The organism is Pseudomonas sp. Pseusp88, assembly GCF_047303955.1.
Taxonomy (GTDB): domain Bacteria; phylum Pseudomonadota; class Gammaproteobacteria; order Pseudomonadales; family Pseudomonadaceae; genus Aquipseudomonas.
On sequence record NZ_JBGLYM010000013.1, the window covers coordinates 1 to 115343 of the forward strand.

Genomic DNA, 115343 nt, shown 5'->3' on the forward strand with positions numbered 1-115343 from the left:
TCCGCGAAGGGGCCAGTACATCCAACACATTGGCGGCGTCCGGAATAAAGCTTTCGCGAATGAATTCGCTCCCACAGGGTTCTCTCTCTAGTTCATTGGTTGGTTTCCAGATTTTGGCTCGAAATAGGCCAGTGAGCTGTCCAGATCCGCTTTGAGTACATCGACCAGATGGGTCATGGAAAAGGCCAGGTCGCGTTTCTGGCCGCTGAGGCTGTCGCCGGTTTCATAGGCGACGGCGGCGAGGCAGCGCAGGACGTCGGAGGCGTGGAGCAGGGATCGCTCCAGTGCGGCGAGGGATGGATCGGAAACGTTGTTATTCATAATGCTCTCTCTAAAAAGGGAGCCACCGACAGCTCGCTGCTAAACAAACAAAGGTGGCGGCTTTGACGCGGGTTAGCAGACCGGTGAGAGCACCATAACCGGCGCACCCGAGGGTGCCCCGCGCAAAGCCGCCATAGCGGCGCGCGTGGTGCAACTCAAACAGGCTGCTAAACCCGATCACTGATGTTCAGCGACCGGCGCAGACTAGAGAGCGATTTTTACCCACGCAAGAGGCTGCGGATTGTCTCGGAAACGTCGTACGCAATAAAGGGAAAGGCCTGTCCTGGAGCGGCTTTTTCGTGAGCGAAAGTAACTATTTAATATCCTGTCATCTCCAGATACCCCATGCCCTGATGACTGCCCGTAAGCCTTACCGGCCCCTCCCAATAGGGCAGGCTCAAGTTCATCCAGGCGTTTGCGTTCAGCGCTTCGACACTGATCGCTACAGCTTTGCCGGGAATGCTCACCGTCCAGCGGGTCGGCAGACGATGCCCGGCCACGCGGGTTTCGTTTTCGGGCTTGAGGCTGACGGCCTCGGCGGTTAATTGTTGCGTGCTGCCGTCCGGATTGATCCAGGTGCCGGTGACATACGGCTCCCCCTGTTTCTGACGCATGCGATAGAGCATCACTTCACTGCCGTCGTTCAGGTGCAGAGAGAACCAGTCCCAGCCCGTTTGATTGGCGGTCAGGGGCTGGCTGCTCCATTCGCGGTCGAGCCAGGCCGGGCCGCTGACCTGATAGGTCTTGCCATCGATTTCCAGCTGTCCCTGCGCCTGAAAGAACGGCTGGCTGTAGTAATACGAGGCCTGGCCCTGTTCGGATTTCTGGCTGAACCCCTGCTGGCCTTGTGGCACCGGCGCCTTGCCTGAGGTCAGTTGCAGGCGATAGCTGAAGCGTGGGTCTTTGGCTTGCAGTTGCAGGTTGCTCAGGTCGTTCTGGCCTTCGAGCGCCCAGTCATCGACGCGCGCACTAAAAGGCCCGAGGCTGACCCCGGCCTGGCCGACGCTGCCCCGTGCGTAGCGTTCGGCGGCATAGTGGCGGGTGGCCGAGGTGACGGCGGCGTGGCCCATCCAGAGGGTGCTGTCGGCCCAGCCCGAGGCTTGCGGGCCGGGGCGCAGGGCATTGCGGAACAGCGTCCATTGCACGCCGAAATCGTTGCCTTGGGCGTCCTTGAGGTTGGCGGTGATGTACCACCACTCGATGCGAAAGTCCGGGTGCGGGCCATGATCCGCGGGGAATGCCAGCACCTTGCCGGGCACGACCTGGGCAAAATCGGCGGCCTGATTGCCCAGTCCGGCAAAGCCCTGGTCCGGCTCGGTTTTGTCATCGCAACCGCTGAGCAGCAACGCGATGCACAGGAGCGCGCGGTTAATCTTCATGGGCAAAGGTCCTCAGCAGATCCACCGGGCGCGTGCGGTACAGCTTGAGCAGCGGCCAGGCCGAGGCGAGCAGGGTGGCGAGCATGGCCAGGGCCAGCAGTTGCAGTAATTGCCAGGGAAATATCTGCAGGGGCAGGCGCCAGCCAAAGGCCTGGACGTTGATCACCGCGTCCAGACACCAGGCCAGCAGCAGGCCCAGGGGCAGGGCGAGGATCAGGGGCAGCACGGCGAGCAGCCAGGTCTGGCCGAGGTTGAGCAGCATGAGCTGACGCCGAGTCACGCCCATGGCCCACAGCGGCGCCAGTTGCCCGAGGCGGCTCTGGCTTTGGGTCAGCAGGCTGATAAACAGCGCCACGCCCGCGACGCCCAGGGTCAGGCTGTTCAGGGCGGCGGTGGCGGCGAAGGTGCGTTCGAAGACCTGGCTTGACCAGGCTTTTAACCGGTGCTGATCGATCAGATGGTTGTCATCCAGATCGAAGCGCCGGCGCAGGGCATCCATCATTGCGCTCACGTTGTCTGGGGCCAGGCGCAGGTTGAAACGCGCGGGCTGCTGATCCGGCCAGTGACGCAGCAACTGTTGGTTGTTGATCAGCAGATGGCCCTTGGGATTACCGTAATCGGCGTAAATGCCGACGACACGTGCAGACCAATCTGAGGTAACCGGCAGGCTGTCTCCCACCGTTATTTTCAGGCGCCGGGCCAGCTGTTCACTGAGCATGACACTGTCGCCCGCCGCGAGTTGCTGCCACGGATCGCCTGCGACGGACTCAAGCAACGGCCAGTGCTGGCGATAGTGGGGATGGTCGATGATGCCGAAAAGATCGGCGGGCCAGCCTTGCAGCGTCAGGGGGATTTGCCAGGTGGGCAGCACGGCTTGAATGCCCGGTTGCTCGCCCAGCCATTGTTGCATCGCCGACGTTTGTTCGGGCGTTTGCGGGCTGACATACAGCTGCGCGCTCAGGCGTTGTTCCAGCCAGTTGCCGAAGGTCTGGCGAAAGCCCGATGTCATGCTGCCTGCGCCGATATTGGCGGCCAGGGCCAGGAGCAAGGCCATCAGGGCCAGGCTTAGAGCGGGCAGCTGTTGACGACAGTCGGCGAGAAACCATTGGCCCAGCACCGAACGGCTGCGGCCGAGCAAGGCGTCGAGCAGGCGACTGAGCAGTACTGGCAAACCGAGGGACGCGCTCAGCAGCAAGGCGGCCATCAACACGAAGCCCGCCGTCAGACTGTTGCCCAAGAGCAATGCCGCTACCGCGACAACGGCCGCCGTCGAGGCGATCCAGGCCTGTCGTCGCAACCAACGGGCATAGGCTTGATGCCAGGCTTGGGCGTTGGCCAACGCCAGCAAGGGCAGGCGCGCGGCGCGCAGCAAGCTATTGGCCCCGGCCAGCAAGGCACCGAACAGGCTCAGGCCGATACCGCTGAGCCACCACCAGGGGCTCAGGCTCAATTGCCCGGCGACTTGCGCGCCATACAAACCGCGCAGGCTGGCGGCGACATCGGGCAGCAACGCGCTGGCCAACAGGTAGCCGCTGATCACGCCGAAGATGCCACCCAGCACCGCCAGTGCGCCCAGTTCCAGGATCAATGCAACTAACAGCAGTCGTGCACTGACCCCGCAGGCCCGCAGGTTGCGCAGCAAGCCCCGACGTTGTTCCAGGGCCAGACCGATGGCGGCATGGACGATAAACAGGCCAACCACGAAGGACAGAAAACCCAGAGCGTCGAGATTGAGATGAAAGCTTTCGGTCAGCCGCGCCAGGCTGTTCTCTTCGCCGCCCTTGTTCAACTGCAAACCCTCTGGCAACGGCGGCGTATTGACGGCGAAGGCAGAGGGCAGCAGCAGACGCGTCAGTTGCTCATTCATGCCCAGCAAGGGTTGAGCGAAACCGATATCCATCAGCAGCAGGCCCGGCGCCATGTCGGCTTGAACCTGTAGTGGCGGCAGCGACTGGCCGCTCTCGCTTTGCACTTGCTGGCCCGGTTGATAACCCAATTCCTGCAGGGTCTGCGGGGCGATCCAGGTGCGGCCCGGGGTGAGAAAGAAATTGACTTGCCCGGCGACGTCGAGCTGTTGTCCGGCAATGGCCGAACCCTTTGGCAGCGACACCGGTTCGATGCCCATGACCCGAAGGCGCTGTTGGGGATGATCCTTGAGCGTGATATGCCCCTCGACCACCGGTGACACCGGCCAGCCCGCCCTGCGCAGTTCGACGAACAGGCTCTGTGGCAAGGGATTGCCCGTGGCGCTGACCAGACTGGCCGGCGGCTCGCCGCCGATCAGCTGGCTGGCCTTGGCATAGCTGTCCCGGGCCTGCTGGTTGAGGGCTTCGACCCCCGTGAGCAACCCGGTTGCCAGCCATAGCCCGGTCAGCACACTGAAAAATTGCACCGGATGGCGTCGCCAATGGCTGAGCAGGGCGCGCAGGGTCCAGTACAGGACGCTCATGGTTGGGTGGCCAGCCGGCCAAAGTGCAGCAGTTCGGTACGTTGCAGCCGTTCGGCGACCCGTGGGCTGTGGGTGACCATCAACAGGCTGGTGCTGCTGTTGGCCAGCAGGTCGAGAAGCAGTTGCAGCACTTCGTCACTGGTGGCTTCGTCGAGGTTGCCGGTGGGTTCGTCGGCCAATAACAGAGCCGGTCGCGAAGCCAGGGCCCGGCCAATCGCCACGCGCTGTTGCTGACCACCGGACAACTGTTCGGGGTAGCGCTTGAGCAGCTCGCTCAGGCCCAGGCGCTCGATCAGCTCGGCCTGCCACAGCGGTTGATAACGCCCGGCCAGGCGGGCCTGGAAGGCTAGGTTGTCTTCGACCCTGAGGCTGCCGATCAGGTTGAACTGCTGGAAGATCAGGCCGATTTCCGTGCGCCGCCAGTTGGCCAGTTGCGCTTCGTTCATGCGTTCCAGACGTTGCCCGGCGATGTCGATAGTACCGGCGTCGACTTGATCAAGACCCGCGATCAGGTGCAGCAGGGTGCTCTTGCCGCTGCCGGACTCGCCCATCAAAGCCAGGCTTTCACCCTGCTGCAAGTGCAAATCGACACCGCGCAATACGGCCAGGGGGCCTTGGGCGGTGGCGTAGTTCTTGAAGACGCCGGTTACCTGGAGCATGAACGACTCGATCTGGGGGGCGATGGATGAGGATAACGGTAATTTGATGATGGAGGAGATCAAGTGGGACTGGCTTCAGCCGGGAAGGCGAATATTCAAGACCATGAATAGGTATTGGATGTACTGGCCCCTTCCCGGCTAAAGCCGGTCCCACAATTGCGCTCGATACGTCGGTTACACCCCGCGAATCAACTCCCGCAACATGAACCGGTTCGGGTGACAGGCCTTGACCACGCTCAAGGGCAGCGGCAACGGCTCGTTATCCAGCCAGGCCGCCAGCAGTTCGGCACACAGCGGTGCAGTGATCAGCCCGCGGGAACCATGGCCGCTATTGATGTACAGGCCGTCGAGCCACGGGCAGGGCGTGTCCGGTACCTGGCGGGCGTCCTTGGCCAGGGTGGCGTAGGTGCTGAGGAAGGCTTGTTTGTCCGCCAGCGGCCCGACGATGGGCAAGTAGTCGGGGCTGGTACAGCGGAACGCGGCGCGGCCTTGCAGGGTCTCCGGTGGCAGGTGTTGGGCATCGAGGCGGCTGCTCAGGTCGGCGGATATTTCCTGTAGCAACGCCAGGTTGCCCAGATGATCTTCGGTGGTGGTGCTCAGATCGGTGTTGTTGAAGTCGAAACTGGCACCCAGGGTATGTTCGCCGTGGCGTGCCGGGGCGACGTAGCCTTCGGCGCAGACCACGGTTTTCAATGCCTGGCTGGCCTCGGTCCGGGGCAGGCGGGTGATCTGCCCGCGAATGCGCTTGAGGGGCAGGTCGGCGCTGGCCGGGAAGCGTTTGATCTCGGCAGCGCCTGCCAGTACCACGACGCTGGCGCTGTCGATCAGGCGTTCGCCGTCCCAGGCCTGCCATTGCCCGGCTTCGTGGCGCAGTTCGACCACCTCCTGATGCAATTGCAGCTGAATGTTCGGATGCGTGGCCTGGGCCTGGCACAGGGCCGGCGGATGTACCCAGCCGCCTTCGGGGAAGAACAGGCCGCCGCAGTCCAGGCCGATGCCGCTGAGCTGTTCGGCGGCGGCGGGTTCGACGTGATGCAGCAGGTCCTTGGGGAAGGCCGCCGCCAGTTGCGCCTGACGCAACAGTTCCTTGTCATTGAAAGCCAGCTGCAGCACGCCGCAGGCATCCCAGTCGACACCCCGTTGCAGGCTTTCCAAAAGACGGCGGGTGTAGCCGAAACCGCTGAGGATCAATTGCGACAGGGTTGTGCCATGGGCCGACAGCTTGAGGTACAGCACACCCTGGGGGTTGCCCGAGGCTTCTTGCGCCAGTTGGTCATGGCGCTCCAGCAGGCTGACTTGCCAGCCCCGTGCCGCCAGACTTGCTGCGGTAGTACAACCAGCCATGCCGCCACCGATGACCATGGCCTTGCGCGGGCCGCCAATGGCCGGGGGGCGGGCGAACCAGGGTTTGGTTGCAGGCAATGGTTCGACGTCTTCGGGCCAGCCGCCGAAGGTGCCACGCAGCACTTCCCACTTGCGGCCGATGCCCGGCACACGTTTCATTTTGAAGCCGGCGGCGTTCAAGGCGCGGCGCACCCAGCCGGTACTGGTGAAGGTACCGATGGTTGCGTCCGGCGCGCATAGCCGGGCCAGTTCGGCGAACAGTTCCGGGGTCCACATTTCCGGGTTTTTCGCCGGGGCGAAACCGTCGAGGAACCAGGCGTCGATCTGGCCGTCCAGTTGCGGCAGCATTTCCAGGGCGTCGCCGATCAACAGGGTCAGGGTCACCCGGCCGTTATCGAATATCAGGCGCTGGAAGCCGTCGTGCACGGCCACGTATTGCTTGAGCAATGGGGCTGAAAATGCCGACAGTTCCGGCCACAGGTCGAGGGCGCGATGCAGGTCGGCCTGGTTCAGGGGGAATTTTTCCACGCTGACGAAATGCAGCCTGGCATCGGCGGGTGCGCACTCGGCAAACAACTGCCAGGTACAGAGGAAATTCAGCCCGGTGCCGAAGCCGGTTTCGCCAATCACCAGGCGCCCGCCAGAAGGCAGTTCGGCGAAGCGCTTGTGCAGGTCGTTCTGGACGAGGAATACGTGCCGCGTTTCTTCAAGCCCTGACTGGGTGGCGAAGTAGACGTCGGAAAATATTCGGGAATGGGGATTGCCCTGGTCGTCCCAATCGATCTGGGCATGGCGGGTAATAGTCACGATGGCGCTCAGCTTGTGTACGGGCTGTTGATATTAGCGCAGCGCCGGACAGAGGCGGGCTGTATTAACTATCTATAGCCACCGACAGTGCAAAAGCTGATCACGTGCTCACTCTTTTATCACTTGGAGTTGAGCCATGACGAATTCCACGGCCAATATTCACCATGACTTTATCAAGGCCGCGTTGCCCGGTTGGTATGTCAATGCATCCTCTGAGATGCGCAAGCGCCTTAGCAGGGATATTGCTTTGGGGCATCAGTTGCAGGCGGTGCGGCTCAGGGCATTGAGTGGCCTCAAAGGCCTGCCCGAGTTTGCCAGACCGCTGCTGACCCAGGCACTGCAGGAGGCGTTCGGGCCTGGCCTGGACATTGGCGGTGACGAAATCTGGCAGGCCAGCCTGAGTCCGCCGGAATGTACCGGCTGCCAAGGGTATCTGGGCGTGTCGGTGCCGGCGCGCAGGAATACCTGGCTGGAGAATCAGCGAGAGATAGATAGCGGCAAGTTGCCCGACGGCGTCGAGCAGATCAGTCGACGTACCTTGTTGCAGGCGGCGCTGAGCAATTACTCCCGCGAAGAGATCAGCGTTGCCGAGGGCGAGCGGTTTTCCAGCGTACGCAAGGCCCGACCAGACGGGGCGGCTCCGGTTACCTATGTGCCGAATGTGTCGGCCGCCGCGTTTATGCGGTTGTGCCGCCAGCTGGATCTGGGCGAACAGTATCAGACCCACCTCACCAGCGTGCTTGCGCCTTCTTCTGCGGCAGTCATGGCCGGTGCGCCTGGCTCCGATGAAATCCGGCAGGCGCTCAATGACAGTGCGCTCAACGCAATGCTTGTAGAGGCGCATATCGCCCGTATGCAAGGGACGCTTTCCCCTGAGGCCTATCTGGTGGTGCTATCGGCATCGGCTTATGAGGAGGAGGGCCTGGTCCACGTCGCAGCCCGGGCTCACTACTTGAATCTGCTGCACACTCATATCAAGGACGTGCTGGTTTTCCAATCCACTGTGTCGCAGCTTTGCGTCCTGTACATTCCCGGCGACCCGGTATGGCCATTTACCGAACATGGCTCTTTCGAGGGTGTGCTCAGATGGCTTCGCCCGAGGCTCAGAAGCGAAAAATATCGACAGTTCTTTGGTAACTTCGTCCAGTTGAGCGAGAGAGAGCGCTTCCTGACGCGGCTCAAGGATCGCCTGAACACCAGGATCACCCGCACCGAGCAGTACGGCAGCGGCTTGCTGACCAGCACCCAGACCCTGGTGGTGCTCGACGAAAACGTCAGCCTGGATCAAAGGTTGATGGCGGTGACCGACCTGGTCACGACGCACTTTGCCACGGCGACCCTGGTGCGCATCAGGGAGGATGCTCGCCTGACCGCCGTGCCGGTTTTCGAGAAGGATCAGGCGTCCGATCGTGCACGCCTGACTGAACTGGCCCAGGGCACCCTGACCGTACTGGGATTTGTTCCCGGCCTCGGCGAGGTGGTTGCGCTGGTGGTTGGCGCGCAGTTGCTCTACGAAGTATTCGAGGGTATCGCTGCCTGGGGCAAGGGTGATATGGATGTTGCCCTGGCGCACCTGGAGAGTGTGGCGGAGAACGCCGTGATGATGGCCAGCCTGTCGGTCATCGGTAGTGAGTTGGTCAGCCGGTTGGCACCGCTCAAGGCCTCGTCTTTCATCGACAGCCTGCTGCCTGTCACGCTGGATAATGGCGCTGTGCGTCTGTGGTCGCCCAACCTTGCACCCTTCGCCAGTGCCGTGGAGCTGCCCCAGGGCCTGGCGCCCAACGCCGAAGGGATATTCAGCCATCAGGGCAAGCATTACCTGACCCTGGAAGGCCGGCGGTATTCCGTACGTCATGATCCGGTACAGAACACCTGGCGTGTCGAGCCGCCGCGCGGTGGGCGCTTTTCGCCCCGGCTTGAGCATAACGGTGCCGGTGCCTGGCGTCATGAGGGTGAGTATCCCGCTGCCTGGGATGTAAAAACGTCATTCCAGCGCCTGGGTCACCCTGTAGCGTCCTTCTCTGAAGCTCAGGCCGAGCAAGTGATGCGGGTCAGTGGCACGGATGCGTCCATGCTCGCGGTGCTGCATCTGGACCGCCAGGCGCCTGCTGCGGGGCTGGCAGATACCATCGGACGTTTCACGGTGGACCAGCAGGTGGCGACCTTCATCGAGCAGATCAATGACGGCAGTCGCTTTGAATCGGCAGACCCGACTCTGCAACTCAAGCTGCTGCCGTCCATACGTGGCTGGCCGAAAGAACGTGTCATCCATATCTCGACTGGCCAGCCAGGCGAGACCTTGCCCGTCGGTCGGCCCATCGTCGTCAGCCAGGCCCGGGTCGATCAGGGCAAGCTGCTGAGCGCGGTGCTCGACGCCCTGGGCGAGGATGAGAAAGCGGCGATTTTCAGTCCCAGAAGACCGCCGACACCGATGAATCTGGCGTTTGAAGTCGGCCGTGTCAGTTGGGATAACCAGACGCTGTTGTTCGACACCCTGAACGCCTTGCGCGAGCAGGACAGCGATCCTCTGCTGGTCCTGCTCAAGCGTGACTTCCCCGGCCTGCCCACTGCTGCCGCCCGAGAGGTGTTGGCCGAGGCCGATGCCGGGCAACGGGCGCTGATGCAGATCACGCAACGCATTCCTCTGGCGCTCAATGAACGGGTGCGCGGCTATCTGCAGGAGGCACGGGTCAATCAGGCGTTGGAAGGCTTTTTCCTGGCGTCCAGGGACGACCACCCGGATACCCGCAAACTGGCGCTGCATCTGCTCGAGCGTTTGCCCGGCTGGCCGAACAACCTGCGTCTTGAGATACGCGACGGCGCGCTCAGTGGTCCGTTGCTGGATGCCATTGGCGAGCGATCGGCGACCCAGCGCAGGCTCCTGCTCAAGAACGGCCGTCGCTATCAGCCCGTTGATGGACAAGGTCGGGCGCTGCAGGAGAGCGTTCCCGAGCAGGGCAACTTCTTCGAGGCGGTCCTCCAGGCGTTGCCTGTGCAGGCGCGCCAGGCCATCGGTTTCAGCGACGCGGTGGAGGATGCCGTGGCCTTGCGTGAGCGCATTGTCAGCGAGGCCACGACACAGCGGCTGCGCGTGGCAAAAATCCTCGGTATACAACGGCCCAAACCCGGCTTTTAGGGGCCGAGCCGTTTGCTCGACGGTCGTTTCGGCTATCGCCTGAGTGGACGTGGCCGTGGCCTGCCGGTCGCCAGCCTGAGTGAAGCCGAGCAGCAGCGGTTGATTGCGGCCTATGGCCGTTTGTATCCGGATCTGGCCGACCGAGGGGATTTCGCCAGCGACATGGCGACCTATGTCAGCACACGCCTGCAAGACGGTGCGACGGTTGAACTGCTCTGGCAAGAGACCCAAGAGCGCTTGCTGGCGCTCGATACCCTGAACTCGGCGCTCAATGGCTGGGTCGATTCGTCGCAAGCCGGTGCCCAGTCGGCCCTGCGGCGAGAAGCGGCGGATGCGATCATCGATGCCTGGCGCTTCAATTCACCGTCGTCGCCGAACATGGGCAGGCGGGCGCTGTTTCTGAGCGATCTGGATATGCAGGAACTGACCGGGCTACCCGAGCTTACCGAGTATTATGGGCAGATCCGTTCGATCACACTGGAGTCGGTGACTGCGACAGCCGGACAACTGGACGGCTTTCTTGAGCGGTTTCCCTCCATCACCAATCTGAGCCTGGTCAGAAGCCAGATTACTGCGCTGCCCGAGCGTCTGCATACCCTCCAACACCTGACCTACCTGTCACTGGACGGCGCAGGCTTGACCCTCGATCAGAGCACCATGGACCGCCTTATGCAGATTCCCAATCTGGTGTCGCTGGACCTGGGCAACAATACCCTTGTTGGCGAACTGGACAATGTGCACCATGCCCATCTTGAACGGCTCTGGCTGTACCGTACGGGGCTGACGCAATGGCCGCAATGGACTGACAACCTGGGGTTGCGCTTGCTGGATATCAGCGCGAACCATATTGAAAATCTGCCCTTGCAGGTCATCCAGAACGGTAGCCATGCTCCCTATCGGATGACCATCCTGGCCTATGGCAATCCACTCGACGAGTATGAGTTGCGCCGTTATTGGGCCAATACCCGAGGGCGTGTGGACGATGTGTACCGCCTGGAGTTCGATGCCCACGGCGACAGTGACGACAGTATCAGTGAATTTGTCGACGATTCAGAGGAATCCGATACCCTCAGGGAGATCTGGTCCGGTCCCGAGCGTTCTGGCCACACCACGCCCATGCCCAGCGTGGATATCTGGGACGAAACCGGTCAGACGCAACTCAACAGCCGCCTGCACACCGCTTGGGACAGTATCCAGCGGGCCAATGATGCGCCGGACCTGCTGCTGTTGACCCAGCAACTGCCTCAGACCCAGGATTTCCGCCGTTATCGCACGCAACTCCGAGACGATGTTCTGCAGGTCCTGGAAATGGCTGCTGAGGATGCGCAGCTGCGTGTGGATCTGAATGCCATCGCCAATGACCGCATGGTCGGCGCCAACCAGACCTGTCAGGACGGCATAAGGCTGATATTCAGCGACGTTCAGGTAGCGGCCTACGTCCGCCGTGCCCTGCTCGACGCCGCTGTGCAGCAGGGCTCCCATAGCGAAGCGCGACTCAAGGTCATGCGCGGCCTGTTTCGCCTGAGCCAGATCCAGGAGATCGTCGATGAGGAGATCGTCGCCCGTAAGTCCCAGGGGCTTAGTGTGGACGATGTGGAAGTGCGTCTGGCTTATCGCATCGGCCTGGCCCAGGCCCTGGACTTGCCGAGGCAACCCCACAGCATGGTCTTTGCCAAGATTGCCGAAGTCAGCGAGCAGGCGCTGGAAAGTGCCAGGCAGCGGGTACTGGCGAGCGAACAGGGCGCTGATTTCATTGGCTTTGCCGTGGCCAACCGGCAGTGGAGCGAGTTCCTGCGCAGTGAATACAGCGCCGATTTTGCCCGTATCTCCACTCGCTTCGAGCCGCAGATGAGTGCACTGGAAGACTTGCGCGAAAGCGATCCGGATGAATATGAGCGGCGCAGCCATGAGGTGATGGCCAACCGTGAGATTGCCGAGCATGAACTGCTGGAGCAACTGACGGAAAATATCCGCGAGCTGTTCTTTACCTCAGCGGATGCGGACTCTCATCAAACACCGTAAAACCTGCTGAATCCGCGGCCACCGATTCGATGGTATTCACGCGCTACTGTGGGAGCGAATTCATTCGCGAAAGCTTTATTCCGGACGCCGCCAATGTGATGGATATATTGGCCCCTTCGCGAATGACTCCGCTTCCACAGATCGCTCCCCCATAGTCGACCCCTCCCGGCCCTGTTGACCAAGTGGCCATATGCCGGTGAAAGGTTTTTTAATTGATCCATCACCGGCAAACCATGCGCCGATAAAGTAGTCTCAATGTTTCCAGATAGGGAGACATGCATGTTCGAATCCGCTGAAATCGGTCACGTCATTGCCAAGGAAACCTACGACGCAGAGGTCCCGGCCCTGCGCGAAGCCTTGCTCGATGCCCAGTACGAGCTGCACGAGCAGGCCGGGCGCCAGATCATCGTGCTGATCAATGGCATCGAAGGGGCGGGCAAGGGCGAGACGGTCAAATTGCTCAACGAGTGGATGGACCCGCGCTTTATCGAAGTGCGTACCTTCGATCGGCAGACCGATGAAGAGTTGGCCCATCCCACCGCCTGGCGCTACTGGCGCCAGCTTCCTGCCAAGGGCCGCATGGGTGTTTTCTTTGGCAACTGGTACAGCCAGATGCTGCAGGGGCGGGTTCATGGCTATTTCAAGGACGCCGTGCTGGATCAGGCCATCAATGGTGCCGAGCGCCTGGAAAAGATGCTTTGCGACGAAGGCGCGCTGATCTTCAAGTTCTGGTTTCACCTGTCCAAAAAACAGATGAAAGCCCGCCTGAAAATGCTCAAGGACGACCCGCTGCACAGTTGGCGCATCAGCCCGCTGGACTGGCAGCAATCCAAGACCTACGACAAATTCGTGCGCTTCGGCGAGCGGGTGCTGCGTCGTACCAGTCGGGATTACGCGCCCTGGCATGTGATCGAAGGCATGGACCCTTACTACCGCAGCCTGACCGTGGGTCGGTTATTGCTCGAAGGCATGCAGGCAGCCCTGAAGGCGCCCAGGGGCGAGGCGACCAGCCTGACCCTGGGGCCATTGGCGGCCAACCATGGTGAATTCACCCTGCTAGACAGCCTGGACATGACGCTGTCCCTGGACAAGAGTGACTACGAAGAACAGCTGATTACTGAGCAGGCGCGCCTGTCCGGCAACATTCGCGACAAGCGCATGCAGCGCCATGCCCTGGTGGCGGTGTTCGAAGGCAACGACGCGGCCGGTAAGGGCGGGGCTATCCGTCGGGTGGCTGCGGCCCTGGATCCGCGTCACTACAACATCGTGCCGATTGCCGCGCCGTCCGAAGACGAACGGGCGCAGCCTTATCTATGGCGCTTCTGGCGGCAGATCCCGGCGCGGGGCAAGTTCACCATCTTTGACCGTTCCTGGTATGGCCGGGTGCTGGTCGAGCGGGTCGAAGGCTTTTGCAGTCAGGCCGACTGGTCCCGGGCCTATAGCGAGATCAACGACTTCGAAGAACAGCTCACCGAGGCTGGCGTGGTGGTGGTCAAGTTCTGGCTGGCCATCGATCAGGACACCCAACTGGAGCGTTTTGAGGCTCGGGAGAAGATCCCCTTCAAACGCTACAAGATCACCGAAGACGACTGGCGCAACCGCAAGAAATGGCCTGCGTATCGCGAGGCCGTGGGCGATATGGTAGACCGCACCAGCACCGAAATCGCTCCCTGGACGCTGATCGAGGCCAACGACAAGCGCTGGGCCCGGGTCAAGGTCCTGCGTACCCTGAACGAAGCGCTGGAAGCGGCGTTTGCCAAGGACAAGAAGAAGTAACAGAAACAAATTCTGTAGGAGCGAGGCTTGCCCGCGAACGCGTCAGGTCAGGCGACTTGTTTATTACCTGATCCGGCCTCTTCGCGGGCAAGCCTCGCTCCAGCGGGGGCTGCGTAGCTTCATCATCACCTGCCAAAACCAGCGACAACGCCTGAACGACGGCACTGTAGAGCGGGGTCAAATCGCGCATGTCTACCTCTCCTTGTAAACCGGTTGTCAAAAAAACGGCATTACAGGGCTGATATTCGTTTCAGCTCTGTAACAACATAGCTAAGAACAACTTTTGGAAAAGGTAGGACGGATTTTTCATAAGGCTTATGCCGAAAAAATCGCTTCCATCAAACACAAACCTGAATGTGGAATGAGGCCCTGTAGGAGCTGCCGAAGGCTGCGAGTCGGAGTGTCAGACATACCGCTTTCGCAGCCTTCGGCAGCTCCTACAGTGACAAATCCTGACCCAACACCACACTCAGCGCATTGCGCGCATCGTCCAGTTGCACCAGGGTTGCATGACGGGCGCCGAGAGCGTCGCGATTTTCGATGGCGGTGAGGATCGCCTTGTGCCGGGGCAGGGCCAGTTCGTGCAGGTTGGGGCGTTGGTTGGAGTGCTTGAGGGCTTCGCGCAGGGCCAGGGAGAGCATGTTGCACAGGTGCGCAAGCAGGTCGTTATGGGTGGCATCGGCGATGCGGCTGTGGAAGTCCAGGTCCGGTTGCAGCAGGGCTTGCGGGTTCGGCGCAGCTTCCATGCGTTGGTAGGCTTCAGCGATGCTGGCGACTTCTTCGTCGGTCGCGTGTTGCGCAGCCAGGGCGGCCACCGCCGGTTCGATCACCGCACGCACACTGGTCAGCAGGTTGAAGAATTCGTTCTGCGGCGTGCTCTGCATGACCCAGTGCAGCACGTCCGGGTCGAGCAGGTGCCACTCGCGTCGGGCCTTGACCACCGTACCCACCCGTGGCCGTGAATAGACCAGCCCCTTGGCCACCAGAACCCGCGTAGCTTCACGCAAGACCGGGCGACTGACCGCATACTCTTCGCAGAGCAGGGCTTCGGCAGGCAGTTTTTCATCGGGCTTGAAACGGCCGGAGACGATCTGCATGCCGATTTCCTGAACGATGCGGGCATGCATGCTTTTACGGTCGGAGGGTTTTCGGTAATCCATGTGGACGCGGTCGATCCTGAGCGGGAATGCGGCGCATGATAGCACTGGCGAGTTGCCGTGCAGTAAACACCGGACGGGGCAGGAGCGAATTATGTGGGAGCGAATTCATTCGCGAAAGCAATCTGCCAGACGCCGCAGATGTATCGAATTTACCGGCCTCTTCGCGAATGAATTCGCTCCCACAACTGTCGTCAATCAATGGGAGTGTCTTGGCACCTCAGACCCGCGGCTACCCACCAGGAAGTCAAAATCGCAGCCTTGATCGGCCTGCATCACATGGTCGATATACAGTTGGCGATAGCCGCCGCTGAGCAGCTTCGGCGGCGCCTGCCAGTCGGCCAGGCGGGCTTGCAGTTCAGCGTCGGAAATCTCCAGATGCAGGCGGCCGCTGGCGCAGTCCAGTTCGATCCAGTCGCCTTCCTGCACCACCGCCAGCGGTCCGCCGGCTGCGGCTTCCGGGGCCACGTGCAGGACCACTGTGCCGTAGGCGGTGCCACTCATGCGTGCATCGGAGATGCGCACCATGTCGGTCACGCCCTGGGCCAGCAGCTTGGCGGGCAGGCCCATGTTGCCAACTTCGGCCATGCCCGGATAACCCTTGGGTCCGCAGTTCTTCATGACCAGGATCGAGTTGGCATCGACGTCCAGGTCCGGATCATTGATGCGTGCCTTGTACATGTCGAAGTTCTCGAACACCACGGCGCGGCCGCGATGCTGCATCAGTGCAGGAGTTGCCGCAGATGGCTTGAGCACTGCGCCCAGCGGCGCCAGGTTGCCGCGCAGGACGCAGATGCCGCCGTCGGCGCGAATCGGGTTGTCGAGGGCGCGGATCACTTCGTCGTCGCCATAGATAGGTGCGTTCTGGTTGTTCTCGCGCAGGCTTTTGCCGTTGACGGTCAGGGCGTGGGGGTTGGGCAGCAGGTTGGCTTCGTCGAGACGACGCAACACCGCAGGCAGACCACCGGCATAGTAGAACTCTTCCATCAGGAAGCGCCCCGACGGTTGCAGGTCGACGATGGTCGGCATGCCCCGGCCGATACGGGTCCAGTCGTCCAGCTCCAGATCGACGCCGATGCGCCCGGCAATGGCCTTGAGGTGAATCACTGCGTTGGTCGAACCGCCGATGGCGGCGTTGACGCGGATGGCGTTCTCGAAGGCTTCCTTGGTCAGGATCTTCGACAGCTTGAGGTCTTCGCGAACCATGTCCACGGCGCGCATGCCGGACATATGGGCGAGCACGTAACGGCGCGAATCGACGGCTGGAATCGCCGCGTTATGAGGCAGGGAAGTGCCCAGGGCTTCGGCCATGCACGCCATGGTCGAGGCCGTTCCCATGGTGTTGCAGGTGCCCGCCGAGCGTGACATGCCGGCTTCGGCGGAAAGGAATTCGTCGAGGCTGATCTGCCCGGCTTTATAGGATTCGTGCATCTGCCAGACGATGGTGCCGGCGCCGATGTCCTTGCCATGATGCTTGCCGTTGAGCATTGGCCCGCCGGTGACGACGATGGCCGGCACGTCACAACTGGCCGCCCCCATCAACAGCGCCGGGGTGGTTTTGTCACAACCGGTCAACAGCACCACGCCATCGATGGGGTTGCCGCGAATGGCTTCCTCGACATCCATGCTGGTCAGGTTGCGGGTGAACATCGCCGTGGGGCGCAGGTTGGATTCACCGTTGGAGAACACCGGGAACTCCACAGGCCAGCCACCGGCTTCGATGATGCCGCGCTTGACGTGTTCGGCGATGGTACGGAAGTGGGCGTTGCACGGGGTCAGCTCTGACCAGGTGTTGCAGATGCCGATGATGGGCTTGCCGAATTGATGGTCGGCGATGCCCTGGTTCTTCATCCAGCTGCGGTACATGAAGCCGTTCTTGTCGGCGGTACCAAACCATTGGGCAGAACGCAGGGGTTTTTTATCGGAATCAGACATGATCGGGGTTCTCTTATTGTAAGACTTAATTTTGTAACTGTTCCCTAAAATAGGCTGAAATCTCTGCTGTGTGAAGAGTTGTTGTCTAAATAGTAATACTATATAGTCCGTCGCACATGAGGGACGACTCTGTCTGAAGGCAGCGCGCATCCCCCGGGATTCCATAACAAAAACAAATTGGAGACCGCACACATGAGCCAGGAACTCGGGCTTATTCGCCGCATTACCCTGAAATTGATTCCCTTCCTGATTCTGCTGTACCTGATCGCTTATGTGGACCGCTCTGCCGTGGGCTTTGCCAAGCTGCATATGGGCGCGGACATCGGTATCGGCGATGCCGCCTATGGGCTCGGTGCCGGGCTGTTTTTCATCGGCTACTTCCTGCTTGAAATCCCCAGCAACCTGATGCTTGAGCGCTTCGGCGCGCGGCGCTGGTTTGCACGGATCATGATCACCTGGGGTGCCATCACCATCGGTATGGCTTTCGTTCAGGGACCTTCCAGCTTTTATGTCATGCGTTTTCTACTGGGTGCGGCTGAGGCGGGCTTTTTTCCTGGCGTGCTGTACTACATCACCCAGTGGTTTCCGGTACGCCATCGCGGCAAGATCCTTGGCCTGTTCATCCTTTCCCAACCCATCGCCATGATGATCACCGGGCCGGTATCCGGCGGCTTGCTGGGCATGGACGGCGTGGCTGGATTGCACGGCTGGCAGTGGCTGTTCATCGTTATCGGTACCCCGGCGATCCTGCTGACCTGGCCGGTGCTGCGCTGGCTGCCGGACGGTCCGCAGCAGGTCAAGTGGATGGACCAGGACGAGAAGGACTGGCTGGCCGGTGAGCTGAAAAAGGATCTGCAAGAGTACGGCCAGACCCGCCACGGCAACCCGCTGCATGCCCTCAAGGACAAGCGTGTCCTGTTGCTGGCGCTGTTCTATCTGCCGGTGACCCTGAGCATCTATGGCCTGGGCCTGTGGTTGCCGACTCTGATCAAGCAGTTTGGTGGCAGTGACCTGGTGACCGGCTTCGTTTCGGCGGTGCCCTACATCTTCGGCATCGTCGGCTTGCTGATCGTGCCGCGCAGTTCCGACCGCTTGAACGACCGTTACGGCCACCTGGCGGTGCTTTATGTGATCGGTGCCATCGGCCTGTTCGGCGCTGCGTGGTTGAGCATGCCGGTGGCGCAGCTTGCAGCGCTGTGCCTGGTAGCATTCTCGCTGTTTTCCTGCACGGCGGTGTTCTGGACCTTGCCGGGGCGTTTCTTCGCCGGGGCCAGTGCGGCGGCGGGCATCGCCCTGATCAATTCGGTGGGTAACCTGGGTGGTTATATCGGACCGTTCGTCATCGGCGCCCTCAAGGAATACACCGGCAATCTGGCGACGGGCCTGTACTTCCTGTCCGGGGTGATGGTCTTTGGCCTGATCCTGACGGGCATCGTCTATCGAGTGCTGGAGCGCAAGCACGTGTTGCCGAGCGAGCAGTTTGCGGCGAGTGCGCGTAGTCAGCGGGTTTGAATCAAACAACCAACTGGTAGGAGCGAGGCTTGCCCGCGAAGAGGCCGGTACATCCGGTACATTTTCAGAGATTGACTGATTGTCTTCGCGGGCAAGCCTCGCTCCCACGATCCGCAGCAGAGCGGACATCTTCAAGGAGCATGAACATGCGCTTAGTACAGTTCGAATTGAGCAATGGCCAGCGTCGCGTTGGCCTGGTAGACGGTGACCGGGTCCATGAAGTGCTTGGCGCGACCAGCGTTCGCGAGCTGGCCCTGGCCGCCATCGACGCTGGCGTCAGCCTGGCCCGGCAGGTTGATGGCCTGGGGCTGGGTGAGCATCACGATTATGCGCAGCTGCTTGAGCAGTTGCGCATCCTGCCGCCGCTGGATCATCCCGATCCGGCCCATGTGCTGGTCAGCGGCACCGGCCTGACTCACCTGGGCAGCGCATCGGCGCGGGACAAGATGCATCAGCACGATGGTGAGGTCGAAGCGGGCATGACCGACACCATGAAAATCTTCAAATGGGGCATCGAAGGCGGTAAACCGACGGCGGGCCAGGTTGGCGCGCAACCGGAGTGGTTCTATAAAGGCGACGGCGGCATCATCGTGCGTCCCGGCGCGGCGTTCCCGGTGCCGCCTTTTGCCGACGATGCCGGTGAGGAGCCGGAGTTGAGTGGCCTGTATGTCATCGGCAACGACGGCAAGCCATATCGCCTGGGCTTTGCCCTGGGCAACGAGTTCTCCGATCACGTCATGGAGCGCAAGAATTACCTGTACCTGGCCCACTCGAAACTGCGTGCCTGTTCCTTCGGCCCGGAGCTGCGGGTTGGTGCGCTGCCGCAGAATCTGGCAGGCACCAGCCGCATCGTCCGTGATGGCCAGGTGTTGTGGGAGAAGGAATTCCTCAGCGGCGAAGCCAATATGTGCCATAGCCTGGAAAACCTCGAATACCACCACTTCAAATACGCCCAGTTCCTGCGGCCAGGTGATGTACATGTGCATTTCTTCGGCACCGCAACCCTGTCTTTCGCGGATGGCATTCGTACCCAGGTCGGGGACCGTTTCGAGATCAGTCAGGCGGAATTCGGCCAGCCGTTGACCAACGGTATCGCGCCGAGCGAAGCGGTGTTTCAGCCAGGTGGAGTTGGCAAACTCTGACTCAAAGGGGTGTTTTGACCTATCATCCGCGTTTTTACCCAAGCGAATGACTGATATGACTGACACCCCTGCAACCTTGCTGGCCGCCCTGGAAGCCTCCCAGATGCTGGAAATCGACGGCCTGCATGCCTTCGATTTCGTCCTTGGCGATCAATTGCATATCGAAAGCATGGATGGTCGCGAGCGCAAGGTCTGGCGCTTCAGCCAAGCCCAGGTGCAGGCTGCGACCTTCGATGCTGGTGTGCAAAGCTGGGTTATCAACGACGGTAATGCCGATCACCGCATCCTGTGCATCACCGACGCCTTTGCCGCCAACGAAGCCGAGGATGAAGACGAGCAGGGTTGATCCAGATCAATTTTTTGCCCGATTGCCTGTAGTAGTCTGATCTCCATGCGTCCCGTGTTTTCATGAATGCGGGATCGGCATGGGCACGATGAGCCGGCCTGGCCTGCCATTACACACGGATGTGCTTGCCTTTCTCTTGTGCGGCCCTGGCTGCATAACGACACTGCAACGACTGGCTTGACCAGTCACCGCCCGACGGATTCGGACGGCTCGATAATAGATAGGGAGATCCATCGTGAACGCTCAACGTCCTATGCGTTGCACCCGGCTGTTGCCGGTTATCTTCGGCTCGATTCTGCTGCTGGTCGGCATGATGCTGGCATTCGCCGGTGCCCGCCTGGCCAGCATGGGGGCCTCGTTTCACTACATGATGTCGGGAATCGGCCTGCTGAGTATCGGCGTGCTGCTGCTCATGGCCAGGCGTTGTGCCGTCAATCTGTTTGCCTTGCTGCTATTGCTCAGCACGCTTTGGGCGCTGTGGGAGATCGGCGTCGATGGGGAGGAGCTGCTGCCGCGCCTGGCCATCTGGTTTGTCGTCGGGGCAGTGCTTTTGCTGCCGCGCATGCGTACAGGTTTGCGCCCGACCGGGCAAGACTTATCCACAGCCTGGTTGATCATTGCCCTGGTGCTGGCCATGGTCTCGGTTGAGCCCCAGCGTCAGGTCGATAGCGTCAAAGCCTGGGCGTCGCGACTGATTCCCAGCCTGCAACCGGATATACGGGAGCAAGTGGCGGAAAACTAATGGGCTCGGCCCATGGTCTCAGCTACTGCGTCGCACATAACACCAATAAAAGGACATGCCCCAATGAATACGACCTTGTTGCCGTGGCTGGCGTTGGCCAGCGCCTTCACGCTACTTCCCGTCCAGGCTCAAACCATGGCAACTGCCGATGTACTCGTGGGCTCCTACACCCAGGGAGCCAGCAAAGGGATCTATCGCCTGGCCTTCGACAGCCAGACCGGCAAGCTCGATCCGCAGCCGCGCCAGGTGATCGACAGTGAGAATCCGTCCTGGCTGACGCTCTCTAAGGATCAGCGCCACCTTTATGTAGTCAACGAAAACGGTCCGGGTCAGGCCGACGCTACGGGCAAAGTCAGCAGTTTCGCCATCGACGGCAAGAGCCATCAGGTCACGCCGATCAATCAGGTGCAGAGCCGTGGCGATGAGCCGACCCATTCGAGCCTTAGCCCGGATCAGCGTTTTCTCTTCGTCGCCAACTATGCCGTGCACCCGGAGCCCGGTGGTGTGCTGGCGGTGATCCCGGTAGGCAAGGATGGTCAGTTGTCCGGTGTGGTGCAGACCGAAACTCACCCGGCCAGCCATGTCGATGCCGAGCGTCAGGCGTCGTCCCATGTGCATTCGGCGGTGCCGACGCCGGACGGCAGGTATCTGGTGGCCAGTGATCTGGGGGCCGACCGCTTGTTTGTCTACCGCTATGACGGCAGCAAGGAAAAACCCCTGGAAGCGGCAAAAGTCGCGTTCGTCGAACTGCCTCCGGGTAGCGGGCCACGTCATCTGCTGTTCAGCGCCGACGGCAAGCATGCCTGGCTGACTCTGGAAATGGCTGCTCAGGTCGCTGTGTTCGAATACCACGACGGCACGTTCAAGCAAACCCAACAGGTTGATCTCAAGGGCGATGCGCAAAAGAACGGTGCTGGTGGCCTGCACGCTTCGCCGGACGGCAAGTTCCTTTATGTGGCCAATCGCGGTGATGCCAATGAGTTGCTGGTGTTCGCCATTGATAAAGCCAGCGGCAAGCTCAAGGAGATTCAGCGTCGCTCGGTCGAAGGCAAGGAGCCACGGGAGTTCAGTTTTGACCCCAGCGGTAAATTCGTGCTGATCGCCAACCAGAAAAGCAACGCCATCGTGACGGTGAAACGTGACCCGAAAAGCGGCTTGCTGGGTGAAACGGTGCAGAAAATGGACTTCGATTCGCCTTCGGACTTCAAATTTCTCAAGGCAAAATAGGCGGCAAAATGTCGCAGACCCGCGCGGCGCGCGGGTTTGCGCTTGTATTAATCGAATTGATAACGGCTATATGTGCAAAGCATTTTCATGATTCGCTCCTCAAGCGTAACTTCTCTCTCACGGCCTGACGGTCAAGACTTGAAACGCAACAATCAACACCGAGGAATACCGACATGAACTTCAATCTCTTCTCCATCATTGCCGCTTCCGCCATTTCTGCCAGCGTTGTATTACCTGCCAGCGCCAGCACCGAAGTGACCGAGAAAAAAGCACAAGCAACACAAACCTATACTCCGCAATATCTGCAAAAAAGCGCAAACTTCTACGCTGCACTGGATCACAAGATCCAATAATGAATAAGTGCCCCGAGCGAATCCATTCCCCGTCAACGAATGTTTCGATTACCGGGAATGGGTTCCAGTAAAATGTGAACCGGCAACATTTGGGAATTACAGCGTCAACGCAGACGTTTTCGCGAGCATGTTCGCTTTAACACAGGTCTTTGCGACCACTGCCCAATGCGTGGCAGACCATGCAATTACTGTGGTGTGAGCTTGCTTGCGAAAGCGCCTGGCGCAAACTGGATTCCCTCCCTTAGTCCCCGCCGCTTATGTAGCCGTGGGGATTTTTTTTGCCTGTCATACAGACCTGCTCTATCGGCCCGATCAACTTTCCCTATCATTAAGTCGGCTGATATCCGCTATGCCGAGTCATCGTTTTCAATAATGTCGTCATTCTCCGATCATGGCGCCACTGGAAACACATGACTACGGAGTTACACAACATGGCCACTGCCATCCTTCAATCGATTAAACATGGCGCGTATGTTGCCATCTCTCTTTATGTTGTCTTCATCGCCGTGGTCACTGTTACCAGCATGAATCCCCAACTTAAAAGCCACACTGTTCAAGCGGAGCGCGCTTCCCTGGTTGAACTTGAGCGTGCAGCACCTGCATCGCAGGAGCATGCGTCATGAGCGGCAGCAAATTATGGGTGACCGCAGGGCTTGCCCTGGCGATCAACGGTGGCTCGTTGCTGGGCATGGGTTTCGGCTCGGCCGGTGGCGTGGCCCGTAGCATCGAGTGCAAGCATGAGATTGCCCACGCCATAGAGAATGCCCGGGCGCTGAAATGGGCGGTGGAGAATCCGCCGTTCAAGATTGGGCAGGGCTTACCCGGTTGGGCGTATACCTGATTATTCGAATACGGCTGATCCCTGTAGGAGCCGGATTGCTGGCGATGGGGCCAGATCAGGCACTGCAGTTGTTGCGAGCGCTTCGCACTCGATCGCCAGCAAGCCGGCTCCTACAGGAAATCACGTTTCAATCCGGCGGCTAATCAGGTCACTTCGATGGTACTCAAGCCATTCCCCTGTCGGCGCACCTGAATCTGCACCGGTATCCGCTCATGCATTTCCTGTACATGGGAGATGACCCCGACCTTGCGTCCCTGGGCCTGCAGGCCGTCGAGAGCATCCATGGCCAGTTGCAGGGACTCCGGATCGAGGCTGCCGAAACCTTCGTCGATGAACAGCGATTCGATCTTCAAGGTATTCGAGGCCATGGATGCCAGGCCCAGCGCCAAGGCCAGGGAAACCAGAAAGGTTTCGCCCCCCGACAATGAATGCACCGAGCGCAGTTCGTCACCCATCTCCGTGTCCATGACCAGCAGGCCGAGCATGCTGCCGCCGCGTTTCAGGCGGTAACGCCGTACCAGCTGGCGCAGTTGGCTGTTGGCATGGTGCACCAGCAGGTCGAGGTTGTAGGCCTGAGCGATCTTGCGGAAGCGGTCGCCCTCGGCCGAGCCGATCAGGGTCGACAGACGTGCCCAGCGTTGCCACTCCTGGCTGGCCTGAGCGATCTGTTGTGCCAGGGCCTGATTGGCTTCCTGCCGACGTTGATCTTCGCTCTGCCGGGCACGCAGCTCGGCGCACAGGTCTTCGCTGGCGGCAAGCTGGGTATGCAGTTCAGCCGTGGCACTGACCAGTTGCTCGACGGGCAGGTCGCCGTTGCGCTGAGCCTGATGCTGGGCCAGGCGTTCTTCCCGCTCCTGCAGCAGTACCTGGAATTGCTCGATGGCTTTTTCCGTGTTGTGCAAACGCTGGCGCAACAGACCGAGTTGTTCGTCATCCACTGCCAGCAATTGGCTCAGTTCGGCGTCGCTCATCTCTGGATGACGGCCGCGCCATTCATCAATCCTGCCGGTCAGTTGCCGGTGTTCCTGTTGCAGGCTGTCCAGGCGTTCCTCTTTGGCCTTGAGTTCGCTGGCCAGTTGCAGCAGTTGCGTGCGACTGTCCTGCAAGGTTTGGGCGGCGCTGCTTTCGGCTTCCCGCGCCTGTTCTTCCCGTTGTTGCAGGTGCTGTTGCCAGTGCTCGGCGTCGGCGTGGACACCGAGCCACTGGGTCAGTTGTTGCTGGCTGGCCTGTTGTCGGGCACTGAGTTCGGTGCAGTGCTGGCTTAGCCTTGCGCGGTCTTTTTCACGGGTCTGTTGGCTGGCCTGTTGCAGTTCGATCTTCTGCTGGCGCTCGCGTTGTTCCTGTTGCTCTTCATTGCGCTGCTCAAGCTGGGCCAGGCGTTCGCTGACCTGTTGTTCCAACTGCATCACGGTCTGTGCCGCATGGTTGCGCAGGCCTTCAATGTGTTCGGCGCACAGTACTGCAGAAAATGCGGTCAGCTCCTGTTCCAGTCGCTCGCGGTCGCCGCTCAGTTGTCGTTGCTGATCCTGCCATTGCTGGCTTGCCAACTGGCTGGCCTCGCTGGCGGCCTGCACCTGTTGTTGCAGGCGTGCGGCGTCCTGTTGCAGGGTCAGCAGGGCATTTTGCCGTTGCTCATCCTGAGCGATGTTGTGTTGCAATTGCGTCAGTTGCTGATTGAGCCAGGCGTCGCGCGTGGCGCGATCCTGCTCAAGCAGGCGGGTGCCCAGGGCGTGGGCGGTGAGGCTTTCGTTCAATGTCTGCTGCTGCGGCGCCAGTTGTTCCTGCTGTTGCAGGCAGTCTTTCTGTTGGGCAATCAGGGCGCCGACCTGGGTGCGCAGATCCATCAGGCGTTCATTGAGACCGGTAACGACGTTGAGCGCGTTGTTTTCTTCCTGCTCATCATGGCGGCCGAGGCTGTCGAGCAAGGCTTCGGGCTGATGGTAGGGGTGTTCGTGGCTGCCGCAGACCGGGCAGGGCTGGTCATCCTGCAATTGCGCGCGGAGCTCTTCGACACTGGCACTGCGGGCCAGGCGCTGGCGTTCGAGCACCTGGCGAGTGACGCTCAGGGTCTGTTCGGCAATGGTCAGATCGTTTTTGGCTTGCAGGCCTTCGGCGGTCAGGCGTTCACGTTCCTTATGCGCCTGTTGATGTTTCTGGCTCAACTCCAGGGCGCGGGAATCGAGTTCCTGCAAGCGAGTCCATAGCCGTGCCAGTTCTTCGACGTTGCGCTGTTGCTTGCGATTGTCCTGTAACAGGGTGCCAAGCAACTGGATCTGCTCGGTCACGGCGTGGGCTTCGGCGCCCGCTTCGCGGTAGAGCAATTCCAGCGCCGCGCGGTGTTGATTGAGTTGCTCACTGGCGCTATTGGCCCGTTGTTCCAGGGCAGGCAGTTCGGCCTGGCCCTGATTCAGACGGTTACCGGTCAGCATCACTTGCTTGAGGCGGTCGCGCCAGGCGTTCCAGGCTTCGGCCAGTGGTGCCAGGGCGTTGCTCTGTTCCAACTGACTGCTGATCTGCTCCAGACGCTGGCCGCTGGCCTGTTGTCGATCGAGCATATCCTGCAAGGCCTGCTGGCCCTCAATGCATTGCTCGTCGAGCTGCTGGCGTTCGCTTTGCGCCTGGTTCAAGTCCTGATTCAGGCGCGCCAGATTGCTCTGTTCGTCGAAGGCCTGGCGCAGCAGTGGCGCAGCATCGGCCAGTTGCTGCCGGGCGTCGAGCAGGGCGGCATGGGCGTGCAGCTGAGCGCTTTCGAGTTGTTCCAGCCGGGTTTGCAGCGCCTGTTGCTGGCGGCCCTGATCCTGAATCTGTGCGGCCAGAGGCGTGAGCTGGGCGTTGAGTTCCTGCTGACGGACAAACTGATGGCGCTGCGTAGCCAGTTGTTCGAGACGCCCGAGCTTGAGACGTTCGGCGCTCTGCTGCTGTTCTTCGTTGCGGGCCTGTTGCAGTTGTTCGGCGGCGGCTTGCCGGGCTTCCTGCAGTTGGCCCAGCAGGGTCAGCCATTGCTGTTGTTGTTCGAGCTGCTTGAGCCGGGCCTGACGAGTCTTGAGCTGGCCCTGTTCTTCCAGCAGGCGCTGATCCAGTGCTGCGCGTTCTTCTTCATTCAGTGGGCTGATGCCCGCCGAGCGGGCCTTGAGGTCGTCATGCACCTTTTCCGCTTCCCTGGCCTTGCTGAAGGCGCGGCGACCCAGTTGGCTGTAGATCGCGGTGTCGGTGAGCTTTTCCAGCAGCTCACTGCGTTCCTTGTCATCGGCCTTGAGAAAGGCGCTGAACTCACTCTGCGCCAGCATCACGGCGCGGGTGAACTGCTCGAAATTCAGGCCCAGGCGGGCTTCGAGCATGTTCTTGTATTCAGTCTTGTTCTGACTGCTGAGGATCTGCTCGCTGTCCAGATCGGTGAGGGTCTGGCGGCTGGCCTGGAGCTTCTTCGTAGCATTGTCCCGGGCGCGATTGGTTTCCCAGCGGGCGCGATAACGGCGCTGATCGATGCCGACAAAATCCACTTCAGCGTAACCGCTGCCGGTGCCACGGCGCAGCAGAGTTCTCGGGTCGTTGGTGCTGATATCACCGTCGATTTCCGGGACCTTGGATTGGCCGACGTTGCTCAGCCGTGGAATCGCTCCGAACAACGCCAGGCACAGGGCATCGAGCAGCGTGCTCTTGCCCGCGCCGGTAGGGCCGGTAATAGCGAACAGGCCAGCGCTGGCCAACGGCTCGGCGGTGAAGTCCAGTTCAAAGGGGCCGGCCAGGGAGGCAAGATTTTTCAAGCGGATGGCGAGGATTTTCATGGCTGTTCGCCCTCCAGCTGGACTTCCTGCAACAGGGTGGCGAAGTCATTGAGGGTCTGTTCGTCGACCGGGTTGCCGTAGTGGTCCTGCCAGGCGCGACTGAACAATTCCTGGGGGCTGAGCTGGTCGAGTTCGATCAGGTCGCTTTCGCTGTCGCCGCCATTCTCGCCGCCCTTGCCCGCGTATTCAGTGGAGATACGCACCAACCTCACCGCCTTGCCTTGCAGGGCGCCTTCGATCTGATTGCGCAGGTCAGGCTGCGGTTCGTCGAGGCGCACCCGCACTTCCAGCCAGGGCTGGCGATCGATATCGGCGAGCAGGTCGATATCCGGCAGGTCCTTGAGTTGCTCCAGCAGCTCGGCCAGGGGCGCAGGCCCCAGGCGTTGCAGGTTGACCGCGCGAGGAATCAGACGGGTTTCGACGCTGGCCAGTTGACCGTCCTGACAGTTGATTTCGAGAATCTGATGTGGATAGCCGATTTCCGAAAACGACAGGGGAATCGGCGAACCGCTATAGCGAATGCGGTCCTCGCCGTTGACCCGTTGCGGCTTGTGCAGGTGACCAAGGGCGACATAAGTGATATCGGCGCTGAACAGGCTGGCGGGCAGGGCTTCGGCAGTGCCGATGATCAGGCTGCGTTCGGAGTCTTCCGAGACCGAACCACCGGCCATGTGGGCATGGCTGATGGCAATCAGCACCTGGCCCGGCTGGCGTTTGCGTTGCGCCGCAGCGATCAGTGCTTCATGGACCTGGCCGATGCCGCGCAGATAGTTATCCCCAAGCACGCCGCCGGTGACCTCGGCCGGACGCAGGAACGGCAGGGCCAGGCACCAGCCACCAATGCTGCCATCGGCAGCGGGCAGAGGCAGCAACAGGCGTTCGGCATCGAGTACGCCATCGTCCAGCCACAGCACGCGGCCCAGGGCATGGGTGCGCAGGCGGCGCATCAGGGGGGCGGGCAGTTCGATGCGCGAACCGGAGTCGTGGTTGCCGGCGATCATGACGATGGTCAGGTGCGGCAGGCGCTCATGGGCATTGACGATAAAGTCGTAGAGCCGTTCCTGAGCTTTGACCGGCGGGTTGACGGTGTCGAAGATATCCCCTGCGATCAGCAGGACCTCGGGCTTACGTTCGCTCAGGCTATTGAGCAGCCAGTCGAGGAACGCCCCGTGCTCGAAGTCGCGCTCCTGGCCATGAAGGTTCTGGCCCAGATGCCAATCGGAGGTATGGAACAGACGCATGGGGTTTCCTTGTTTGTGCCATTCAGCCCGTTTGAATAATAAAAGATCCCGCAGCATATCTCGGGTCCGCTGGAGCGAGGCTTGCCCGCGAATCCTTCGGTGCAGTGGGTCAGCTAAACCGCGTTATCGTTCTTCGCGGGCAAGCCTCGCTCCAACAGGATTGACGGCGGTTCACTTCGGATACAACGGCGGCAAGCCGCTGTCGCCGGTGGAGTCATCGGGCCGTTCGAGGGCGGGCAGGGTACGGACCGCCCGCCACAGGTCTTCGCCGAGCCACAGCTGCCCGGTTTCGCTGTAGAGCGCGCCGTTCAGGCCATCAAGGGCGTCGGACAACGGTACGAAACGTGCCGCCATATCGGCCAGGGTTTCCGGTTGTTGCCGCGCCCAGGCATCGAGGGCCTGGCGGGTGGCATGGGGGTCGTTGGCCAGGCTGGCGCGCTTTAGGTCGTCGAGTACGGTACGCGGGCTAGGGCCGGTCTGGGCCGAACGCGGCAGCGCCGGTTGCCAGCGTCCGCGCCACCACAGGCCGAAGCCGAGCAGGGTGCTGCACATGAAAAACAGCGTACTGAGCTGCCACGGCCAGACCGGCGGGCCGATGACCGTGACGCCGCTATTGTCGCTGCTGACCGGCGCATCCACCACCAGGCTCGGGTTGATGCCGATCTGCAGGGCGCGGGCAGGCAGGCTGCTGTGTTCCAGATGGTCTTCCAGGGTGTTCCACCAGACTACGTCGACAGCGGGCAGATCGATGGCACCGGGGCGGCCCGGCACCAGGGCCTCGCGCTCTTCGCGGCTGCCGACCAGGCCACGCTCGCTGTTCTGGTTGCTCAGTTGTGGCTGGTCGGGATAGCGGCGCAGGCCGCCGATTTCGGTCACTGGCAACGGTGGCAACTGGGCGCTGGAGAGGCCGTCGGCCTTGAGGGTGATGGTGCGGGTCAGAGCATCGCCGACCTGGCTATGGCCGGGTTCCGGGCTCCAGGTCTCGCTCAGATCAATACTGCGGGCCGGCAGCCAGGGCGTGTTGGCCGGGTAATCGCCGGGCTTGGCCTTGACCGTCAGGGTCTGTTCCGGCGAGCTGACCTGCACCCGTTTGCCGGGCTGCGGCGAGCTGGTCGTCGTTGTGGCACTGCTGGAGTCCTGCACCTGAGTGGCGCTGAAGACCTGGGCGGGAATGGTCAACTGGCCGCTTTGCTGCGGGTAAATGCCAAAGCGCATTTCGATGACGCCATGGCGAATGCCATTGATCTGCTTTTCATAGGTGCGGGAATTGCCCAGTTTTTCGATGCGCGCATCGGTCATTTGCAGAGGGCTCAGGCTGCTGTCGTCGAACAGCGATACCGAGTGATAAATGCGCACGGTCAACACGGCCTGGGCCTGAACGTAGACATGATCCTGATCAAGGCTGGCTTCGATGAACACCGGGGTCAGCTGGCTGCCCGGTTCCTGGGGTTCGGCCGGGACCACCTGAATGTCAATGGGCTGGCTTTTCAGCTCGCCCAGTTGCAGGGCCGGGATGGTTACGCTGCCGTTCTGTTTCGGCAGCAGAGTGATGATCCAGCGGGTGGTGGCCTGGCCACCGTCAAGGGTATTGAGGCTGTTGAGCTGGCGAGTGCCGCGCACGTCGAAGGACTCGTCCAGCGGCGACAGGTCGGGCTTGCCGAACTGGGTGACATCGCTGGTTTCCAGGGTCAGGTCGACGGTTTCACCGGAACTCAGGCGCGCACGATCGACACTGGCGATCAGCTCTGCCGCCTGGCTCGGCAGGCAGAACAGGCTCAGGATCAGACTGAGTAACACAATGGACAGTCGGCACATCATCGGGTCTTTTCCTGTTGTTGTTCGTACCAGAACTTGCGGCGCAGCAGCTCGCCCGGATCGTCCGGGATCTGCCGCAGCCACTGTTCCAGAGCCTGGCGCCGCTCGCCGTCGATATGCGGGTCGGCAGGTTGCAGGGGCGGCCGGGTGGTTGCTTCGCTGTCATTCAGGGGCGAATCGGCCGAGGTATTGCCTGCGGTCCTGTCTGGTGGGCTGCCGGTGTGGGTGTCCTGGTCAGGTTCCGGGCTGGATGGGTCCTGCGGGTTCGAGCTGTTGGCCTGGGACGGTGCGCTGTCGCCACCCTGTTCTTCATCCTCGGCTTGTGGGGGCTGTTCTTCTTCCTCTTCGGGCTCGTTGGTATCGGACTGCTCGGCTTCCTGTTGCAGCAGTTGTTCGATCAAGGCCTTGTTCTTCAGCGCCGGTTGCAGATCGGGTTGCAGTTCCAGCGCGCGCTCGTAGGCGTCCAGCGCGGCATCCAGTTCGCCGCTACGAGCCAGGGCGTTGCCGCGATTGTAATGGTCGGCAGCGGTATTGCCTTCGGCAAAGCGCTGGGCGGCGCCTGCGTAATCCCCGGCTTCGTAGAGGGCGAGGCCTTTCCACTGCGGATCCTGGAAATGACGGGCGGCTTCGGCGGGGCGATGCCGTTGCAGCAGACGCTTGCCCTGCTGGTCGGGTCGCTGCCACAGGTCCTGGAATTCGAAGGCCTGGCTGCTCTGGGGCAGCAGAAACAGCAGCGGCAGGCATAACAGCCAGCCTCGGCGCCCGGCACAGGCGGCCAGCAGCAACAGTGGCAGCAGGAACCAGTAGCCCTGATCGGCCCAGCTGTCCAGCTGCACGCGCTGGCCGTTGTTGCGCATTTCATGTGGCGCATCGAGCAGGCCGAGACCGCGCAGGTCTTCGTGGTCCAGGCGCGCCTGACGGTAGTTGCCGCCAACCTGGCTGGCGAAATCCTTGAGCATGGCGCTGTCCAGGCGCGGTACCAGAATGGCGCCCTGGTCGTCCTTGAGGAAACCGCCCTTGTCCTGGGGCACAGGTGCGCCTTCACTGGTACCGATACCGAGAATCAGCAGCGGCACGGATTGATTGTCCAGTGCCTGTTCGATGCCGCGGCGTTCCTGTTCGCTCAGGGACGAGCCGATCAGCAGCAGACGGCCCTGGCCCAGATCGCCTTGCTTGAGCAGTTCCAGCGCCTTGCGCACGGCAAGGTCGGCGCGTTGGCCGGGCGTCGGCATCAGCGCCGGTTTGAGGCTTTCCAGCAGATTGCGGCTGGTGGCCTGGTCGTCGGACAGCGGCACCAGCGTATGGGCGCTGCCGGCATAGACGACGATGGCGGTCTGGGAGTCGCTGCGCAGTTGCAGCAGATCGATCAGCTTGCGTCGGGCCTGGTCCAGGCGCGTGGGCGGGCTGTCGGTGGCGAGCATTTCCGGGGTCAGTTCCAGCAGCACCACCAACGGGTCGGCGGGCTTCTGGCTGGTCTGCTCCACGCGCTGCCAGGCCGGGCCGAGGAGGGCCAGCAAGGCCAGCAGCCAGGCCAGGCCGAGGGCGATCCATGGCAGTTTGCTGTCCCGACCGCGGCCGCCGCTGAGCAGCACGCTATGAAACGCCGAGGGCAGGATCATCTGCCAGCGTCCGGCGCGCTTCTGCCGGTGCCAGAGTTGCCAGAGCAACCAGCACAGCAGCGGCAACAGCAGCAGCCACCAGGGACGGTACCAGTACGGCCAGAGCGCGCTCATCGACGCCTCCGCAAGCGTTTGATCCGTTCGCGCCAGCGCTGGCCGTCACGCACGAAGCGCTGTTGGTTGAGCAGGCGCTGGATGGCGTTGTTCGGCCAGCGTTCGAGAATCACCAGAATCAGACTCATCAACAATGCGGCACCCAGCGGCCATTGGTACAGCGGCAATGCCGGGCGAGCCTGGGTCGGTTGCTGGGTGACGGGTTCGAGGGCGTCGAGGGTGGCGCGGATTTTTTCCATCTCCTGGCCATCACGGGCACGGAAGTAGCGACCGCCGCTGATCTCGGCAATCTGCTTGAGGGTCGGTTCATCCAGATCCAGGCTCGGGTTGATACCCAGCACGCCCAAACCCCCTTCCTTGTCAGGGTCGGCGCCCATGCCGATGGGGTAGATCTTCACCCCCTCGTCGGCAGCCAGGCGCGCGGCGGTCAGTGGGTCGATCTGCCCGGCGTTGTTGGCACCGTCAGTGACCAATATCAGAACCCGACTCTGGGCCGGGCGCAGGCGCAGGCGTTTCAGGGCCAGGCCGATGGCGTCGCCGATGGCGGTGTTTTTCCCGGCGATGCCGATTCGCGCCTCGTCCAGCCAGACCCTGACGGTGTGGCGGTCAAAGGTCAACGGCGCCTGGACGTACGCCTGGCTGCCAAACAGGATAAGACCGACCCGATCACCCTGGCGGGCTTCAAGAAAATCTCCGAGCAGGTGCTGGACCAACGACAGGCGGCTGACGTCGTCGTCTTTCCATTGCATGTCGGGGTAGTCCATGGAGCCGGATACATCCACCGCCACCAGCAGATCGCGGCCACTGGCGGCAATCGGCAGTGGCTCGCCGAGCCATTGTGGACGAGCGCTGGCGATCAGCAGCAACAACCACAGCAGCAGGAACGGCGCCTGTTGTCGCCACGCGGGCAGGTTGGCCCGTGCACGACGACCGACCAGACCTTCCAGATCGCTGAGAAAGCCGACTTTCAGGGCCGCCTCGCCGCTGTCGGCCACCGGCAACAGCAGACGCATCACCCAGGGCAATGGCAGCAGGGCGAAGATCCACGGCCAGGCGAATTCAAACATGTTTGCGGATCCAGGTGTCGACCGCCTGGGTCAGGCCGATGATGGCCTTGTCATCGAGTTTGCATTCCGGTTTGTAGGCGCCTTCGACGAGGATCATCCAGCGCGTCAGCCCGGCGGCAGGGCAGCGATTGTCGAGGAAGGCCAGCCATTTGCGCCCGTTGAGGGTGTGGCTCTGGCTATAGGGATAGTGGTTGCGGCACAGGCGTTTGAGCAGGCCGTTGATCTGTTGCAGCCAGGCACCGGCCGGGGCGCCGTCATAGGGTTTGGGCAAGCGCTCAAGCTCGGCCAGGGCGGCCAGGCGCACCGGGTCCAGGGGCTGTTCGGCGGGGGCGGACTGCCGCTTGCCGGGCAGGAAACGGCGCAAGCGCCACAGTCCCCAGGCGGCCAGTGGAATCAGCAGCAACAGCAGCCACCAGCCGGGCGCCGGTGGCCAGAAACCAATGGCCGGCGGCGCGATCAGGGGTTGCAGCTGATCCAGCGGGTTCATTTCTGTTTTACCGGTTTCTGCGCGTTGAGGTACTCACGCAGTTGCTCGACCATCTCGCGCTGGGTGCTCAGGGGCATCAACAGGACTCGCAGTTTCTGCGCCAGCAGCTCCCAGCGGGCAATTCGCGCCTCGCCTTGTGCCCGATAGGCCTGGCGCAGGTCGGGGTCGAGGGTGTCCAGCTCCAGCTGGGCGCCGCGTTCAGCGAAACGCAGCAGCCCGGCGGCGGGCAGGGCGTGGTCAAGGGGGTCGGACAGTGGCAGCAGTAACAGATCGCAATGCCGCGACAACAGGCTCAATTGTTGTTCGGCGGCATCGGACAGCGCGCGCTCGTCACACAATACGATCACCAGGCTGCCAGGCCGCAATACCTCGCGGGCCCGGCGCAGGGCAATGCCGAAGGCGTCGCGGTCGGCGGCGATTTCCGTATGCAGGGACTGATTGACCCGCACCAGACGGTTGAGCAATTGCAGCAGGCTCTGCTTGCTGCGCCGCGGTTTGATTTCGTAGTGCTCGTTGTCGCCGAACACCAGGCCGCCGACCCGGTCGTTGTGCGTCAGGGCCGCCCAGCCGATCAGTGCTGCCGCCTGGGCCGCCAGCACCGACTTGAATGTCTGTCCGGAGCCGAAGAACAGGCGGCGGCTCTGCTCGACGAGAATAAAGATCGGCCGCTCGCGTTCTTCATGGAACAGTTTGGTATGCGGCTCTTGCGTACGGGCCGTCACTCGCCAGTCAATGCTGCGCACGTCGTCGCCGGCCTGATAGACCCGCACCTGATCGAAGTCCACGCCACGCCCGCGCAGCTTGGAATGGTGCAGGCCGATCAGCGGACTGCGCCGGCTGGGTGTGGAAAACAGCTGCACTTCGCGCACGCGGTGACGCATCTCGATCAGTTCGGCGAGATTGACGCGAATACCCGGCTGGCGAAGGAAGGTGTGCATGGCGTCAGGCGACGGCCACGACATCAAGGATACGCTGGATCACCCGGTCCTGATCGATACCGGCCGCTTCGGCCTCGAACGACAGGATCACTCGGTGGCGCAGGACATCGAACAGCACGGCCTGGATATCTTCGGGGCTGACGAAGTCACGTCCGGCCAGCCAGGCGTGGGCCCGGGAGCAGCGGTCCAGGGCTATCGAACCCCGAGGACTGGCGCCGTAGCTGATCCATTCGGCCAGCTCCGGGTCGAACTTGGCCGGGGTGCGGGTGGCCATGACCAGTTGCACCAGGTATTCCTCCACGGCGTCGGCCATGTACAGACCGAGGATTTCCTTGCGCGCAGCGAAAATCGCCTGTTGGCTGACCCGGCGCTCGGGCTTGGTCTCGCCGTGCAGGGCTTCGCCTCTGGCCTGGGCGAGAATCTTGCGTTCTACGGACGCATCAGGGAAACCGATCTTCACATGCATCAGGAAACGGTCGAGCTGGGCTTCGGGCAGCGGATAGGTGCCTTCCTGCTCGATAGGGTTCTGCGTAGCCATGACCAGGAACAGCGGCGACAGCTCATAGGTGCTGCGACCGATGCTGACCTGGCGCTCGGCCATGGCTTCGAGCAGGGCTGACTGGACCTTGGCAGGGGCGCGGTTGATTTCGTCGGCCAGCACCAGATTGTGGAAGATCGGCCCCTGTTGGAAGACGAAGCTGCCGGTTTCCGGACGATAAATCTCGGTGCCGGTGATATCGGCCGGCAGCAGGTCCGGGGTGAACTGGATGCGATGGAACTGCGCTTCGATGCCCTCGGCCAGTTCCTTGATGGCTTTGGTCTTGGCCAGGCCGGGAGCGCCCTCGACCAACATGTGGCCATCGGCAAGCAAGGCAATCAGGAGGCGTTCGACCAGTTTTTCCTGTCCGAGGATCTGCGTTGAAAGAAAGGTTCGCAGCGCAATGAGCGCTTCACGATGTTCCATCGGTGACGGTTCCTGGCAAGGTATTGCGCGGTGTCCGGGGACTCCGGAGCTGGGGGCGATACTTTAATCCATCCAGGGGGGTGCCGACTAACGGGTACGGGGTTTTTTGTTCAAATCTAAGGGCAAGGCTACACGTTTTAAGGAAGTATCCTACAAGGCGGGTTTAAAGCCAGGTGCAATGCGGTCGCGAATCCTTGCCAATCAGATCGCTCCCGCAGGGTTTGATGCTTCGTGATGGCCGCTGGATCGAACCTAGCCTGCATACACCCAGAGCACTTCAGCGTCGGTCTCGCCTTCGGTGGTCCATTTGTGTCCGGAGCTTGAGTCGTAATACAGACTGTCACCCGGGTCCAGGTAAACCGGGGCATAGAGTTGGGAGTGCACTACCAGTCGCCCGGACAGCACGTAGACGAAGATTTCCCCTGCATGAACCGGCCACTCGGCATATTCACCCGGCACCTTTGCCGTTACCCGGGTCTTGAGGGGCAACATGCGCTTGTGCTTGAGGTCGGCGGCAAACCAGATGTTTTCGCATGTCCCGGTGCTGGAGACCAGGCCATGGGAGTGGCGGTTGACGCTGCGCCGTCCCAGGGAAGCCGGGGTGTCCTCGTCCGACAACAGGGTGACTACGTCTATCCCGAAGCCACCGGCGATCTTGCCAAGACTCATGAGGGTCGGCGACAGTTCGTTGCGTTCGATCTTTGACAGGGCCGACAGCGACAGCCCCGTATGTTTACTGGTCTCTACCAGTGTCCATCGGCGCTCCCTGCGCAGGTTGTTCAACCTCGCTCCGATGTCGATAGCGGGTTTGTCGACCGTCATTTCGCTGTAGTCAGCCTGTGACCGAGCAATATCAAGATCTATGTCCATGGGGCAGCAGTACCTGAGTGTGTAAGTGGGTCAGTCCAGGATCTTTCCGGGGTTCATCCGGCATTCAGGATCGAATGCCGCTTTTACCCTCTTCATCAAGGCAATTTGTGCATCGCCTTTGCTGTGTTTGAGTCGTGCCTTGTTGCTCTGGCCTATGCCGTGTTCTGCGCTGATCGCGCCTCCCAGGGCCAGGGTTTCTTCGTCGACGATGCGGTTGATGCGGGCTGCGGCCTGCTTGAGGGCGTCGCCTGGGTAGTGCGCCGCATCGAGCATGTGAATGACATGCAGGTTGCCGTCGCCGATATGCCCGACGATCAACATCTGGCCGTCCGGAAACTCCTCACCCAGGCGTCGTTCGACGTTACCCACGAAGATGCCCTGGCTGCTGAGAGGCACTGCGGTGTCGTGGGTTACGCCGTAGCCGGCACGTTTGTTGGCTTCGGAAACATTGTGACGAACACTCCACAGCGCTTCCTGCTGGGCGCTTGAAGAAGCCAGCACCGCATCGTCGATTATCCCATCTTCCAGGGCCTGACCGAGCAATTGTTCCAGGGCGTCACGCAGGTTGTAGCTGTCGAGGGTCTCGGTGACCTCAATGATCAGCGCCCATGGCGGTACCGCAGACAGCGGCCAGGTCGGGCCTGGCATGTGGGTCAATACTGTTTGCACCTGTGCGCGGTTGATCACCTCGCAGGACAGCAGGCGGTCACCCAGATGCGAGCGCAGGCGTGTCAGCAGGCTCAATGCCGATTCGATGTGATCGAAGCTGACCATGGCAGATTCACGCTGGCGCGGGGCCGGAAAAACCTTCAGGGACGCTGCCGTGACAATACCCAAGGTGCCCTCGGCGCCAATAAACAAATGCTTGAGGTCGTACCCGGTAGTGTTTTTTCGCAAGGGGGTCAGCCAGTTGCACAGCGTGCCATCCGGCAGAACCACTTCCAGGCCCAATACCAGATCACGCATTGGCCCATAACGCAGCACCGCTGTGCCGCCTGCGTTGGTTGAGATGTTGCCACCAATCTGGCAACTGCCTTCGGCGCCAAGGCTCATGGGGAAGAAGTAGCCCTGTTCGGCTGTGAACTCTTGAATATGCTGCAAGATCGCTCCCGCTTCGACGACGATACAGCCATCCACTTCATTGAGTTCGCGAATCCGGTTCATCCGTCCCAGCCACAGCACCAGCGCCTTGCCCGAGTCATCGGGAGTGGCCGCGCCACACAGGCCGGTATTGCCGCCCTGGGGAACAACCGGCACGCCGTGCTCGGTGCACAGGCGCATGAGCGCCATGACCTCATCGGTTGACCCCGGTCTTGCCACTGCACAGGCTCGGCCCTGATAGCGGTCACGCCAGTCATTGACGAACGCGTCGAGGTCACTGGCTTGGGTAAAAAGATTTTCAGGCCGGACGATGGCACTCACGGCATCAATAAACTCGCTGTTTTGCAAAGCAAATCCTCCAGATTCCTGACCCGTCGGGCAATTCATTAGCCTGCCCGGCCCTAAACATTTCTCGAAAATAACGGTTGCATCTACTAAAAGCTACCTTTATCACTATAGGAGAATTTTATCGCAATAGGGGAAGCAAGATGGCTGATACGAGCAAAGCAGCAGGCAGTGCTGGCGGTTCTCGCCGAGACTTTCTGAAGACTGTTGGCATCGCTGGAGTCGGCCTGGCGGCGGCCCCTTACTTCATCGGCTCTGCGCGGGCCGAAAGCAAAAGAATCATGGTCCGTGATCCGGGCGGAACCTGGACGAAGGGTTTCAAGGAGTCGTTTTTCGATCCATTTCTAAAGGAAACCGGTATTGAGGTGGTGAGTATCACGTCGGCAGCCGAGCCCACAGCAGAAATTCGCAGCATGGTGGAAACCGGTAACTACACCTGGGATATCGGTGGTTCCATGAGCCTGTCGAGTATCAATCAGCTGGCTGCCGCCAACCTGATTGAGCCCCACAAGCTCGACGATCACCCCGTCATCAAGACTATCCCCTCGCACTACCGCACGCCTTATGCCATCGGTTCGGATATCTACTCAACCGCCATCGGTTACAACACCGAGAAAATCAAGAAAGTCCCGCAGTCCTGGAAGGACTATTGGGACGTGAAAAACTTCCCTGGCCGTCGCGGCCTGCGTAAATATCCCTTCGACAGTGTCGAGCAGGCGCTGATGGCCGATGGTGTCGCGCCAGGGGATCTCTACCCCTGTGACCTGGATCGCGCGTTCAAGTCCATGGACAGGATTCGCGGCGACATTTCGGCATGGTGGACCTCCGGCGCCCAGGCAACACAGATGTTCAGCAGCGGCGAAGTGGACATGATGCCTACCTGGGTGGCACGCATCCTGGCGGCACGGGATGCCGGTGCGCCGGTGGCCATTTCCTGGAATCAGCACATCTGGGGTGTCGATGTCTGGGCGATTCTCAAGGGCACGCCCAAAGCCGATATCTGCCGACAGTTCATTGCCTTTGCCTGTGATCCGCAGCGCCAGGCCAAGCTCACCGAATATGTAATGAACGGTCCTACCCAGCCCGAAGCGTTCAAGTACATCCCTGCGGCACGCGCCAGGGATCTTGCCACTCATCCCGACAACATCAAGTTGGGTGTCGGTATCGACAACGATTACTGGGCCAAGAACAAAGGCGAAGCCCTGGACCATTTCAATGAGTGGATTCTGGGCTGATCAGCCTTGGGAGAGACGCGATGGCAACCTCTATAAAATTGCGGGTCGATGGCGTGCACAAGCGTTTCGGCTCCTTTGTGGCCCTCAAGGAAACCAGTCTGGAACTGCGCCAAGGCGAATTCCTCACGCTGCTGGGCCCGTCGGGCTCGGGCAAGACCACGCTGTTGATGATGGTTGCCGGGCTGATGGAACCGGATGGCGGCAGTCTCTGGATCGATGGCCGCCTGGCCACCTACGCGCCGCCTTACGAGCGTGATATCGGCATGGTGTTTCAAAGCTATGCCCTGTTCCCGCACCTGACCATCGCCGAGAACATTGCCTTTCCGCTGCGCATGCGCAAGCACCCGGTAGCGCAGATCGACAAACAGGTCAAAGACGTTCTCGAATTGATCCAGTTGCCGCATGTAGCACAGCGCTACCCGCGCGAGTTGTCCGGCGGGCAGCAGCAACGCGTTGCCCTGGCGCGTTGCATCGTTTACCAACCCAGCATCATCCTGATGGATGAACCACTGGGGGCGCTGGACAAGAAGCTGCGCGATCAGTTGCAGATCGAGATCAAGCGTCTGCACAAGCAATTGGGCACCACCATCCTGTACGTCACCCATGATCAGCAAGAGACCCTGACCATGTCGGACAGGGTGTGCCTGATGAATCACGGCCATATCGAGCAGATCGGTACGCCCAATGATCTCTATTTTCGCCCACGCACGGTGTTTGCCGCTGATTTCCTCGGCGAGTCGAACATCCTCAGCGGTGTTGCGGTCAGCCAGAGCAATTCGTTGGTGTCTATCAGCAGCGTCGAGCTGGGCGGCTCGCTGCAAGCACCGGGCAACCAGAACGGTCCATTGAACTGGATGGTTCGCCCTGAACGGATGCGTCTGGCCAGTGAGCCGGAGGCGGGCTTCAACGCCATTCAGGGGACTCTGAGCGAGGTGATCTTCACCGGTGGCGTGACCCGTTCGTTGATCACCACGACGGGCGGTGCAAGCCTGATGGTGGCCGGGCTGACCTTTGAGCAAGGCCTGACCAGCCAGCCGGGCCAGGCCGTGTGGGTGCTCTGGCATCCGTCGGATACGGTGTTGCTGCCGGTGACGCCCAAGCAGGAGGCTGCATGACTCAGGCCGCTCTCGACACTACTCTGGCCAACGCGTCCATGCGTCGGCCTTTTCGCATCAAGCCGTGGATGATGGTGCTGCCTGCGCTGCTGTTTCTGGTGCTGCTGATGGTCTACCCGGTGGCGGAATTCCTCGGCCTGAGCGTCATTCGCAAAGGTGAGTTATCCCTCTATAACTATCAGCGTTTGTTCTCCCGGGATATTTATTGGCGGGTGCTGGTCATTACCCTGCAATGTGCGGGCTGGACCACGCTGTTCGCCATCCTGTTCGGTTATCCGGTGGCTTATCTGATCGCCACCACCCATAACAGGACCCGCGCCCGGTTGATGTTCTGGTTGATGTTGCCGTTCTGGACCAGCTTTCTGGTCCGCACCTTTGCCTGGATCGTGCTGCTGGGGCGCAACGGTCTGTTCAATCAGTGGTTGCAGGCCGTTGGCCTGACCGACGCGCCGGCCGAGCTGCTGTACAACTTCCGCGCGGTGATGATCGGCATGCTGCACGCGCTGATGCCGCTGTGTGTGATCACCATGCTCTCGGTCCTCGACAATATCGACGCCAATCTCTCCCGGGCTTCCATGACCCTGGGAGCGCCGCCGGGCAGTACCTTCTGGCGGATTTATTTTCCCTTGTCCATGCCCGGGGTCGCAGCCGGGGGCCTGCTGGTGTTCATCACGGCTCTGGGTTTTTTCATCACCCCGGCGCTCCTGGGCAGCCCCAGGGACATCATGTTGCCGCAGTTGATCATTCAACAGGTGCAGGAGCTGCTGAACTGGGAATTCGCCGGCGCCTTGTCGGTGCTGCTGCTGGTCGCGGTGCTGGTGGTGTTCGTGGTGTATGACCGGATCTTCGGCATGTCGACCCTGGCCGGCGGGTCCGCAATCTCTGCCAAGCCTCGGCGCCTGGGCGTTCTCTCGCGTCTGGGGCGCGTGCTGCTGGCCGGCCTTGGACGTGCCAGCGACCTGCTGATTCGCCTGCTGTCACCGTTGGCCGGCAACTCGGCAGAGCGTCGCAGACGGCCCATCGGGCGCTGGTTCCTGTGGCTGGTGGTGCTTGTGATTCTGTTTTTCCTGGTCGCCCCGGCGTTCGTCATGGTGCCCATTTCGTTCACGCAAACGCCGGTGCTGGACTGGCCGCCCAAGGGGTTCAGCCTGCAATGGTATGACGCCTATCTGCAATCACCGGCCTGGATCGCCGCCACGTTGCGCTCGGTGCAGGTGGCCTTGTTGACTGCCGTGCTGTCGATGCTCATTGGCACTCCGGCCGCTTTTGGCCTGATGCGCGGGCTCAAGCGCGGTAACGCATTGGTGTTGGCGTTTTTGTTGTCGCCCTTGATCCTGCCGCGCATCGTGATCGCTGTCGCGCTGTTCTACCTGTTTTCCAAGCTTTCCCTGATTGGCAGCGTTACCGGCCTGGTGCTGGGCCACACCATTCTGGCGGTTCCCTATGTGGTGGTCAGTGTGATGGCGGTGCTGAAGAACTATGACCAGCGCTATGACAACGCGGCCTGGAGCCTGGGCGCCAACCGCTGGCACACCTTGCGCCATGTGACCTTGCCGCTGCTCAAGGGCGGTTTGCTGGCGGCTTTTCTGTTCGCTTTCGTGACCTCTTTCGACGAGTTGACCCTGTCGCTGTTTGTCAGCGGCGGCATGCAGGCCACGTTGCCCAAACAGATGTGGGACAGCGCGATCCTGCAGGTCAATCCGCTGCTCGCCGCCGTGTCCACCTTGCTGTTGGCTCTTATCGCCGTCGTCCTGTTGCTGGCCAACCGTCTCAGTGGCCGCGATAAAAAGCGCCTGGCCAATTGATCCCTGTTTGAAAGGAATTTTCCCATGTCAGTACCTCATTTGCACGGCATCCTGCCACCGTTTCCAACCCCGATGACCACTGACGGTCGTGTCGACGAAAAAGCCCTGCGTAAAATGCTGCATATGTTGATCGAGGCAGGTGCGCATGGCCTGGTACCGATTGGCGGCACGGGTGAGTACACGGCGCTGTCGCCACAGGATCGTGAACGCGTCGTGGCTATTACCGTCGAAGTGGTCGACGGCCGCATCCCGGTGATCGCCGGTATGGTTTCTCCCGGTTTTGCCGAATCCGTGGCGGCCGGCAAAGCTTTCAAGGCGGCCGGTGCGGATGGTCTGCTGGCAGTGACGCCGTTCTACGTATCGCCCACCCAGAGCGGTATCCGCGAATATTTCCGCGCCTATCGCGAGGCAGTGGACGTGCCGATCCTGTTCTATGACGTGCCTTACCGCACCCGGATCGTGACGGAGGCGCAAACCATCGCCGACATGGAAACGGACGGCTCCATATTCGGCATGAAGGCCTGTAATACCGACATGGCCCACTTCAATCAGGTCATGAACCTGACCAGTGCGGATTTCCAGATGCTGTCTGGCGAGGACCTGCTCTATCCGGCCCATGCGGCATTGGGGGCACGGGGCGGTATTCTTGCTTCTTCGCCCTTGCTGCCGCATTACTGGCTCAAACTCTACGAAACGTTCAAGGCCGGTAGACTGGACGAGGGCATCGCCGCTCAGCGGCGTCTTCTGCCTTTACTCGACGCCCTGTTCGCCGAAGCCAATCCAGGGCCGCTCAAGGCGGCCATGAAAATGATCGATCAGGACTGCGGTGATGTCCTGTCCCCCTTGCAGGCGCCCAGCGCCGCCACGGTGGAGCGGCTGCACCGAGCCATGGGCGAGTTGCGTAGTGCCGGGGTCCTCGCCGCATGAGTCAGAGCATCAGGCTTGATCCCGATGGTGCTGTGGATGACCTGCGCATCCCGCGAGATGAACTCCATGCGTGGGTGTGCAGAATCTTCACGGCCCTGGGCTCTGATGCGCGGGAGTCCGGGTTGATGGCCGATCACCTGGTCAAGGCCAATCTGTACGGTCATGACTCCCATGGCATCAGCCTTATTCCGCTGTACGCTCGGATGGTTCGCGAGGGTAAGGTCAGGCCCAATACCCGGATGCGCAGGGTGTTGGACAATGGCAGCCTGTTGACTCTGGATGCCGGTCGGGGCTTCGGCCAGGCGGCGGGCTTCGAAGCCATGGCCTTGGGCATCGAACGGGCCAAAGAGAGTGGCTCGCTGATCATGGCCCTGCGCAACAGCCATCATCTGTGTCGCATTGGTCATTGGGCTGAGCAATGTGCCGAAGCCGGCCTGGTCTCGGTGCATTTCGTCAATGTGCTGCACGGCCCGCCGGTCGTGGCACCTTACGCCGGAGCCGACGCTCGCCTGCACACCAATCCTTTCGCCGTGGGCGTGCCGCGCCAGGGCAAGCAGCCGTTGGTGCTGGACTTTGCTACCAGTCGCGCAGCCCAGGGCAAAATGCGTATTGCCATGAACCGCGGCATCGAGGTCCCGCCCGGTTACCTGATCGATGAATACGGCGAACCGACCCTGGACCCAGGGGTGGTCTATCGCTCGCCGATTGGCGCATTACTGCCATTTGGTGATCACAAAGGCGCCGGGCTGGCCTTTGTCTGTGATGTGCTGGCGGGAGCATTGAGTGGTGCCGGGACCTTGCATGAGGGCTCGATGGAGGAGGGGGTCTATATCAACAACATGCTGTCGATTCTCATCGATCCCGCACGCCTTGGCGGCTGTGACCAATGGCAGGCCGAGCTTGAGGCCGGTGCGGCGTATGTCCAGGCATCGCCGCCGCGTCCCGGCATGGGCGATGTGCTGCTGCCCGGCGAAATAGAGCAACGTGTCGCAGCTACCCGCCTGGCCAATGGCATTCCGGTGGATCCGACCACCTGGCGCCTGATTGGCGAGGCGGCAGCCCTGGCGGGTCTCTAAGTATGCACGTGGTGGGAATTGCTCAACCGATCTCGCTGACGTATTCGCCCACCTCTTTAATGATAAGACGCAACGTCTCATCCAGATCGGCCAGTTCATCGGCGGGCGTGCTGTGGGTGATCTCGTAGCGGGTATCGCCACCCAGCGGTTCGGCGTCCCCGGCATCGATTTCCACCAGTAGCCGTGTGGGCTTGAGGGTGACTTTCAGGTTGTCGACCACGTGAATGGTGTCGTCACGGAAGGTGATGTCGACCTCATCTTCATCGGGAAACCGCGCCAGCAGAAACAGATCACCGTCGCTGCCGTGGCAGCAGACCAGTGCCATGTCATCTTCTTCCTCGTCGCAGGGATTGAAAATGAAGCTGTCGGTGGTCATGTGCATGGTCGTGGTTCCTTCTGGCTTACGGTCAAGGCAAAAAGGCAATTTTGCCTGTCCTGATTATTTTTTGTTGGCCAATCGCTGCAAGCTTTATCAGGTTAGCGGGTTACAACCGGAAATTGTCAGCGGGTGCCCTGAAGTAAAACACAGTGATCTGAATTGGAATGAGGCTCCCGCAAAAAAACACCTGCCAATCCGGCTGATCACCCGGCAACACCCTGCAACGCTTCAACCCGGCCCATCTGCAGCCTGATGACTGAATATGTCGCAGCATGGCAAGCAACCGCGTGCGTCCAGTCGTTAAGCTGGAAGGCAGATGAGCGGTAGCGTCAATGCGTGTGCTTTTTCGTTGCCAATCTCGCGATTTGAATGTGACGAGTCGTTCGCGGCAAGCGTTAGTTCTTTGGCCTATGCTGCGCTTCTGCCCGTTCACCCAGGCGCAGCATGCGCAGGCAACACTTCCTTCAAGCTTCCTATCTAAAAAAGCACAAGCGGAGTACCTCAGATGGCGTTCTTCACCGCAGCCAGCAAGTCTGACTTCCAGCATCAACTGCAAGCAGCACTGGCGCAGCACATCAGTGAACAGGCACTGCCACAAGTGGCGCTGTTCGCTGAGCAATTCTTCGGCATCATGCCTCTCGATGAGCTGACTCAACGTCGCCTCTCCGACCTGGTCGGCTGCACGCTCTCGGCCTGGCGCCTGCTGGAGCGCTTCGATCCGGCACAGCCACAGGTACGTGTGTACAACCCGGATTACGAGCGTCATGGCTGGCAATCGACCCACACCGCCGTTGAAGTCCTGCATCACGACCTGCCATTCCTGGTGGATTCGGTTCGCACCGAGCTCAACCGCCGCGGCTACAGCATCCATACCCTGCAAACCACTGTGCTGAGCGTGCGTCGTGGCAGTCAGGGTGAGCTGCTCGAAGTGCTGCCCAAGGGCACTATCGGTGCAGACGTCGAGCAAGAGTCACTGATGTATCTGGAGATCGACCGCTGCGCCAATGCCAGCGAGTTGAACGTGCTGGCCCGGGAGCTGGAGCAGGTGCTCAGCGAAGTGCGGGTTGCCGTCGAAGACTTCGAGCCAATGAAGGCCAAGCTCAATGAGCTGCTGGCGGGGATCGACAACAGCCCGTATCAGGTTGATGGCGAAGAGAAAGACGAGATCAAGGCCTTCCTGCAATGGATGGTCAACAACCATTTCACTTTCCTCGGTTACGAAGAGTTCACCGTCAGCGGTGAAACCGATGGCGGCCAACTGGTGTACGACGAGTCGTCGTTCCTTGGCCTGACCAAGCTGCTGCGGGCCGGTCTGAGCAAAGAAGACCTGCATATAGAAGGCTATGCGGTCAACTACCTCAACGAGCCGATGCTGCTGTCGTTCGCCAAGGCTGCGCATCCGAGCCGCGTGCATCGTCCGGCCTACCCTGACTACGTGTCGATCCGCCAGATCGATGCCGACGGCAAGGTGCTCAAGGAATGCCGCTTCATGGGCCTCTACACCTCGTCTGTCTACGGCGAGAGCGTGCGGGTCATCCCGTACATTCGTCGCAAGGTCGCTGAAGTCGAGCGCCGATCCGGCTTTGACGCCAAGGCGCACCTGGGCAAGGAGCTGGCCCAGGTCGTCGAAGTATTGCCCCGTGACGACCTGTTCCAGACTCCGGTGGACGAGCTGTTCAACACCGTGATGTCCATCGTGCAGATTCAGGAACGCAACAAGATTCGCGTATTCCTGCGCAAGGACCCCTACGGGCGTTTCTGCTACTGCCTGGCCTATGTGCCGCGCGATATCTATTCCACCGAAGTACGGCAGAAGATCCAGCAGGTGCTGATGGAGCGCCTCAAGGCCAGCGACTGCGAGTTCTGGACCTTCTTCTCCGAGTCGGTACTGGCCCGTGTGCAACTGATCCTGCGTGTGGACCCGAAGGTCACCCTGAACATCGACCCGCTGCAGCTGGAAAACGAAGTGATCCAGGCCTGCCGTTCGTGGAAGGACGATTACGCCAGCCTGGTCGTGGAAAGCTTCGGCGAAGCCCATGGCACCAACGTGCTGGCAGATTTCCCCAAAGGTTTCCCGGCAGGTTATCGCGAGCGTTTCGCCGCCCACTCGGCGGTGGTCGACCTGCAACACCTGCTCAGCCTGAACGACGCCAATCCGCTGGTCATGAGCTTCTACCAGCCATTGTCCGGCGACAAGGCACAGTTGCACTGCAAGCTGTACCACGCCGACACCCCGCTGGCGCTGTCCGACGTGCTGCCGATCCTGGAAAACCTCGGCCTGCGCGTGCTGGGCGAATTCCCCTATCGCCTGCATCACAGCAATGGCCGCGAGTTCTGGATTCATGACTTCGCCTTTACCTATGGCGAAGGGCTGAACCTGGATATCCAGCAACTCAACGACACCCTGCAGGACGCTTTCGTCCATATCGTGCGCGGCGATGCCGAGAACGATGCGTTCAACCGTCTGGTCCTCACCGCCGGCCTGCCATGGCGCGATGTTGCGCTGCTGCGTGCCTATGCCCGTTACCTGAAGCAGATTCGCCTGGGCTTCGACCTGGGTTATATCGCCAGTACCCTGAACAACCACACCGATATCGCCCGCGAGCTGACCCGTCTGTTCAAGACCCGTTTCTATCTGGCGCGCAAGCTGGGCAGCGACGATCTGGACGATAAGCAACAGCGTCTGGAACAGGCGATCCTCAGCGCTCTGGACGATGTTCAGGTCCTCAACGAAGACCGCATCCTGCGTCGTTACCTGGACCTGATCCGCGCCACCGTGCGGACCAACTTCTATCAGCCTGACGCCAATGGCCAGAGCAAGAGCTACTTCAGCTTCAAGTTCAACCCGCGACTGATTCCGGAACTGCCCAAACCGGTGCCGAAGTTCGAAATCTTCGTCTACAGCCCGCGTGTCGAAGGCGTGCACCTGCGCTTCGGCAACGTTGCCCGTGGCGGCCTGCGCTGGTCGGACCGCGAGGAAGACTTCCGTACCGAAGTGCTGGGCCTGGTAAAAGCCCAGCAGGTGAAGAACTCGGTCATCGTGCCGGTCGGCGCCAAGGGCGGCTTCCTGCCGCGTCGTCTGCCCACCACCGGCAGTCGCGATGAGATCCAGGCAGAAGCGATCGCCTGCTACCGCATCTTCATTTCCGGCCTGCTGGATATCACCGATAACCTCAAGGAAGGCGAACTGGTACCGCCGGTCAACGTTGTGCGCCATGACGACGATGACCCGTACCTGGTAGTGGCTGCCGACAAGGGCACCGCGACCTTCTCCGACATCGCCAACGGCATTGCCATCGACTACGGCTTCTGGCTCGGCGACGCCTTCGCCTCGGGCGGCTCGGCCGGTTATGACCACAAGAAGATGGGCATCACCGCCAAGGGCGCCTGGGTCGGCGTGCAGCGCCACTTCCGTGAACGCAATATCAATGTGCAGAAAGACAGCATCAGCGTGATCGGCATCGGCGATATGGCCGGCGATGTGTTCGGCAACGGCCTGCTGATGTCGGACAAGCTGCAGATGGTCGCAGCCTTCAACCACCTGCATATCTTCATCGACCCGAACCCGGACCCGGCCAGCAGCTTCGCCGAGCGTCAGCGTCTGTATGACCTGCCGCGTTCGGCCTGGACCGACTACGACACCAGCCTCATGTCGGCCGGTGGCGGCATCTTTCCGCGCAGTGCGAAGAGCATCGCCATTACTCCGGAAATGAAGCAGCGTTTCGACATCAGCGCCGACAAGCTGACCCCGACCGAACTGATGCACGCGCTGCTCAAGGCGCCGGTGGATCTGCTGTGGAACGGCGGCATCGGCACTTACGTCAAGGCCAGCAGCGAGACCCATGCGGATGTTGGCGACAAGGCCAACGATGCGCTGCGGGTCAACGGTAACGAGCTGCGCTGCAAGGTGGTGGGCGAGGGCGGCAACCTGGGCATGACCCAGCTCGGCCGCGTCGAGTTCGGCCTGCTGGGCGGTGCGACCAACACCGACTTCATCGACAACGCCGGTGGCGTGGACTGCTCCGACCACGAAGTGAACATCAAGATCCTGCTCAACGAAGTGGTGCAGGCTGGCGACATGACCGAGAAGCAGCGCAACCAGCTGATGGAAGGCATGACCGACGAAGTGGGCAATCTGGTGCTCGGCAACAACTACAAGCAGACCCAGGCCCTGTCCCTGGCTGCCCGTCGTGCCTATGAGCGCATCGCCGAATACAAGCGCCTGATCGCTGATCTGGAAGCCCGTGGCAAGCTGGATCGCGCCATCGAGTTCCTGCCCAACGACGAACAACTGAACGAGCGCGTCGCCGCAGGCAAGGGCCTGACCCGTCCTGAGCTGTCGGTGCTGATTTCCTACAGCAAGATCGAACTGCAGCAAGCGCTGCTCGACTCCCGTGTGCCGGATGACGATTACCTGGCCCGTGACATGGAAACCGCCTTCCCGCCGTCCCTTGGCGCGAAATACGGCAGTGCCATGCGTCAACACCGTCTGAAGCGTGAAATCGTCAGCACCCAGATCGCCAACGACCTGGTCAACCACATGGGCATCACCTTCGTGCAGCGGCTCAAAGAGTCGACCGGCATGAGCGCAGCGAACGTCGCAGGTGCCTACGTGATCGTGCGCGATATCTTCCACCTGCCGCACTGGTTCCGGCAGATCGAGGCGCTGGACTACAACGTCCCGGCTGAAATTCAGCTGGCGTTGATGGACGAGCTGATGCGCCTGGGTCGTCGTGCCACGCGCTGGTTCCTGCGCAGCCGTCGTAACGAACTGGATGCCGGTCGCGATGTTGCTCACTTCGGTCCGCATATCGCGGCCCTGGGTCTGAAACTCGACGAACTGCTGGAAGGGGAGACCCGCCAGGTCTGGCAGACCCGCTATCAGGAGTACGTCGATGCCGGCGTGCCTGAACTGCTGGCGCGGATGGTGGCGGGCACCACCCACCTCTATACCCTGCTGCCGATCATCGAGGCTTCGGACGTCACAGGGCAAAATGCAGCTGAAGTGGCCAAGGTCTACTTCGCCGTGGGCAGCGCTCTGGACGTGACCTGGTACCTGCAACAGATCAGCAACCTGCCGGTGGAAAACAACTGGCAGGCGCTGGCGCGGGAAGCATTCCGCGACGATATCGACTGGCAACAACGGGCGATCACCGTTTCGGTCCTGCAAATGCCCGACGGCCCTGCCGATGTCGAAGAGCGCCTGAACCTGTGGCTGGAACAGCACAAGGCAATGGTCGATCGCTGGCGCGCCATGCTGGTCGAGCTGCGTGCCGCCAGCGGCACCGACTACGCGATGTACGCGGTAGCCAACCGCGAACTGCTGGACCTGGCCATGAGCGGGCAGGTGACGGTGGTTTGATTGGTTGAGGTGTTAACGCTGTAATTGGAAGCCCCGTATCGAAAGATGCGGGGCTTTTTTATGGATTGCCCGGAATCGTTGGTGCGGGGCAATAAAAAACCCCGTCACAAGGACGGGGTTCTTTTAACGCGAGAAGCTGTGATTAAGCTTGAACGACCGGGATATTGGCGTTCGCAGCAGCTTCACGGAACTCGGCGATCTGATCGAAGCTCAGGTAGCGGTACACGTCCGCTGCCATGGTGTCGATCTGATTGGCGTAGCTCATGTATTCCTCAACGGTCGGCAGGCGACCCAGGATCGAAGCGACGGACGCCAGCTCGGCCGAGGCCAGGTAGACGTTCGCACCATCGCCCAGACGGTTGGGGAAGTTACGGGTCGAAGTCGAAACCACGGTGGAGTTCGGTTCAACGCGAGCCTGGTTACCCATGCACAGCGAGCAGCCCGGCATTTCCATGCGCGCGCCAGCCTTGCCGTAGATGCCGTAGTAGCCTTCTTCGGTCAGCTGGTGAGCGTCCATCTTGGTCGGTGGCGACAGCCACAGACGGGTTGGCAACTGACCCTTGACCTGATCCAGCAACTTGCCCGCAGCGCGGAAGTGGCCGATGTTGGTCATGCAGGAACCGATGAACACTTCGTCGATCTTCTCGCCTTGTACAGAGGACAGCAGGCGGGCATCGTCCGGGTCGTTCGGCGCGCAGAGCACAGGCTCTTTGACGTCGGCCAGGTCGATCTCGATGATTTCGGCGTATTCGGCGTCCTTGTCGGCTTCCAGCAGCTGCGGGTTGGCAACCCAGGCTTCCATCGCCTGAGCACGGCGCTCCAGGGTGCGAGGATCACCGTAACCCTGTTCGATCATCCAGCGCAGCAGGGTGATGTTGGAGTTCAGGTACTCGATGATCGGCTCTTTGGCCAGCTTGATGGTGCAACCGGCAGCGGAGCGTTCGGCCGAGGCGTCGGACAGTTCGAAAGCCTGTTCGATGCTGAGGTTTTCCAGACCTTCGATCTCCAGGATGCGACCGGAGAAGGCGTTCTTCTTGCCTTTCTTCTCTACGGTCAGCAGGCCTTTCTGGATTGCGTAGTAAGGAATGGCATGAACCAGGTCACGCAGGGTGATGCCAGGTTGCAGCTTGCCTTTGAAGCGGACCAGGATCGACTCCGGCATGTCCAGCGGCATGACGCCGGTGGCAGCGGCGAAGGCAACCAGACCGGAACCGGCCGGGAAGGAGATACCGATCGGGAAACGGGTGTGGGAGTCACCACCGGTACCGACGGTGTCCGGCAGCAGCATGCGGTTCAGCCAGCTGTGGATGATGCCGTCGCCCGGACGCAGGGATACGCCGCCGCGGGTCATGATGAAGTCAGGCAGGGTGTGGTGGGTCTTGACGTCGATCGGCTTTGGATAAGCAGCGGTGTGGCAGAAGGACTGCATGACCAGATCGGTGGAGAAGCCCAGGCACGCCAGGTCTTTCAGTTCATCACGGGTCATTGGACCTGTGGTGTCCTGGGAGCCGACGGTAGTCATCTTCGGTTCGCAGTAGGTACCCGGACGGATGCCTTCCACGCCGCATGCCTTGCCGACCATTTTCTGCGCCAGGGTGAAACCCTTGGTGCTGGCCGCCGGTACGTCAGGCAGCTTGAACAGGGTCGAAGGTGGCAGACCCAGCTCGGTACGGGCCTTGCTGGTCAGGCCGCGACCGATGATCAGCGGAATACGGCCACCGGCGCGGACTTCGTCGAGCAGGACCGGCGTCTTCATTTCGAAGGTGGCCAGGACTTCGTCGCTGTCGTGCTTGGTGACTTTGCCTTCATACGGGTAAACGTCGATCACGTCGCCCATGTTCAGCTTGGAAACGTCGAATTCGATTGGCAGAGCGCCAGCATCTTCCATGGTGTTGTAGAAGATTGGAGCGATCTTGCTGCCGAAGCAGAAGCCACCGGCGCGCTTGTTCGGCACGTAAGGAACGTCGTCGCCGAAGAACCACAGTACCGAGTTGGTTGCCGATTTACGCGACGAACCGGTACCGACCACGTCACCGACGTAGGCGATCGGGAAGCCGTCGTTGCGCATCTGCTCGATTTGCTTCATCGGGCCGATGGAGCCCTGGACGTCCGGAACGATGCCGTCACGGGCCATTTTCAGCATGGCCAGGGCGTGCAGCGGGATATCAGGACGGGACCAGGCATCAGGTGCCGGGGACAGGTCGTCGGTGTTGGTTTCGCCGGTGACCTTGAAGACGCGCAGGCTGATCTTGTCGGCCAGGGTCGGACGCTTCTGGAACCACTCGCCGTCGGCCCAGGATTGCAGGACGCCCTTGGCGTGAACGTTGCCGTTCTTGGCTTTTTCAGCCACGTCGTGGAAGGCATCGAACATCAGCAGCGTGTGCTTGAGTTGTTCGGCGGCTACCGGAGCCAGATCGGCGTCGTCCAGCAGGGCTACCAGCGTCACGATGTTGTAGCCACCTTGCATGGTGCCCAACAGTTCAGTAGCGCGCTTTTTGTCGATCAGCGGGGAGGTTGCTTCGCCTTTGGCGAGTGCGGAGAGGAAGCCGGCCTTGACATAGGCTGCTTCGTCCACTCCTGGTGGAACGCGGTTGGTGATCAGGTCGACAAGGAAAGCTTCTTCACCAGCCGGAGGATTTTTCAGCAGCTCGATCAGGCCAGCTGTTTGTTCGGCGTTAAGCGGCTGGGGCACGATACCCTGGGCGGCACGCTCTTCGATGTGTTTACGGTAGGCTTCAAGCACAGTTATTACCCTCATCAGTGGTCCCAAATGGGTGTCCGGGACGCTCATCCAGAAATTGCCCATACCCTCTGTATTAAAGGCTTTTTGAGCCTGGTTACCAGGGTGCGGCAATCTCCAACAGAAGCTGTTTTCAAAGTTTTACGCCTGCATCACGGTTTTGGGGAGGGGACGCAGGCGAACCTGCGTCAAACCGGAACTGCTGGGTTAACTTGACTGTGCTCGTGACGCTTTGAAAACAGCTTCCAACGGACATTTGCGCCTTAAAAGGCCCGGTGATTCTACGGCATATCTTTGCCAAAGGTAAGTTGGCTAAAGAATCTTCGGGGGTGATCGTCTTTAGACAAAGGGCTAAGATGACTGCTTGTTTCTCCCGCCTTGCCTTGGTTCAGCATGCCCAATCAAACCATCAAAACCCCCTGCGTCGGCCTTTGCTCCACTGTTTACGGGGATCTGGTATGTCGTGGCTGCAAGCGTTTCCACCACGAAGTGATCCACTGGAACGGCTACAACGAGGACGAAAAAAGGGCGGTGTGGCTGCGTCTGGAACAGTTGCTGGTGCAGGTCATGACCGCCAAGGTGGAAGTGTTCGACGCGCAAAAGCTGCGCCAGCAGCTGGAACAGCGGCAGATTCGCTTCGTGCCCCATCAGTCCGAATACTGCTGGGCCTACCAGCTGATCGCCCGTGGCGCGCGGATGATCAGCCAGCTGGAAGCCTATGGTCTGGTGCTGATGCCGGAATTCCGCAGCTGGGAGCTGCCGCAATTGCGCGATGCCATTGATCGCGAGTTTTTCCTGCTGTCAGAGGCGCATTATCAGCGCTATATCGCCCCGGCTTTTTTGCGCGATGCCATTGGCACCTGAATCGCAAACCCTGTTGGAGCGTAATGCTTTCAGTGAGCTGTGCGCTCAGCCTCCAGATGCCGGATAAACTCATCGGTCTTGAGCACCAGCACATCCCCTTCCAGCGAATCGAGCACCACTTCGGCGGTATTGCCGATCAGTGCGCCCGCGATGCCGCTGCGGGCCACGGTGCCGATGACGGTGACCACGGCATCGAGCTGATGAGCGGTATAGGGAATCAGCACGTCGGCGGCACCCTCGGCGATATGCAGGTGGGCGTCGTCGATCTCGAACTTGTCCTGAAATGCCTGGCACTGTTCGCGATAGCTCGCGGCGAGGTCCTGCGTGGGCGGGTACAGCGGGTCTGCCGCCGACAGCATGGGAGACGGATGGGCGGCGACCACATGCAGCGAACCCTTGGCCAGGCTGGCGATGTCGAAGCCATGATCAACGATGTCGAAATGCAGTTGTTTGTGCTGTTCGTCGCTGTTGCCGACGTCGACGGCGGCCAGTACCACGCCACCGTGCCAGGGCCTGTCACTCTTGACCATCAGTACCGGCGCGGGGCACTGGCGCAGCAGTTTCCAGTCTTCGGGCGTCAGCAAGGCTTTTTTCAGCGGGTTGTCCGGAAAGTGCTGCTTGATCACCAGGCCACAGCCTTCGGCCTGTTGCGAGCGAATAATGGTCTCGTGCACCGAGTGATGCCAGTTTTGCTCGGTCGAGACGCTGAAGTCATCGGCCTGCAGGTCGTCACGCAGCCGTTGCAGGGCGGAGCTGTGATCGTACTTTTTATCGCAGATCAACAGATGCAGATGGGCATTGGTGACCCCGGCAATCAGACAGGCACGATCCAGCGCCAGGCTTTCGTCGGCGTCCTTCTCCAGTGTCGGTTCAAGGACTACAAGCAGACTGTGGATGGATTGCATGACGGGCTCTCCTGTCTGACATCGCGATGCGTGCTTTCACTATAGATGGCTCTGTCCATCTGTGACGTTGATCCAGATCAGCGCCCGCCAGTGCAAAGAAACTGGCCCTGTGCCGTGACCCTCGTATAATGCTGCGCCTTGCCCATACCCTTACTTGTGAAGCCATGTTCCCGATCCCTGAAATCGAAGCCTTCCTGCTGTGCCGCACTCCCGACAGCTGGGTCCAGGCGGCACTGCAAAACCTCGACATCCTGTTGATCGACCATGCCAACAACGAGAAAAAGGCGGCCGGGGCGGCGTTTCAGTTCATGTTCCAGTACAACGACAAGTTCGATCTGCTGAGCAAGATGTCGCGTCTGGCCCGGGAAGAACTGCGTCATTTCGAACAGGTGCTGAGCATCATTCGCAAGCGCGAAATTCCCATGGCCAACGTCAGTTCAGCCCGTTATGCCGGCGCCTTGCGCAAGCGGGTGCGCAATCACAACCCCTACCGCCTGACCGATGCACTGATTGTCGGGGCCATTGTCGAGGCGCGCTCCTGCGAGCGCTTTGCCGCTCTGGTACCGCATCTGGACGAGGAGCTGGGCAAGTTCTACGCCGGGTTGCTCAAGTCCGAAGCCCGACACTTTCAGGATTACCTGAAACTGGCCTATGCCTATGGTGAGAAAGCTGACGTCGACGCCAAGATCGAGGAAATTCGTCAGGCCGAGCGCGAGCTGATCGAAAGCCCGGATGAGGAATTTCGCTTTCACAGTGGTGTGCCAGCACGGGCAGTCGAGTTGCAGCCGTAAAGAATGCGGGATCGGCTTTAGCCGGGAAGGCTTAGTACAGCCGGGCTCTCTCGATAGCCTGTCATAATCTCTTCCCGGCTAAAGCCGGTGCCACGCACTACAGGTACGCCGAAAACACCGGTTCTATTGAACCGGTTTTTTTTTGGAAAAAAACCAGCAAAAAAACTGAGCCAAATGCATGCGTCGTCTGTCGGAGCAGCAATAAGGTTACTAATTGTTTCGTTGACATTAGCTGCCTAGGCAGTAATATCACCATTAATTCCCTGCCTAGGCAGCTTTATAGGTGGTTCACGTGCATTTTTCCCCCGATAATTTCCGTTCCGGCCTTATGGGCATGCTTCTTGGGCGCACCAATATGCTCAAAGACCGCGTGCTCGATAAGTATCTTGAGCCCTACGGCGTCACGTCCTCGCAGTTCAAGGTCCTGATCATCATCGCCCAGTTCTGCGTGGATACCCCGGCCGAGCTGTGCCGCAGCCTTTCGCTGGACAGTGGTTCGATGACTCGCATGCTTGATCGGCTCGAGCAAAAGGGTTTGCTCGCCCGCAGCCGTTCGGTCGAAGACCGCCGCCAGGTTCGTTTGCTGCTCACCGACGAAGGGACCCGCCTGACGGATCTGCTCCCTACCATCGCTGCCAAGGCCATGAATGAGATGTTGGGCTGCCTCGAGGTCTCTGAAGTGGTTGCGTTGGAGCAGATTTTGACCAAGGTCCTGCGTAGCGCCGAGGACGAAGTCAGTATCGAGCGTCTGGATCGTTATGCCCGGGGTGACCAATGAGCGGCAGGAGTGTGCGTGCCAGTTTCAGCCTGATCGCCCTTGCCCTGAGTCTGGCCGGTTGCGCCAATTACGAGGGACTGCTGACCAGTGGCAAGAGCGTGGACGCCAAGCAGTTGCAGGCCAATCAGAGCCTGACCGGCGTCACCCTGACTCCCGCCGCCTGGCCCGCCAGTGACTGGTGGAAAAGCCTCGGCGACAGTCAGCTTGATGGCCTGATTGGCGAAGCCCTGCGCGACAGTCCGGATATGCAGGTCGCCAGTGCCCGTACTCATCAGGCCGCCGCTGCAGCCTATGCCGCCGATGCCGAGCGCATGCCGACCGTCGATGCCAGTGGCAGCGTCAGCCGTTCGCGCCTGGCCAAGGATCAGGACCCGAGCGGGCAGGGCGGCACCCTGAGTACGGTGCGCAGCCTGTCGGCGAGCTTCAATTACAACTTCGATCTGTGGGGCGGCCAGCGGGCTGCCTGGGAAGCGGCACTGGGCCAGGCCCGGGCCGCCGAGGTCGATCAACGTGCAGCACAGCTGACCCTGGCTGCCGATGTCGCCCGCGCCTACAGCAATCTGGCCCATGCCTATGCGGTTCGGGATCTGGCCGAAGAGGACCGCAGCCGCACACAGCAGATGCTCAAGCTTGGCAATCAGCGTCTGAAGTCCGGGATCGACAGCCAGTATCAGTATCAGCAGACCGAAAGTCTGGCCGCCACCTCCGAAGAGCAGTTCATCGACGCAGAAAAAAGCCTGCGCAGCGCCCAGATCGCCCTGTCAGTGTTGCTCGGCAAGGGCCCGGATCGCAGCAACCAGATGGTCCGTCCTGCTGTGCTGAAACCCGCGGTGGTTGCACTGCCGTCGATGCTGCCCGCCGAGCTGTTGGGCCGTCGCCCGGACCTGGTCGCGGCGCGCTGGCGTGTCGAGGCGGCAAGCAAAAGCATTGCCGCCAGCAAGACTCGCTTCTATCCCAACCTGAACCTCAGTGCCGCCGCCGGCACCGAGTCGCTGCTGGGTGATGCGTTGTTCGGTTCGGCCAGCCGCTTCTTTAACGTGGCACCGACCATTTCCCTGCCGCTGTTCGATGGCGGGCGCCTGCGTGCCGATCTCGACGCCCGGGATGCCGACTACGACCTGGCAGTGGCGCAGTACAACAAGAGTCTGATTCAGGCCTTGGGTGATGTCAGTGACGACATCAATCAATTGCGCGCTCTGGAAGGGCAGATCAAGGCGAGCCAGCACGCTACCGATGTGATCAAGCAGTCCTACGACACCGTGACCCAACGCTATGGCTCGGGCATCGGCAACTATCTGGATGTGCTGACCGTTGAACAGACTTTGCTGCAATCGCAGCGCCAATTGGCGGATCTCAACGCCGAACGTATCAATCTGTCGATCCTGTTGATGCAGGCACTCGGTGGTGGCTTCCAGGGGCAAGGCCCCGTGCAAGACCAGGCCCCGAATGTTCCGTCAACCGCTTCGCTGACTCATTAAGGTAACTGCCATGGCTACTGCCACTAGCGAAAACACTGCGGCGCCTGCCGCTAAAGACGACAACGCATCGAAAGAAAAGTCGCCTCAGGAAAAGGCCAAGAGCTCGGGCAAGCGCAAGCTCATGCTGCTGATCCTGCTGGTGATCGTGATTCTCGGCGCCGTCGGCGTGTGGTTCTGGTACGACCTGTACGGTCGCTGGAACGAAAGCACCGACGACGCTTATGTGAACGGCAACGTGGTCGCTGTCACACCGCTGGTGACCGGCACCGTGGTCAGCATCGGCGCTGATGATGGCGATCTTGTCCGTGAAGGCCAGATGCTCATCCAGTTCGACCCCAGCGATGCCAAGGTCAGCCTGCAAAGCGCCGAGGCCAACCTGGCCAAGACCGTGCGCCAGGTGCGCGGCCTGTACAGCAATGTCGATGGCCTGAAGGCGCAACTGGCCGCCCAGCGCGCCGAAGTGCAGAAGAATCAGGACAACTACAACCGTCGCCGCAATCTGGCGGCGGGCGGGGCGATTTCCCAGGAAGAGCTGTCCCACGCCAAGGATGACCTGACCAGCGCGCAGAACGCCCTGAACAACATCCAGCAGCAATTGGTCGGCAGCAAGGCTTTGGTGGATGACACCGTCGTTTCTTCCCACCCGGATGTGAAGGCGGCCGCCGCGCAAGTGCGCCAGGCCTATCTGAACAACGCCCGCAGCACGCTGATTGCCCCGGTGACCGGTTATGTCGCCAAGCGCACGGTACAACTGGGCCAGCGGGTTCAGCCGGGCACCACACTGATGTCGGTGATCCCCCTGGATCAGCTGTGGATCGACGCCAACTTCAAGGAAACCCAGTTGCAGAAGATGCGCATCGGTCAGCCGGTGGATATCGAGTCCGATGTGTACGGCAGTGACGTGAAATTCAGCGGCTCCATCGACAGCATCGGCGCCGGCACCGGCAGTGCGTTCGCCTTGCTGCCGGCGCAGAACGCCACCGGTAACTGGATCAAGATCGTCCAGCGTGTGCCGGTGCGGATTCACCTGAACCCCGATCAACTGGCCAGGTACCCGCTGCGCATCGGCCTGTCGACCGTGGTCAACGTCAATCTGCATGACCAGAGCGGGCCGATCCAGGCGCAGAAGCCGCCGCAAAAGGCCACGTTCAGCACTGACATCTATGACCAGCAGTTGCAGCAGGCCGAAGCCGATATCACCCGGCTGATCCATGAAAACAGCGCCGACGCCAGCAAGACCGTACAGCGCTGACCCGCCAATCCGTGCGCCCCGGCCGACCGGTCGGGGCGCCGTTCAAGTGTCAAAGGATTCGCGATGAGCGCTAACGCCCCTGCCTCTTTTACGCCTCCCAGTCTGCTGCTGACCACCATCGGCCTGTCCCTGGCGACCTTCATGCAGGTGCTCGACACCACCATCGCCAACGTTGCCCTGCCGACCATCGCCGGGAATCTGGGGGTGAGTTCGGAGCAGAGCACCTGGGTCATCACCTCGTTTGCCGTGAGCAACGCGATTGCCTTGCCCCTGACCGGCTGGCTCAGCCGCCGCGTGGGTGAGGTCAAGCTGTTTATCTGGGCGACCCTGCTGTTCGTACTGGCGTCTTTCCTCTGTGGGATTTCCACCTCCATGCCGGAACTGGTGGGCTTTCGCGTGCTGCAAGGTGTGGTCGCCGGGCCGCTGTACCCCATGACCCAGACCCTGCTGATTGCGGTCTATCCGCCAGCCAAGCGAGGCATGGCCCTGGCGCTGCTGGCGATGGTCACGGTTGTGGCGCCGATTGCCGGACCGATTCTCGGCGGCTGGATCACCGACAGTTACAGCTGGCCGTGGATCTTCTTTATCAACGTGCCGATCGGTTTGTTCGCCGCCTTTGTCGTGCGCATGCAGATGGCCACCCGACCGGTGAGCACCAGTCGCCAACCCATGGACTATATCGGCCTGATCAGCCTGATCCTCGGGGTCGGTGCCTTGCAGATCGTGCTGGACAAGGGCAACGACCTCGATTGGTTTGAATCTGACTTCATTATTATCGGCTCGGTGATCTCGGCGATATTCCTGGCGGTGTTCGTGATCTGGGAAATGACCGACAAGCATCCTATCGTCAACCTGCGCCTGTTTGCCTACCGTAACTTCCGGTTTGGCACCATTACCCTGGTTGGCGGTTATTCGGCGTTCTTCGGTATCAACCTGCTGTTGCCCCAGTGGTTGCAGACCCAGATGGGCTATACGCCGACCTATGCCGGGCTGGCGGTGGCGCCGATTGGTGTGCTGCCGGTATTGATGTCGCCGTTTGTCGGCAAATACGCCACGCGCTTCGACCTGCGGGTGCTGGCGGGGCTGGCGTTTCTCGGTCTGGGCATGAGTTGCTTCATGCGCGCCGGCTTCAATACCGATGTCGATTTCACCCACGTCGCCCTGGTGCAACTATTCATGGGCGCGGGTCTGGCGCTGTTCTTCATGCCGACCCTGACTATCCTGCTCTCCGACTTGCCGCCGCAGCAGATTGCCGATGGTTCGGGCCTGGCGACGTTCCTGCGTAACCTGGGGGGCAGCTTCGCGGCATCCCTGACTACATGGATCTGGAGCCGCCGGGCCATTCAGCACCACGCCTACCTGAGCGAGAGCATCACCACCTACGACCCGGCGACGCGTGATGCCCTGACGACCATGGGCGGAGCCAGTCAATCGGCCTATGCGCGCCTGGAATCGATCATCAGCAGCCAGGCGTACATGCTGTCCACGGTGGATTATTTCTACATGCTGGGCTGGGTGTTCATGGCCTTGATCGCCATTGTCTGGATGGCCAAGCCGCCGTTTGCCGCGAAAGCGGGGCCTGCGGCCGGTGGTGGGCATTGACGGCTCCGGGCATGAATTGCTGAGGGTAACCCCTGTGGGGGGCGAATGTTGTGGGAGATTCTATGTTTGCTTTAAAGCCAGAGCAGCCCCTTCGCGGATGAATCCGCTCCCACAGATCCGACGATATTCACGCACTATTGTGGGAGCGAATTCATTCGCGAAAGCTTTATTCCGGACGCCGCGAATGCGTTGGATGTACTGGCGCCTTCGCGGATGAATCCGCTCCCACAATCGCTGTGCAAAAGATAGCTTTTGCCCCATCAGTCAGTCGTTGCCTGGTAAGGGCCTAAAGTCGAACGCACTCAGATTGAACCCCTGATCATCCACCTGCAACGCCCAGCCCTGACGATCCCAGTCGCCCAGCACGATGCGCTGGGCAGTCTGGTCGTTGACCTGCAGTTTGTGGATGGCCGGGCGGTGAGTGTGGCCGTGGATCAGGGTACGTACGCCGTATTGGCTCATGATCCGCGGCACTTCTTCCGGGGTGACGTCGACGATGTCGTTGGCCTTCATGCGGGTCTGGACCTTGCTTTCACTGCGCAGCTTGCGCGCCAGCTTGTGCCGTGTGCGCAGGGGCAGGTGGCGCAGAATCCACAGGGTCAGCGGGTGGCGCAGGTAGCGGCGCAGGCGCATGTAGGCTTCGTCGCGGGTACACAGGCTGTCGCCGTGCATCAGCAAAACGGGCTCGCCGTTCATCGGGATGACGCTCGGGTCGTTCAACAGCGTGCAGCCGGCCGCCTTGCAAAAGGCCTGGCCGAGCATGAAGTCGCGATTGCCGTGCATCAGGAATATTTCAGTGCCACTGTCGCTGAGGTCGCGCAGGGCCTGGCAGATCGAGCGCTGGAAGGGCGACATGGCGTCGTCGCCGATCCAGGCTTCGAAGAAATCTCCGAGGATATACAGCGCCTTGGCAGTGCGGGCACGCCCGGTCAGCAGATCCAGAAACGCCAGGGTAATGTCCGGGCGTTGCTCCTCAAGATGCAGGTCGGAGATCAGTAAAATCACTCAATGATCTCGGCTTTCTCGATGATCACGTCTTCAGCAGGTACGTCCTGGTGGCCGGACTTGGAAGTGGTGGCCACGCCTTTGATCTTGTCGACAACGTCGCTGCCTTCGGTGACTTCACCGAATACCGCGTAGCCCCAGCCCTGCACGTTCTTGCCGCTGTGGTTGAGGAAGCTGTTATCGGCAACGTTGATGAAGAACTGCGCGGAGGCCGAATGCGGCTCCATGGTGCGGGCCATGGCGACCGAGTACTTCTTGTTCGGCAGGCCGTTGTCGGCTTCGTTCTGGATGCTTGGGCGCTTGTCTTTCTTTTCTTTCATGCCAGGCTCGAAACCGCCGCCCTGAATCATGAAGTTGCCGATGACACGGTGGAAAATGGTGTTTTCGTAGTGACCGGCGTTCACGTACTCGATGAAGTTGGCGACGGTGATCGGCGCCTTTTCAGCGTTGAGTTCCAGGACGATATCGCCGTGGTTGGTCGTCAGTTTTACTTTGGACATGTTCGAATCGCTCTTGTGGGCATGCGTGAATGAAGGTTTGGCGTGCATCGCCAGTGCTGCCGATTTAACCCAGGCGCGCAGTTTAAAGGCGTTATCCGTTCAGCGGTAGTTCCGGCTGTTGAGGGTTTTATCACGGCGCCCTGTCAGGGCCTTGACAGCTTGGGCTATGATAGACGTTTTGTTTGGTCGGCCGCCGCTGGCCGCACTAGTATGTCCAAGGATCCCATGAGCAAGCCCACTCAAGACCCCGCTGCGAATTCAAAGGCAGGCCCTGCTGTTCCAACCAACTTCCTGCGCCCGATCATTCAGGCGGACCTGGACTCTGGCAAGCACGTCAAGATCGTCACCCGCTTCCCGCCTGAGCCCAACGGTTACCTGCACATCGGCCACGCCAAGTCGATCTGTGTGAACTTCGGCCTGGCCCAGGAGTTCGGGGGCGTCACGCATCTGCGTTTCGACGACACCAACCCGGCCAAGGAAGACCAGGAATACATCGACGCCATTGAAAGCGACGTCAAGTGGCTGGGTTTCGAGTGGGACGGCGCCGTGCGTTATGCCTCGCAGTATTTCGATCAACTGCACGACTGGGCTGTCGAGCTGATCAAGGCAGGCAAGGCCTACGTCGACGACCTGACCCCTGAGCAGGCCCGGGAATACCGCGGCACCCTGACCGAGCCTGGCAGGAACAGCCCGTTCCGCGAGCGCGGCGTCGAGGAAAACCTTGACCTGTTCGCCCGCATGAAGGCCGGTGAGTTCGAAGACGGCAAGCGCGTACTGCGCGCCAAGATCGACATGGCCTCGCCGAACATGAACCTGCGCGACCCGATCCTGTATCGCATCCGCCATGCCCATCACCACCAGACCGGTGACAAATGGTGCATCTACCCGATCTACGACTTTACCCACGGTCAATCGGACGCCATCGAAGGCATCACCCACTCGATCTGCACCCTGGAGTTCGAAAGCCACCGTCCGCTGTACGACTGGTTCCTCGATAACCTGCCGGTGCCGTGCAAGCCGCGCCAGTACGAGTTCTCGCGCCTGAACCTGAACTACACCATCACCAGCAAGCGCAAGCTCAAGCAACTGGTCGATGAAAAGCACGTCAATGGCTGGGACGATCCGCGCATGTCCACGCTGTCGGGCTTCCGCCGCCGTGGCTATACGCCGAAATCGATCCGCAACTTCTGCGAAATGATCGGCACCAACCGTTCCGACGGTGTAGTGGACTTCGGCATGCTTGAATTCAGCATCCGTGACGACCTGGACCACAGCGCCCCCCGTGCAATGTGCGTACTGCGTCCGCTGAAAGTCGTGATCACCAACTATCCGGAAGGTCAGGTCGATCACCTGGAACTGCCGCGTCACCCGAAAGAAGACCTGGGTGTGCGCAAGCTGCCGTTCTCCCGCGAGATCTACATCGATCGCGACGACTACATGGAAGAGCCGCCCAAGGGCTACAAGCGTCTGGAGCCTAACGGCGAAGTGCGCCTGCGCGGCAGCTATGTAATCCGTGCCGACGAAGCGATCAAGGACGCCGACGGCAATATTGTCGAACTGCGCTGTTCCTACGATCCGGACACCCTGGGCAAGAATCCTGAGGGCCGCAAGGTCAAGGGTGTCATTCACTGGGTACCGGCTGCCGAGAGCATCGAGTGCGAAGTGCGTCTGTACGATCGCCTGTTCCGCTCGCCGAACCCTGAAAAAACCGAAGAAGGCGCCAGCTTCCTGGACAACATCAATCCGGACTCCCTGCAAGTACTGACGGGTTGTCGTGCTGAACCCTCGTTGGGGCAAGCACAGCCGGAAGACCGTTTCCAGTTCGAACGCGAAGGCTATTTCTGCGCGGACATCAAGGACTCCAAACCTGGTCAACCGGTCTTCAACCGCACAGTGACCCTGCGCGATTCCTGGACCTGAGGTTAAGTCATTGCTTTCTATCTACAACACGCTCACCAAGAGCAAAGAAGTCTTCAAGCCGCTGGATGGCAACAAGGTGCGCATGTATGTCTGCGGGATGACCGTGTACGACTACTGCCACCTGGGCCATGGCCGCAGCATGGTGGCTTTCGACCTGGTGACCCGCTGGCTGCGCTTCAGCGGTTATGACCTGACGTACGTGCGCAACATCACCGACATCGACGACAAGATCATCAATCGCGCCCGTGAAAACGGCGAGTCGTTCGAAGCCCTGACTGCACGCATGATCGACGCCATGCACGAGGACGAGGCCCGGCTCAATATCCTCAAGCCGGACATGGAGCCCCGTGCCACCGACCATATTGCCGGCATGCACGCGATGATCCAGACCCTGATCGACAAGGGTTATGCCTACGCGCCGGGCAATGGCGACGTGTACTACCGCGTCGGCAAGTTCCTCGGCTATGGCAAGCTGTCACGCAAGAAGATCGAAGACCTGCGCATCGGTGCGCGGATCGAGGTCGACGAATCCAAGGACGATCCGCTGGACTTCGTCTTGTGGAAAGGCGTCAAGCCGGGTGAGCCGAGCTGGGAGTCGCCTTGGGGGCCGGGGCGTCCGGGCTGGCATATTGAGTGCTCGGTGATGTCCACCTGCTGCCTGGGTGAGACCTTCGATATTCATGGTGGCGGCAGCGACCTCGAGTTCCCGCACCATGAAAACGAAATCGCCCAGAGCGAGGCGGCCACCGGCAAGACCTACGCCAATGCCTGGCTGCACTGCGGCATGATCCGCATCAATGGCGAGAAGATGTCCAAGTCCTTGAACAACTTCTTCACCATTCGCGACGTGCTGGAGAAATACCATCCGGAGGTGGTGCGTTACCTGTTGGTATCGAGCCATTACCGCAGCGCGATCAACTATTCCGAAGACAGCCTGAAAGAGTCCAAGGGCGCACTGGAGCGTTTCTATCACGCCCTCAAGGGACTGCCGGTGGCCGAGCCAGCTGGCGGCGAAGCACTGGTCGAGCGTTTCACTGCGGCCATGGACGATGATTTCGGCACGCCGGAAGCCTGCGCCGTGCTGTTCGAGATGGTCCGGGAAATCAACCGTCTGCGGGACACCGATATTGCCGCTGCGGCAGGTCTGGCAGCGCGTCTGAAGCAATTGGCCAGCGTGCTGGGCGTCCTGCAGCTGGAAGCCGATGACTTCCTGCGTGCCGGTGCCGAAGGCAAGGTCGATGCGGCAGAAGTCGAAGCGCTGATCCAGGCGCGTCTGCAAGCCCGCACCGACAAGAACTGGGCCGAATCCGACCGCATCCGCGATCAGCTCACCGCCATGGGCGTGGTGCTGGAAGATGGCAAGGGCGGGACGACGTGGCGGTTGGCGGATTGATATCTGCCTGACATGCGGCTCTCTGTAGGAGCTGCCGCAGGCTGCGAATGATGGTGTCTGACACACCGCTTTCGCAGCCTTCGGCAGCTCCTACAGGGCGGGTTTTTTCAGGTGCTCTGCTCGCGCAGGCGCTTGTACAAGGTATTACGGCTGACCCCCAGCCGTTTTGCCAGCTGTGAAATATTGCCCCCTGCCGCCTGCAACAGGCGGTTCAGGTCCTCGGGGTTGTCCAGGCTGGCCTGGTTGAGGAGCGGCTGCGAGACTTGCGAGCGGTTTTCTTCCTGCTCTTGATCCAGATCGGCAAAAAAGTCTTCCGGCAGATGTTCGGTGCTGATCGGTTCATCATCGGCCAGGGCCAGAGCCACTTGAATGACGCTGCTCATTTGCCGCAGGTTGCCGGGCCACGGATGCTGTTCGAACAGTTCCAGCACCTCGCGCTCAAAGCCCGCCACTTGCCAGTCTTCGCGATGCTGTTCCCATAAGCGCTGAATCAACGCGGTCTTGTCGCTGCGCTGGCGCAGGGGCGGCAGTTCCAGGTTCAGGCCGCTGATGCGGTAGTACAGGTCTTGACGGAAGTGGCCGGACTGCACCTGCTCGCGCAGCGGGCGGTTGGTCGCCGAGACCAGGCGGATATCCACCGGGAATAGCTCACTGCTGCCCAAGGGCTGCACACAGCGCTCTTGCAGTACGCGCAGCAGGCGGGCCTGTACTGGCAGGGGCATATCACCGATTTCATCGAGGAACAGCGTGCCTTTATCGGCCTTGCGGATCAAACCGATGCTGCCTTTCTGATTGGCACCGGTGAAGGCGCCGCGTTCGTAGCCGAACAGCTCCGACTCCACCAGGTCTGCCGGTATGGCGGCGCAGTTCACTGCTATAAACGGCTGTTCCGCCCGGGAGCCAGCCTGATGCAGCGCCTTGACGAACACCTCCTTGCCCACCCCGGTTTCGCCATGGATCAGCACCGGGATGTTTTTTTCAATCAGCTTGCCCGCCTGACGCACGGCCTTCTCGATCCGGGCATCGCCGGGGCCGATGGCGTCCAGGGCGATGCCTGAAGTGCTCGGGGCAGGGCGGGGTGCCAGCGGTTTGACCGAATGCAGGATGCGCTGCGCACGGCTCTGGCGTTGCGGGCGGCGCAGGACTCCGTGGAAGCGGTTATGCCCCGAGGCTTGCAGGGCGAAGGGCTGGCCTTCGGCTTTGTCGAGCAGTTGCGCCACGGGCGTCTTGAACAGATTTTCGATATTGGCCCGCAGCAGGCTCAGGCCCAGCAGGCTGTCGGCGCGACGATTGGCGCAGAGGATGCGTCCGCTTTCGTCGAAGATCAGCAGCCCGGCCCATTGGCTGTCCAGATTGTTCAGGCCGGTATTGAAGGTCAGCTGGAAGCAGCCGTCCTGGAATTGATCAAGGATCAGCCGGTTTTCCACTGACTGACTCATCATCCGCACCACACCCAGGGTGTGGGAGGGTGGCAGGAAGCTGTCGCTGGAGACATCGAGTACCGCAATCACCCGACGATTGGCGTCGAAAATCGGTGCCGCCGAGCCGGTCATGAAACGGTTGGCCTTGAGAAAGTGCTCGTCGTGCTGGATATGTACCGCCTGCTCGCAGGCCAGGGCGGTGCCGATGGCGTTGGTACCGGTGCCCTGTTCGACCCAGCAGGCGCCCGCGACAAAACCCAGGCCTTGGGCCGGATCGACAAAACGCTTGTTGCCCCACGAATTGAGCACCTGCCCATGTTGATCGGCCAGCAGGATCAGGCAGTCGGAATTGCTCAGGATGTTTTCGTAGAAGGGCAGCACTTGCTGATGGGTGGTCTGCACCAGGGATTCATGGCGCTCCAATAGCTGGCTGACCTGCGCATCAGGCAATTGTCCGAAGGACGGGCGTGATTGATGGTCGAGGCCGAAATCCCGACAGCGGCTCCAGGAGTCCTGAATGATGATGTCGTGGGCAAGCGATGCACTGGGGTTGGCCATGGGTATCGATCCTGCGGTGCTTTTATTTTTTTTGTCGTTGGACCTGCGCGCAACCTGTTCAGGGGGCGGCGGTGTTCACAGAGTGTCGTTCAGCAGTGTTCAAAGTCAATGTTCATTTTGTTCAGGTGTTCAGATTTTGGTGTTCACTTTTGTTCAGCTTTGAACGTCGTTTTTTTCAGGGAATGACAGAAAAGGCTCTAATCAAGGTGTTTTAGGCGAGGTTGGAGGTTTGGCACGGTTATCGCTAACGAATAATCATTCGAATGTTTGTGAATGCTACTCGTAAACACCCTAATAAGAATGAACAAAAAGGGCACACCATGTCTCTCACCCTGGAGCACGTCAGCCGCACGGTTGATGGTCAAACCTGGATCGACGACGTATCCCTGAGCTTTGAAGCCGGTTCTTTCAACGTATTGCTGGGGCGGACGTTGTCCGGCAAGACCAGCCTGATGCGTCTGATGGCCGGGCTGGACAAGCCAGACAGCGGTCGAATCCTGATGAACGGCGTCGATGTCACCGGCCAGTCGGTACGTCAGCGCAATATCTCGATGGTCTATCAGCAGTTCATCAATTATCCGAGCATGACGGTGTTCGACAACATTGCCTCGCCTTTGCGCCAGACCGGTGTGTCGAAAGAGGTGATCGAAAGCAAGGTGCGGGAAACCGCGCGGATGCTGCGCATCGAAAAGTTCCTGCCACGCTATCCGCTGGAGCTGTCCGGTGGCCAGCAGCAGCGCACGGCCATGGCCCGGGCGCTGATCAAGGATGCCGGGCTGATCCTGTTCGATGAGCCCCTGGTCAACCTGGACTACAAGCTGCGTGAAGAGCTGCGTCAGGAAATGCGCGAACTGTTCGCCGCGCGCAACACCATTGCGGTCTACGCCACCACCGAACCCAACGAGGCCCTGGCCCTGGGCGGTACCACCACCATCCTTCATGAGGGCCGCCTGATCCAGAGCGGCGTGACCCCGCACGTCTATCACCAGCCGCAGACCGTATTGGCCGCCGAGCTGTTTTCCGAGCCGCCAATCAACCTGATGCCGGGCCGTATTGATGGCAACGAAGTCAGCTTTGCCAACTTCGTACACTTCCCGCTCAATGTCGATCTGCGCACTATCGGCGACGGTTACTACCGTTTTGGCGTACGTCCCAGCCATCTGAGCCTGGTGCCGTCCAACGATGACGATCTGGAGCTGGCGGTTACCGTGGAACTGGCCGAGATCAGCGGTTCGGAAACCTTCCTGCACGTGCGCAATGAGCATTTCTCCCTGGTATTGCACCTGCCGGGCGTCCACGCCTATGACGTCGATGCGCCGATCCGCGTGTATATCCCGACCCACAAACTATTCGTATTCGATCAGCAGGACCGCTTGATTCAAGCGCCGGGCCTGCGCATGGCGAGGGTTGCCTGATGGCCGAGATCCGTTTGCAGAACCTCGCCCATAGCTACAGCAAGACGCCGGGCGGCCCCGAAGACTACGCGATCCGCGAGATGACCCACATCTGGAACCAGGGCGGCGCCTACGCGTTGCTCGGGCCTTCCGGCTGCGGCAAGTCGACTCTGCTCAATATCATTTCCGGCCTGCTCAGCCCTTCGGAAGGGCAGGTACTGTTCGATGGCAAGCGGGTCAACGACCTGACCCCGGAAAAGCGCAATATCGCTCAGGTTTTCCAGTTCCCGGTGGTCTACGACACCATGACGGTGTTCGACAACCTGGCCTTCCCGCTGCGCAATCAGGGCGTCGATGAGGCCCGGGTCAAGACCAAGGTCAACGAGATTGCCGAAGTTCTCGACCTGCAGGAGCTGCTGAAAAAGAAAGCCAGCAACCTGACCGCCGATGAGAAGCAGAAGGTTTCCATGGGCCGCGGCCTGGTTCGGGATGATGTGTCGGCGATTCTGTTCGACGAACCCCTGACCGTGATTGACCCGCACCTGAAGTGGAAACTGCGGCGCAAGCTCAAGCAGATCCATGAGCAGTTCAATATCACCATGGTCTACGTCACCCACGATCAGTTGGAGGCTTCTACCTTCGCCGACAAGATCGCGGTGATGTACGGCGGCCAGATCGTCCAGTTCGGCACGCCGCGTGAGCTGTTCGAGAAGCCGTTGCACACCTTTGTCGGCTACTTCATTGGCAGCCCCGGCATGAACCTGATCGACGTCCGCCCCGAAATTGGTGGTGTCGGCTTTGGCGATGTCCATCTGGCCTTGCCGCAAGCCATGCAGGACACCCTCGCAGCGACGCCATGGAAAACCCTGAAAGTCGGCATCCGCCCCGAGTTCGTGCATGTCTGGGACGGCCCGTTCGAAGAAGCCATGTGTGCGGACGTGACCTATGTCGAAGATCTGGGTACGTACAAGATCCTGACCCTGGACCTGGCCGGGCAGAAGCTCAAGGTGCGCCTGCAGGAAGACAAGCCGGTGCCGGAGGGCAAGGCCTGGATCAGTTTCCCCGGGCAGTGGCTGATGCTGTACGCCGATGACTTTTTGCTGGAGCCTGGCCATGAATAAGGTGCACAACAACAAGGCCTGGTGGCTGGTTCTGCCGGTCTTCCTGCTGGTGGCCTTCAGCGCCATCGTGCCGATGATGACCGTGGTCAACTACTCGGTACAGGACATTTTCGACCAGTCCAGCCGCTATTTCGTCGGCGCCGACTGGTTCCGTCAGGTGCTGCGTGATCCGCGTCTGCACGACTCGCTGCTGCGTCAGTTCATCTACTCGGCTTGTGTGCTGTTGATCGAAATCCCATTGGGGATCGCGGTGGCCCTGTGCATGCCGAGCAAGGGTCGCTGGTCCACGGTCTGCCTGATCCTGATGACCATTCCGCTGCTTATTCCCTGGAACGTGGTAGGCACCATCTGGCAGATCTTTGGCCGTGGCGATATCGGTCTGCTGGGCTGGACCCTGAATAAACTCGGCATCAGCTATAACTATGCGGCCAACAGCGCCGACGCCTGGGTCACCGTACTGGTGATGGACGTCTGGCACTGGACCTCCCTGGTGGCCATGCTCAGCTATTCCGGCCTGCGTGCCATTCCGGACGTGTATTACCAGGCGGCGCGGATCGATCAGGCTTCGTCCTGGGCCATCTTCCGTCATATCCAGTTGCCGAAAATGAAGAGCGTGCTGCTGATCGCGGTGATGCTGCGTTTCATGGACAGCTTCATGATCTACACCGAACCGTTCGTGCTCACGGGCGGCGGGCCGGGCAACTCGACCACCTTCCTCAGCCAGACCCTGACCACCATGGCGCTGGGGCAATTCGACCTCGGCCCGGCGGCGGCATTCTCGCTGGTGTATTTCCTGATCATCCTGTTGGTCTCCTGGCTGTTCTATACCGCCATGACCCACAGCGACAAGAACTGAGGAGCGGCCATGAACGCGCGCAAAATGGTTCCGTTAGTCCTGTACATCCTGTTTCTGCTGGTGCCGATTTATTGGCTGGTGAACATGTCGTTCAAGACCAATGGCGAGATTCTCGGCGGCCTCAGCCTGTGGCCGCAGGATTTTACCCTGGCCAACTACAAGGTGATCTTCACCGATGAGAGCTGGTACAGCGGCTACATCAACTCGCTGTACTACGTGTGCCTGAACACGGTGATTTCGCTGACGGTGGCGCTGCCTGCCGCCTATGCGTTCTCGCGTTATCGCTTTCTCGGCGATAAACACCTGTTCTTCTGGCTGCTGACCAACCGCATGGCGCCACCGGCAGTGTTCCTGCTGCCGTTCTTCCAGTTGTATTCGTCCATTGGCCTGTTCGATACCCATATTGCGGTGGCATTGGCTCATTGCCTGTTCAACGTGCCGCTGGCGGTGTGGATCCTGGAAGGCTTTATCTCGGGTGTGCCGAAGGAAATCGACGAAACCGCCTACATTGACGGTTATAGCTTTCCCAAGTTTTTCCTGAAGATTTTCATTCCTCTGATCGGCTCCGGCATTGGCGTCACGGCGTTCTTCTGCTTCATGTTCTCGTGGGTCGAATTGCTGCTGGCGCGGACTCTGACTTCCGTGAATGCCAAGCCAATCGCCGCAGTGATGACTCGCACCGTATCCGCCTCCGGCATCGACTGGGGTGTACTGGCTGCGGCCGGGGTACTGACCATTCTGCCGGGCATGCTGGTGATCTGGTTCGTTCGCAATCACGTGGTCAAGGGCTTTGCCCTGGGCCGGGTATAAGGAGTCGCATGATGGATTGGATGGCCTGGACTACCCTCACTGCTGCCTTCTTCGGCGCCATTGCGGCGGCGCTGGTCGGCATGACGATCTGGGAGCTGCGTTCGCCGTGCGTCGAACGCCGCGGTTTTCTGCCGATCACCACCAGTCGTGGCGATCGCCTGTTTATCGGACTTCTTGGTAGCGCCTACCTGCATTTGCTGGTAATTGGCGTGACGGACTGGAGCATCTGGATCGCTTCGGTGGTTTCCCTGGTGTGGCTGTTGCTGGTGATGCGTTGGGGGTAGTCGTCCTTTGCATGGGCGACAAGAGTGGCACGCTTGAGATTTTCAGGACCCCGGTCGGATCAGCATCCGGCCGGTTGATAACAACAACTGGAGGTATCTATGTTCTATAAAAACAACAAACTGCGACATAGCGTGTCGCTGGCAGCGATGCTGGCGTTGAGTGGATTGAGCGTAACGGCCTGGGCCGATCAGTTCGAAGAAGCTGCAAAAAAATGGGCCGGTAGCGAGTTCAAGCCAACGACCCTGTCGGATGCAGAGCAGCTCAAGGAACTGGAGTGGTTCATCGAGGCCGCCAAACCGTTCCGTGGCATGGATATCAAGGTGGTGTCGGAAACCCTGACCACCCACGAGTACGAGTCCAAGGTGCTGGCCAAGGCGTTCACCGAAATCACTGGCATCAAGGTCACCCATGACCTGCTCCAGGAAGGTGACGTTATCGAGAAGCTGCAAACTGCCATGCAGTCGGACAAAAGTATTTATGACGGTTGGGTCAACGACTCCGACCTGATCGGTACGCACATGCGCTATGGCAAGGCACTGTCGCTGACCGATCTGATGGCCAGCCCTGAAGGCGCCAAGGTCACTTCGCCGACCCTGGACATCAAGGACTTCATCGGCACTTCCTTCACCACTTCCCCGGACGGCAAGCTGTATCAGCTGCCCGACCAGCAGTTCGCCAACCTGTACTGGTTCCGCGCCGATTGGTTCGAGCGTCCTGACCTGAAAGAGAAGTTCAAGGCCAAGTACGGCTACGAGCTGGGTGTGCCGGTCAACTGGTCTGCCTACGAGGACATCGCCAAGTTTTTCAGCGAAGACGTCAAGGAAATCGACGGCAAGAAAGTCTACGGTCACATGGACTACGGCAAGAAAGACCCGTCCCTGGGCTGGCGCTTCACCGATGCCTGGTTCTCCATGGCCGGCAGCGGCGACAAGGGCCTGCCGAACGGTCTGCCGGTGGACGAGTGGGGCATTCGCGTAGAGGACTGCCATCCGGTCGGCTCCAGCATTACCCGTGGTGGCGACACCAACGGTCCGGCGGCTGTGTTCGCAACCCAGAAATACATCGACTGGCTCAAAGCCTACGCACCACCTGAAGCTGCTGGCATGACCTTCTCCGAGTCGGGGCCGGTGCCGTCCCAGGGTAACGTTGCGCAACAGATTTTCTGGTACACCGCTTTCACTGCCGACATGACCAAGCCAGGTCTGCCGGTCATGAACGCCGATGGCACGCCGAAATGGCGCATGGCGCCTTCGCCGAAAGGCCCGTACTGGAAAGAAGGCATGAAGCTGGGCTATCAGGACGTGGGTTCGTGGACCTTCCTGAAGTCTTCCGACGAGAAGAAACGCAATGCGGCCTGGCTGTATGCGCAGTTCGTGACGTCCAAGTCGGTATCGCTGAAGAAAACCATCGTAGGTCTGACGCCGATTCGTGAGTCGGACATCAACTCCAAGGAAATGACCGCCCTGGCACCGAAACTCGGTGGTCTGGTCGAGTTCTATCGCAGCCCGGCCCGTGTGCAATGGTCGCCGACCGGCACCAACGTACCGGACTATCCGAAACTGGCACAGTTGTGGTGGAGCCATGTGGCCGAAGCCGTGACCGGCGAGAAAAGCGCTCAGGCAGCACTGGACGGCCTGGCCAAGGATCAGGATGCCATCATGACCCGTATCGAGCGTTCCAAGGTTCAAGAGGCGAGTGGTTGCGCGCCGAAGATGAACCCGGAAACCTCGGCTGAAGAGTGGTACAAAAAGGCTGAGCAAAGCGGTGGCAAGTTCCTCGCGCCACAGCGCAAGCTGGCCAATGAGAAGCCCAAAGGCGAAACCATTGCCTACGCTGACCTGCTGAAAAGCTGGGAAAACGCCAAGAAGTAACATTTGGTAGAAACAAAGCGGCACCTTCGGGTGTGGGAAATAAAAAAGCCCCGACTGTTACCAGTCGGGGCTTTTTTTGTGCTGCCTGCCTGTCGTTGATCAGCCGTGCAGGGTTTCTGCCGCGTACAAAGTGTTTTCCAGCAGGCAGGCGCGGGTCATCGGGCCTACGCCGCCCGGCACCGGGGTGATCCAGCTGGCACGGGGCAGGGCGGTTTCGTACACCACGTCGCCAACCAGCTTGCCGTCTTCCTGGCGGTTGATACCAACGTCGATGACGATGGCGCCTTCCTTGACCCACTCGCCCTTGACCAGCCCCGGCTTGCCGGCGGCCACCACCACCAGATCAGCGCGACCGACATGGCCGGCCAGATCCTTGGTGAAGCGGTGGGTGACGGTCACGGTGCAGCCTGCCAGCAACAGTTCCATCGCCATGGGGCGACCGACGATATTGGAGGCGCCGACAATAACCGCATCCATCCCGTACAGATCGACACCGGTGCTTTCCAGCAGGGTCATGATCCCTTTCGGCGTGCACGGGCGCAGCAGGGGGATGCGCTGGGCCAGGCGACCTACGTTATAAGGATGGAAACCATCGACGTCCTTGTCGGGGCGGATTCGCTCCAGCAGCAGCGACGCATCCAGATGCTCCGGCAGCGGCAGTTGCAGCAGCACGCCGTCGATAGTGGCGTCGTCATTGAGGCTGTCGATCAGGTCGGTGAGTTCGGCCTGGGTAGTTTGCGCAGGAAGGTCGTAGGCCTTGGAAATAAAGCCGACTTCCTCGCAATCCTTGCGCTTGTGCGAGACATAGACCTGGGATGCAGGATCGCTGCCCACCAGAATCACCGCCAGGCCCGGCGTACGCAGGCCCTGTTGGCGACGTTCGGCGACACGTTTGGCGATCTGCTGGCGCAGGCCGGCGGCGATCGCTTTGCCGTCGATTAGTTTTGCAGTCATGACGGGTGATTAACCATCGAGAGGGATTGAAAAAGAGCGCGCATTCTCGCATGTCATGACGCAGGGGCAAAGGCGCTTGCTCGGCATATTCCGCTAACTCCTTTATCTAGCTGAATTTTTTTTGAAAAAGAGTTGACGACCTCAAGGCTCGTCTATAAGATTCGTCGCACTTGTCGGGCAGAGCCCAGCACTGGTTAAGCTAGCACTGGTTGATTCGGTCGGTCAGAGTTGCAAATTGGCTCGATGTGATGAAAGCCTTTAATTTGTAGTCGTTAAAGAATGCAGATTATATAAGTGCCCGTAGCTCAGCTGGATAGAGCATCCGCCTTCTAAGCGGATGGTCGCAGGTTCGAGTCCTGCCGGGTGCGCCACTAAAGGCAGCTTTGGCACAAGTAAGATGTAACGTCACAACGCAATATGGTGGGCGTAGCTCAGTTGGTAGAGCACAGGATTGTGACTCCTGTTGTCGTGGGTTCGATCCCCATCGTCCACCCCATATTCGAACAAAGAAGGCGCCAGATTTATAATCTGGCGCCTTTGCTTTAAAAGCCTGTAACGCGGATGTGGTGGAATTGGTAGACACACTGGATTTAGGTTCCAGCGCCGCAAGGTGTGAGAGTTCGAGTCTCTCCGTCCGCACCAGACAATAGAAAAAGCCGCCTAGTGCGGCTTTTTTTGTTTCAGCATTTTGTTTTTCGTCCCGCAGACCTGTCAGCCCAGGCTGCCGCCGGTCTTGCGGGGCGTGTTTCACGGTTGGAGTCGGTGTCAGGGTCTGCGTATTCCTTCCTTTATATAAAGGCCGGGCCAGACACCTTTTCGGCAGGTAGAAGGCAGTCCCGATTGCCCTTCGCTGTCCGCCTGTCTCCGGCATCCTAATTTGCCCTTTTTCAGTAGGGTGACTTCTTGAGTTCGACCCACTAGAATGCTTGCCCTTAGATTCTGGGGTCGGGAACCGGCCGGCTAACGTCTGTGCAACGAGGAATATCCATGCAAGTTTCTGTTGAAAATACTTCCGCTCTTGAGCGCCGCATGACCATTGGCGTGCCTGCCGAACGCATCGAGACTGAAGTCAACAAGCGTCTGCAGCAGACTGCACGCAATGCCAAGATTCCAGGCTTCCGCCCTGGCAAGGTGCCAATGAGCGTCATCCGTCAGCGCTATGAAGAAGGCGCGCGTCAGGATGCGCTGGGCGAAGTCATCCAGGCTTCGTTCTACGAAGCCGTCGTAGAGCAAAAGCTGAACCCTGCAGGTGCTCCTTCCGTAGAGCCCAAGTCCTTTGAAAAGGGCAAGGATCTGGAATACGTAGCCACCTTCGAAGTGTTCCCTGAGTTCACCGTTGCCGGTTTCGAGTCGATCGCTGTAGAGCGTCTGTCGGCCGAAGTCGCTGACAGCGACCTGGACAACATGCTGGAAATCCTGCGCAAGCAGAACGTTCGTTTCGAAGTGGCCGATCGCGCCGCCCAGAACGAAGACCAGTTGAACATCGATTTCGTCGGCAAGGTCGACGGTGAAGTCTTCGCCGGTGGTTCGGCTACCGGTACCCAGCTGGTTCTGGGTTCCGGCCGCATGATCCCTGGCTTCGAAGACGGTCTGGTTGGCGCCAAGGCTGGCGAAGAGCGCGTGCTGAACGTGACCTTCCCAGAGGACTACCAGAACCTGGAGCTGGCCGGCAAGGCCGCCGAGTTCACCGTGACCGTGAACACTGTTTCCGAGCCTAAGCTGCCTGAGCTGAACGAAGAGTTCTTCAAGCAGTTCGGCATCAAGGAAACCGGCATCGACGGCTTCCGCACCGAAGTTCGCAAGAACATGGAGCGCGAGCTGCGCCAGGCCATCAAGTCCAAGGTCAAGAATCAGGTAATGGACGGCTTGCTGGCCGCCAACCCGATCGAAGTACCGAAAGCCCTGCTGGAAAACGAAGTCAACCGTCTGCGCGTGCAAGCGGTTCAGCAGTTTGGTGGCAACATCAAGCCTGACCAACTGCCAGTCGAGCTGTTTGAAGAGCAGGCCAAGCGTCGCGTCGAGCTGGGCCTGATCGTTGCTGAAGTGGTCAAGCAGTTCGAACTCAAGCCTGATGACGCCCGCGTTCGCGAGATGATCCAGGAAATGGCTTCCGCTTATCAGGAGCCTGAGCAGGTTGTCGCCTGGTACTACAAGAACGAACAGCAAATGAACGAAGTGCGTTCGGTTGTGCTGGAAGAACAAGTTGTGGATACTGTTTTGCAGAAAGCTAGCGTGACCGACAAATCGGTCTCCTACGAAGAAGCGGTCAAGCCGGTAGAAGCTCCAACAGCCGACTGATTTTTTCTCTCGTTCGAAAACACCCATAAGCCAGCCTTCGCGCTGGCTTATGCGTATTCAAGCCATGACTATTTGGGAGTGAATGCAGGACATGTCCCGCAATTCTTATATTCAGCAGCACTCTGACATCCAGGCCGCCGGCGGCCTGGTCCCGATGGTTATCGAGCAGTCCGCCCGTGGCGAACGCGCCTATGACATCTACTCGCGCCTGCTCAAGGAGCGAGTGATCTTTCTGGTAGGTCCGGTAGAAGACTACATGGCCAACCTGATCTGTGCGCAACTGCTGTTCCTTGAAGCGGAAAACCCGGACAAGGATATCCATCTCTACATCAACTCGCCGGGCGGTTCGGTGACTGCGGGCATGTCGATCTACGACACCATGCAGTTCATCAAGCCCAACGTGTCGACCACCTGTATCGGTCAGGCCTGCAGCATGGGCGCGTTCCTGCTGACCGCCGGTGCCGAAGGCAAGCGTTACTGCCTGCCGAACTCGCGCGTGATGATTCACCAGCCTCTGGGCGGTTTCCAGGGCCAGGCTTCGGATATCGAAATCCATGCCAAGGAAATCCTCTTCATCCGTGAGCGTCTCAACACGCTGATGGCCAAGCATAGCGGGCACACCCTTGAAGAGATCGAGCGCGATACCAACCGCGATAACTTCATGAGTGCCGAAGCTGCGCGTGAGTATGGGTTGATCGATGAAGTGATCAGCCAGCGCCCTGCTTAAACCCAGCAACGCAAAATAAGGTTGGTCGGCTGCGCTGATCACTTGCGGGCTTGAAAAAGCCTGCAATTGCCTTCATCTTGTGTTGCAAGCCTACCGGATTGGATCGATCGAATGACTGACACCCGCAACGGCGAGGACAACGGCAAATTGCTCTATTGCTCCTTCTGCGGCAAAAGCCAGCATGAAGTGCGCAAATTGATTGCCGGCCCCTCGGTCTTTATATGCGACGAGTGCGTCGACCTGTGCAACGACATCATCCGCGAGGAGGTGCAGGAAGCCCAGGCCGAAAGCAGTGCGCATAAATTGCCATCGCCGAAAGAAATCAGCAGCATCCTGGATCAGTATGTGATTGGCCAGGAGCGTGCGAAAAAGGTTCTGGCCGTAGCGGTTTACAACCACTACAAGCGTCTGAACCAGCGCGACAAGAAAAATGATGACGTTGAACTGGGCAAAAGCAACATCCTGCTGATCGGCCCTACGGGCTCCGGCAAGACGCTGCTGGCTGAAACGCTGGCCCGCCTGCTCAATGTTCCGTTTACCATCGCCGACGCCACCACCCTGACCGAAGCCGGTTATGTGGGTGAGGACGTGGAAAACATTATTCAGAAGCTGTTGCAGAAATGTGATTACGACGTAGAGAAGGCCCAGATGGGTATCGTCTATATCGACGAAATCGACAAAATTTCGCGCAAATCCGACAACCCTTCCATTACCCGTGACGTGTCCGGCGAAGGTGTTCAGCAGGCTCTGCTGAAGCTGATCGAAGGCACCGTGGCTTCCGTACCGCCCCAAGGCGGCCGCAAGCATCCACAGCAGGAATTCCTGCAGGTGGACACGCGCAATATCCTGTTTATCTGCGGTGGCGCATTCTCGGGCCTGGAGAAAGTTATCCAGAACCGTTCCACCAAGGGCGGCATCGGTTTCAACGCCGAAGTCCGCAGCAAGGAAGAAGGCAAGAAGGTGGGTGAATCGCTGCGTGAAGTCGAGCCCGACGATCTGGTCAAATTTGGCCTGATCCCCGAGTTCGTCGGCCGCCTGCCGGTCCTGGCGACATTGGACGAGCTGGACGAAGCTGCGTTGATGCAGATTCTGACCGAGCCGAAAAATGCCCTGACCAAGCAATACGCCAAGCTGTTCGAGATGGAAGGTGTGGATCTGGAGTTCCGTACCGATGCGTTGAAATCGGTTGCCCGTCGCGCGCTTGAGCGCAAGACCGGTGCCCGTGGCCTGCGCTCCATCCTGGAAGGCGTGCTGCTCGACACCATGTATGAGATCCCTTCGCAGACCGACGTCAGCAAGGTGGTGATCGACGAAAGCGTGATCGACGGTACTTCCAAGCCGTTGTTGATCTACGAAAACAGCGAGCCGCCTGCCAAGGTTGCTCCTGAGGCGTGAGTCACACTGCTGCATGAAACAAGAAGGGGCCTTCGGGCCCCTTTTGCATTTCCTGCATCAGCGCTTGTTTTTTCAGGAAGCTACCCCCATCTTGAATCCAAGCTCATTCCAACCTGTCCACGGCCGTTTGGCCGCCGTAGAGGCGAAATCATGAAAACCACCATTGAATTGCCTCTCTTGCCATTGCGAGATGTTGTGGTTTATCCGCACATGGTTATCCCGCTGTTCGTGGGGCGCGAGAAGTCTATCGAAGCCCTTGAGGCTGCGATGACGGGCGACAAGCAAATCCTTTTGCTCGCGCAAAGAAATCCTGCCGATGATGATCCTGGTGAAGACGCGCTCTATAGCGTCGGCACCATTGCTACTGTCCTGCAACTGCTGAAGCTCCCGGATGGCACGGTCAAAGTGCTGGTCGAAGGTGAGCAGCGTGGCTCCGTTGAGCGCTTTATCGAGGTTGACGGCCATTGCCGCGCCGAAGTCGTCCTGATTGACGAAGTTGACGCGCCTGACCGTGAATCGGAAGTGTTCGTGCGCAGCCTGCTGGCGCAGTTCGAACAATATGTGCAGTTGGGCAAGAAAGTCCCTGCCGAAGTCCTGTCGTCGCTCAATAGCATCGATGAGCCGGGTCGCCTGGTCGATACCATGGCTGCGCACATGGCGCTGAAGATCGAGCAGAAGCAGGAAATTCTCGAAATTATCGACCTGCCTGCACGTGTCGAGCATGTGCTGGCGCTGCTGGACGCTGAAATCGACCTGTTGCAGGTTGAGAAACGCATCCGTGGTCGGGTCAAGAAACAAATGGAGCGCAGCCAGCGCGAGTACTATCTGAACGAGCAGATGAAGGCCATTCAGAAAGAGCTCGGCGACAGCGAAGAAGGTCACAACGAGATCGAGGAGCTGAAAAAGCGTATCGATGCCGCTGGCCTGCCCAAGGATGCCCTGACCAAGGCCACTGCCGAGTTGAACAAGCTCAAGCAGATGTCGCCGATGTCGGCTGAAGCGACCGTGGTGCGTTCCTATATCGACTGGCTGGTCCAGGTGCCGTGGAAGGCCCAGAGCAAGGTGCGTCTGGATCTGGCCCGTGCCGAAGACATTCTCGATGCCGATCATTACGGTCTGGACGAGGTCAAGGAACGCATTCTCGAATATCTCGCGGTGCAGAAGCGCGTGAAGAAGATTCGCGGTTCGGTCCTGTGCCTGGTCGGTCCACCGGGTGTGGGTAAAACCTCCCTGGCCGAGTCCATCGCCCACGCCACCAATCGCAAATTCGTGCGTATGGCCCTGGGTGGTGTGCGCGATGAAGCGGAAATTCGCGGTCATCGCCGGACCTACATCGGTTCGATGCCAGGAAGATTGATACAAAAGATGACCAAAGTGGGCGTGCGCAACCCGCTGTTCCTGCTCGACGAAATCGACAAGATGGGCAGCGACATGCGTGGCGATCCGGCCTCGGCACTCCTTGAAGTGCTCGACCCGGAGCAGAACCACAACTTCAACGACCATTACCTGGAAGTCGATTACGACCTGTCCGACGTCATGTTCCTGTGCACCGCGAACTCGATGAACATCCCGCCAGCGCTGCTGGACCGGATGGAAGTCATTCGCCTGCCTGGCTACACCGAAGACGAAAAGATCAACATCGCTACCAAGTACCTGACGCCCAAGCAAACCACCGCCAACGGCCTCAAGAAGGGCGAGTTGGAGTTCGAGGAAGAGGCGATCCGCGACATCATCCGCTACTACACCCGTGAAGCGGGCGTGCGCGGGTTGGAGCGGCAGATTGCCAAGGTGTGCCGCAAGGCGGTCAAGGAACACGCGCTGGAGAAACGCTTCTCGGTGCGCGTGAGCGCTGAAATGCTCGAACATTTCCTTGGCGTGCGCAAATTCCGCTACGGTCTGGCCGAGCAACAGGATCAGATCGGTCAGGTGACCGGCCTGGCATGGACCCAGGTGGGCGGCGAATTGCTGACCATCGAAGCCGCTGTCGTACCGGGCAAGGGCCAGTTGATCAAGACCGGTTCGCTGGGCGATGTCATGGTCGAATCGATCACCGCAGCGCTGACCGTTGTACGCAGCCGGGCCAAGAGCCTGGGGATCCCTCTGGACTTCCATGAGAAGCGCGACACCCATATCCATATGCCGGAAGGCGCGACGCCCAAAGACGGCCCTAGCGCTGGCGTAGGCATGTGCACGGCCCTGGTTTCGGCCCTGACCCAGATCCCTGTGCGTGCGGACGTCGCCATGACCGGGGAAATCACCCTGCGTGGCCAGGTCCTGGCCATCGGTGGTTTGAAGGAGAAACTTCTCGCCGCGCACCGGGGGGGGATCAAAACTGTGATCATCCCGGAAGAAAACGTACGCGATTTGAAGGAAATTCCTGACAACATCAAGGCAGATCTGCAAATCAAGCCAGTTAAATGGATTGACGAAGTCCTGCAAATTGCGCTGCAATACGCGCCGGAGCCCTTGCCGGATGTAGCTTCCGACATGGTGGCAAAGGATGAAAAACGCGAGTCTGACTCTAAGGAAAGAATTAGCACGCATTAAGTCTGGGAGGCCTTCCTTGACAGCTTTTTGGAGCCCTTGTTATAAAGCGGCTCTTCTAGTGTCTGTTGGCCTTCAGCGCCCGTTTTGCTTAAACCAAAAACTTAGAAATATCTCAAATATAGACATAAGGGGACTTAGAGTGAACAAGTCGGAACTGATTGATGCTATCGCTGCATCTGCTGATATCCCGAAAGCTGCTGCTGGCCGTGCGCTGGACGCAGTGATCGAATCCGTCACTGGCGCTCTGAAGGCTGGCGACTCTGTGGTACTGGTTGGCTTTGGTACGTTCTCTGTTACTGACCGTCCTGCTCGCATCGGTCGCAATCCTCAGACTGGCAAGACGCTGGAAATCGCAGCTGCCAAGAAACCAGGCTTCAAAGCCGGTAAAGCACTGAAAGAAGCTGTCAACTAAGTTCTTCTCGCCTTTGCCCTGCCGCAGCAGCGTTTGGCTGCTGTGGTAGCGGAGCGGTAAACCAGCCGGTTGCAATACCTGTCTGTCATTCCAGGTCTCGTTAACGAACCTGTCCGCTTCGCGATTTACGAGAAGGCGCATCCTCGGATGCGCCTTTCTTCTATCCGCTTTCTACCCACGCTCCGCGGTTGGTTAGTCAGTTCAACCGTTTTGGGGGACGCATGCTGCAGAACATCAGGGACAATTCACAAGGCTGGATTGCCAAAACAATCATCGGCGTGATCATGGCGTTGATGGCTTTGACGGGCTTCGACGCCTTGTTCCGGGCCACCAGTACCAGTCAGGACGCGGCCAAGGTCAATGGTGAAGAGATCACCCAGACCGAGCTGAGCCAGGCTGCCGACCTGCAACGCCGTCAGCTTGCACAACAGCTGGGCAAGGACTTCGATCCTGCGCTGCTGGACGACAAAATGCTGCGCACGTCGGCCCTCAAGGGCCTGATCGATCGCAAGCTGCTGCTGCAGGGCGCTCATGACGCCAGGTTCGGCTTCTCCGAAGCTGCGCTGGACCAACAGATCCTGCAAATGCCGGAATTCCAGGTCGACGGCAAGTTCAATGCCGATCGCTTCGATCAGGTCATTCGCCAGCTGGGCTTCGGTCGCATGCAATTCCGTCAGATGCTGACCCAGGAAATGCTGATCGGTCAGATGCGCGCCGGTATTGCCGGTAGTGCGTTCGTTACTGATGCCGAGGTCGAGGCCTTCGCCCGTCTGGAAAAACAGACCCGCGATTTCGCCACCCTGACCCTGCCGGCCGATATCGCCGCCGCGAAAGTGACCGACGACGAAATCAAGGCGCATTACGACGAACACGCCAAAGAGTTCATGAGCCCCGAGCAGGTGGTGCTTGATTACATCGAGTTGAAGAAGTCCGCCTTCTTCGACAAAGTGCAGGTCAAGGACGCCGACTTGCAGGCCGCCTACCAGAAAGAAATTGCCAACCTGGCCGAACAACGCCGTGCCGCGCACATCCTCATCGAAGTCAACGACAAGATGAACGATGCCCAGGCCAAGGCGAAGATTGAAGAGATCCAGCAGCGTCTGGCCAAAGGTGAAGACTTCGCGGCGCTGGCCAAGGAGTTCTCTCAGGATCCGGGTTCGGCTGCCAAGGGTGGTGATCTGGGCTACGCCGGCAAGGGTGTCTACGATCCAGCATTCGAGGCGTCCCTGTATGCCTTGAACAAGGATCAGGTCTCGGCGCCAGTACGCAGCGAGTTCGGCTGGCACTTGATCAAGCTGCTCGGCGTTGAAGCACCATCGGTACCGACCTTTGCCAGCCTGAAGGACAAGTTGACCCACGATCTGAAAGCCGACCTGGTCGAGCAGAAGTTCGTCGATGTCAGCAAACAGCTGGAAGACGCCGCATTCGAAGCCTCCGACCTGGCCCAACCGGCTCAGGACCTGGGGCTGAAAGTGCAGACGACTCCGGCATTCGGTCGCGATGGTGGCGCTGAGGGTATTATCGCCAATCGTGCAGTGATCCAGGCAGCGTTCAGCCCGGAAGTCCTGGAAGAGGGCGCCAATAGCGGCGTAATCGAGCTGGATCCGGAAACCGCAGTGGTGGTTCGCTCGAAAGAGCATCGCCAGCCAGAGCAGTTGCCATTGGCCGCTGTTTCGGACGCGATCCGTGCCCAGTTGCTCAAGCAGCATGCCAGCGACGCAGTCAAGGCCAAGGGCGATGCCCTGCTGGCTGGCTTGCGTGACGGCAAGATCCCGCTGGCAGCGAAGCAGGACGGTGTCAGCTGGAAGGTTGTCGAAGCGGCCACCCGCAGTCAGGAAGGCCTGGAGCCGTCTGTGTTGCAGACGGTGTTCCGCATGCCCAAGCCTGAAGGCAAGGACAAGCCGGTCTACTCCAGCCTGACCGCTGCCGATGGCAGCTTCGTGATCGTGCGCCTCAATGGTGTGAATCACGCAGCAGCGCCAACGGATCAGGAAAAGGCGCAGTACCGCCGCTTCCTGGCCTCCCGCGCCGGCCAGCAGGACTTCGCATCGTTCCGCGCCCAGCTGGAAAGCAAGGCGAAGATCGAGAAGTTCTAAGCTATCCGCAGCAACAAAAAAGGCCGCTCATTGAGCGGCCTTTTTTGTTAACTGCGTAACTATCTGAAAGGTTGGATCTTTTGTGGGAGCGAATTCAGTGGGAGCGAATTTATTCGCGAAGAGGACCTTGAATGCACAGAAAATCTGACGTCTGCCCCGGCCCCTTCGCGGATGTTTGTCCCTCTGAAGATCACTCTTCGATATTGCCCATCGCCGTGGTGTTGAAGCCGCCGTCGACGTACATAATTTCACCGCTGATGCCCGACGCGAGGTCGGAGCACAAGAAGGCGCCAGCGTTGCCGACTTCGTCGATGGTGACGTTGCGACGCAGCGGGGTTTGCGCTTCGTTGGCGGCCAGCATCTTGCGGAAGTTCTTGATGCCGGAGGCTGCCAGGGTGCGGATCGGGCCGGCCGAGACGGCGTTGACGCGAGTACCTTCCGGGCCGAGGCTGCCGGCCAGGTAACGTACGCCCGCTTCCAGGCTGGCCTTGGCCATGCCCATCACGTTGTAGTTCGGCATGGTGCGCTCTGCGCCCAGGTACGACAGGGTCAGCAGGCTGCCATTGCGGCCTTTCATCATTTCGCGACCGGCCTTGGCCAGGGCTACGAAGCTGTAGGCGCTGATATCGTGGGCAATGCGGAAGCCTTCACGAGTGGTGGCTTCGGTGAAGTCGCCATCGAGCTGGTCGCCCGGGGCGAAGCCGACGGAGTGAACGATCACGTCCAGGCCGTCCCACTTCTTGCTCAGCGCTTCGAAGACCTTGGCGATTTCTTCGTCGCTGGCCACATCGCAAGGGAAGCACAGCTCAGGGCTGGAGCCCCAGCCTGCGGCGAACTCTTCGACACGACCCTTGAGTTTGTCGTTCTGATAGGTGAAGGCAAGTTCAGCGCCTTCACGGTGCATGGCGGCAGCAATACCGGATGCGATGGACAGTTTGCTGGCGACACCGACGATCAGGACGCGCTTACCGGCGAGAAAACCCATGTGTTGTTCCTCTTCAGGTTAATCGACAGCGACTGGAGCCAGGAAAGCGGCTTCCAGCAGCTGCTGTGTATAAGGATGTTGCGGCGCGGCAAAGACAACCTCTGCCGCACCCTGTTCGACCACTTGGCCGTGTTTGACCACCATCAACTGGTGGCTTAACGCCTTGACCACCGCCAGGTCATGGCTGATGAACAAATACGTCAGGTTGTACTTGGTTTGCAGTGACCGCAGCAGCTCCACTACTTGACGCTGTACCGTGCGGTCGAGGGCCGAAGTCGGCTCGTCCAGCAAAATCAGCGCCGGTTTTAACACTAATGCCCGGGCAATGGCGATTCTCTGCCGTTGTCCGCCGGAGAACTCATGGGGGTAGCGGTGCCGGGTTTCCGGGTCCAGGCCTACTTCCCTGAGTGCTTCGATGATTGCCGCTTCCTGCTCTTGCGGCGTACCGATACGGTGGATACGCAGGCCTTCGCCGACAATCTCGCCTACCGACATACGTGGGCTCAGGCTGCCGAACGGGTCCTGGAACACCACCTGCATCTGCCGCCGTAGCGGTCGAATCTGCTGTTGCGACAGGCAGTCTAGCGTTTTGCCCTGAAAGCGTATGCTGCCTTTGCTGGCGATCAAGCGCAGGATTGCCAGGCCCAAGGTCGATTTCCCCGATCCGCTTTCGCCGACAATCCCCAGGGTCTGGCCCTGCGGCAGGCTGAAGTGGATGCCGTCGACTGCCTTGACGTGATCCACGGTCTGCTTGAACAGGCCTTTCTTGATCGGAAACCAGACCCGAAGGTCCTCGACCTCCAGCATCGGCGCCCCGGCCGCATTGGCCGAAGGGCCGCCGCTGGGCTCGGCGCTGAGCAGCAATCTGGTGTACGGATGCTGGGGCGAACGAAACAATTCGTCACAGGATGCCTGTTCGACGATGCAACCGCGTTGCATGACACATACGCGGTTGGCTATTTGTCGAACCACGTTCAAATCATGGCTGATCAGCAGCAGCGCCATGCCCAGTCGCGCCTGCAATTCCTTGAGCAATTCGAGGATTTTCAGCTGCACGGTGACGTCCAGGGCGGTGGTCGGTTCGTCGGCGATCAACAGCTCCGGCTCGTTGGCCAGGGCCATGGCAATCATTACGCGCTGTCTCTGGCCGCCTGAGAGCTCGTGTGGCAGGGCTTTGAGACGCTTTGCCGGCTCTGGTATGCCGACCAGCTCCAGCAGCTCCAGGGTGCGTCTGGTGGCGTCCTTGCCGGTCAGGCCTTTGTGCAGGCCAAGTACTTCGTTTATCTGCTTTTCGATGGATTGCAGCGGATTCAGAGAGGTCATGGGCTCCTGAAAGATCATGGCGATGCGATTGCCACGAATGCTGCGCAGTTTTTTCTCATCCAGGGTCAGCAGATCCTGCCCGGCGTAGCGGATGGTTCCGCTCGGATGCCACGCCTGGGGGTAGGGCAGCAGGCGCAGGATTGAATGGGCGGTGACCGACTTGCCTGAGCCGCTTTCGCCAACGAGGGCCAGGGTCTCGCCCTTGCGGATATCGAAGCTGATACCCGCGACGGCACGCTGCTGGCTGTCCCCACCCACGAACTCGACCGCCAGATCGCGGATTTCGATCAGATTGTCCTGATTCATGTCATTTCCTTGGGTCGAAAGCATCGCGGGCGGATTCGCCGATAAACACCAGAAGGCTGAGCATCAAGGCCAGTACGGCGAAGGCGCTGATGCCCAGCCATGGCGCTTGCAGGTTGGATTTGCTCTGGGCCACCAGTTCGCCCAGGGATGGTGAACCGGCGGGCAGGCCGAAGCCAAGAAAGTCCAGCGCCGTCAGGGTGCCGATGGCGCCAGTGAGGATGAATGGCAGGAAGGTCATGGTCGAGACCATGGCGTTGGGCAGAATATGGCGGAACATGATGCCGATATTCTCCATGCCCAGGGCCCGCGCCGCGCGCACGTATTCCAGATTGCGCCCGCGCAGGAACTCGGCACGGACCACATCCACCAGGCTCATCCAGGAAAACAGCAGCATGATGCCCAGCAGCCACCAGAAGTTGGGCTGCACGAAGCTGGCGAGGATGATCAGCAGGTACAGCACCGGCAGTCCCGACCATATTTCCAGGAAACGCTGGCCGAGCAGATCGACCCAGCCGCCATAGAAACCCTGCAACGCCCCGGCGATCACGCCGATGATCGAGCTGAGCACGGTCAGGGTCAGGGCGAACAGTACCGACACACGAAAGCCATAGATGATCCGCGCCAGGACGTCGCGACCCTGATCATCGGTGCCCAGCAGGTTGTCCCGGGAGGGCGGTGCGGGCGCCGGCACTTTCAGGTCGTAGTTGATGCTCTGGTAGCTGAACGGGATCGGTGCCCACAGCGTGAAACCGTCCTTGGCCTTCAACAGCTCCTTGATGTACGGGCTCTTGTAGTTGGCTTCCAGAGGGAATTCGCCGCCGAAGGTGGTTTCCGCATAGCGCTTGAACACCGGGAAATACCACTCGCCGTCATAGCGCACCGCTAGGGGCTTGTCGTTGGCGATCAGTTCGGCACCCAGGCTCAGGCCGAACAGGATCAGGAACAGCCACAGCGACCACCAGCCGCGCTTGTTGGCCTTGAAACGCTCGACGCGGCGGCGATTGAGAGGAGACAGCTTCATATCAATGCTTCCTGCTTTCGAAGTCGATGCGCGGGTCAACCAGGGTGTAGGTGATGTCGCCGATCAGTTTCACCACCAGCCCCAGCAGGGTGAAGATGAACAGGGTGCCGAAGACCACCGGATAGTCGCGGTTGATCGCCGCCTCGAAACTCATCAGGCCCAGGCCGTCGAGGGAGAAGATCACTTCCACCAGCAGGGAGCCGGTAAAGAAGATGCCGATGAAGGCCGACGGGAAACCGGCAATGACCAGCAACATGGCGTTACGGAAGATGTGCCCGTACAGCACGCGATTGTTGCTCAGGCCCTTGGCCTTGGCGGTGATCACGTATTGCTTGCCGATTTCGTCGAGGAAGCTGTTCTTGGTCAGCAGGGTCATGGTGGCGAAGTTGCCGATGACCAGGGCGGTGATCGGCAGGGCCAGGTGCCAGAAATAATCGAGGATCTTGCCGCCCAGGCTCAGCTCATCGAAGTTGTTCGAGGTCAGGCCCCGTAACGGGAACCAGTCGAAATAGCTGCCGCCGGCAAATACCACGATCAGCAGGATGGCGAACAGGAAGGCGGGGATGGCATAGCCGACGATGATCGCCGAACTGGTCCAGACGTCGAAATGGCTACCGTGGCGTGTGGCCTTGGCGATGCCCAGGGGGATCGACACCAGGTACATGATCAGGGTGCTCCACAGCCCAAGGGAGATGGACACGGGCATCTTCTCGGCGATCAGGTCGATGACCTTGGCGTCGCGGAAGAAGCTGTCGCCGAAGTCCAGTCGGGCGTAGTTCTTGATCATGATCCACAGGCGTTCCGGTGCCGACTTGTCGAAACCGTACAGATGCTCGATTTCCTTGATCAGCGCCGGGTCCAGGCCCTGGGCGCCGCGATAGGTGGAGCCGGCCACGGCCACCTCGGCACCGCCGCCGGCAATCCGGCTGGTGGCGCCGTCGAAACCTTCGAGCTTGGCGATCATCTGCTCCACTGGCCCGCCCGGTGCGGCCTGGATGATGATGAAGTTGATCAGCAGGATGCCGAACAGCGTCGGGATGATCAGCAGCAGGCGGCGAATGATGTAAGCCAGCATGTTATTGCTCCGTACCAGGTGCAGGGGCCTGGGTGTCTGCCGGCGGTATTTCTACCGCAGGCTTGGCATCGGGCTTGATCCACCAGGTGGAAATACCGACGTCATACAGCGGCGGCACCTTGGGGTGGGCGATATGATTCCAGTAGGCCACGCGCCAGGTCTTGATGTACCAGTTGGGGATGACGTAATAGCCCCACAGCAGCACCCGGTCCAGCGCTTTGGCGTGATCGATCAGGCTTTGCCGGGTGTCGGAGTTGATCAAGCCGTCCACCAGGGTGTCGATGGCCGGGCTCTTCAAACCGATCAGGTTATAACTGCCCGGCTTGTCGGCACTGGAGGAGTCCCAGTACTCGCGCTGTTCATTACCGGGTGAACTGGACTGGGGGAAGGTGCCGATGGTCATGTCGAAGTCGCGGGTGCGACGACGAGTGATGTATTGCGATACATCGACCCGGCGCAGTACCAGTTCGATACCCAGATCGCTCAGATTGCGCTTGAACGGCAGCAACACCCGCTCGAATTCCGGTTGGGCCAGGAGAAACTCCAGGCTGACCGGTTTGCCCTGGGTATCGACCATCTTATCGTCGACGATTTTCCAGCCGGCTTCCTGTAACAACTGGAAGGCCTGGCGCTGTTGCGGACGAATCATGCCGCTGCCATCGGTAACCGGCAGGGTGAAGGCCTGGGTGAACACTTCATCCGGGATCTGCCCGCGCAGCGGGTTGAGAATATCCAGTTCGGCCTGGGACGGCAGGCCTCTGGAAGCCATGTCGGAATTGGAGAAGTAACTGTAGGCGCGGCTGTAAGCACCGTTGAACAGTTGCTTGTTGGTCCACTCGAAGTCCATCAACAGGCTCAGGGCATGGCGCACGCGCACATCCTGGAAGATCGGTCGACGAATGTTGAAGACAAAGCCCTGCATACCGGTGGGGTTGCCGTTGGGGATCTCTTCCTTGATCAAACGGCCTTCACGCACCGCTGGAATGTCGTAGGCGGTGGCCCAGTTCTTCGCCGTGCTCTCCAGCCAATAATCGAACTGCCCGGCCTTCATGGCTTCCAGGGCCACATTGTTGTCGCGGTAATAGTCCACGGACATCACGTCGAAGTTGTACTGGCCCTTGTTGATCGGCAGATCCTTGCCCCAGTAATCCTTGACCCGGGTGTAGCTGATCGAGCGCCCGGCCTTGACCTGGCCGACCTTGTACGGGCCGCTGCCCAACGGCACGGTGAGGTTGCCCTTGGTGAAATCACGGTTTTCCCAGAAGTGCTTGGGCAGTACCGGTAACTGGCCAATGATCAGCGGCAGCTCGCGGTTATTGGTGTGCTTGAACTTGAACAGCACCTGCAACGGGTTTTCCGCCACGGCTTCGTCGATATCGGCGTAATAGCTGCGGTACAGCGGCGCGCCGCTCTTGATCAGGGTCTGAAAAGTGAACACCACGTCTTCGGCACGGATGGGATGGCCATCATGGAAGCGCGCTTCCGGGCGCAGGTAGAAGCGCACCCAACTGTTGTCCGGGGCTTTTTCAATCTTGCTGGCGATCAGCCCGTATTCGGTGAACGGTTCATCCAGGCTTTGCCGGGCCAGGGTGTCGTAGATCATGCCGATATCGTCGGCGGGCACGCCCTTGCCAATAAATGGATTGAGGCTGTCGAAACCGCCGGATCCGGCCTGGCGGAAGAGCCCGCCCTTGGGCGCATCGGGATTGACGTAATCGAAGTGCTTGAAGGTGGCCGGGTACTTGGGCGCTTCGCCATACAGGGTCAGGGCATGTTCCGGCGCTGCCTGTACTGCGCAGGCCAGGCTCAGCAGCAAGAGGCCGCTGGCCTGTGTGCGCAGCGAGCGTAGGACGGTCATTGAGTCTTCTCCGCAGATTTGAGCCACCACGCGCGCAGCCCGAGGGTGTAGGGCGGGGTGGTGACCATGGCGAATCGATTGCGCCAGGCCAGACGATGATTGTTGAGATACCAATTCGGAATCATGTAATGCCCGGCCAGCAGGACCCGGTCCAGGGCGCGGGCAGTGGCCACTTGTTCATCACGGGATTGCGCCGCCAGCAGTTGGTTGAGTAATTGGTCCACCACCGGGTTGGCAATGCCTGCGTAGTTCTTGCTGCCCTTGATCGTCGCCTGGCTGGAATGGAAGTACTGCCACTGCTCCAGGCCGGGGCTGAGGGTCTGGCCGAGAGTCATCAGGATCATGTCGAAGTCGAACTGATCCAGGCGCTGCTTGTATTGTGCCCGGTCAACGGTGCGCAGCCCGGCGTCGATGCCGATATGGCGCAGGTCCTCGATATAGGGCTGCAGGATGCGCTCCAGATTGGGATTGACCAGCAGAATCTCGAAACGCAGCGGCTCGCCGTTCTTGTTGACCAGACGCTGATCCGACAACTTCCAACCCGCTTCGGCAAACAGGTTCAGGGCCTGGCGCAGGGTTTCCCGGGGAATGCCGCTGCCGTCGGTTTTCGACACGCTGAATGGCCGGGTATAGAGGTTGGCGGGCAAATGGTCCTTGAATGGCGCCAGCACCAGCCATTCGCGACCGCTGGGCACGCCGCCGGCGGTAAATTCGCTGTTGGGGTAGTAGCTGGTCGAGCGGCTGTACGCATCGTTGAACAGCGTGCGATTGGTCCACTCGAAATTGAACATCAGGCCCAGAGCTTCGCGAACCTTGATATCGGCGAAGGTGCCCCGGCGGGTGTTCATGAACAGACCCTGGGTCTGGGTCGGAATCCGGTGGGGGATCTGCGCCTTGATCACCTGACCGTTGGCCACCGCCGGGAAGCTGTAGCCATTGGCCCAGTTCTTGGCCTGATGCTCGATATAAATGTCGAACTCGTTGGCCTTGAAGGCTTCGAAGGCCACGTCGCTGTCGCGATAGAACTCGACGATGGCACGATCGAAATTATATTTACCGCGATTGACCGGCAGGTCCTTGCCCCAGTAATCCTTGACCCGCTCGAACACCAGTTGCCGCCCCGGTTGCACGCGAGTGATGCGGTACGGCCCGCTGCCCAGTGGCGGATCGAAGGTAGTAGCCCTGAAGTCGCGCTTTTCCCAATAGTGCTGCGGCAGCACCGGCAATTCGCCCAGGCGCAGGATCAGCAGAGGATTGCCCGAACGCTTGAAAACAAAACGGATGCGCTGGCGATTGAGGATATCGACCCGCTGTACTTCCTGCAGCGCCGTGCGGTACTGCGGGTGGCCGTCCTTGAGCAGCGTGCGATAGGAAAACGCCACGTCATAGGCGGTGATCGGCTTGCCGTCATGGAAACGCGCCTGGGGACGCAGGTTGAACACGACCCAGCTGCGGTCTTCGCTGTACTCGACACTTTCGGCGATCAGGCCATAGCTGGAGGTGGGTTCGTCACCGGATGGGTCGTACTGGCCTGTACCGACCATCAGCGGCTCGTTCAGCTCGTTGATGCCGTATTGGAGGAAGTTCGGCGTCGAGACCGGGCTGCTGCCCTTGAGGGTATAGGGGTTGAGCGTATCGAAGGTGCCAAACGCCATGAAACGCAAGGTGCCGCCTTTCGCCGCCTCGGGGTTGACCCAGTCGAAATGAGTGAAGCTGGCCGGGTACTTCAGCACCCCGAACTGCGCATAACCATGGCTTTCAATGATGGTCGCGGTTGCGGGAGCGCTCAAGGCCAGACTCATGATGAGCAGCAGAGGGCGTATCAATTCAGGCATCCGATCCATAGACCGGCAACAGTAACAGCTTGTATCGACACGAAAAAGCGCGGCACGGCAAAGGCGCTGGCGACCCGCCCGGGTTGTCCGGCCCGGGCGGGTCATGGAATCAATGCGGCAGATAGACGGTCAGGGTCTGGCCCGGCTTGAGCGCCTGGCCGGTGCGAGGGTTCCAGCGCTTGAGATGCTGCATCTCGACGTTGAAGCGCTTGGCGACCAGATACATCGAATCGCCTTTCTGGATCTTGTACTGCATGGACTTCTTGTCGCCTTCGCCGCTGCTGGCCACCGCCTTGTCGGCGCCTTTGGCCGGGGCCCTGGCAGCGATGGTCTGGTTGATCCGGCCCTTGGCCGAGCCCTTCGGCGCGGCGCTGGCGGGTGCCGACATGACCAGTACCTGACCGACCTTGAGGTCCTTGCCGGACAGCTGGTTCCAGTGCTGGATGTCCTTGACCGCGACCCTGTTCGCCTTGGCGATGTTGGTCAGGTTGTCTCCGGGCTTGATCTTGTAGGTACGGCTGCGAGCGGGCTTGCCATTGGTGGCCAGAGCTTCCTGCTGACCTTTGCGCACCTGCTGCCAGTCCACCAGCAACTCGTCAGACTTCATCTTCAGGTTGGCGCTGAGCAACTGGGCCTTGGACGTCGGCACCAGCAGATGCTGCGGGCCATCGATGGTCATGCGTTTCTTGAAGGCCGGGTTAAGCTGGAACAGCTCATCCTGATCGATATCGGCCATGGCTGCGACCTTGTTCAGGTCGACGCTCTGGTTCAGTTCAACGACCTCAAAGTAGGGTTCGTTGGCGATCGGGTTGAGGTTCACGCCATAGGCTTCCGGTGCCAGTACCACCTGGGACAGCGCCAGCAGCTTGGGCACGTAGTCACGGGTTTCCTGCGGCAGCGGCAGGTTCCAGTAATCAGTTGGCAGGTTGAGCTTTTCGTTGCGCTCGATGGCCCGGCTCACCGTGCCTTCACCGGCGTTATAGGCTGCCAGGGCCAGCAGCCAGTCACCGTTGAACATATCGTGCAGGCGGGTCAGGTAGTCCAGCGCGGCGACGGTGGATGCCTGGATATCGCGACGACCGTCGTAGAAGTTGGTCTGGCGAAGGCTGAAATAGCGGCCGGTGGACGGTATGAACTGCCACAGGCCTGCAGCATTGCTGCGTGACAGGGCCATGGGGTTGTAGGCGCTTTCGATAACTGGCAGCAGGGCCAGCTCCTGGGGCATGTTGCGTTCTTCCAGGCGTTCGACGATGTAGTGCATGTAGAGGCTGCCGCGTTCACTGGCATTTTCCAGGAACGAGGGGTTATTGGCGAACCACAGGCGCTGTTGTTCGATGCGCGGGTTCATATCGTTGCCCTGTTGCAGCTGGAAGCCCTGGCGCATGCGTTCCCAGACATCCTGGGGTGGTGCCAGGGGACTGGGTTTGTGGGTCAGGAACACCGGCTTCTGCTTGATTCCGGCGGCGAGATTCGGCACACGATGGGTGGCGGGATCAGCCTCCAGAGTGCTGCTGGTCTGGCAGCCGACCAGGGTCGCGCTCAAGGCGACGGCCACGGCTTGTGCCAACCGGGTCAGGGCACCGGAATTAATGGCTTTTATCAGGGTTGACGACATTGTCTGGGAGAGAGTCCAGGCGAAAATGTCGGGCGATTCTAGGAAGCGTCCTGCCGATGGTCAACCATTGTGAATTTTTGTGCGGCTCTGGTTGTCCTTCAGAACTTATCCTTCCAAGCCCTCAGGCTGGCAAAAATCGCGCTTGGCGAGGTGTTATCGGTGCCGCTCCGTTCGTCCGCTTTTTCTTTAACGGATGTTTCATGGGTCCGTATAAATGGATTGGTGCGCAGCTCCATTTCGATGGTGGAGGGCAGGCTGATGCGGTTTTCTTCACGCCAGCGGCTGACCTGGGCAAAGCGCTCGGCGATATCGTGGTTGTCCGGTTCCACTGCCACCGCAAAGCGCAGATTGCTCAAGGTATATTCGTGGGTGCAGTAGACCAGAGTGTTGCCCGGCAGGGCGCTGAGGCGGCTGAGGGAATGGTGCATTTGTTCCGGAGTGCCTTCGAACAGGCGTCCGCAACCGGCGGCAAACAGGGTATCGCCGCAGAACAGTAACGGTCTATGCGCATCGGCATGGTAAAAGGCCACATGGCCCAGGGTATGGCCGGGGACTGTGTAGATCTGGAAGTCCAGGCCCAGCACTTCAACGTGCTGGTTATCACTCAGGGCAATGTCCCGTGCCGGAATGTTTTCCGTGGCCGGGCCCAGAACCCGGGCACCGCTGGCCTGTTTAAGCTCGGCGACACCGCCGACATGATCGTGATGATGGTGAGTGACCAGAATGTCGCTCAGTTGCCAGCCAGGATTTTTTGCCAGCCAGGCCAGCACCGGAGCGGCATCACCGGGGTCGACTGCAGCACAGCGGCGGCTGGAAGCATCCTGCAACAACCAGATGTAATTGTCGTTGAAAGCGGGCAGGGCATCGATCTGTATCATGGCGCAATTCGCATGGCGGAAGACAATGGTGCATCTTAGGCTCTATACGAAATGTTTTCGAGCGAAGGTCAGGCAAGGCGAAAACAGGCGAGGAACGGCCGGGGTCGCGCACGACTTTACTGGCTGTAAATGAGCATTATCCGCTGCGCGGCCCCTTCGGGCCGTCCTTCGGACGTTCTCCTTTCAGTCGTCCGAGCCTGTTTTCAACGCAGCATCACGCGCGGAGCCCGCAGATACATTTCGTATAGAGCCTAGGCTCTGAACCCGCTCGGTGCGAGAACCCCGGAGGAGATCACACATGACCGATAAAGCGTTCGCCCAAGCCGATCCCGAATGGCTGGCGTTGATCAGCTCGGCCCGCGAGTGGCTTTCCGGGCCATTGGGGCGGCTGTTGCTGGACGAAGAACGCCAGGTTCTGGACGAGGAACTGGGGCGTTATTTTGGTGGTTATCTGGTGCATTACGGCCCTTCGGCGCAAAACCCGCCGGTCGCCCCGCAGGTGCAACGCAACGTTCGCCTGGGCGCGCCTTTGCCCGGGGTAGAGATTGTCTGCGAAGAGCAGGCCTGGCCGCTGAGCGAGCATGCCGCCGATGTGGTGGTGCTGCAGCATGGCCTGGATTTCTGTCTGTCGCCCCACGGTCTGCTGCGCGAAGCGGCCAGCAGTGTACGTCCGGGCGGGCACCTGCTGATTGTCGGGATCAACCCCTGGAGCACGTGGGGCCTGCGCCATGTCTTTGCCCGTGACGCCTTGCGCAAGGCGCGCTGCATTTCACCTTCGCGGGTCGCGGACTGGCTCAACCTGCTGGGCTTCGCGCTGGAGAAACGCCGCTTCGGGTGCTATCGTCCGCCGCTTGCCTCGGCCGTCTGGCAGTCACGTCTGGCCGGCCTGGAGCGCTTGGGCGACGGCTGGCAGAGCCCCGGTGGCGGTTTCTATTTATTGGTCGCGCGCAAACTGGTGGTTGGCCTGCGGCCCTTGCGCCAGGTGCGTCGCGAGCCCATGGGCAAGCTGATTCCGCTGCCGATGGCCAAGGTCAATCGCAGCGGGCCGGATTCCTGAGCCACTTTATTGAATTGGAATGAAACCTTGTAGGAGCTGCCGAAGGCTGCGATTGGTTTTTTCTCATACGCCGCTTTCGCAGCCTTCGGCAGCTCCTACAGAGGGGTTTGCATTCTTACGGAAAGAAATAAATGAACGACACTGTTGAGCTCTTCACCGATGGCGCTTGCAAGGGCAACCCCGGCCCAGGCGGCTGGGGCGCTTTATTGGTCTGCAAGGGCGTGGAAAAGGAGTTGTGGGGTGGCGAAGCCAATACCACCAATAACCGCATGGAGCTGCTTGGTGCCATTCGCGGTCTGGAAGAGCTCAAGCGCTCCTGCGACGTGACGCTGGTGACGGATTCGCAATACGTGATGAAAGGCATCACCGAGTGGATGGCCAACTGGAAGAAGCGCGGCTGGAAAACCGCCGCCAAGGAGCCGGTCAAGAACGCCGATCTGTGGAAACTGCTCGACGAACAGGTCAACCGCCATAACGTCACCTGGCAGTGGGTACGCGGGCATATCGGTCATGCGGGCAACGAGCGCGCCGACCAGTTGGCCAACCGTGGCGTGGACGAAGTGCGCAGCGCCCGCCTGGGTTAATGCTGGCGACCCCAGGACGTGATGCAGGCTCACGGCAGTTTGCACCGTGTTAAGATCGCCGCCTGTAGATGAGGCAGCAAGGCAATGTCAGTACAAAACACAGATAACAGGTCGATCGTACTCGATACCGAAACCACTGGTATGCCGGTGACTGACGGTCACCGCATCATCGAGATCGGTTGCGTCGAGTTGATCGGCCGCCGCCTGACCGGGCGGCATTTTCACGTGTACCTGCAACCCGACCGCGAAAGCGATGAAGGGGCGATCGGGGTGCATGGCATCACCAACGAGTTCCTGGTAGGCAAGCCGCGTTTCGCTGAAGTGGCCGATGAATTCTTCGAGTTCATCAAGGGCGCGCAACTGATCATCCATAACGCGGCGTTTGACGTTGGCTTCATCAACAACGAATTCGCCCTGATCGGCCAGCAGGACCGCGCTGATATCACCCGGCATTGCACGGTACTCGATACCCTGCTGATGGCCCGTGAGCGTCACCCCGGCCAGCGCAACAGCCTCGATGCCCTGTGCAAGCGCTACGGCGTCGACAACTCCGGCCGTGAACTGCACGGCGCGTTGCTCGACTCGGAAATTCTCGCCGACGTCTACCTGACCATGACCGGCGGCCAGACCAGCCTGTCCCTGGCCGGCAATTCTTCCGATGGCCATGGTTCGGGCGACGGTTCCGGCAGTCAGGCCAGCGAGATTCGTCGCCTGCCGGCCAATCGCTCGCCTGCGCGGATTATCCGCGCCAGCGACGAAGAACTGGCCGCTCACGAGGCACGCCTGGCGATCATCGCCAAGTCGGCGGGTGCTCCGGCGTTATGGGTTCAATTGCTCGAGGCCCAGGCCCAGGCCAACGCCTGACAGCAGGTAACCCGATGGAAGAGTCCGGCCTGAGCATTCGCGTCGCCGACGAGCGTTTCGAGGATTACATCCTCAACAGCGAATTCACTTTCACGGTCAGCGGCTATGCCCAGGTCATACCGGGCGAGCCGGTGGACAGCTGGCCGATCGAAGCGGTTACGCCCTACAGCAAGAATTACGGCATCGACTCCCAGGAGTTCTGCGATCACCGTGATGCCACCGACAGCACCATTCTGGTGGCCTGGTTGGGCGAGCAGGCGGTGGGGCATATCGTGCTCAGCACCCACTGGAATGGCTTCGCTCACGTCGACGAGCTGGCAGTGGATGTTTCGGCGCGCCGCCATGGGGTGGCCCGTTCGCTGCTGGACGTGGCGCAGTTCTGGAGTCGCAAGCGCGAATTGGCGGGGGTCATGCTGGAAACCCAGAACAACAACCTGGCGGCCTGTCGTCTATACGAGCGCTGTGGTTATGTCGTGGGCGGGGTCGATCACCTGCGTTATCGCGGCATCAACCCGCAGAGCCGCGAGGCGGCGGTGTTCTGGTATCTGTTGTTTGACTGACAGGACATCTGCCACCTCAGCAAGCCGAGGGCAGCAGGCATTAACCGGAGTGGGAGCGAGTTTATTCGCTCAGAGGCCAGTGCACTCGATACATGTGTATCGACTCAAATAAAGCCTTCGCGGATAAATCCGCTCCCACAAAAATTCTGCATTCCAACTCAATGCGCTGGGTTGCGCCCAGCGGGGACAGCCAGTCAGGAAGTTCGCGTCATCTTCACGCCAGACTGAAGCAGCTCGAAGTCATCGCCGCCCAGATGCGTCACGCGGTCGCCGATCGCCAGACGATAGGTCGAAACCGGCGCGCTGGCGTCAGATTCAGCCCCGGCGGGCGATGATTCCTGGAACTCATGCACCGAGTAGACCCGTCCCTCCGCGTCCCTTGCATGAAATTTTCCAACCAGAACTGCAACCATTTGCTTTGTAACCTCTGAAAATAACCGCTCGTTTACCACGCCAGCCTGCCATCAATGTGGGCTGACTCTGTGCCAGCCAAGACTTGTAACATCTTTGCAGGCGCTCTGTAGACCGATGTTTTTCCATGGAGTTTTCCCGCAGCGAAAAAATACCGCGCCCACGGCCGTGAATGGGGCTTATGGAGTAAAGCTGGGGAAGGGCTGCAGGATCATCTATAACTAGTGTCCTGTCTGGCAAATAAGCTGTTCAATCTGGACGGCGTCTGATTTCGCCAGGCTGCGTTGCCGCTCCCCCCATAGCCCTGCTATGACTCGTCGCGGCGCCTTGCCTGACAAAACCAGCCACTCGACCAGAGTGAACGTATTTACGAGACAGGACACTAGGGTTCCGATTTTTCCTGAACTGATAACGGATATTTGTCATGAGCCAGATCTATTCAATTGCAGTAGTTGTCGGCAGTCTCAGAAAGGATTCGATCAACCGCAAGATCGCCCAGGCCCTGGTTGCCCTGGCTCCGCCCAACCTGAAGCTGTCTATCGTTGAAATCGGTGAACTGCCGCTCTATAACGAAGATATCGATACCCCGACCCATACACCGCCGAGCTATGCGGCGTTTCGCCTGCAGCTCAATGCCGCCGACGGTGTGCTGTTCGTGACCCCGGAATACAACCGCTCGGTGCCTGGCGTGCTGAAAAACGCCATTGATGTCGGCTCCCGTCCTTATGGACAGAGTGCATGGTCCGGCAAACCTGGCGCGGTGCTCAGTGCCTCGCCGGGCGCCATTGGCGGCTTTGGCGCCAATCATCATTTGCGCCAGTCCCTGGTCTTCCTCAACGTGCCCTGCATGCAGCAGCCCGAGGCCTATCTGGGCAATGCCGGGACCTTCTTCGATGAGGCCGGCAGCCTGTCCGAGAAAACCCGGCCATTCCTGCAAACCTTCATCGATGCCTACGCCACCTGGGTGGCCAGACACGTATAGGGCCATTGAGGACCTGCATTCATTTATGTATGGTTTTTGTGCGGTTCGCCCTCGTTAAGCTCCTTTTCATTCTCGACCCCGCGCACTTTGCCTGCGCGGGGTTTCAGCATGAAAAGGACAGGCTCCATGACTTCTGCATTTTCCGTTCACTTTCAGGTCGAGTTGCTGCACCGACGATTTATCCAGAACGTCGATGATGCATTTCGCGATGGCGGTATTTCCGCCGAAGAGCGCCGATGGCTGGCGCAACTGGCCGATCCCGGGCAGGACACCCGGTTAACACATCGTATTGATCGGCTGGTGCTCGAGGACGGTTCGTTGCCTGGCTCGGAAATGACCGGTGCGCTGCTGATCAGCAGCCGCGACCCCGCAATCGTGCACATCTACCTCGATACCCTGTTGTACGGTCTGCTGCGGTTCGACAGCCGGGCCGCGCTGCTGGCAGCGGTAAACCGGCTTTTTTCCGAGGATGCCAGCGCTGGCGGGATCTTCGAATATCAGTTGCTCGAAGGGGAACCCTTCGAACAGCGCATGTACCTGTTGGTCGATCAGCAAATGCAGTACCTGCGGCTGCTGAATCAGATGCTGCTGCAAGTTCCTTCACTGCGTGAAGCACTGGCAGAGGTCCTGAACGAAAACCTTGGTGCTGCAGTGCCTGACCGAGAGATCGATATCCAGGGGCTGGCGGCGCAAATCGTGCGCAGCGAAGCTGCAGCCACCGAAGCAATCGCCCTCAATTCCGTGGTTCAGTTGCAAACCCTGGAGCAGGCCCTCATCGCCGACTTCCTCGGCAACGCGCTGGAGGAAGGGGAGGAGCGTCGGTGGTTGGGGGCGTCGGGCAGGCCCTTGAGCCTGCAGGTGGCCAGGCTTTGCCAGGAGGCTCTGGACCGGACCTGCGCGCAATTCAAGTCGGCTTATCCTGCCACGCTTGATCGCTTCTGGGACGAGCCGGACAGGTTGGGGAGCACAGGGCGGGAAATGCTGGCCAAGGCTATAGCAGAGACTTTTCATCAGGAACTGTTGAGCCGTTCTGAGGATGGGACTTTTGCCTCGGACGAGTTCCGTCACCTTGCCGCTTTGTTACAGCCGGCCTCCTCGCGTCCCGCGCTTGGGCACCGGACCACGACCAGCAGACTGGCGATCAGACTGGCCGATCAGGCGCCGATCAGGCTGGCCGGGGTGTTTACTGTTACCTCGAATAACTGGCCCGGCCTGTGGTTGTACTCGAGTATCCATGGCTTGCGTCGATTCGACGATACCGTAGCCCTGACCGAGCATTATGCCAGCACCTCAGGGCGCGCAGAGCTGCTGTATTACCTGTGTGCGAAGGATCAGTTGCGGTTGAACGCCGCCGATTCATTTTCCCTGACTTGCCCGGTGGTCGATAGCGCGCTCTTCATCGAGATCAGCGACTCGATCATTGCCTTGCAGCAGCACAATCTGGATTTTGTCCTCAAACAGCCTCGGAGTAACTTCAGCGTTCTTGCGGCCATGTTCGACGATGCCCTGGATATTCGCCATCTGGTTGATCGCCGGCTGCTGCGACTGGATGGCGGCGGCCGTTGGCTGGCTCAGCTCCAGGCCTTTACCCGACGCTGGCCGCAAGCGTTGATGGTGCCTGAGCCACACGAGGCCGGAGTCGTGCGCAATCTGCTCAACGCCAGGGACCCGGCCCTGATGTCCTGGGCCGATCAGGTCATTGCCCTGGAGGCCCTGACCCGGCAACGGGTACAGAGCTGTCCCGATCCGGCACGTCACGCCCGCGCCGCCCTTAACGAATACCTGGTGGTCATGGGGGTGGCGGCGCCTGATGCAAAGAACATCGTCGTACAGTTGGGTGGTATTGGAAGCTGCATTGACTTGCCTGATTTGCTGCTGGAACGAGTCATGGGGCTGCACGATGCGCATCTGCCTGCAGGCAGCCGTATATTGCGTCGCGCCACCGACAGCAGTCTGAACCCTGAACCGGGCCTGACCCCGGGCCTGATCGATCATCTGACCGGCCGGATTGTCGGCGGCTTCATGGCCAGTCACCTGGAACTGGTCCGGCGTTACCTGGCCACTCCCCTGCGCTTGCCCGAGCAACGCCTGGAGCCTGACGCCATGGGGGCACAGATTCTCCATGGCCTGCTGTATCTGGACAACCTGCTACTCAAGCGCAGTGGCTTCATGGCGCCCTATGTGGTGGATGCCGTCACCCAGGTCCTGACCCGGCCCGTTGCCAGCCTGCGCGAAGTGTTCGGTGATGACCGTGTCGAAGTCTGTTTCTTGTCAGTGGTTCTCGATGGCCGGCCAGCTCCGCTGGCCATGACCAATATCTTCTTTCTGCGCCAGCCCGGGCATAGCGAACGTTTCGGCCTGCTTTGGTCGGTGGTCGCGGGCCTTGACCTCTATCACACGCAGCAGGACCTGGAGGCAAAACTCGAAGAGCGCCTGAGTACCGGCAATTTTCAGGACCGCTACCAGTCCCTGTTCGGTGAGGACGATCAGGTGGTGTTGCGTGAATACCTGCGCCAGCCGCGCCGGGCTCCGTTGAAAGTTCGGTTTACCCCGGTCCAGGGGCACTTTATCCGCGAGTTGCAGCATAACGAGCAAGCCCGGCGGATCACCGGTATCTATCAGGCTCTGGATCGATCCCTGGCCAGTCGCTTGCCTGCTGCGCTTTTCAATCGTTTTGTCGAAATCGCCCAGAGCGACGACAAGCTGACTCTGGCGGTGGATCTGCTGTCTTCCGAAATCCAGAATCTGGCTTATACGGTCCAGATGCTCGACTGGCTGAAAACCGCCTCGCTCGATGATCTGGTGGATTACGTGCATATGCTTGACCGCTACTACCTGAGCAACAATCCCAGAGAGGATTTCCTGTCTGATATTGCCGGGCTCAGGGGCTTCTCCAACCATGCGCTGAAGGTGGAGCTCAAGCAGCATTTCCCCGGCTACGCACTGAACCCGGAAGCCATTACGGTCAAGATGACGCGCTATGTGCCTACCCCTGTGACGACCGGCAGTACGCCATCGGGTATCGCAGCGGTGACCCAGGTTTCTCAGGAAAGCCTGACGCTCTTTGCGCTCAATCACTTTGCTGAATTGCAGGACGCGCTGCTAAGCCTGGAGTTTGCGCCCGGTACCCCGGTCCCGGCGGAGCTGACGCCGCAGTACGTCATTGCCCTGGTGCGCAGGCTGGATCTGGGCCAGCAGTACCGTTCAATGCTGGAAAAGAAATTGGATATCAGCGATCAGGAGTACTCCCGGCGCCGTACGCGTTTCATTACTCAGGTTCCTTCGCGCATGCTGATCGTCGCGCAGGAACTTAAAATGCAGAATCGCCTCAGTACCACCGCCTACGCGTATATTCACGGCCTTGTCGATATGCCCGATGGCGTCGCTCGCCAACCGATGCTTGGGCAGGACATCACTTTGCGTCCGCTGCAACTGCTGCCCCGTGCGGACATGCAGGCCGATACCGTCGAAGGGGTCTATCTGATCGGCCCCAAGGATCGCAGCCAAGGGCCGGTGATTCTGCATACGCTGTTCAACCAGGCCTTCAGCTTCAGGGAGTTTCGCGATCAGGCGCACCTGCTGGCAGAACTGCGCACGTCACCCTCTTTGCAAAATCTGGTGCTGGGGCGTCTTGATCCTTCGCTGCATAAACGCTACAGCAATGGCGGTTTTGTCGAGGCGCACATCACCTGGAGTGTCGAGTCTTCCATGGATATGCCGCTATCCAGCCCCGGCGAGGTAGCCCTGGCCGATGCGCCCGTGCTGGGCAATGTACTGCATTACCTGTTCCTGGAAACCCTCAGCGTACTCAAGTCCATGAGTCGCAAGCAGACGGTGACCACGGCCCAGGCCGACTGGGAGGCGTTCGTCTATCTGATGAATCTGGGGTTTGACCAGATCCTCATGTTCACGCCGGGCAGGCTGGGCATGCTGGTAACCGCCCTGCAAAGCCACAGCCTGTTCGAAGCTTCGTTCGAAGCGGCCTACGACCAGCAGTGGGGCAAGGCGCTGTCGGAGTTTTCTGCGGCGATAGGCGGTATCGTTTCATTTCGCAGCAGCAAGGAGGAAGTCCAGAACGATAAGTCGCCGCTGACGAAAGGCGAAACCGTTCTGACCGGGTTGCCGAAATTTTCCTGGCGAAATTCACAGTTGACCCCTGAGCTGAGGCGTCGCCTGCGGGTATTCGAGGTGCATGATGTGGCCCTCGATACCCTCGACAAGGATCTGCTGCTCAACGTTTACCGCGACCCGGATACCAGACGTCAATATGCTCCGGTGGCGGGGCAGGTCTATCAGGTGCAGTTCATCGAGGAGCACTGGTACATCGTCGACGACACCCAGACCGGACCGCAGGTCAAGCTCAATGGCCAGCAACAGTGGGAACTGGATCTGCGCATGGGGCTTTACGGCGGTGGCGGTACTGTCAGTCGGCTTCGCGCCTCCAGCCTGACGCCTTCCAGGGTGGAGGAGATCTTCCTGCCGGAGTTCTACGGCATGCGGGAAATCCGCGCGGGCGCGCGTTACAAGGCACGGATGATCGTCGAGGCGTATCACGTGGCGATCAATTACCTTGAGACCTGCCTGACCAACCTTAATCCCCTGGCCCAACTGGACACCAGGGTCAGTCAGATATTGACCGGGTTTTTCGGCGTGAACAGCGTCGATCAGCCGTTGCTTGCCGAGGTGAAGGCCAGCGTGACAACGCTGTTTCGCGAGTTCAGCGATCGCAGCCTCAGACCCTACACCTCGGATCGTTTCATTGTCGGTCGCAATCGGCCCGGTCAGGAAGGCACTACGGCCTTTACCTCCAGGAGCGACCCGCAAAGACGTATCTATCTCACTGAAGATTACTTCAACGTTCCCGGACGAGACCTCAACCAGCAGCTGTTTACTATTACCGGCTTCAATACCGGTACGCATTTTCGCGCCACGATTCTATTGCACGAATTGTCCCATATTGCCCTGGATACTCACGACATCGCCTATGTGCGGGCTGCCGCGCCGTTCCCCGATTTGCTGGAAGACGCGGACGCGTATAAGACCATGGTCAAGCGCGAGCTGGACCGGCTGCGGACCCAGGGATTTTCCCATCTGTCCCAGCCCTCAGACCTGTTCGTCACGCTGGAGGGGCATCGATGGCGCGACTTTGTCGAAGACGATGGCGGTGAATATTCCACGATCCTCAGCATCACGGGCGCGACTACGCTGTCGGCCGCCCGCACGGTATTTCTCAACGACGCCGTGAAGCGGCGACACCTGATGCTGAAAAATGCCGACTCCGTCGCGCTGCTGGTCACGCTGCTGGGACGCCAGCGCTACACCAACTGAGTGCAAATGCGCCGGTTTACGTCAGGTAATGGCGTAACTCCCGGGCAATCAGCAGGCGCTGGATTTCACTGGAGCCTTCGTAGATCTGGGTGATTCGGGCGTCGCGGTAATAACGCTCCACCGGGTAGTCCTCCAGATAGCCGTAGCCGCCATGAATCTGGACCGCCTTGGAGCAGACCCATTCTGCCATTTCCGAGGCGAACAGCTTGGCCTGGGAGGCCTCCGACAGGCAGGGCTTGCCGACACTGCGCAATCGCGCCGCGTGCAGTACCAATAGACGCGTAGCGTTGATGCGGGTGTGCATGTCGGCGAGCATGTTCGACACGCTTTGATGCTCGATGATCGGTTTGTCGAACTGCACTCGTTCACGGGCATACAGCAGCGCCGCTTCGAACGCCGCCCGGGCGATGCCCAATGCCTGGGCGGCGATGCCGATGCGCCCACCTTCGAGGTTGGAGAGGGCAATCGCCAGGCCCTTGCCGCGCTCGCCCAGCAAGTTGGCGGCGGGGATGCGGCAATCATTGAGTGTCACCGCGCAGGTGTCAGAGGCGCGGATGCCCATCTTGTGTTCGCTGCGGTCGACACTGAAGCCGGGTGTGTCTGTGGGCACCAGGAATGCCGACAGGCCTTTCTTGCCCAGCTCAGGGTCGGTCACGGCGAACACAATCGCCAACTGCGCTCGCTTGCCGTTGCTGACGAACTGCTTGGCGCCATTGAGGATCCACTGGCCGTCACGCAGCTCGGCACGGGTGCGCAGGTTGTGGGCTTCGGAACCGGCCTGGGGTTCGGTCAGGCAAAAACAGCCAATGGCAGCACCGCTGGCCAGGCGCGGCAGCCAGTGCTGTTGCTGCTCGGCGCTGCCGTACTTGAGCAGGGGGCCACAGCCCACCGAGCTGTGCACACTCATCAGCGTGCCGGTAGCGGCGTCGCCCGCCGAGATTTCCTCTACGGCCAGGGCGTAGGCCACGTAGTCGATGTAGGTGCCGCCCCATTCTTCCGGGACGATCATGCCCAATAGCCCCAACTCGCCCATCTTGCTGATCAGCGCATCGTCGATCCAGCCAGCCTTTTCCCAGCGCTGGGCATGAGGGGCAATTTCATTGCGGGCGAATTCGCGAGCCATGTCGCGGATCATGATTTGTTCTTCGCTCAATTCCAGGTCTTGCATGGTTCAGCTCTCCTGGCCACTGAAGAAACTCGCCACATGCTCGGCATTGAGCTCCTGCACGCGGGGCGGGTTCCAGTGTGGCTTCTTGTCTTTATCAATGATGAGGGCACGCACGCCCTCGAGCAGATCGCCCCGGGCAAACCATTGGCGATCCAGATGCAGTTCCAGGGCAAAACAATCTTCCAGCGACAGATGACGGCCGCGCCGCAGCAACTCCAACGTTACGGCCATGGCCAGGGGTGAACGGCTTTCCAGCAGTTGCGCAGTGGCCAAGGCCCATTCATGGCTGTCAGCGACGGTGACCGCGCGCAGTTGTTCGATGATGCTCGCCAGGTCCGGCAGGGCGAAGAAGTGATCGATGACCGGGCGCAGATGCGCCAAGGGGGGATCGGGCAGGCGCTGGGTGGCGATTTTTGCCAGCACGCCTTGCAGGTCCTTGAGCGGGCTCTTCTTCCAGGCCAGGTGATCGAGCATGTGGTTCAGGCGCGGCAGCAGATCGCTGTTCAGGAACCAGTCGGCGAGGCCGCAATACAGCGCATCGGCGGCGCGGATCTGCACGCCGCTGACCCCCAGATAGATACCCAGTTCGCCGGGCACCCGTGGCAGGAAATGACTGCCGCCGACATCGGGGAAATAACCGATGGCGACTTCCGGCATGCCCAGGCGGCTGCGTTCGGTGACCACTCGCAGGTCAGCGCCTTGCACCAGACCCATTCCGCCACCGAGAACAAAACCGTCCATCAGCGCCAGCACCGGTTTACGGTAATGGTGGATCGCCAGATCCAGGGCGTATTCCTCGGCGAAGAAATCCAGATGCAGGCGCTGGCCGCTCTTGTAACTGTCGTACAGCGCCCGGATATCGCCCCCTGCGCAGAACGCCTTGTCCCCGGCGCCGCGCAGGACTACGGCATACACGCCATCATCCTCGGCCCAGCGTTCGAGCTGCCGGTGCAGTGTGCGGACCATGTCCAGATCGATCGCATTGAGCCCGGCCGGGCGGTTCAGCGTCAGGTGACCGATGTGGTTGCGCACCTCCACCAGAATGCTGTCGTTGACGGGCTGGCGGTCAATGGTATGGGCAGGTAAAACCTGTGAACTCATTACTAGCTCCCTGCAATTTTTATTGTTTTGCATGTGCCAGACACACTAGCAGCGCACCTGCAAAAGACAATTGGCAAATGTGACAGGCAGAGTGGACGTTTTTGCGATATGACGCGTTGCAGACGGTAAATGACTCAATAATGTGGGACCGGCTTTAGCCGGGAAGACACAAGTATGATCGACGTATATCTATCGCCTGACAGGGCGTCTTCCCGGCTAAAGCCGGTCCCACGGTAGAGCACCTTCATTCAGCCTGTTTTTGCCAAATCAGGTTTTCGGGTTCAGTCCTTCCGGCAACCGCGCATCCCGCGCCAGTCGCAACCCCGAGCACACCCAGCGCTTTTCGGTCTGGAAGAAATTGCGGTAGGTGGCCCGGCAATGTCCCGGCGAGGTATTGCTGGCGCCGCCACGCAGGACGATCTGGTTGATCATGAACTTGCCGTTGTATTCGCCCACGGCACTGGCCGCAGGCCGAAAACCCGGATAGGCGTTAAAGGCCGTTTGCGTCCATTGCCAGGCGACATCATCGACCTGTTCCAGCAGCCCGGCGACCGCTGCGGCTTCCCATTCGGCCTCGGTGGGCAGGCGGGCGTCAGCCCAGTGGGCGAAGGCGGCCGCTTCGTAATAGCTGATATGGGTGACGGGGGCGTCCGGGTCGATGGCTTCCATGCCACGCAGGGTCATGTGCTGCCAGCCATGCTGCTCGTCGTGCTGCCAGTACAGCGGCGCATCCCAACCGTTGTTCTGAATCAGGTTCCAGCCTTCGGACAGCCACAGGCCAGCCTGGCGGTATCCGCCGTCGCGCATGAACGCCAGCCACTCGCCGTTGGTCACCAGGCGATCGCTGATTTCGAAGGGTTGCAGATAGGTGGTGTGGCGCGGGCCTTCGTGGTCGAAGGCAAAGTCTGGTCCGGTGTGACCGATCTGGGTCAGGCCGCCCTTGAGCGGCTTGAACTGGCCGCGACGGCCCGGCAGGTCCTGCGGCCATTGGGTGTCGTAGGCCGGACGCAGGGGCGACAGGCTGAACAGGTGCAGGATGTCCATCAGCAGCAGTTCTTGATGCTGCTCTTCATGGGCCAGGCCCAGTTCGATCAGGCTGCGCAGTTCTTCGGCCTGGGGCGATTGCAGCAGCGTGACCATATGCTCATCGACATGTTTGCGGTACGCCAGGACCCGCGCTACGCCGGGACGTGTCATCAGCCCGCGCTGAGGACGTGGGTAGCGCGGGCCAAGGGCTTCATAATAAGAATTGAAGAGGTAGCCAAAGTCCGCATCGAATATCGGATAGTCGGTGAGTGAGCCAGTGAGCAGGAAGGTTTCGAAAAACCAGGTGGTATGGGCCATGTGCCATTTGGCCGGGCTGGCATCGGGCATCGACTGCACGACCATATCTTCGGCATCCAGAGGCGCGATCAACTGTTCGGTACGGCTGCGCACGCTGCGATAGCGCTGCAGCAATGTCTTGGGCTCGGTGGCTTCGTAGCCTTTGGTTGCGGGGCTGCTCATCAGGGCGTTCTCCGGTCTTAACGGTGCTCAGCTGTTTTATATGGCAAATGGGTATGATGTTCGCTGTTCGATGAATGTTCCATGTCGTTCGACAGATAATGAATTTAATTAACCACCTGCCGTCAGAATGGCATTGGTCTTGAATCAAGGCTGTGCGGCCATGCAATTTATGCAACGCCGATTCAATCGTCCCGCCTGCGGGTGCGCGACGATGGGGGATGGGTTCATCAGGTTCAGGGGAAATCCAATGAACGATCAATCGCAACTGCTCGCCGCATTGGACGCTGCGCAGGTTGACGGGCAGGACGCAGTTATCGCCACGGTGGTCAAGGTGGAGGGCTCGGCCTACCGCCGTCCTGGCGCGCGTATGGTCATCCCGCAACTGGGCAGCGCCACTGGCACGGTCAGCGGCGGTTGTCTGGAAAGTGATGTCAGCAAGAAGGCCTGGTGGCTGACCGAAAGCGGCAAGCCGGTTATCCGTACCTACAGCACCGGCGAAGACGATGACGATCTGGAAGAGGCGGAACTGAGTTTCGGCCTGGGCTGCAACGGTACGGTGCATATTCTGTTTGAACGGGTCATGGCGGGGCAGCCGTCGTTACCGGTGCAGATACTGCGGCAGGTGCAGACGAGTCAGCGACCCGCCGCTCTGGCGACGGTGATCGACAGTCAGAACCCGCGTTTTACCGCCGTTGGCGAGCGTCTGGCCCTGGCTCCGGTTGATGGCCTGCTGAGCGAAATACGCGACCAGGGCTTGGCCGCAAGCATTGCCGAAGACCTGCAGGCAGTACTCGACCTGCAGCGTTCAGCCAGTTGCCTGTATGAAGGGGCGGGCGGCACGGTGGAAGTCTTGCTGGAGTTCATTCCGGCGCCACGGCGCCTGGTGATTTTCGGTGCCGGGCATGATGCCGCGCCGCTGCTGGGCATGGCTCGCTTGCAGGGCTGGCACACAACCTTGATCGATGCCCGCCCGCAATATGCGCGTGCCGAGCGTTTTCCCGAGGCTGACCAGGTCCTTGCGATTGCGCTGAGTGAGCCACTGCCTGCAGTGCTCGATGGTACTGCGGTGGTGATCATGACCCACAGCTACAGTCAGGACCGTCATTGGCTGGAAGCTGCCCTTAATGCGCACCCGGTGTATATCGGCCAGCTTGGCCCGCGCAGTCGCACAGAACGTTTGCTCGATGAACTGGACCCAGGCTTGCGTGAACAGCCTGCATTCGCCGGGCTGCATTATCCTGTCGGCCTGGACCTGGGCGGCGATACCCCGCAAAGCGTTGCCTTGTCGATCCTGGCGGAGATCAATGCGGTGGCCAATCGTCGCAATGGCGGCATGCTCAAGCACCGCATTGCCAGTATTCACGGGGTAGAGCCCGCCAAAACGGCTGACTCGGCGTTACGCATGATTGGTTAGGGGGGCGCTGAATCAAGGTGGGACCGACTTTAGCCGGGAAAGCTGAGTCACAGGCAGAACATATGTATTAATGCTGCTGGCCTTTTGCTGGCTAAAGCCGGTCCCGCGCTATTTGTCCTGTGTTTACAGCTCGGATCGAACTCCCTGATCCTGCCTCGCTCCAACCGTCCGTGTTGCCGCAAATGGCTATATGCTATTTGTTACGGACGTCCCGGCGCAGCATCCTTCAGGCTCAGGTCAATGACTGACAAGTACGCCCCGCATGACTGGGCACCCCATGAGCGGCCGACGTTGCCAGGGTCGCCCTCCACGCCGTTGCATCCCACGGCCAAGCGCCTGGCTTTCGCTGTCGTTGGCGTGATCGTGGCCCTGACCGGGGGCCTGGGTAATGCGCTGGTCGTGGCTAACCTGCCGTATCTGCAAGGGCCTTTGGGGGTCACGTCGGCGGAAATCGCCTGGCTGCCTGCTGCCTACGTCATGACCAACGTGTCGATGAACCTGCTGTTGGTGAAATTCCGCCAGCAATTCGGCCTGCGCGCTTTTACCGAGGTGTTCCTGGTGCTGTATGCCCTGGTGACCCTGGCCCACCTGTTCGTCAACGATATCGCCTCGGCTATTGCCGTACGCGCGGCCCACGGTATGGTGGGGGCGGCGCTCAGTTCGCTTGGCCTGTACTACATGATCCAGGCCTTCCCGCAGAAATGGCGGATCAAGGCGCTGGTATTGGGGCTGGGCACTTCGCAGCTGGCCATTCCCCTGGCCCGGTTGTTCTCCGAGGACCTGCTGGAAATTGCCGAATGGCGGGGCCTGTACCTGTTCGAACTGGGCATGGCGCTGCTGGCACTGGGCTGCGTGTTGCTGCTTAAATTGCCGCCGGGCGATCGTTTCAAGGCGTTCGAGAAACTCGACTTCCTTACCTTCGGCCTCCTGGCCGGCGGCTTCGCGGCATTGTGTGCGGTACTGTCCCTGGGACGTATCGACTGGTGGCTGGAGGCGCCGTGGATCGGCATCACTTCGGTGTGTGCCATTGTCCTGATCATTGGTGGCCTGGCCATCGAACATAACCGTGCCCGGCCCTTGCTGATCACCCGCTGGCTGGGCAGTGGGCGGATTTTGCGCCTGGCCCTTGGGGTGACGTTGTTTCGGGTCGTATTGTCTGAACCGGCAACCGGGGCCATCGGCTTCTTGCAGACCCTGAACATGGGCGCCGAGCAGTTGCGCACCCTGTATCTGGTCATGCTGCTGGGCAGCGTTGCAGGATTGGCCACCAGCGTCCTGACGATCAACCCGCTGCATCTGTTCAAACCGTTGATCATCTCTCTGGCCCTGATTGCCATCGGCTCCTGGATGGACAGCGGATCGACCAGTCTGACCCGGCAGTCGAACATGTATTTCAGCCAGTTCCTGCTGGCCTTCGGCGGCACCTTCTTCCTCGGGCCGACCATGGTCCTGGGGATCAGCGGGGTGATCAGCAATTCGCGCAACCTGATCAGTTTTTCCGTGCTGTTCGGGATTACCCAGAGCGTTGGCGGTCTGATTGGGTCGGCGGCGTTCGGCACCTTTCAGGTGGTACGGGAGAAGTTTCACTCCAGCCTGTTGGTCGAACACGTGACCTTGCTTGATCCTCAGGTAGTGGCTCGTCTGCAAAGTGCCAGCGGCGCCTACGCCAGCTTTTTCGCCGACCCGGCCCTGCGCACCAGCCAGGGCATGCGCAGCCTCGCGGCCCTGGCCACTCGCGAAGCCAACGTTCTGGCCTATAACGATATGTTCATGCTTATTGCCCTGATCGCCGTGCTGACCATGGTCTGGACCTCGGCCCGGGCGCTCTGGCTGAAAATGAGCACAAAACCCATAGAACCGGCGGCCCCAGTGCCGGTAAGTTCGCTCCCAGTTCAACCCGACGGCGCCCACTCTTCATGACCGAAACGACACCGCCAGCTGCACCTGTTCCCACACCGCCACCGTCCGTGCCGCCACCCCCGGTGACAGCCGCGCCGACCAGCGAACCGCGTTCACTGCGTACCCGGGTGATCTCGTCGCTGATCTTCGCCAGCGTCGCCCTGGCCGGCGTGCTGATCGTGCTGTATGCCTGGCAACTGCCGCCGTTCAGCAGCCCCATCGAAACCACCGACAACGCCCTGGTTCGCGGCCAGACAACGATCATCGGCCCGCAACTCAGCGGCTACGTTTATGAAGTACCGGTCAAGGACTTCCAGTTCGTCAAGACCGGCGATCTGCTGGTGCGTCTGGATGACCGTATCTATCGGCAGCATCTGGATCAGGCCCTGGCGCAATTGGGTGTGCAGAAGGCCGCGCTCGCCAATAACCTGCAACAGCGCCGCAGTGCCGAGGCGACCATCGCCCAGCGCCAGGCAGCGCTGGACAGCAGCATCGCGCAAAGTCGCAAGACGGCCGCCGATCTGCGCCGCAGCCAGGCACTGGTTACCGACGGTTCCGTTTCCAAAAGTGAACTGGACGTCGCTCGCGCCGCCGACGCTCAGGCCACTGCCGCCGTGGCCGAGGCCAAGGCAACCCTGGAAATCTCCCGGCAGGATCTGCAAACCGTGATCGTCAACCGCGCATCCCTGGAAGCTTCGGTTGCCAACGCCGAAGCGGCCATCGAACTGGCCCGCATCGACCTGACCAATACCCGCATCCTCGCCCCGCGCGACGGCCAGCTCGGCCAGATCGGCGTGCGCCTGGGGGCTTACGTCAACTCCGGGGCGCAACTGATGGCACTGGTGCCCAAGCACCTGTGGCTGATCGCCAATATGAAGGAAACCCAGATGGCTAACGTGCGCCTGGGTCAGCCGGTGACCTTCACGGTTGATGCCCTGAACCATCAGAAGATGCACGGTCGCGTACAGCGCATTTCCCCGGCTGCCGGTTCCGAGTTCAGCCTGTTGCCGGCCGACAACGCCACCGGCAACTTCGTCAAGATCGCCCAGCGCATTCCGGTGCGCATCATTGTCGACGCCGACCAGCCCGAGGCAGATCGCCTGCGGCCGGGGATGTCGGTGGTGGTGAGTATCGATACCAGTGCCGAGGGCGGCGAGGTGCCGCAGGATCCGCTGGATCAATAGCCTCTTGCTCCCTGGGACCGGCTTTAGCCGGGAAAGGGCCGGTACATCCGCTGCATTTCAATGAGCAGCGAAGACGCCTTCCCGGCTCAAGCCGGTCCCAAACATGAAGGCTCAAGACTCTCTGAAAACAAAAAGCCCACACATTGGTGTGGGCTTTTTGTTGTAGCAAGCGCAAGTGTTAGAACAGCTTGGTAAACACCCAGTACAACGAGCCCGACAGCAGGATTGCCGCTGGCAGAGTCAGGACCCAGGCCATGGCCAGGTTGCGCAGGGTGCGCAGTTGCAGGCCGGAGCCGTTGGCGACCATGGAGCCGGCGACACCCGAGGACAGCACATGGGTGGTGGAGACCGGCAGCCCGTACATGTCCGCAGCGCCGATGGTGACCATCGCCACCACTTCCGCCGAGGCACCCTGGGCGTAGGTCATATGGGTCTTGCCGATCTTCTCGCCAACGGTCACGACGATGCGCTTCCAGCCCACCATGGTGCCCAGGCCCAGAGCGATGGCGACCGCGATCTTGACCCACAGCGGGATAAAGCGCGTGGCGTTATCGATCTGATCCTTGAACAGCTTGAGCTTGCCCTGGGTATCGGCGTCGAAGCTGACCGCCTTGTTCTTGTCCATCAGGCGGATGGTTTCGGAAGTCAGGTACATGTCGTTACGTACGTTGGAAACCGCTTCGGCCGGCACTTTATCCAGGGAGCCGTAGCCTTTAACGTCATTGCCGATCTTGCCGACCATCACTGCCAGTGCTGGCGTCAGCTCGGGAGTGGCCTCCTTGCTCACCAGATAGGCGGACAGTACCTTGCGCGAGTCGGCAGGGGCGGGCTGGGCCACGCTCTTGACCAGGGCCTGTTGGGTGACTTCGGCCACCGCAGAGAACCGCAGGGCCTCATCGGCTGGCATGGTGCGGTTCAGGGCGTAAGCCATGGGCAGGGTGCCGACCAGAATCAGCATGATCAGGCCCATGCCTTTCTGACCATCGTTGGAGCCGTGGGCGAAAGACACACCGGTGCAGGTCAGGATCAGCAGACCGCGAATCCACCATGGTGGCGGTGCATCGCCTTCAGGCGCTTTGTACAGCGCACGGTTCTTGATGAACAGGCGCATGGCCAGTAGCAGCAGCGCGGCAGCACCAAAACCGACCAGAGGCGAGACCAACAGCGAATAGCCGATCTTGCTGGCCTGGGTCCAGTCCACGCCGCTGGTGCCATCACGACCGTGCATCAGGGCATTGGCGACGCCGACACCGATGATCGAACCGATCAGGGTGTGCGACGACGAGGCGGGCAGGCCCAGCCACCAGGTGCCGAGGTTCCACAGGATCGCGGCGATCAGCAGGGCGAAGATCATGGCGAAACCGGCGGAAGAGCCGACTTGCAGGATCAATTCTACCGGCAGCAGGGCGATGATGCCGAAGGCCACCGCGCCGCTGGAAAACAGCACCCCGAGGAAGTTGAACAGACCCGACCAGGCCACCGCGAAACTTGGCGGCAGGGAGTGGGTGTAGATCACCGTGGCTACCGCGTTGGCGGTGTCATGGAAACCGTTGACGAACTCAAAGCCCAGGGCGATCAGCAAGGCCACGCCCAACAGCAGGAACGGCGTCCAGGTGGTGACGACGGTATGCAGATCGTCCATGTCCTGCTTGAGACTGAAAGCGGTGTACAGCAAACCCAGGGCGAGCACGGCGAAGAACATCACCATGGTCATGACCCCCGGCTTGCCGCCGAACTTGTGACTGGCCCCGGCGCTTTTCCCAAGCGCGTCGGCCGTCATTGTATTGGTCGCCATCATGCAAATCCTGTTTTGTAAGGGTATTGAGCATGATCATTTCAAAATGTTACAGATATGCGACCTGGATCAACGTACTGTCGGAAATACGGTTCCGTTGGAGCGTGGTTTACCCGCGGAACGGGCAGACCAAGGTCCATCGGATTCACCGAGGTGAATCATTCGCGGGCTAGCCTCGCTCCAACAACACCACGATTCAGTCCGAACGCTTGCGAAACGCCCAGCGTGCAGTGATCAGGGTGAAACTGGCGACCACTGCCACCAGCACCCAGAAGCCGTTCGGATCAGTGGCCAGCGGCACGCCGCCGACGTTCATGCCGAAGAAACCGGCGACGATATTGATCGGCAGGGCCAGTACCGTGACCACGGTCAGGGTGTAGAGGGTGCGGCTGCTCTGTTCGTTGAGATTGGCGGCAATTTCTTCCTGCAACAGCTTGATCCGCTCGCCCAGGGCCGTGAGGTCGTTGATCACCAGGGACGATTCTTCGGTGGACTGACGCAGCTCCTGCACGTCTTCTTCCAGCAGCCATACCGGCGGCTTGTGCAGCAGACGCATCAGCGAGCCGGGTTCCAGCGCCAGTAGACGCTGCAGGCGCACCAGCACCCGGCGCATGGCGCCCAGTTCCGAGCGGTTGTTGCTCAGGCGCTGGGACAGCAACTGGTCTTCGATCTTGTCCACACTGATGCTGGTCTTGCGCAGGAACTGGGTCAGCACTTCGCCCTGATCGCGCAGCAGGTGCACCAGTAGCTCCAGGGGCGAGCGGAAATGCTCACCGCGCTTGACCGAGGAACGCAGCTTATCCACCGAGCGCAAGGGTTGCAGGCGGGCGGTGATCAACAGATGGCCAAGGGTACAGACCCAAAGGGTCGATATATCGGTGGAAACCATGTTGAAGTCGAAGACCACATCGTTGACTACCGCCAGCAGGGCCGAGTCGACGTGTTCGATGCGGGTCGAGCGCGAACCTTCGTGCAGGGCTTCGAAAAATTCTTCGGGCAGATCCAGATTGGCCTTCATCCAGCGCTCGCAGCCAGCGTGGGCCAGGTTCAGGTGCAGCCAGATGAACTCCTCGGGGTCTTCCGGTTCACGCAGACAGCCCAGTGCTGTCGCTGAGCCGATTTCCCGACCGCTTTCTCCGGGGCGGAAACGGAAACCGTAAAGCAGGCCGAAAAGATCGGAATCCTTTTGATTCTGGACGATGCTTTGGTTCATGGTTGCTCGCTGGAC

General features: G+C 60.2%; 83 protein-coding genes, 3 tRNA genes and 1 pseudogene. 49 read left to right on the forward strand and 38 right to left on the reverse strand.

Translation table 11 applies throughout. The annotated features are described in order from the left end of the window. Nucleotides 1-87: 87 nt before the first annotated feature. From ACCD02_RS17280 to mnmC, 5 genes are all read right to left on the reverse strand, one after another. Nucleotides 88-321: a DUF6124 family protein gene (locus ACCD02_RS17280; protein WP_413304169.1), complete on the reverse strand. Its 234-nt coding sequence runs from the start codon at nt 319-321 to the stop codon at nt 88-90. Between the two features lie 317 nt (nt 322-638). After that, nucleotides 639-1700 carry a lipocalin-like domain-containing protein gene (locus tag ACCD02_RS17285; RefSeq protein ID WP_413304172.1) on the reverse strand — a complete coding sequence of 354 codons (1062 nt, stop codon included), beginning with the start codon at nt 1698-1700 and terminating at the stop codon, nt 639-641. Further along, entirely contained in the window at nt 1690-4149 is a 2460-nt protein-coding gene (locus ACCD02_RS17290) for an FtsX-like permease family protein (RefSeq protein WP_413304175.1), read from the reverse strand. Before ACCD02_RS17290 ends, ACCD02_RS17285 begins: the two co-directional genes overlap by 11 nt. Beyond that, the gene (locus tag ACCD02_RS17295) at nt 4146-4808 is read right to left on the reverse strand and encodes an ABC transporter ATP-binding protein (RefSeq protein WP_413304178.1); all 663 of its coding nucleotides are present in this window, start codon (nt 4806-4808) and stop codon (nt 4146-4148) included. Before ACCD02_RS17295 ends, ACCD02_RS17290 begins: the two co-directional genes overlap by 4 nt. A gap of 174 nt (nt 4809-4982) precedes the next feature. Further along, nucleotides 4983-6959: a bifunctional tRNA (5-methylaminomethyl-2-thiouridine)(34)-methyltransferase MnmD/FAD-dependent 5-carboxymethylaminomethyl-2-thiouridine(34) oxidoreductase MnmC gene (gene mnmC / locus ACCD02_RS17300; protein ID WP_413304180.1), complete on the reverse strand. Its 1977-nt coding sequence runs from the start codon at nt 6957-6959 to the stop codon at nt 4983-4985. Nucleotides 6960-7095: 136 nt separating this feature from the next. Between mnmC and ACCD02_RS17305 the strand changes: the two genes are divergently transcribed. From ACCD02_RS17305 to pap, 3 genes are all read left to right on the forward strand, one after another. Beyond that, on the forward strand, nt 7096-10095 hold the full coding sequence (locus ACCD02_RS17305) for a dermonecrotic toxin domain-containing protein (RefSeq protein WP_413304182.1): 3000 nt from the start codon (nt 7096-7098) through the stop codon (nt 10093-10095). Between the two features lie 12 nt (nt 10096-10107). After that, nucleotides 10108-12117 carry an NEL-type E3 ubiquitin ligase domain-containing protein gene (locus tag ACCD02_RS17310; protein WP_413304185.1) on the forward strand — a complete coding sequence of 670 codons (2010 nt, stop codon included), beginning with the start codon at nt 10108-10110 and terminating at the stop codon, nt 12115-12117. Nucleotides 12118-12396: 279 nt separating this feature from the next. Beyond that, entirely contained in the window at nt 12397-13893 is a 1497-nt protein-coding gene (gene pap / locus ACCD02_RS17315) for a polyphosphate:AMP phosphotransferase (protein ID WP_413304188.1), read from the forward strand. 437 nt (nt 13894-14330) lie between these two features. Here pap and ACCD02_RS17320 read toward each other — a convergent pair whose 3' ends face one another. Both ACCD02_RS17320 and ACCD02_RS17325 read right to left on the reverse strand, forming a co-directional pair. After that, nucleotides 14331-15053, reverse strand: a complete 723-nt coding sequence (locus tag ACCD02_RS17320; protein ID WP_413304191.1) for a FadR/GntR family transcriptional regulator — start codon at nt 15051-15053, stop codon at nt 14331-14333. Between the two features lie 195 nt (nt 15054-15248). Beyond that, a complete protein-coding gene (locus tag ACCD02_RS17325; protein ID WP_413304194.1) occupies nt 15249-16985 on the reverse strand; it encodes an IlvD/Edd family dehydratase in 1737 nt (578 codons plus the stop codon). Nucleotides 16986-17177: 192 nt separating this feature from the next. Here ACCD02_RS17325 and ACCD02_RS17330 point away from each other — a divergent pair, with 192 nt between their 5' ends. The 8 genes from ACCD02_RS17330 to ACCD02_RS17365 all read left to right on the forward strand — a co-directional run bounded on the left by ACCD02_RS17330 (nt 17178) and on the right by ACCD02_RS17365 (nt 23148). Further along, a complete protein-coding gene (locus ACCD02_RS17330) occupies nt 17178-18497 on the forward strand; it encodes an MFS transporter (protein WP_413304197.1) in 1320 nt (439 codons plus the stop codon). 146 nt (nt 18498-18643) lie between these two features. Next, complete coding sequence (araD1, locus tag ACCD02_RS17335; protein ID WP_413304199.1) at nt 18644-19639, forward strand: AraD1 family protein; 996 nt, start codon at nt 18644-18646, stop codon at nt 19637-19639. Nucleotides 19640-19694: 55 nt separating this feature from the next. Further along, entirely contained in the window at nt 19695-19985 is a 291-nt protein-coding gene (locus tag ACCD02_RS17340; RefSeq protein ID WP_413304201.1) for a DUF5629 family protein, read from the forward strand. A gap of 235 nt (nt 19986-20220) precedes the next feature. Continuing rightward, nucleotides 20221-20727, forward strand: a complete 507-nt coding sequence (locus ACCD02_RS17345) for a hypothetical protein (RefSeq protein WP_413304204.1) — start codon at nt 20221-20223, stop codon at nt 20725-20727. A gap of 63 nt (nt 20728-20790) precedes the next feature. Beyond that, nucleotides 20791-21954, forward strand: a complete 1164-nt coding sequence (locus tag ACCD02_RS17350) for a lactonase family protein (RefSeq protein WP_413304207.1) — start codon at nt 20791-20793, stop codon at nt 21952-21954. 173 nt (nt 21955-22127) lie between these two features. Beyond that, the gene (locus tag ACCD02_RS17355; protein ID WP_259102521.1) at nt 22128-22307 is read left to right on the forward strand and encodes a hypothetical protein; all 180 of its coding nucleotides are present in this window, start codon (nt 22128-22130) and stop codon (nt 22305-22307) included. Nucleotides 22308-22738: 431 nt separating this feature from the next. Then, nucleotides 22739-22930, forward strand: a complete 192-nt coding sequence (locus tag ACCD02_RS17360; protein WP_413304210.1) for a hypothetical protein — start codon at nt 22739-22741, stop codon at nt 22928-22930. Further along, nucleotides 22927-23148 carry a hypothetical protein gene (locus ACCD02_RS17365; protein WP_259102517.1) on the forward strand — a complete coding sequence of 74 codons (222 nt, stop codon included), beginning with the start codon at nt 22927-22929 and terminating at the stop codon, nt 23146-23148. The genes ACCD02_RS17360 and ACCD02_RS17365 overlap by 4 nt, the downstream gene beginning before the upstream one ends. Before the next feature lie 143 nt (nt 23149-23291). Here the strand turns inward: ACCD02_RS17365 and ACCD02_RS17370 are convergent, their stop codons facing one another. The 10 genes from ACCD02_RS17370 to ACCD02_RS17415 all read right to left on the reverse strand — a co-directional run bounded on the left by ACCD02_RS17370 (nt 23292) and on the right by ACCD02_RS17415 (nt 37497). Next, on the reverse strand, nt 23292-26933 hold the full coding sequence (locus tag ACCD02_RS17370) for an AAA family ATPase (protein WP_413304213.1): 3642 nt from the start codon (nt 26931-26933) through the stop codon (nt 23292-23294). Beyond that, on the reverse strand, nt 26930-28174 hold the full coding sequence (locus ACCD02_RS17375; RefSeq protein ID WP_413304216.1) for an exonuclease SbcCD subunit D C-terminal domain-containing protein: 1245 nt from the start codon (nt 28172-28174) through the stop codon (nt 26930-26932). The genes ACCD02_RS17370 and ACCD02_RS17375 overlap by 4 nt, the downstream gene beginning before the upstream one ends. 171 nt (nt 28175-28345) lie before the next feature. Next, entirely contained in the window at nt 28346-29989 is a 1644-nt protein-coding gene (locus tag ACCD02_RS17380) for a BatD family protein (protein ID WP_413304437.1), read from the reverse strand. After that, nucleotides 29989-31722 carry a VWA domain-containing protein gene (locus ACCD02_RS17385; RefSeq protein ID WP_413304218.1) on the reverse strand — a complete coding sequence of 578 codons (1734 nt, stop codon included), beginning with the start codon at nt 31720-31722 and terminating at the stop codon, nt 29989-29991. Before ACCD02_RS17385 ends, ACCD02_RS17380 begins: the two co-directional genes overlap by 1 nt. Further along, the gene (locus ACCD02_RS17390; protein WP_413304220.1) at nt 31719-32789 is read right to left on the reverse strand and encodes a vWA domain-containing protein; all 1071 of its coding nucleotides are present in this window, start codon (nt 32787-32789) and stop codon (nt 31719-31721) included. Before ACCD02_RS17390 ends, ACCD02_RS17385 begins: the two co-directional genes overlap by 4 nt. Next, nucleotides 32782-33276, reverse strand: a complete 495-nt coding sequence (locus ACCD02_RS17395; RefSeq protein ID WP_413304222.1) for a DUF4381 domain-containing protein — start codon at nt 33274-33276, stop codon at nt 32782-32784. The genes ACCD02_RS17390 and ACCD02_RS17395 overlap by 8 nt, the downstream gene beginning before the upstream one ends. Beyond that, complete coding sequence (locus ACCD02_RS17400; RefSeq protein WP_413304224.1) at nt 33273-34238, reverse strand: DUF58 domain-containing protein; 966 nt, start codon at nt 34236-34238, stop codon at nt 33273-33275. The genes ACCD02_RS17395 and ACCD02_RS17400 overlap by 4 nt, the downstream gene beginning before the upstream one ends. Beyond that, nucleotides 34219-35178, reverse strand: a complete 960-nt coding sequence (locus ACCD02_RS17405) for an AAA family ATPase (RefSeq protein WP_259102507.1) — start codon at nt 35176-35178, stop codon at nt 34219-34221. The genes ACCD02_RS17400 and ACCD02_RS17405 overlap by 20 nt, the downstream gene beginning before the upstream one ends. A 252-nt stretch (nt 35179-35430) precedes the next feature. Further along, the gene (locus ACCD02_RS17410; protein ID WP_413304228.1) at nt 35431-36048 is read right to left on the reverse strand and encodes a helix-turn-helix domain-containing protein; all 618 of its coding nucleotides are present in this window, start codon (nt 36046-36048) and stop codon (nt 35431-35433) included. 30 nt (nt 36049-36078) lie between these two features. Continuing rightward, a complete protein-coding gene (locus ACCD02_RS17415) occupies nt 36079-37497 on the reverse strand; it encodes an FAD-binding oxidoreductase (protein WP_413304230.1) in 1419 nt (472 codons plus the stop codon). 140 nt (nt 37498-37637) lie between these two features. Between ACCD02_RS17415 and ACCD02_RS17420 the strand changes: the two genes are divergently transcribed. The 5 genes from ACCD02_RS17420 to ACCD02_RS17440 are packed head-to-tail and all read left to right on the forward strand — an operon-like array spanning nt 37638 to nt 43652. Beyond that, nucleotides 37638-38729, forward strand: a complete 1092-nt coding sequence (locus tag ACCD02_RS17420; RefSeq protein WP_413304233.1) for an extracellular solute-binding protein — start codon at nt 37638-37640, stop codon at nt 38727-38729. Between the two features lie 20 nt (nt 38730-38749). Then, nucleotides 38750-39844 carry an ABC transporter ATP-binding protein gene (locus ACCD02_RS17425; RefSeq protein ID WP_413304236.1) on the forward strand — a complete coding sequence of 365 codons (1095 nt, stop codon included), beginning with the start codon at nt 38750-38752 and terminating at the stop codon, nt 39842-39844. Then, nucleotides 39841-41649, forward strand: a complete 1809-nt coding sequence (locus ACCD02_RS17430) for an ABC transporter permease subunit (RefSeq protein ID WP_413304238.1) — start codon at nt 39841-39843, stop codon at nt 41647-41649. The genes ACCD02_RS17425 and ACCD02_RS17430 overlap by 4 nt, the downstream gene beginning before the upstream one ends. 24 nt (nt 41650-41673) lie before the next feature. Next, the gene (gene dapA, locus ACCD02_RS17435) at nt 41674-42576 is read left to right on the forward strand and encodes a 4-hydroxy-tetrahydrodipicolinate synthase (protein ID WP_413304241.1); all 903 of its coding nucleotides are present in this window, start codon (nt 41674-41676) and stop codon (nt 42574-42576) included. Then, complete coding sequence (locus ACCD02_RS17440) at nt 42573-43652, forward strand: malate/lactate/ureidoglycolate dehydrogenase (RefSeq protein WP_413304244.1); 1080 nt, start codon at nt 42573-42575, stop codon at nt 43650-43652. The genes dapA and ACCD02_RS17440 overlap by 4 nt, the downstream gene beginning before the upstream one ends. 22 nt (nt 43653-43674) lie before the next feature. On the opposite strand, the gene ACCD02_RS17445 is transcribed toward ACCD02_RS17440, so the two are convergent. Then, nucleotides 43675-44034, reverse strand: a complete 360-nt coding sequence (locus ACCD02_RS17445; RefSeq protein ID WP_413304246.1) for a hypothetical protein — start codon at nt 44032-44034, stop codon at nt 43675-43677. A 502-nt stretch (nt 44035-44536) separates the two neighbouring features. On the opposite strand from ACCD02_RS17445, the gene ACCD02_RS17450 reads away from it, so the two are divergent. Next, the gene (locus ACCD02_RS17450; protein ID WP_413304249.1) at nt 44537-49393 is read left to right on the forward strand and encodes an NAD-glutamate dehydrogenase; all 4857 of its coding nucleotides are present in this window, start codon (nt 44537-44539) and stop codon (nt 49391-49393) included. 142 nt (nt 49394-49535) lie between these two features. Here the strand turns inward: ACCD02_RS17450 and acnB are convergent, their stop codons facing one another. After that, nucleotides 49536-52136 (reverse strand): bifunctional aconitate hydratase 2/2-methylisocitrate dehydratase, encoded by a 2601-nt coding sequence (gene acnB, locus ACCD02_RS17455; protein ID WP_413304440.1) that lies wholly within the window; start codon nt 52134-52136, stop codon nt 49536-49538. Between the two features lie 390 nt (nt 52137-52526). Here acnB and ACCD02_RS17460 point away from each other — a divergent pair, with 390 nt between their 5' ends. Then, on the forward strand, nt 52527-52997 hold the full coding sequence (locus ACCD02_RS17460; protein WP_413304251.1) for a DUF1289 domain-containing protein: 471 nt from the start codon (nt 52527-52529) through the stop codon (nt 52995-52997). Between the two features lie 29 nt (nt 52998-53026). On the opposite strand, the gene ACCD02_RS17465 is transcribed toward ACCD02_RS17460, so the two are convergent. Continuing rightward, complete coding sequence (locus ACCD02_RS17465; RefSeq protein WP_413304254.1) at nt 53027-53902, reverse strand: universal stress protein; 876 nt, start codon at nt 53900-53902, stop codon at nt 53027-53029. A gap of 164 nt (nt 53903-54066) precedes the next feature. Here ACCD02_RS17465 and ACCD02_RS17470 point away from each other — a divergent pair, with 164 nt between their 5' ends. From ACCD02_RS17470 to ACCD02_RS17490, 5 genes are all read left to right on the forward strand, one after another. Further along, nucleotides 54067-54693 (forward strand): tRNA-(ms[2]io[6]A)-hydroxylase, encoded by a 627-nt coding sequence (locus tag ACCD02_RS17470; protein ID WP_413304257.1) that lies wholly within the window; start codon nt 54067-54069, stop codon nt 54691-54693. Nucleotides 54694-55021: 328 nt separating this feature from the next. After that, on the forward strand, nt 55022-55471 hold the full coding sequence (locus ACCD02_RS17475) for a MarR family winged helix-turn-helix transcriptional regulator (protein ID WP_413304443.1): 450 nt from the start codon (nt 55022-55024) through the stop codon (nt 55469-55471). Next, entirely contained in the window at nt 55468-56949 is a 1482-nt protein-coding gene (locus tag ACCD02_RS17480; RefSeq protein ID WP_413304260.1) for an efflux transporter outer membrane subunit, read from the forward strand. Before ACCD02_RS17475 ends, ACCD02_RS17480 begins: the two co-directional genes overlap by 4 nt. A gap of 10 nt (nt 56950-56959) precedes the next feature. Continuing rightward, nucleotides 56960-58201 carry an efflux RND transporter periplasmic adaptor subunit gene (locus tag ACCD02_RS17485; protein WP_413304263.1) on the forward strand — a complete coding sequence of 414 codons (1242 nt, stop codon included), beginning with the start codon at nt 56960-56962 and terminating at the stop codon, nt 58199-58201. A gap of 63 nt (nt 58202-58264) precedes the next feature. Continuing rightward, nucleotides 58265-59803 carry a DHA2 family efflux MFS transporter permease subunit gene (locus ACCD02_RS17490; protein WP_413304265.1) on the forward strand — a complete coding sequence of 513 codons (1539 nt, stop codon included), beginning with the start codon at nt 58265-58267 and terminating at the stop codon, nt 59801-59803. 264 nt (nt 59804-60067) lie between these two features. Here ACCD02_RS17490 and lpxH read toward each other — a convergent pair whose 3' ends face one another. After that, complete coding sequence (gene lpxH / locus ACCD02_RS17495) at nt 60068-60808, reverse strand: UDP-2,3-diacylglucosamine diphosphatase (protein WP_413304268.1); 741 nt, start codon at nt 60806-60808, stop codon at nt 60068-60070. After that, nucleotides 60805-61308, reverse strand: a complete 504-nt coding sequence (locus tag ACCD02_RS17500) for a peptidylprolyl isomerase (protein ID WP_413304271.1) — start codon at nt 61306-61308, stop codon at nt 60805-60807. The genes lpxH and ACCD02_RS17500 overlap by 4 nt, the downstream gene beginning before the upstream one ends. 225 nt (nt 61309-61533) lie before the next feature. Between ACCD02_RS17500 and ACCD02_RS17505 the strand changes: the two genes are divergently transcribed. Further along, the gene (locus tag ACCD02_RS17505; RefSeq protein WP_413304273.1) at nt 61534-63228 is read left to right on the forward strand and encodes a glutamine--tRNA ligase/YqeY domain fusion protein; all 1695 of its coding nucleotides are present in this window, start codon (nt 61534-61536) and stop codon (nt 63226-63228) included. A gap of 10 nt (nt 63229-63238) precedes the next feature. Next, entirely contained in the window at nt 63239-64621 is a 1383-nt protein-coding gene (cysS, locus tag ACCD02_RS17510; protein WP_413304276.1) for a cysteine--tRNA ligase, read from the forward strand. Nucleotides 64622-64728: 107 nt separating this feature from the next. Here cysS and ACCD02_RS17515 read toward each other — a convergent pair. Next, nucleotides 64729-65649: pseudogene (locus tag ACCD02_RS17515) on the reverse strand (sigma-54-dependent Fis family transcriptional regulator); the annotation flags it as partial. 1271 nt (nt 65650-66920) lie between these two features. Between ACCD02_RS17515 and ACCD02_RS17520 the strand changes: the two are divergent. The 6 genes from ACCD02_RS17520 to ACCD02_RS17545 all read left to right on the forward strand — a co-directional run bounded on the left by ACCD02_RS17520 (nt 66921) and on the right by ACCD02_RS17545 (nt 72937). Beyond that, entirely contained in the window at nt 66921-68015 is a 1095-nt protein-coding gene (locus tag ACCD02_RS17520; RefSeq protein WP_413304278.1) for an ABC transporter ATP-binding protein, read from the forward strand. After that, on the forward strand, nt 68015-69115 hold the full coding sequence (locus tag ACCD02_RS17525; protein ID WP_413304280.1) for an ABC transporter ATP-binding protein: 1101 nt from the start codon (nt 68015-68017) through the stop codon (nt 69113-69115). Before ACCD02_RS17520 ends, ACCD02_RS17525 begins: the two co-directional genes overlap by 1 nt. Then, nucleotides 69108-69971, forward strand: a complete 864-nt coding sequence (locus tag ACCD02_RS17530) for a carbohydrate ABC transporter permease (protein WP_413304282.1) — start codon at nt 69108-69110, stop codon at nt 69969-69971. Before ACCD02_RS17525 ends, ACCD02_RS17530 begins: the two co-directional genes overlap by 8 nt. A gap of 9 nt (nt 69972-69980) precedes the next feature. After that, nucleotides 69981-70781, forward strand: a complete 801-nt coding sequence (locus tag ACCD02_RS17535; RefSeq protein ID WP_259102472.1) for a carbohydrate ABC transporter permease — start codon at nt 69981-69983, stop codon at nt 70779-70781. 11 nt (nt 70782-70792) lie between these two features. After that, nucleotides 70793-71065 carry a DUF2160 domain-containing protein gene (locus tag ACCD02_RS17540; RefSeq protein ID WP_413304445.1) on the forward strand — a complete coding sequence of 91 codons (273 nt, stop codon included), beginning with the start codon at nt 70793-70795 and terminating at the stop codon, nt 71063-71065. Between the two features lie 99 nt (nt 71066-71164). Continuing rightward, complete coding sequence (locus ACCD02_RS17545; RefSeq protein ID WP_413304287.1) at nt 71165-72937, forward strand: ABC transporter substrate-binding protein; 1773 nt, start codon at nt 71165-71167, stop codon at nt 72935-72937. Nucleotides 72938-73036: 99 nt separating this feature from the next. Here the strand turns inward: ACCD02_RS17545 and folD are convergent, their stop codons facing one another. After that, complete coding sequence (gene folD / locus ACCD02_RS17550) at nt 73037-73891, reverse strand: bifunctional methylenetetrahydrofolate dehydrogenase/methenyltetrahydrofolate cyclohydrolase FolD (protein WP_413304290.1); 855 nt, start codon at nt 73889-73891, stop codon at nt 73037-73039. Between the two features lie 294 nt (nt 73892-74185). Between folD and ACCD02_RS17555 the strand changes: the two genes are divergently transcribed. The 9 genes from ACCD02_RS17555 to ACCD02_RS17595 all read left to right on the forward strand — a co-directional run bounded on the left by ACCD02_RS17555 (nt 74186) and on the right by ACCD02_RS17595 (nt 83366). Beyond that, nucleotides 74186-74262, forward strand: a tRNA-Arg gene (locus ACCD02_RS17555). Nucleotides 74263-74311: 49 nt separating this feature from the next. Continuing rightward, a tRNA-His gene (locus ACCD02_RS17560) sits at nt 74312-74387 on the forward strand. 61 nt (nt 74388-74448) lie between these two features. Continuing rightward, a tRNA-Leu gene (locus ACCD02_RS17565) sits at nt 74449-74533 on the forward strand. Nucleotides 74534-74878: 345 nt separating this feature from the next. Continuing rightward, complete coding sequence (gene tig / locus ACCD02_RS17570; RefSeq protein ID WP_413304293.1) at nt 74879-76189, forward strand: trigger factor; 1311 nt, start codon at nt 74879-74881, stop codon at nt 76187-76189. A gap of 91 nt (nt 76190-76280) precedes the next feature. Beyond that, nucleotides 76281-76916: an ATP-dependent Clp endopeptidase proteolytic subunit ClpP gene (gene clpP, locus ACCD02_RS17575; protein ID WP_259102465.1), complete on the forward strand. Its 636-nt coding sequence runs from the start codon at nt 76281-76283 to the stop codon at nt 76914-76916. Between the two features lie 111 nt (nt 76917-77027). After that, nucleotides 77028-78311, forward strand: coding sequence for an ATP-dependent Clp protease ATP-binding subunit ClpX (clpX, locus tag ACCD02_RS17580; protein WP_413304295.1), 1284 nt, complete (start codon nt 77028-77030; stop codon nt 78309-78311). A gap of 150 nt (nt 78312-78461) precedes the next feature. Beyond that, nucleotides 78462-80858, forward strand: coding sequence for an endopeptidase La (lon, locus tag ACCD02_RS17585; protein WP_413304298.1), 2397 nt, complete (start codon nt 78462-78464; stop codon nt 80856-80858). A 139-nt stretch (nt 80859-80997) separates the two neighbouring features. Further along, nucleotides 80998-81270: an HU family DNA-binding protein gene (locus tag ACCD02_RS17590; protein ID WP_002552737.1), complete on the forward strand. Its 273-nt coding sequence runs from the start codon at nt 80998-81000 to the stop codon at nt 81268-81270. A 221-nt stretch (nt 81271-81491) separates the two neighbouring features. Beyond that, nucleotides 81492-83366, forward strand: a complete 1875-nt coding sequence (locus ACCD02_RS17595; protein WP_413304303.1) for a SurA N-terminal domain-containing protein — start codon at nt 81492-81494, stop codon at nt 83364-83366. A gap of 190 nt (nt 83367-83556) precedes the next feature. Here the strand turns inward: ACCD02_RS17595 and fabI are convergent, their stop codons facing one another. The 8 genes from fabI to gloB form a co-directional block, all read right to left on the reverse strand. Further along, a complete protein-coding gene (gene fabI / locus ACCD02_RS17600) occupies nt 83557-84351 on the reverse strand; it encodes an enoyl-ACP reductase FabI (RefSeq protein ID WP_413304305.1) in 795 nt (264 codons plus the stop codon). Nucleotides 84352-84369: 18 nt separating this feature from the next. Next, nucleotides 84370-85980, reverse strand: a complete 1611-nt coding sequence (locus tag ACCD02_RS17605; protein WP_413304308.1) for an ABC transporter ATP-binding protein — start codon at nt 85978-85980, stop codon at nt 84370-84372. A gap of 1 nt (nt 85981) precedes the next feature. After that, a complete protein-coding gene (locus tag ACCD02_RS17610; RefSeq protein WP_413304311.1) occupies nt 85982-87001 on the reverse strand; it encodes an ABC transporter permease in 1020 nt (339 codons plus the stop codon). 1 nt (nt 87002) lies between these two features. Beyond that, nucleotides 87003-88076: a microcin C ABC transporter permease YejB gene (locus tag ACCD02_RS17615; protein ID WP_413304313.1), complete on the reverse strand. Its 1074-nt coding sequence runs from the start codon at nt 88074-88076 to the stop codon at nt 87003-87005. A 1-nt stretch (nt 88077) separates the two neighbouring features. Then, complete coding sequence (locus tag ACCD02_RS17620; RefSeq protein WP_413304316.1) at nt 88078-89934, reverse strand: extracellular solute-binding protein; 1857 nt, start codon at nt 89932-89934, stop codon at nt 88078-88080. Further along, nucleotides 89931-91769, reverse strand: a complete 1839-nt coding sequence (locus ACCD02_RS17625; RefSeq protein ID WP_413304318.1) for an extracellular solute-binding protein — start codon at nt 91767-91769, stop codon at nt 89931-89933. Before ACCD02_RS17625 ends, ACCD02_RS17620 begins: the two co-directional genes overlap by 4 nt. A 109-nt stretch (nt 91770-91878) precedes the next feature. Further along, the gene (locus ACCD02_RS17630; RefSeq protein ID WP_413304320.1) at nt 91879-93384 is read right to left on the reverse strand and encodes a transglycosylase SLT domain-containing protein; all 1506 of its coding nucleotides are present in this window, start codon (nt 93382-93384) and stop codon (nt 91879-91881) included. A 98-nt stretch (nt 93385-93482) separates the two neighbouring features. Then, nucleotides 93483-94262: a hydroxyacylglutathione hydrolase gene (gloB, locus tag ACCD02_RS17635; protein WP_413304322.1), complete on the reverse strand. Its 780-nt coding sequence runs from the start codon at nt 94260-94262 to the stop codon at nt 93483-93485. 298 nt (nt 94263-94560) lie between these two features. Between gloB and ACCD02_RS17640 the strand changes: the two genes are divergently transcribed. The 4 genes from ACCD02_RS17640 to ACCD02_RS17655 all read left to right on the forward strand — a co-directional run bounded on the left by ACCD02_RS17640 (nt 94561) and on the right by ACCD02_RS17655 (nt 97327). Continuing rightward, nucleotides 94561-95319: a class I SAM-dependent methyltransferase gene (locus ACCD02_RS17640; protein WP_413304325.1), complete on the forward strand. Its 759-nt coding sequence runs from the start codon at nt 94561-94563 to the stop codon at nt 95317-95319. Between the two features lie 131 nt (nt 95320-95450). Continuing rightward, entirely contained in the window at nt 95451-95903 is a 453-nt protein-coding gene (gene rnhA / locus ACCD02_RS17645) for a ribonuclease HI (protein ID WP_413304327.1), read from the forward strand. Nucleotides 95904-95987: 84 nt separating this feature from the next. Beyond that, nucleotides 95988-96767: a DNA polymerase III subunit epsilon gene (gene dnaQ / locus ACCD02_RS17650; RefSeq protein ID WP_413304329.1), complete on the forward strand. Its 780-nt coding sequence runs from the start codon at nt 95988-95990 to the stop codon at nt 96765-96767. Between the two features lie 14 nt (nt 96768-96781). Continuing rightward, nucleotides 96782-97327 (forward strand): GNAT family N-acetyltransferase, encoded by a 546-nt coding sequence (locus ACCD02_RS17655; protein WP_413304331.1) that lies wholly within the window; start codon nt 96782-96784, stop codon nt 97325-97327. 194 nt (nt 97328-97521) lie between these two features. On the opposite strand, the gene ACCD02_RS17660 is transcribed toward ACCD02_RS17655, so the two are convergent. Next, entirely contained in the window at nt 97522-97740 is a 219-nt protein-coding gene (locus ACCD02_RS17660; RefSeq protein ID WP_413304334.1) for a hypothetical protein, read from the reverse strand. Nucleotides 97741-98162: 422 nt separating this feature from the next. On the opposite strand from ACCD02_RS17660, the gene ACCD02_RS17665 reads away from it, so the two are divergent. Further along, entirely contained in the window at nt 98163-98720 is a 558-nt protein-coding gene (locus tag ACCD02_RS17665; RefSeq protein ID WP_413304336.1) for an NADPH-dependent FMN reductase, read from the forward strand. Between the two features lie 126 nt (nt 98721-98846). Further along, nucleotides 98847-104048 carry a dermonecrotic toxin domain-containing protein gene (locus ACCD02_RS17670; RefSeq protein ID WP_413304339.1) on the forward strand — a complete coding sequence of 1734 codons (5202 nt, stop codon included), beginning with the start codon at nt 98847-98849 and terminating at the stop codon, nt 104046-104048. A gap of 16 nt (nt 104049-104064) precedes the next feature. Here ACCD02_RS17670 and ACCD02_RS17675 read toward each other — a convergent pair whose 3' ends face one another. The 3 genes from ACCD02_RS17675 to egtB all read right to left on the reverse strand — a co-directional run bounded on the left by ACCD02_RS17675 (nt 104065) and on the right by egtB (nt 107823). Beyond that, nucleotides 104065-105216 carry an acyl-CoA dehydrogenase family protein gene (locus ACCD02_RS17675; protein ID WP_413304342.1) on the reverse strand — a complete coding sequence of 384 codons (1152 nt, stop codon included), beginning with the start codon at nt 105214-105216 and terminating at the stop codon, nt 104065-104067. Nucleotides 105217-105219: 3 nt separating this feature from the next. Next, the gene (locus ACCD02_RS17680; protein ID WP_413304345.1) at nt 105220-106317 is read right to left on the reverse strand and encodes an enoyl-CoA hydratase/isomerase family protein; all 1098 of its coding nucleotides are present in this window, start codon (nt 106315-106317) and stop codon (nt 105220-105222) included. Nucleotides 106318-106584: 267 nt separating this feature from the next. Beyond that, nucleotides 106585-107823: an ergothioneine biosynthesis protein EgtB gene (egtB, locus tag ACCD02_RS17685; RefSeq protein ID WP_413304348.1), complete on the reverse strand. Its 1239-nt coding sequence runs from the start codon at nt 107821-107823 to the stop codon at nt 106585-106587. Between the two features lie 247 nt (nt 107824-108070). Between egtB and ACCD02_RS17690 the strand changes: the two genes are divergently transcribed. The 3 genes from ACCD02_RS17690 (at nt 108071) to ACCD02_RS17700 (ending at nt 112320) form a co-directional block, all read left to right on the forward strand. Further along, nucleotides 108071-109237 (forward strand): XdhC family protein, encoded by a 1167-nt coding sequence (locus ACCD02_RS17690; protein ID WP_413304351.1) that lies wholly within the window; start codon nt 108071-108073, stop codon nt 109235-109237. Nucleotides 109238-109477: 240 nt separating this feature from the next. Further along, nucleotides 109478-111157 (forward strand): MFS transporter, encoded by a 1680-nt coding sequence (locus tag ACCD02_RS17695; protein WP_413304354.1) that lies wholly within the window; start codon nt 109478-109480, stop codon nt 111155-111157. Then, nucleotides 111154-112320 carry an HlyD family secretion protein gene (locus ACCD02_RS17700; protein ID WP_413304357.1) on the forward strand — a complete coding sequence of 389 codons (1167 nt, stop codon included), beginning with the start codon at nt 111154-111156 and terminating at the stop codon, nt 112318-112320. The genes ACCD02_RS17695 and ACCD02_RS17700 overlap by 4 nt, the downstream gene beginning before the upstream one ends. Nucleotides 112321-112498: 178 nt before the next feature. On the opposite strand, the gene ACCD02_RS17705 is transcribed toward ACCD02_RS17700, so the two are convergent. Together ACCD02_RS17705 and ACCD02_RS17710 are read right to left on the reverse strand one after the other, a co-directional pair. Next, nucleotides 112499-114115, reverse strand: coding sequence for an inorganic phosphate transporter (locus tag ACCD02_RS17705; protein WP_413304360.1), 1617 nt, complete (start codon nt 114113-114115; stop codon nt 112499-112501). Nucleotides 114116-114311: 196 nt separating this feature from the next. Then, nucleotides 114312-115328, reverse strand: coding sequence for a transporter (locus ACCD02_RS17710; RefSeq protein ID WP_413304363.1), 1017 nt, complete (start codon nt 115326-115328; stop codon nt 114312-114314). Nucleotides 115329-115343 lie beyond the last annotated feature (15 nt).

Bases quoted from the DNA above. Each gene is read 5' to 3' on its own strand.
- ACCD02_RS17280 (WP_413304169.1), bottom strand. From the start codon at position 321: ATGAATAACAACGTTTCCGATCCATCCCTCGCCGCACTGGAGCGATCC.
- ACCD02_RS17285 (WP_413304172.1), bottom strand. From the start codon at position 1,700: ATGAAGATTAACCGCGCGCTCCTGTGCATCGCGTTGCTGCTCAGCGGT.
- ACCD02_RS17290 (WP_413304175.1), bottom strand. From the start codon at position 4,149: ATGAGCGTCCTGTACTGGACCCTGCGCGCCCTGCTCAGCCATTGGCGA.
- ACCD02_RS17295 (WP_413304178.1), bottom strand. From the start codon at position 4,808: ATGCTCCAGGTAACCGGCGTCTTCAAGAACTACGCCACCGCCCAAGGC.
- ACCD02_RS17305 (WP_413304182.1), top strand. From the start codon at position 7,096: ATGACGAATTCCACGGCCAATATTCACCATGACTTTATCAAGGCCGCG.
- pap (WP_413304188.1), top strand. From the start codon at position 12,397: ATGTTCGAATCCGCTGAAATCGGTCACGTCATTGCCAAGGAAACCTAC.
- ACCD02_RS17320 (WP_413304191.1), bottom strand. From the start codon at position 15,053: ATGGATTACCGAAAACCCTCCGACCGTAAAAGCATGCATGCCCGCATC.
- ACCD02_RS17325 (WP_413304194.1), bottom strand. From the start codon at position 16,985: ATGTCTGATTCCGATAAAAAACCCCTGCGTTCTGCCCAATGGTTTGGT.
- ACCD02_RS17330 (WP_413304197.1), top strand. From the start codon at position 17,178: ATGAGCCAGGAACTCGGGCTTATTCGCCGCATTACCCTGAAATTGATT.
- araD1 (WP_413304199.1), top strand. From the start codon at position 18,644: ATGCGCTTAGTACAGTTCGAATTGAGCAATGGCCAGCGTCGCGTTGGC.
- ACCD02_RS17340 (WP_413304201.1), top strand. From the start codon at position 19,695: ATGACTGACACCCCTGCAACCTTGCTGGCCGCCCTGGAAGCCTCCCAG.
- ACCD02_RS17350 (WP_413304207.1), top strand. From the start codon at position 20,791: ATGAATACGACCTTGTTGCCGTGGCTGGCGTTGGCCAGCGCCTTCACG.
- ACCD02_RS17355 (WP_259102521.1), top strand. From the start codon at position 22,128: ATGAACTTCAATCTCTTCTCCATCATTGCCGCTTCCGCCATTTCTGCC.
- ACCD02_RS17360 (WP_413304210.1), top strand. From the start codon at position 22,739: ATGGCCACTGCCATCCTTCAATCGATTAAACATGGCGCGTATGTTGCC.
- ACCD02_RS17365 (WP_259102517.1), top strand. From the start codon at position 22,927: ATGAGCGGCAGCAAATTATGGGTGACCGCAGGGCTTGCCCTGGCGATC.
- ACCD02_RS17370 (WP_413304213.1), bottom strand. From the start codon at position 26,933: ATGAAAATCCTCGCCATCCGCTTGAAAAATCTTGCCTCCCTGGCCGGC.
- ACCD02_RS17375 (WP_413304216.1), bottom strand. From the start codon at position 28,174: ATGCGTCTGTTCCATACCTCCGATTGGCATCTGGGCCAGAACCTTCAT.
- ACCD02_RS17380 (WP_413304437.1), bottom strand. From the start codon at position 29,989: ATGTGCCGACTGTCCATTGTGTTACTCAGTCTGATCCTGAGCCTGTTC.
- ACCD02_RS17385 (WP_413304218.1), bottom strand. From the start codon at position 31,722: ATGAGCGCGCTCTGGCCGTACTGGTACCGTCCCTGGTGGCTGCTGCTG.
- ACCD02_RS17390 (WP_413304220.1), bottom strand. From the start codon at position 32,789: ATGTTTGAATTCGCCTGGCCGTGGATCTTCGCCCTGCTGCCATTGCCC.
- ACCD02_RS17395 (WP_413304222.1), bottom strand. From the start codon at position 33,276: ATGAACCCGCTGGATCAGCTGCAACCCCTGATCGCGCCGCCGGCCATT.
- ACCD02_RS17400 (WP_413304224.1), bottom strand. From the start codon at position 34,238: ATGTCGTGGCCGTCGCCTGACGCCATGCACACCTTCCTTCGCCAGCCG.
- ACCD02_RS17405 (WP_259102507.1), bottom strand. From the start codon at position 35,178: ATGGAACATCGTGAAGCGCTCATTGCGCTGCGAACCTTTCTTTCAACG.
- ACCD02_RS17410 (WP_413304228.1), bottom strand. From the start codon at position 36,048: ATGGACATAGATCTTGATATTGCTCGGTCACAGGCTGACTACAGCGAA.
- ACCD02_RS17420 (WP_413304233.1), top strand. From the start codon at position 37,638: ATGGCTGATACGAGCAAAGCAGCAGGCAGTGCTGGCGGTTCTCGCCGA.
- ACCD02_RS17425 (WP_413304236.1), top strand. From the start codon at position 38,750: ATGGCAACCTCTATAAAATTGCGGGTCGATGGCGTGCACAAGCGTTTC.
- ACCD02_RS17430 (WP_413304238.1), top strand. From the start codon at position 39,841: ATGACTCAGGCCGCTCTCGACACTACTCTGGCCAACGCGTCCATGCGT.
- dapA (WP_413304241.1), top strand. From the start codon at position 41,674: ATGTCAGTACCTCATTTGCACGGCATCCTGCCACCGTTTCCAACCCCG.
- ACCD02_RS17440 (WP_413304244.1), top strand. From the start codon at position 42,573: ATGAGTCAGAGCATCAGGCTTGATCCCGATGGTGCTGTGGATGACCTG.
- ACCD02_RS17445 (WP_413304246.1), bottom strand. From the start codon at position 44,034: ATGCACATGACCACCGACAGCTTCATTTTCAATCCCTGCGACGAGGAA.
- ACCD02_RS17450 (WP_413304249.1), top strand. From the start codon at position 44,537: ATGGCGTTCTTCACCGCAGCCAGCAAGTCTGACTTCCAGCATCAACTG.
- ACCD02_RS17460 (WP_413304251.1), top strand. From the start codon at position 52,527: ATGCCCAATCAAACCATCAAAACCCCCTGCGTCGGCCTTTGCTCCACT.
- ACCD02_RS17465 (WP_413304254.1), bottom strand. From the start codon at position 53,902: ATGCAATCCATCCACAGTCTGCTTGTAGTCCTTGAACCGACACTGGAG.
- ACCD02_RS17470 (WP_413304257.1), top strand. From the start codon at position 54,067: ATGTTCCCGATCCCTGAAATCGAAGCCTTCCTGCTGTGCCGCACTCCC.
- ACCD02_RS17475 (WP_413304443.1), top strand. From the start codon at position 55,022: ATGGGCATGCTTCTTGGGCGCACCAATATGCTCAAAGACCGCGTGCTC.
- ACCD02_RS17480 (WP_413304260.1), top strand. From the start codon at position 55,468: ATGAGCGGCAGGAGTGTGCGTGCCAGTTTCAGCCTGATCGCCCTTGCC.
- ACCD02_RS17485 (WP_413304263.1), top strand. From the start codon at position 56,960: ATGGCTACTGCCACTAGCGAAAACACTGCGGCGCCTGCCGCTAAAGAC.
- ACCD02_RS17490 (WP_413304265.1), top strand. From the start codon at position 58,265: ATGAGCGCTAACGCCCCTGCCTCTTTTACGCCTCCCAGTCTGCTGCTG.
- ACCD02_RS17500 (WP_413304271.1), bottom strand. From the start codon at position 61,308: ATGTCCAAAGTAAAACTGACGACCAACCACGGCGATATCGTCCTGGAA.
- ACCD02_RS17505 (WP_413304273.1), top strand. From the start codon at position 61,534: ATGAGCAAGCCCACTCAAGACCCCGCTGCGAATTCAAAGGCAGGCCCT.
- ACCD02_RS17520 (WP_413304278.1), top strand. From the start codon at position 66,921: ATGTCTCTCACCCTGGAGCACGTCAGCCGCACGGTTGATGGTCAAACC.
- ACCD02_RS17525 (WP_413304280.1), top strand. From the start codon at position 68,015: ATGGCCGAGATCCGTTTGCAGAACCTCGCCCATAGCTACAGCAAGACG.
- ACCD02_RS17530 (WP_413304282.1), top strand. From the start codon at position 69,108: ATGAATAAGGTGCACAACAACAAGGCCTGGTGGCTGGTTCTGCCGGTC.
- ACCD02_RS17535 (WP_259102472.1), top strand. From the start codon at position 69,981: ATGAACGCGCGCAAAATGGTTCCGTTAGTCCTGTACATCCTGTTTCTG.
- ACCD02_RS17540 (WP_413304445.1), top strand. From the start codon at position 70,793: ATGGATTGGATGGCCTGGACTACCCTCACTGCTGCCTTCTTCGGCGCC.
- ACCD02_RS17545 (WP_413304287.1), top strand. From the start codon at position 71,165: ATGTTCTATAAAAACAACAAACTGCGACATAGCGTGTCGCTGGCAGCG.
- folD (WP_413304290.1), bottom strand. From the start codon at position 73,891: ATGACTGCAAAACTAATCGACGGCAAAGCGATCGCCGCCGGCCTGCGC.
- tig (WP_413304293.1), top strand. From the start codon at position 74,879: ATGCAAGTTTCTGTTGAAAATACTTCCGCTCTTGAGCGCCGCATGACC.
- clpP (WP_259102465.1), top strand. From the start codon at position 76,281: ATGTCCCGCAATTCTTATATTCAGCAGCACTCTGACATCCAGGCCGCC.
- clpX (WP_413304295.1), top strand. From the start codon at position 77,028: ATGACTGACACCCGCAACGGCGAGGACAACGGCAAATTGCTCTATTGC.
- lon (WP_413304298.1), top strand. From the start codon at position 78,462: ATGAAAACCACCATTGAATTGCCTCTCTTGCCATTGCGAGATGTTGTG.
- ACCD02_RS17595 (WP_413304303.1), top strand. From the start codon at position 81,492: ATGCTGCAGAACATCAGGGACAATTCACAAGGCTGGATTGCCAAAACA.
- fabI (WP_413304305.1), bottom strand. From the start codon at position 84,351: ATGGGTTTTCTCGCCGGTAAGCGCGTCCTGATCGTCGGTGTCGCCAGC.
- ACCD02_RS17605 (WP_413304308.1), bottom strand. From the start codon at position 85,980: ATGAATCAGGACAATCTGATCGAAATCCGCGATCTGGCGGTCGAGTTC.
- ACCD02_RS17610 (WP_413304311.1), bottom strand. From the start codon at position 87,001: ATGAAGCTGTCTCCTCTCAATCGCCGCCGCGTCGAGCGTTTCAAGGCC.
- ACCD02_RS17615 (WP_413304313.1), bottom strand. From the start codon at position 88,076: ATGCTGGCTTACATCATTCGCCGCCTGCTGCTGATCATCCCGACGCTG.
- ACCD02_RS17620 (WP_413304316.1), bottom strand. From the start codon at position 89,934: ATGACCGTCCTACGCTCGCTGCGCACACAGGCCAGCGGCCTCTTGCTG.
- ACCD02_RS17625 (WP_413304318.1), bottom strand. From the start codon at position 91,769: ATGCCTGAATTGATACGCCCTCTGCTGCTCATCATGAGTCTGGCCTTG.
- ACCD02_RS17630 (WP_413304320.1), bottom strand. From the start codon at position 93,384: ATGTCGTCAACCCTGATAAAAGCCATTAATTCCGGTGCCCTGACCCGG.
- gloB (WP_413304322.1), bottom strand. From the start codon at position 94,262: ATGATACAGATCGATGCCCTGCCCGCTTTCAACGACAATTACATCTGG.
- ACCD02_RS17640 (WP_413304325.1), top strand. From the start codon at position 94,561: ATGACCGATAAAGCGTTCGCCCAAGCCGATCCCGAATGGCTGGCGTTG.
- rnhA (WP_413304327.1), top strand. From the start codon at position 95,451: ATGAACGACACTGTTGAGCTCTTCACCGATGGCGCTTGCAAGGGCAAC.
- dnaQ (WP_413304329.1), top strand. From the start codon at position 95,988: ATGTCAGTACAAAACACAGATAACAGGTCGATCGTACTCGATACCGAA.
- ACCD02_RS17655 (WP_413304331.1), top strand. From the start codon at position 96,782: ATGGAAGAGTCCGGCCTGAGCATTCGCGTCGCCGACGAGCGTTTCGAG.
- ACCD02_RS17660 (WP_413304334.1), bottom strand. From the start codon at position 97,740: ATGGTTGCAGTTCTGGTTGGAAAATTTCATGCAAGGGACGCGGAGGGA.
- ACCD02_RS17665 (WP_413304336.1), top strand. From the start codon at position 98,163: ATGAGCCAGATCTATTCAATTGCAGTAGTTGTCGGCAGTCTCAGAAAG.
- ACCD02_RS17670 (WP_413304339.1), top strand. From the start codon at position 98,847: ATGACTTCTGCATTTTCCGTTCACTTTCAGGTCGAGTTGCTGCACCGA.
- ACCD02_RS17675 (WP_413304342.1), bottom strand. From the start codon at position 105,216: ATGCAAGACCTGGAATTGAGCGAAGAACAAATCATGATCCGCGACATG.
- ACCD02_RS17680 (WP_413304345.1), bottom strand. From the start codon at position 106,317: ATGAGTTCACAGGTTTTACCTGCCCATACCATTGACCGCCAGCCCGTC.
- egtB (WP_413304348.1), bottom strand. From the start codon at position 107,823: ATGAGCAGCCCCGCAACCAAAGGCTACGAAGCCACCGAGCCCAAGACA.
- ACCD02_RS17690 (WP_413304351.1), top strand. From the start codon at position 108,071: ATGAACGATCAATCGCAACTGCTCGCCGCATTGGACGCTGCGCAGGTT.
- ACCD02_RS17695 (WP_413304354.1), top strand. From the start codon at position 109,478: ATGACTGACAAGTACGCCCCGCATGACTGGGCACCCCATGAGCGGCCG.
- ACCD02_RS17700 (WP_413304357.1), top strand. From the start codon at position 111,154: ATGACCGAAACGACACCGCCAGCTGCACCTGTTCCCACACCGCCACCG.
- ACCD02_RS17705 (WP_413304360.1), bottom strand. From the start codon at position 114,115: ATGGCGACCAATACAATGACGGCCGACGCGCTTGGGAAAAGCGCCGGG.
- ACCD02_RS17710 (WP_413304363.1), bottom strand. From the start codon at position 115,328: ATGAACCAAAGCATCGTCCAGAATCAAAAGGATTCCGATCTTTTCGGC.